Raw genomic sequence first — 115,343 nt, 5'->3', positions numbered from 1 at the left:
CGAAAGTAACGGGTGCAGGCGGGTTTATTAATATAACGCAAAACGCTAAAAAGGTCGTTTTCTGTGGAACCTTTACGGCTGGAGGATTGAAAGTGGACATTCAAGACGATAAGTTGTCCATCGTTCAAGAAGGGAAAATGAAAAAGTTTGTTAAAGCTGTCCAACAAATTACATTCAGCGGCCCGTTTGCTGCCGAATTAAACCGTCCAATTATGTACATTACAGAACGAGCAGTTTTTGAGTTAGGTCCTAAGGGATTAGTCCTGACAGAAATCGCACCGGGTATTGATTTGGAGCAGGATATTCTTGCTCACATGGACTTTAAACCAGTCATTTCAGATGAGTTAAAACTGATGGATTTAAGTATCTTTAAAGATGAGAAAATGGGGTTAAATTGTGAAGCTTCATCCGCAGTTTTAAGGAAGTAATTTTTGAACTCATTTTAACTATTAAGGGGGAAACACCATTGTTTGGAATTTTATTAGGGTTAATTTTAATTATGGGCTTAGCGTACATGGGCTGGTCAATTATCTGGGTAGCTCCGATTGCAGCAGGGGTCGTAGCGTTGACTGGAGGACTCGATCTTCTCGACGCTTACACGAATACGTATATGTCAGGGTTCGTCGGATTTGCGCAAACATGGTTTCCGGTATTTATGCTAGGGGCGATTTTCGGCAAACTGATGGAAGATACAGGGATGGCAAAATCTGTTGCTGTAGCGATAACGAAAGTGATTGGCACGCAACGAGCCATCTTAGGAGTACTTGTTTCAGCGGCAGTGTTAACATATGGTGGGGTAAGTTTGTTTGTAGTTGTATTTGCTGTATACCCTTTAGCATTAGCACTTTTTAGAGAGGCGAATATTTCTCGTCGACTGATCCCACCAACGGTTGCGTTAGGTGCTTTCACATTTACAATGACGGCAATTCCTGGAACGCCGCAAATTCAAAACTTAATTCCGACACAATACTATGGAACGAATGCAATGGCAGCTCCAGTCATGGGGATTTCAGCCGCCATTGTCATGGCTTTTGGAGGGTATTTTTACCTTCGCTGGCGCGAAAAACAATTAGCTGCAGCAGGTGAAGTGTATACGGAACCGAAAGATAAGAAATTGTTAGCTGAAGACAAAGACGGAAAAATTCCGAATGTAGCATTGTCATTTTTACCACTTGTTCTCGTAGTTTTCACGCTAAATATTTTGAATTGGGATATTGTTGTTGCATTATTGACAGGGGTCGTGTCGATTATGCTGCTAAACATTCCAAAGTTCAAGAATTTCACAAAAGCAATCAACGGTGGAGCCAGTGGTTCAGTTGTAGCTATAGTTAACACGAGTGCTGCAGTAGGTTTTGGTTCAGTTGTTCAGGCAGTACCTGGATTTGAACGATTAACAGAACTGGTCATGAGCATCCCAGGAAATCCCTTGTTTTCACAGGCAGCTGCGATCAATGTGCTTGCTGGGGCAACAGGGTCTGCTTCCGGTGGTATGGGAATTACTCTCGAAGCGCTAGGAGCGCAATACTATGAAATTGCTATGAACACAGGCATTGCTCCCGAAGCATTTCACCGGGTCGCTTCCATTGCGTCAGGTGGATTGGACGTTCTTCCTCATAATGGAGCCGTTCTAACGCTCTTAGCCATTACGGGGATGACTCATAAAGATTGTTATAAAGATATCTTTATTGTTGCAGCGTTAATTCCAGTATTTTCAGTAGTTGTGGCTATTTTAGTATCCATGATCGGTCTTTTATAAAAAAAGGTAAAGAAGAACAAAGTGTATTGAATTACATTGATTCATAATTTTAAAGGAGAGAATATACTATGAGATTACAAGGAAAAACAGCGATTGTAACAGGTGGAGGAAGAGGAATTGGTAAAGCTACGGCATTGAAATTTGCTCAAGAAGGAGCCAACGTGGTTGTGGCTGATTTAAATGACGCAGAGATCAATCAAGTAGCAACAGAAATTGAAACAGCAGGTGGAAAGGCGCTGGCACAAGCGGTAAACGTCACCGATCGTGAAGCTGTCAGCAATTTAATTAGCTCTGCAAAAGAAGCCTTTGGCCGAGTCGATATCGTCGTAAATAATGCAGGAATTACAGCGGATGCTCAGTTGTTAAAGATGGAAGAGGAGCAATGGGACCGCGTGATTGACGTAAACTTAAAAGGTGTGTTCAATGTATCTCAGGCAGCAGCAGCTGAAATGAAAGAACAAGAAGGAGGCGTCATTCTAAACGCTTCGTCTGTCGTGGGTACGTATGGAAACTTCGGTCAGACGAATTACGCAGCTACGAAGTGGGGCGTGAACGGGATGACAAAGACATGGGCGAAAGAGTTGGGCCGATTTAACATCCGAGTCAATGCTGTGGCACCAGGGTTCGTACTTACGCCGATGACCGAAAAAATACCAGAAAAAGTACTTGAGATGATGAAAGATAAATCAGTAATTAAAGATTTAGCTTATCCCGATGATATTGCTAATGCATATCTTTTCTTAGCATCAGATGAAGCGCGCTTTATTACAGGAGAAATTCTAGCCGTTGACGGTGGCGTGGTTATTTAAGTTATTCATAGAGACCGGGACATGTTCCCGGTCTTTTTTCATTTGTTTAACTATAGATTTTTGAGTTGTGGATAACAGAGAAGTTAGTAGGAGTAGTTGCACTGACGAATTTTGCAATCTTTACTGTCTCAGTTTTCAATAGGCATACGATTTTCTTGTTATAGGTGATAGGTAATGAGAGCTGTCGAACCAAAGAGTGGAGAAGAGAGCAAAGAACAAAAGGTGTTTCAACCATTCGCATTCTTTCCTCCTACAGAATGTTTGATTTATGTTTTACGGGGAATGGTTTTATTAAGAAAATAAAAAGGAGTGTTTACTTGTGAGTGACGATTATAAGCGCGAGGAAAAAGTCGAAAAGAAAGAAGAGCCCGGCAGAGTCGGAGCGACATTTATTAAATATGCATTTATTACGATTATTACTCTTATCATTTTGTTCTTTATCGTGAACTATCTCATTCCAATGTTTCCTGGTGGAGACGGCGGGGGTGGTGGAAACGACAACACGATCAACGTTGAGATTGATGGAAATTTAGATGGTGGGGATAACGGTGAATAACGCGCGTTCATATGAATAAAAACGTGCGTCCTATTTTATTAGGGCGCACGTTTTTTGGTAATGAATAACGTGATCATTTAACAGTTTTCCCACGGTTTTAACTCAGTGAGGATTTTGGCTAGCTTTTTGCTTTGTTTACGGCCTTCTTTACGAACTTTAGATCTCTCCGGCGCAGTTTCATTTAAGTAAATTTCTTCTTCAGATTCTGGGATAGCTTTAGGTACGTTTGTCGGTTTTCCATTCTCGTCCAAAGCTACAAATGTTAAAAAGCTTGTAGCAGCCACACGTCGATCTGCGGTGAGCAAATCTTCGGCAATAACCTTTACGAATACTTCCATAGAGCTCGTTCCGGTCCACGTAACGTGAGATTCAAGACAAACCGAATCGGTCTGGCGGATAGCATGAAGGAAATCTACAGAATCTGTAGAGGCTGTGACACATTCGGTACGACAATGTCGAGCCGCAGAGATAGACGCTACATCATCAATGTCTCTCATTAATTTTCCACCGAAAAGGGTGTTGTGATTATTTGTATCTTGCGGGAAAACACGGCCTGTTTTAATCACTTTAGAATGTTTACATGGTTTTTCTTTCATGCTTTGTTGTCCTCCCGTATGATGAAATTAGATTAAAAAAGTATACCATTAATGTGAGGGAAAGCCAAAAAAATGAAATAGGATTTAAATAAGAAACGATTGGAGGACATTCGATTATGAAAATTCACAACATAGAAGTTCGAGGAAAGCCTATTGATAGTGAAACCAGGTGCGAACATTATCAATCTGAGAAGGACCGTATTGCCATCAAATTCAATTGCTGCAACACTTACTATCCTTGTATCCGTTGCCATGAAGAAACCGCTGAGCACCCAGTCACGCGTTGGGAAGAACATGAATTTGGTGAAAAAGCCATCCTCTGTGGTGCCTGTGGAGAGGAGATTACAATCAAAGAGTACTTGCAGGTAGAAAGCCACTGTCCATGCTGTCGCGCTAAGTGGAACCCAAATTGCAGCTTACATCAACACTATTATTTTCAACTAGATTAAGACAAAGTTTCACGTGAAACGACAAAAAGAGAGGATGTCTTTAAAGGGGTAGCTTAAGACATCCTCTCCGTTGAGCCATCGTTTTCACATGATCACTTGTTTAATTGATAGTATTCCAGATCTTTTAGGCGACTTTGTCCACTTGAGCATCTACTTCGATTTGATTGGTAGATCGTTCATGTTTTAATTTCTTTGCGAAAAGAATAATGACAATGACTGTTCCTACTGCAGCTCCTGCGTAGGACACCGGCATGGATAACCCAAAACCGATTTGCGCATTCAAAATGTATGTGAACGTAACCATTGTCATAAATGCGGCAGGAATACTGGAAATCCAATGAGTCTTATTCTGCAAACCTAAGTACATCGCTCCGACCCACAGGGCGATCATAGCTGTAGATTGGTTCGCCCAAGAGAAGTAGCGCCACAGAATGGTAAAGTCCATTTGCGTTAAGGCGACAGAAATAATAAATAACGGGAATGCAATCATAAGACGATTTCGAACTTTAACTTGCTTTATTTTGAAATAATCAGCAATGATCATTCTCGCACTTCTAAAGGCTGTATCTCCAGAAGTGATCGGAAGAATAATGACACCAAGCACAGCAAGCGTACCGCCAATGCCACCTAGCATCATCATGGATACATCGCTTACGACAGCAGCAGGCCCACCTTCATTGATCAATGCATTTAAATCCGTACCGTAGAACAAACTCATGGCGGCGGCTGCCCAAATCATTGCAATGACGGCTTCTGTAATCATCATTCCGTAGAAAATCTTCCGTCCGTCCTTTTCCCGCTGTGTTGTCCGAGAAATGATAGGTGATTGAGTTGCGTGGAAACCAGACAAAGCTCCACAAGAGATCGTTAAGAATAATAATGGGAAAATCATCAAACCTTCTGGGTGCATATTGGTTAGGGTCAATTCAGGAATAGGTGCGCCAGTCATAACTAGACTTCCGCCAATCCCTAAAGCACTTATCAACAATAATCCTCCAAAAATAGGGTAAACTCGTCCGATAATTTTATCTATCGGCAACATGGTAGCGATTACATAATACAAGAAAATCAAGCCGATGACCATGCTCAGTGTTACCCATCCCGGAACCATGTTATAAATAAGAGCAGCTGGTGCAGTAACGAAAACGGTACCAACTAAAAGGAGAAGAAGTACTGAGAACCCGTTAACTACATGCTTCATGACTTTACCGAGGAATTTACCTGCAAGCTCAGGTAAGTGGGCGCCTCGGTTACGAATTGAAATCATCCCGGTCAAGTAATCGTGAACTGCACCGGCAAAGATCGCTCCCAAAACGATCCAAAGAAAGGCAACCGGTCCGTAAAGCGCTCCCATAATTGGACCGAAAATAGGGCCGACTCCGGCAATATTCAATAATTGAATCAATGAATTCCGTTTTGTCCCCATTGGAACGTAATCGACTCCGTCCCCTTGGCTCATGGCTGGAGTAATTCGTTCGTCTTTCACTCCAAATACTTTTTCGACAAACTTTCCGTACGTAAAATAACCGACAATTAATATTACTATAGATAGTAAAAAAGTGATCATGTTTATCCCTCCGCTATCGAAAAATAGATTATATAAGTTGACTTCATTATAGCTTGAGGACAGCATTTAAAGCGCTTTCTTACTTATCATGTTGCTAATAGTGTTTAACATGTATGAATGGAGTAGTGAAATGCATATATGGCCATTAAAGTTCTAGTCGGTCACGTAATCGTTTCACGTAATTACGACTGACAGGTATCAGTTCATGTATATTTTTTAACTTAAGTTGATAGGCTCCGTTAAACCAGGGGGTCATTTCTTCTACTTGTTTTAAATTAACGATGTACCCTTTATGAGTACGAAAAAAAGAATAATTAATCAGTTTTTCTTCAATTTCTTTTAAGGAGTATCTTGTTACGTATTCGCTTCCAACACTGTTTACTTTCGTTACACTTCCATCTTTGTAAATATAATCGATGTTCCCTGGAGATAGGTAATGAATCGTATCATTGTGTTGAACGGCTAGTTTTGCTAATTTATCTTCGGAATAGGGAATGTTGTTAGACTGATCGATTTGCTTGGAAAAAGCAAGACGAAGTCGCTTAATTGTTTCAAGTAATTGTTCTTCCTCAAATGGTTTCAAGACGTAATCTAGAGCATCCACACGAAAAGCATCTACAGCAAAATTTGGGTAAGCAGTCGCGAACACAACGAAAGGAACATTCTTTAATTTCTGAAGGCTAGTTGCTAGTTCAATGCCGTTTTTTTCTCCCATTTCAATATCTAGAAACACCGCATCGGGCTCTAGCTCAATGATCTTAGCAAGGGCCTCTTCAGCTGACCCTGCGTCCCCGACGATGTCCAAATCTTTATAGGTAGATAGGAGGTGACGAAGTTCGTCAATACTGTATGGCTCATCATCAATTAACACAATTCGAATCGGTCTTTGCGTCATTGTTTCCGCCTCCTTTCAAGGTGAAATGAGATGCTTGTTCCGTCAGATGACTGGCTGTGAATTTCAAGCCCTGAAGCAGGTGATATCATGTCTGATAACCGACGGTGAACATTGTACAGTCCAATTCCAGCTCCCTTATCTGACTCAACTGGCTGTTCTAATAAGGTCTCTAACCGAGAGGGTAGAATGCCTTTTCCGTTATCTGAAATCGAAACAAGTACTTTATCATTTTCTCCCTGAATACGAATGGTAATCAGGAGAGATTCGAGATTGGATGTACGACCATGCTTGATCGCATTTTCTACAAGTGGTTGCATGGTTAATGTAGGAACTTGTAAGTCAAGCCACTGTTCCTCAACTTCCCATTTCACCTCTAGAGCTCCTGAAAAGCGAGCTTGTTGGATTTCAAGGTACGACTTTATTTGTTTCACTTCTTCTCCCAAGGAAGACCACGCTTTATGCGTTCCAGCCAAGTTTTGTCGAAAGAAGTTAGAAAGGGATAGGAGGAGTTTTCGTGCCCTTTCTGGATTTGTACGAATCATTGAAACGATGATATTGATCGTATTAAAAAGAAAGTGGGGGCTGACCTGCGCTTGCAAAGCCTTGATTTCAGTTTCACGAGCAATTTTTTTTAATTCTTCTACTTTTGCTAGCTCGAGCTGGGTACTTAATAGTCTGACGAGACCGTGAATTAATTCTTTTTCCAAAGCAGTAATCTCTTTTTCAGACCTGAAATAAAATTTGAGGGTACCCACAATTTCCTCTTTTTGTTTTAACGGAACGATCATAGCCGCATTGATTTCATTAGGAATGTTATCAAGCGCATCATTTTCGTTTAGTCTGCCGATAAATGGTTGACCAGTATATAATACTTGCTTGGTTACCTCCGTTTTTATTTCGCCGCCTTCCGAATAATAATTAGCACCTTCGCCTCGGTAACTTAAAATCGTTGACCGATTCGTCATGGAAACAGCGTAGGCATTCACTTCGTGCAAAAGGATCTCACACGTTTGTGTTGCAGAATTAGGAGTTAACCCTTGTCTCATATGACTAATCGTATGTTCAGCAATACTCAATGCGCGTCCAGATTGAACAGCAGCCATTTTTTCTTCTTCTTTAATGACACTTCGAATAATTAGTACGAAAACAGCAGCGCCTACACCATTAGCAATGATCATCGGAAGACCAATAAGATCCACTAATGCAAAAGCTTGCTCATAAGGCTTGGCAACGAGAAGGATAATCCCCATTTGGATCGTTTCACTTAACGCGCCGATAAAAAATGTGAGAGGGAGAGAAATATTCGCTCCTTTTTTCACGTAGCGATGAGCAATGCCTGCGATAAGTCCGGCAATAACCGCAGACACTCCACAAGCCAAACCAGTAAATCCACCTAATAAATATCGATGTCCCCCAGCAATGAGTCCTGCGCCCAGCCCTACTTTCCAACCCCCGAGGAGGCCTGCAACAACGATCCCGATGACACGGGCATTGGCTATCGCTTCGTCTTCTGCCAAATCGGATAGCCACATCATATAACTTGCTTCACCTGTAGACACGACAACGCCTGTATATGTACCAATGATTCCGAAAAAACCGAATAAAAGAGTGACACTTAATCGTTGTGAAAAAGTGACGTCACGATGATCAATCAGTCTTCGGAAAAAAGGTATTCTAGTCATAACAAAAGCAACCATCACAATGATTCCTAGACGTTCAAGCATAATGACAAATAACTCCATGTGATTTTCCTCCTGAATAAACGTCATACTTCTTATTATACAGCAACAAAAGACAAACAATTTATCTAAAGAATATTCATTTAAGTGTTTAAATAATAATCCATATTCTGTATAAAAAGTAATAACACACTGAATTGATGGGTATAGACTGTGTTGAAATTTGTCTACATATTTGTCACAGACTATTCGAAATTAACACTGGAGAACATAAAAACATTTGATAAATTAGATATAGAGGTATTGGTATTTTATCAAGTTCAATAGTGAGCATAAAAGTTAAAACGAATCTCATTATTGAATATTGTTAAAAACTCAGTGCCTCGACCATAACGGTTTTAGATGGTGGTTATGTGGTTATTTTAGTGGAGAAGTTTTTAATCATGCAGGGGTTTAACTCCTGCTATTTTCTAAAAAGATAAATGTGAATTACTTCACAAAAGTGATTGAGAGGTGAGAGGGATGGAATTTAGAACAGAAGTGGTAGATTTAGCTTCAAACATTGCAGAAAACTGTATGGGACATGAAGAAGCATTCTGTGTAGCAGCTTGTCCAATGCATACAGATGTGAAGAAATACGTTGCTCAAATAGGAGGAGGAAATTATCAAGGAGCGATGGAAACGATCCGCGAAAAATTATTTCTGCCTAATACGCTCGGCAGGATTTGTGCCCACCCTTGCGAGGTGGATTGCCGGAGAAATACAGAATTTGGTCAGGCGATCTCCGTAGCGGGATTGAAACGATTTGTCGCTGAAAAAGCGGACAATAAAGAACTTTGGGATGTGAAAGTCAAAGCATCTACCGGAAAGAAAGTAGCTGTGATCGGCGCAGGTCCGGCTGGGGCACAGGCGGCAATTGACTTACGTAAAGAAGGGCACGCTGTAGTTATTTACGACAAGCTAAAAGTAGTAGGTGGCATGATGCGCGTCGGTATACCAGAGTATCGACTCCCGCGAGAAGTGATTGATTTCGAATATAGCTATTTAGAAGATTTAGGTGTGTCTTTTCAAATGGGAGTTGAAGTAGGAAAAGATATCTCGTTTGATGAACTAAGGGTAATATATGATGCTATCATTCTTGCACACGGTGCCCATAAAGGTAATCTCCCTCCAGTACAGGGGAAAGAGGCAAAAGGTGTTTTCCATGCTGTGGAGTTCTTAAAAGAAATAAGCTTTACTCATAAGTTTGTTCGTGGCGGAAAGAGGATTGCGATCGTAGGTGGTGGAGATGTTGCAATGGACTGTGCAAGGTCCTCTTGGAGAATTGGTTGCGATGAAGTTTTCTTAATCAGTCTTGAAGACAGGAATAACCTTCCAGCCAGTCAAGCGGAGATTGAGGAGTCCCTTGAAGAAGATGTGAAATTTAATAATGGATGGGGCACCGATGAAATCGTTAAGAACGAGCACGGAGCAGTTTCCAGTATTCGCTTGAAAAAAGTAGCTTCCGTTTTTAATGAAGAAGGTCGTTTTGCTCCAACATTTACCGACGAAACAAAAGAAATAGAAGTGGATACGGTGATTTTTGCTACAGGGCAACAGGTGGAAGACATTACTGGTGGACTCCTTGAACAACAAGGTGGAGGTCGTTACGATGTTAACCCGGATACGTTAGCTACGAAGCTCTCAGATGTGTTTGTAGCAGGAGATGCTAGTGGCGGAGTGATTGTGGTAGAAGCCATGGCGTTGGGGAGAAAGGCAGCAAAATCTGTAGACAGATATCTGCAGAACAGAGATTTAAATAAAGCTCGGCATATAAAAAAGGAATTGAGCTATAAGACCCGCCTTGATGTTCCTCTTCCTAAAGGAACCGTCAATCTGCCGAGGACATCTGGTAACCATAGGGAGGCTAGGGAACGTAAACGAGACTTTCTTCCTTATGATTTAGGATATACCGAAGAGCAAGCAAAAAAAGAAGCATCGCGGTGTATTCAATGTGAGTGCAAACTATGTATGACTGAGTGCATCATGCTAAATGATTTTACAGAGTGTCCACAAGATCTTTTCAGTGAATTTATTGATAAAGGTGAAATTGATCCGGTGATTCCTTATTCCTGCAATATGTGTGGAGGATGTACTCATGTATGTCCGAATGATTATCAGATAGGGGAAGCATTTATGGGAATGAGGAAAGACTTTATTCTTCATAACGATGGAAAGTCCCCTATGGAGGGACATAAAGCCATTGAAATACACCAAATGCTCGGCTTTTCTAAAGTGTTTTGCACAAAGGTGAAGGGAGTGAAATAGCATGACACAAAAAATGGGTTTCATGCCAGGGTGTTCGTTGCCTTCTTATACACCTGAAGGCGTGAAAAAAACGATGGAATACTTGAAAATGGTTTATCCGGATTTAGGAGGTGTTCAAAAATGCTGTGGTAAAGGAACGAAAGCTCTAGGTCAAGAGGATAAATTCAAGGAGAGATTTGCAGGTCTTCAGAAAGACATTGATGATGTGGGAATTGAAATGATGGTTGTGGCATGTCAAAACTGTTATAAAACGATAAAAGAAACGAGTGACCATACGAATGTGGAATCTCTTTGGACATTACTTCCTAGAATAGGTCTTCCTGAAGAAGTAAAAGGAAAAGGGTCCGTGAGTGATGTGGTTTTTGCTATCCATGACTCATGTTCGACGCGATACGAGAAAGAGATTCAAGACGGTATAAGGTGGATTCTCTCAGAATTAGGATACAGAGTAGAAGAAAGTGAATTCTCACGAGAAAAGGCCCGTTGCTGTGGTTTTGGAGGAATGATTGTCCCGGCAAATCCAGACCTGGCCATGCGCGTCATGAAACGGCGTGGTAACGATTTTGACAGTGACTATGTGGTTGTTTACTGTGCGGCTTGTCGTTCATCGTTAATGAAGGCAGGCAAAAAGGCTTTCCATATTTTAGATCTTTTATGGGGACCTGTTATCTATAACGAAGAACCGGCCCCGGAAGATGTGTTGTCTAGTCCGGCAAAATCTTGGATTAATCGTTATAAATCAAAACATGCCGTTAGAAAAGTTGTTAAAGCATAGTCTGTTCGTTCAGGTAATAAATGTGAAATAGTGAGCAAAAAAGGAGGCACTAGTCATGGGTAAAAAATTAAAAATGATCAGCTTTAGTAGTTTAGCCGTGTTGATTTTGGGGATTATTGTTTATTTTTCCGTAACAGGAATTGATGCTCAGGAGGTTGATTTATCCGTGCAGCAGGAAAAAATTAATGAATATGCAAACCCGGAAGTTTTTATTACAGCTGAATCATTACATCAGTTAATGGAAGATGATGCGAAAGATGTAGTGGTGATCGGTACAATGGATGAAAGAGGCGGAGCAATACCAGGATCTTTTGAGGTATGGCGTCCGAACTATTCTGGAACTGACGCTTATCCTTATGGAGGCATGGCGAACTCGATAGAGGAAATGGAAGCTTTATTGGGTTCTTTTGGAGTAAAGGAAGATACGACGATTGTTACTTATGCTGCCAACGACCAGCATGATTCAGCGAGACTGTTCTGGCAATTAGAAATGCTTGGTCATGAAGATGTTCGCTTATTAGACGGAGGAATTAATGTCTGGATCGGAGCAGGATATGAAACATCTGATCCTGAAGAAATTGGGATAAGACCGGAGACGGCCTATGAAGCTCCTGATTTCAACGAAGAAGCATTTAATGCCTCTTTAGAAACAGTAAAAGAAGCAGTAGACAATGAACGTTATCTTATCCTTGATACAAGAGCTAAAGATGAAGAAGAAGGATCCACGACTTTGAGTGGCGCGGAAGGTCCTGGGAAGATTAAAGGATCCACTTTTATTGAATACTCTGAAGCAACAGCTGAAGATGGCACGATCAAGCCATTAGATGAACTTGAAGAAATTTACGGGGATGTTTTATCCAAGGATCAGACGGTCATTTCCTATTGTCAGTCAGGCGTTCGATCAGCATATACATGGCTTGTGTTAACACATGCTATGGGCCATGAGGAAGCCCTTAACTATGATGGCTCATGGATCGAGTGGTCTTACGGGGTCTACCAAGATGAAGATAGTGATATGATAGAAAAAACAGAAAACCATGAGTAAAGGAGTGACCTCTATGAGTGCGAAAAATAAATCAGCTATCAAACTCGTTTCTTTAATTGCTGCTATTGGAACTGTGCTCTTTATAGCATGGCAGACGGGTCTTGTGAACCGATTGCAAGATGTGACAGCTATGCAAGAATTTATCAATAGTTTCGGAATGTTGGGTTACTTGATCTTTATTATCGTTTTTATAGCAGTAGCTGTATTTATGTTGCCGGGAGCCGTCTTAACAATTGTAGCCGGTATTACATTTGGTTCGGTTGTCGGGGGGATCCTTGCTCTTATTGGTGCCACTTTGGGAGCAGCTGCAGCATTTCTTGTAGCGAAATATTTAGCAAGAGATATGATTGTAAAAAAGTTCAAGGGGAATGCGATCTTTGACAAGGTGGATAAAGGAGTAGAGGAGAATGGAATTAGCTTCTTGATCCTTACAAGACTTGTGCCTGTATTTCCTTATAATGTCCAGAACTATGCTTATGGTTTGACCAGTTTGAATTTTGTGAAGTACACAGCAGTCTCATTTGTCACAATGGCACCTGGCGCTTTCATTTATGCTTATATGGCAGGGCAAATCGTACGTGAAGGCATTTCAATGAATTTAATGATGCAGTTTGCCGGTGCTGGAGTAGTTCTCTTCCTCGTTTCATTGATTCCTAAATATTTAGCTAAGAAAAAAGGCATTGATATGAATGAATTGAAAAAAACCTCTTAAACGGGAGATGAGCCTTGAATCATGGAATAGCGTTCGAGCATCATGCTCGGGCGTTTTTTCTTCTATTATTACCTGTTAACTTTACAAATTGATAAGATCTTCATGATAGACTATAGGTAGAAGATAGCTTAAAGTAAAACGAATTTTCCTTTATCGTGTATGACTTTCTCTAATAGAGAGAGTAGTAATCATGTTTGTCGAGCATTATTTGGTTAATGTAAGTAAACTTACTTTTTATACAATCTATCTAGAGTTACAATAATAACAACTCTCTTACGACTATTATTATTTCATTCTATAGGGCATGGAGTTAACTAACAGGTGGAGTGGATGAATCTATGATTAATATTGTGGCCTTACTAGTCTTAATTACTATGTCCCTCGTCGGATGTAGTTCTGGCAATGAGAATACAAATACAAATGAGAACTTAAGTGAGGCAAGTTGGGAAGAGATAGCTTCTGAAGCGGAAGGCTCAGAAGTAGGAATCTATATGTGGGGAGGAGACGATGGCATTAATCGTTATATTGACGACTATGTTGCTCCTGCTTTACAAGAACAGTATGATGTCACGTTAAATCGCTATCCGATGGATGCACAGGACTTCTTGTCTAAACTAATGACGGAAAAACAAGCTGGTCAAGAAGAAGGCACGGCCGATATTCTTTGGATAAATGGTGAAAATTTTAGAAGTGCCAAGAACAACGATTTGTTGTACGGAGACTTTGCTTCTTTATTGCCAAATATGGAATCATCTATTGGAGATGAAGCCCCATTTATTCATATGGATATGGGAACAGAAATCGATGGTCATCAAGTTCCATGGGGAAATGTGCAGTTTGCATATCAGTATAACTCGGAGATAGTTTCCGATCCCCCTTCATCCATTGAAGAACTGGTCCAGTGGTCCATCGACCATCCTGGACAATTTACGTACCCTAACCCAACAGACTTCACAGGTAATGGCTTTATTCGTCACATTATGTATGATATTGCTGACGATCCTGCGTTGCTTGAAACGTTTAATGAAGAATGGTTAGAAGAGAATGGCGAGGATATATGGGAGAGACTGACAGAATTCAAAGATTCACTATGGCGACAAGGGAACACCTATCCAGAAAGTCTTGCTCAACTGGATCAACTATATGCTAGTGGTGAGGTTGCTTTTACAATGGGGTTTAACGAGCATCGAGCAGAAAGTTTGATAGAAGACGGGGTGTTCTCACCTTCTACAGAAACGGTTGTAATTGAACCAGGATCCATTAGTAACACGCATTATTTGAGTGTTCCATTTAATAGTCCAGAGCCTGAAGGGGCGATGGTTGCAATAAACTTTTTGATTTCTCAAGAGGCACAAATTCAAAAGATAGACCCAAGCATGTGGGGAGAAGGGTCGGTATTGGACACATCACTTCTTTCTGAGGAGGAGCTACAGGAACTAGAAGACATGAGTGGCCCAACCATCGTTCAAAACAAGGATATTCTTCCAGAATTGGATGCAAGGTATCATGATTGGATTACTGAGAACTGGGAGCAACAAGTTGTTCAGTAATAAAGCCCATAAGTTTCGACCGTACCTCTTTTTGCTCCCAGGTCTAATAATTGTGGCTTGTTTAGTGGGCTATGGCTTGTTTAGCGCTATTGTGGAGAGTCTTTCGACGCCTGAAAACGAAGGGGACTTTTATTACTATATTGAACTTTGGCAAAACAATACGTTTTTACAAGCTTTAGGCATAAGCATTTGGGTAGCTGCTGTTTCGACGGTCATTTCTATTTTGGTAGGGTTGTATTTAACAAGAACGATGGTCCGTCTTTTTAGAAAGGATCACTGGAAGTTTCTTGCTTGGTTACCGATGTTAATCCCCCATTTCGTGGCGGCATACCTTGTCTTTTTGTTATTTTCCCCTAGTGGGTGGGTTTCTTCGATGTTCTATCAGTTAGGATGGATTGGAAGTATTGGAGAATTCCCTGTTATGGTGAATGATCCTTTTTATTTAGGTGTGATTTTTACTTATATTTGGAAAGAGATTCCCTTTGTTATTTTGATGTTATTGCCGGTTTATCAAGAGATGGACTTAAGGTATGAAGATGTAAGTCGGACATTGGGTGGGAGCAAGTGGACCGTATTTAAGACCGTTGAGTTTCCCTGGGTTTGGCCCGTTTCAATAGAAGTCTTTCTTATACTATTTGTGTTTATTCTCGGAGCTTTTGAAGTACCTGCTCTATTAGGTGTAACCTACCCGAAAATGCTTCCCGTCCTTGCTTATGACTGGTTTTATCAGGCAGCATGGGTAAACCGTCCTCTTGCTCAGGCAATGATGGTGTGCCTCTCCATTGTTTCACTCTTTGCAGCGATACTAATACTGACTTTTTCCCGGCGCTGGAGAAAAAAATGGACTGTTAGGAGGGAGGAGATATGAACGAAAATAGAAAGCGTGTATTATTACAAGGACTCTTTCTCCTTCTTTTCGCCATCATGTTTGTGATACCGATTTTTTTCATGTTCGCTAAAAGTATCAGTTTTGGTTGGCAATGGCCCAACTTGTCCCCTAGTGGGATCGATATTCGGGCATGGGAGGTAGCCTTCCGCGATCCACGGATTTATCAATCGCTCATAAATACGGTTGTGATTGGAGGGGCAGTTGTGATATTTAATTTTCTCATTGCTACTCCAGCAGCTTATTCTCTTAGCAGGTATGAATTTAAAGGGAAAACCATGATCGAATCCTTGCTAATCTTACCCATTCTTGTGCCCGTTTTAGCCGTAGCGATGGGGTTACATATACCGATGATCAGGTTGGGACTAACCGATAATTTAAGTGGGGTTATTCTTATTCACTTATTACCAACCCTTCCGTACGCCATTCGAGTCTTAAAGGCTGGCTTCGACCGTCTAAATAATGATTGGGAAGAGCAAGGAGCAGTGCTAGGTGCTAGAAGAGCAACGGTCTTTTGGACGGTCATTATTCCGTTGATGGCACCAAGTATTCGCAGTGCGGCGCTGTTAGTATTTGTGATTTCATTAAGTCAATATGTGTTAACAGCGATAATCGGTGGGGGAAGGGTCTCTACGTTACCAATGATTTATTACCCCTTTTTCTCAAGTGCGGATGAAGCGGTAATTGCAAGTTTCACAGTCATGTTCGCTCTGTTACCTGTTCTGTTTCTAATCTTATTTGAGACTGTATGTCGCAGCTATTTAAAAATATTGAAAAAGCCGTAAGGGGTGAAGGCCAATGCTGATGAAAGTGGAGAATTTAGCAATCTCATATAATGGAATGACAGTTTTTTCTGATTTGAATGTAGAGTTAGAGAAAGGGAAAATTATGAGTCTCGTTGGCCCCTCAGGCTGTGGGAAAACAACGTTCTTACGTTGCATTTCCGGTTTGACTTCTCCTACATCAGGGACGATTCAGCTGAATGGGTGTGACATTACTAAAACGAAACCTGAAGAGCGCCCTGTAGTTCTAATGTTTCAGCAACCGCTACTGTTTCCCCACATGACCATCTTGCAAAACGTCACATACGGTCTAAAGTACGGCAAAAGGAAGTTAAAGAAAAAAGAACGAGAAGAAAAAGGGTTAGCTATTCTGGAAAAAGTAGACTTAGGATCTCACGGAGAACGTTATCCTCACCAGCTTTCAGGTGGACAGCAACAACGGGTTGCTCTAGCACGGGCTCTAATTGTAAACCCTGATCTTCTCCTTCTTGATGAGCCTTTCAGTAGTCTGGATCCTTCGCTACGTTCATCGATTCGGTTGTGGGTAAAGGATTTTCTTAAGAACGAAGGGGTGACGGCTTTGTTTGTCACTCATGACCGTGAAGAGGCAATGATTATTGGGGATGAGATCGCTGTAATGAAGGACGGCAGTTTCCAACAGACTGGCGCTCCAGAAGAAGTTTATCAGAACCCGAAAAGCTCAACTGTAGCTGAAATGTTTTCAGAAGGGGTGCACTTTGAAGAATCCTTTTTGCCAGCTAATCAACTTACGATTCGTCCAGTCAGTAACTTGAAAGTTTCAGATACCGAAACGATTAGAGCTGTTATTCAATATAAAGTTTATAAATATGGTCACTCATTTTATCACCTGCATGTGCCCTCTCTTAAACAGAATGTGGTCGTTTCTTCAAGTCAGCTTTTCAACGACGGAGATCACGTTGACCTCACTTATTTGAGAAGCAGTGTGCAGCCGTTTCATAATGAACAGTCAACTATCTACTTTACCGACAAAGCGAGGCAGTCTCGTTAAAAAAAAAGGAAGTGTCATGATGCTTGATACGAAAGCCCGTCACCTTGTTCAGCCAGCTGTTAGCCGTTCAGCGAGTTTGTTCTTGAAACTAGGGTTCACTGCGAACCAAGTGACAACGATCGCTTTTATAATAGGAGTAAGCTCAGGCTTATTTATATATATAGATCAACCGATCATCGCCCTTGCGGCATTATGGTTTTCTGGATTTTTAGATATAGTAGACGGAACAATGGCGAGAAAAACGCAGACATCTTCTTTTGGTACCGTGCTAGATGTTAGTTTTGACCGTCTTGTAGAGATCAGTGTCATTCTTGGTTTAGCCTTTCGATATCCAGATGCCATGTGGATTCTTCTTCTCTTAAGTGTATCGATTATTTACGCAATGACCGTCTTTTTAACGGTCGGCGCCGTTTCAGAAAAGAGTGGAGTCAAATCATTTTATTATCAACCTGGTCTTGCCGAAAGAACAGAAGGGTTTATCTTATTTTCCTTAATGATTGCTTTTCCATCTTATTTAATTGCCATCGCAGCAGTGTTTTTAGCGGTTGAAATTTTTACAACGCTACAACGCTTAAGGGAAGCAGCTAAAATATTAAAATAAGTAATTTTTTTGAAATAATTATAATTTTTACTAATGAAAGTCATTAATTAATGTTATAATCTTTGTGGATAAAATATTCAAGGGGGGAGTAAAGATGAAAATAATCACATCGATCTTATTTTTGATGTTGCTTGTTCTATTGTCAGTGGGTTGTTCTGATACAGATGCAGAAACAGGTGACATGAACGAAATGACCGCAGATGAGTTACAGTCAGAAATCGAAGAAGAAGGCATGGATGACGAGAAATATTATTTGGATGTTCGTGAAGAAGAGGAATTTGCTGAAAGCCATATTAGCGGATTTACCAATATCCCTATGGCAGAAGTCATGGAAGACGGTTCACAGTTACCTGAAGACCAGGAGATAGTCATTCTATGTAATACGCAAAATCGCAGCATCGAAGTGGGCGAATCTCTTGTAGATCAAGGGTTTGATCCAGAAAATCTTACGATCGTCATGGGCGGCATTTCTTCATACGAAGGAGAAAAAGAGGAGTAATTATATCATTAATATGTGGTAACGATTCACATCCCTTTTTTATTGTTGGTGTTTATTTCACCATCACTAGAAAAGGTTTTTTTGTAATGCGTTTAAAAACATTCTCAATTTAAATAATCGTGAAAATTCATTGTTAAATTAGGTAATGATATGGGAAGATCAATGGTAGAAGACATTTTGAATTACATCGTTATAAGGACCGGAGGCGAAGTATGACTTTATTATATGTAACAGCAAATCCGAAACATACAAAAGAATCTTATGGATTACAGTTAGCGGAATATTTTATGGAAGAATATTTAAAGCAAAAGCCAGATGAGAATGTCGAACGCTTGGACTTGTTTGAAGTGGATTTACCACCATTAGGACGTGAAGCTTTGGCTATGTGGGAGCGAAACGGGTCTAATACTGCTGATACGATGATCCCCTCTAATCCGTTTGTAGAGCAGTTCCTTAAGGCAGAAAGGATCGTCATTGTAACGCCTCTTTGGAACATGAGTTTTCCACCTCAAGTAAAAGCGTATGTCGACCATCTTATTATCCCTGAGAAAACGTTCAGGTTTACAGATAAAGGGATCGAAGGATTGATGCAAAATAAAAAAATGATTCATATTCAGTCTCGAGGAGGCGTGTATTCAGAAGGGCCCCTGCAAGCATTTGAACACGGAGAGAGTTATTTAAGAACCATCTTTGGGCTAATCGGATTAAAGGACTATCATCATCTTTATATTGAAGGAACGAGTACTTTTCCTGATGAAGTGGAAGAGAGGCTAGAAAAGGCGAAAGAACAGGCGAAGTCGTTCGTCAGAGTTTTTACAGAGCCTGCCCATTTTGATTGATAAAGGAGACAAGTCACAAGTGAAAATATTCTATTACCGATTAAAGCCTTCTGTGAGAGTGAATATTCTTGCTGCTAGTCAGGACTGTACCAAACTATTTGATGATGAAGAGGAAGTCATGGTGTTTCATGAAACTGTGATTCCAGTAGCGGCAGCGGAAAAAAGTCGATTAGTGGAGAATGTTGAAAGGGAAGGGGAAATATACGATGCTCTAGTCTTTACAGAATTTACATATTTAGTAGGCTATGGGTTTATCAGTAACGAAATTTCTCCTGAAGAAGCTGTGCAATACATTGACGAAGAAAATGTAGATATCGAGCCTATAAATGAGATTATTGAAACGAAAACCCGTATTCTTTATTTTGAAGAAAAACTGGCTAAATACTAATGAAAATACCCGTCTCATAGAAAACTCTGAGACGGGTATTTCAATTTGCTTAGTAATTTGGTGTCATTTCACCGGATTCGATCTCTTCGATATAATGGCAGGCAGCTTGATGGCCTGCAGCCATATTAATTTCAGATGTTCGTAATTCGGGTATTTCTTCTTTACACTTATCTGTCGCGAATGGGCAGCGAGTGTGGAAACGGCATCCGGTTGGAGGATCAATCGGAGAAGGGACATCTCCTTTGAGAATAATTTGATCTTTTTTCTTCGTTGGATCAGGAACAGGGATCGCTGATAACAATGTTTTAGTATATGGGTGCTTCGGATTATCAAATAAAGATTTTTTATCGGCAATCTCGACGATTTTACCGAGATACATCACAATTACACGGTCGGAAATGTGGCGGACAACTCCAAGGTCATGGGCTATAAATAAATACGTTAAATCCAATTCTCTTTGAAGTTTTTTCAACAAGTTTAACACTTGTGCTTGAATAGATACATCCAAAGCAGAGACAGATTCATCACAGATAATCAGCTTAGGATCAACAGATAATGCTCGGGCAATTCCGATTCGCTGGCGTTGGCCACCACTGAATTCATGAGGGAATCTGTCAAGTTGATGAGCTCCTAATCCTACAGTCTCCATCAATTCCATCATACGATCTTCACGCTTTTCTTTAGGAAGAACATTTTGAATTTCCATCGCTTCATTCAATACTTGTCGGACGGTCTGACGAGGATTGATCGAAGCATATGGATCTTGGAATATTATTTGTAAATCTTTTCTCATCTTCCGCATTTCACGCTTGTTTAATGCGAGAAGGTCTTTCCCATTAAAGGAAATTTCTCCAGAGGTTGGTTCATCCAAACGAAGGATAGCCCTTCCCGTCGTCGACTTGCCACAACCGGATTCGCCAACAATGCTTAGCGTTTCACCGGCATTTACATAAAAACTAACGTCGTCTACCGCTTTTACGTCGTTGATTTTTCTGCCAAGAATCCCCCCTTTAATTGGGAAGTATTGTTTTAAATTACTTACTTTGAGCAGTTCCGTAGTCATTTTTTACGTTCACCTCCGGACCATCCCACTGATCTGTATAAATCCAACAGCGGACTTGATTTTTATCAGCCATAGTATCTAAAGTTGGAAGCTTTTCTTCGCAGAGCTTTGTCGCAAAAGGACAACGCGGAGCAAATCGGCACCCATCAGGAAGGTCATCTGGTCGAGGGACCATTCCTTTAATGACTTCAAGTTCTTCCTGATCTATATCATGTCGCGGTAACGACTTGAGAAGCCCGACCGTGTAAGGATGTTTAGGTGAGTGGAACAAAGTGTTGACGTCAGCATATTCGACAATTTTACCCGCATACATGACAGCTACGTAATCACACGTTTCCGCCACCACCCCAAGGTCATGGGTTATCAACATCATGGACATTCCAAGCTCATCTTGCAAGTTATTAATTAAGCGTAAGATTTGCGCTTGAATGGTCACGTCTAACGCAGTGGTTGGCTCGTCAGCAATTAACAGTTCTGGCCTGCAAGCGAGGGCAATGGCAATCATCGCCCGTTGCCGCATACCACCGGATAGTTGGTGAGGGTAAGCTTTTAACCGGTCTTTAGGAGAAGGAATCCCTACTAGTTCTAGCATCCCTAAGGCTTTTTTTAATGCTTGTTTTTTAGAGAGTCCTTCATGAATCATATAAGACTCAGCGATCTGATCACCAATAGTGAAAACTGGATTTAAAGAAGTCATTGGTTCTTGGAAAATCATTGAAATGCGATTTCCACGAATCGATCTCATTGCGCTCTCTGATTTGGCTAATAAATCTTCACCACTGAACGTGATTTTACCACCTTTAATTTTTCCTGGATCTTCTAGTAAACGCATAATAGAAAGAGAGGTAATGCTTTTTCCCGAGCCAGATTCACCAACGATACCTAACGTTTTCCCGGTTGGTACATCGAAGCTCACGCCATCAACGGCTTTGATTTCTCCCTTACTTGTATAGAAGGACGTTTGAAGCTCGTCTACTTTAATCATAGTTTTCGGATTTTCCAATATTTTTCCCACCTTTCTTTCTGGTGTAATTAATCTAACTCAATTCGTTTATTAAGTACTCGGTAAGAGATGTCTACTAAGAAGTTAACGAAAACGAACAACATCGCTAAGACTAAAACAGAACCTTGAACGATTGGGAAATCACGCATAGCAATCGCTTCGACGACGAATCGTCCTAATCCATTAATAGCAAACACGGTTTCTGTTAAAACAGCCCCACCAAGTAATACTCCAAACTGAAGCCCGACCACGGTTACCACAGGAATTAATGCATTTCTTAGAGCATGTTTATAAATGACGTATCGCTCTTTCACGCCTTTTGCCCGTGCCGTACGAATATAATCTTGATGAATGACTTCAAGCATACTGGATCGAGTCATTCTTGCGATGATCGCAGCACCAGCCGTACCTAATGTAATAACCGGAAGAAGAAGTTGTTCCGGTGTGCCCCATCCTGAAACAGGCAGCCAATCAAATGGTAGTGCGAAATACTGGATTAGCATTAAACCTAGCCAAAAGTTTGGCATCGATAAGCCGAATAAGGCGAATATCATGATAAACACATCTAGGAATGAATTTCTTTTCGTTGCGGATACAATTCCCGCTATTAAACCTATGAAAATACTTAGTAAAGTACTATAAAAGGCCAGTTCAACGGTTACCCAAAAACGTGCACCAATTTCACTGCTGACGGCACGACCGCTCCTAACTGAATTTCCCAAATCTCCTTGAGCGGCATCTACAACAAACCTTGTATATTGTGCGTAGAAGGGATCATTTAAACCGAGACGATCGCGCATTTGTTCTACTTGAGCTTCGTCTGCACGTTCACCGGCCATGATTTGAGCTGGGTCACCTGGAATCAGATGCATCATCAAAAATACTACTAATGTAACCCCTAAAATAACAGGGATCGTCTGCAATAAACGTCTAATCGTATAAACGAACAATAGTCTTCACCTCTCTTACGATTTGATTTTTGGATCAAGAGCATCTCGCACACCGTCACCAAATAAATTGAAAGCAAGTACGACAGCGACGATCGCCAGACCTGGAAAAAGAGCAATGTGAGGATGTTCCCACATATAATTTCTTCCTGCTGCTAGCATCGCTCCCCATTCGGGGGTAGGGGGTTGTGCGCCTAATCCTAAGAAAGAAAGACCCGTGGCGGTCAAGACGGCAGTTGCGACTCTTAATGTAGCTTGTACAATAATTGGCGATAGAATATTCGGCAAGATATGTCTGAAAATGATTCGAGCATCCGAAGCTCCTAAAGCTCTTACTGCATCAATGTATTCTAGGTTCTTTACTGATAAAGTGGAGCCCCTAACTATTCTCGCAAAAACGGGTATTGAGAAGACGGCAATCGCGATAATTACGTTATTAATACTTCCACCTAATACCGCTACGATCCCAAGAGCAAGAAGAATACCAGGAAAAGCAAGAAATACATCCATAATTCTCATTAAAACGGCATCGGTACGTTTGCCATAATAACCAGCGATAATTCCTATAAATACACCGATAACCATTCCGATCGCTACAGATACAAAACCAATATAGAGAGTAATTGACATACCGTGAATGATTCTAGTAAAGATGTCCCTCCCGTGATGATCGGTTCCAAACCAATGTTCAGCGGATGGACCTTGTAATCTGCTGCTAATATCAGGTAAGAGCGGATCATAACTGGTGAACCATGGCCCTATAACTGAAATAATCATAAAAAATAAAATAAGAATTCCGCCTGCCATCGCCACTCTGTTTGTTTTAAGCTTTCTCCACATCGTTTTGAAATTTTCCACCTGCGGATTAACTCGCTTTGTGTTTTGCGTGGACACATTCACTGTTGTTTCTGCCATAATGTAAACCTCTCTTTCGTTTTGTGAATAAAATAATATGAAAATATAGAAAAAATTGTATAATAAGCTAAAAAAGGGAATATTCCAAAAATTAATTATTGAATTCACCCGATGAAACAAGAAAATATGAAAAAATTATATCATTCCAAATCTATCACAAGTCCTAATAGATTTAAGAATACTATATTTATAGAATAATACTGTAATATGATCTTTTATTTTTTTAGTGTCTAAATCATTATACCTTGAGTGAAGGAGTGTTCCAAGAGAATTCTAAAAGGTAATTCACTTTTTTACACTAATGTAATAAAAAAATATATTTGAAAAATGTAAATTTTGAGATTTTTCTATCTTGTTTTTTTAAATAGAATAGTATACTTTTATATATAGTACCTTATTACAAGACCATTACATTTAAGGGGGATATTACATGTTTAAAAGCAAGTCTTTAAAAGCAGGGCTTCTTTCCATGTCTATCGTGTTAACATTTGCAGCTTGTGCAAGTGAACCAGACGATGGGGGCACAGCAGATCCGGATAATAATGATGGAGCTGTTGAAAATAACGATGATGCAAATGCAAATGCAAATGAAGATGCAGATGCAGAAGGTGATGGTGAGGTAGAAGAATTAGTAGAGGGCAACGATTTAATTATCGCAACTCTATCTGATGCAGAGGCGATGGACCCTCATGGTTCAAATGACGTGCCTTCTAGTAACATTCAAACGAATATTTACGAATCTCTCCTTTCTCAAAATGAGGATACTGAGTTAGAACCATTGCTTGCAACAGAATGGGATGCAGTCGAAGAAGACCTTTGGGAATTCACACTTCGTGAAGACGTGACGTTCCATGATGGTTCTGAATTCAATGCAGACGTCGTTAAAGCAAACTTTGATCGTGTACTTGATGAAGATGTGGCTTCTCCACGTGAGTTCTTATACAACATGATTGAAGAAGTTATCGTTGTTGATGATTATACGGTGCAATTCAAAACAGAATTCCCATTTGCTCCACTTCCATCACACATAGCCCATTCCGGCGGTGGAATCATGAGTGGAGAAATTATTGAAGCAGATTACGAAGCCATGGAAGATGGTGGACAACCAGGAGATTACATTAATGAAAATCCTGTGGGAACTGGCTTCTTTAAATTTGAAAGCTGGAATCCTGGAGACGAAGTAGTCTTAACGAAAAACGAAGATTACTGGGGAGAGCCAGCACAAGTTGACTCTGTAACGTTCAAAGTTGTTCCGGAGGACTTAACTCGTGTCGGTGAATTAGAAACAGGTGCTGCACATATTATTTACCCTGTTAGTCCAAGTGACAAAGATCGAATCGATAATACAGACGGTATCAGCATTTATGAACAAGAAAGCTTAAGCTTATCTTATATCGGATTTAACATGGAAAAAGAGCCATTTGATGACCCTAAAGTTCGTCAAGCAATTTCAATGGCGATTAACAAAGACGATTTAATTGAAGGTGTTATGGAAGGAACAGCAACACCAGCAGTTGGACCAATCGGAGAGCAAGTGTTTGGTTTCACTGACGAAGTTGAAGGTCTTCCTTACGACCCTGAACAAGCACAAGAACTTCTTGCTGAAGCAGGATACGAAGATGGATTCTCTACCACAATCTGGACAAACGACAGCCGTGAGCGTATGGATGTTGCTGAGCTTGTGCAGGCGCAATTAGCTGCGATCGGTGTAGACGTTGAAATTGAAGTGCTTGAATGGGGTGCATACCTTGATAACACAGCGGAAGGTGAGCATGACATGTTCATTCTCGGTTGGGTTACTGTAACAGCTGACGCTGACTATGGCATGTATGCATTGTTCCATTCTGACAACCAGGGTTCTGCTGGTAACCGTTCATTCATGGCTAATGATGAGTTAGATGATTTGCTTGATCAAGCACGTGAAGAAGCAGATCCAGATACTCGCGAAGAGCTCTATAAACAAGCAATGGAAATTTTAGTTGAGGAGGCTCCTATGTCTTACCTTTACCACACGACTTACCTAGTAGGTCTTCGTGATGAAGTTCAAGGATTCTGGAAGCATCCAAACGGTTTGTATCAGCTTCAAGAAGTAACAATCGAAAACTGAACATGAATGTCTTGGCACCCGGAAGCTAAAATGCTTTCGGGTGTTTTGCTGTTTTGGTAGAGTTGTTTTAGTGCTTTTACTTTTCTCAAAAGAGTTTACTATTTAAAATTTTTAGGTAGAATTTTATTGCCGAGAACTGACGATTCTAGTATACTTGTTTTACATTTCTACCTATTAAAAACAAATGTATTTATAGGGAGGACAATAACGGTACGATGAAGGAGTTTTGGGAAGATGAAAGTAGTCAAATTTGGAGGTAGTTCTCTAGCAAGCGGCGAACAATTTAAAAAAGTCGCACGGATCGTTTTTTCTGACAAGGATCGACGGATTGTCGTCGTATCTGCTCCTGGGAAACGATCAGCAGAAGATATAAAAACAACAGATTTATTGATTTCTTTAGCAAAGGAAGTCGTTGGTGGTAAAGAGTACAAAGGAGCACTTGAACTCGTTATAAGACGATTTGCTGATATCGTGGAAGAACTAGATTTAGGAATAGAATTACTAACAGGCATTGAAAATCGGTTAATAGAACTAATTAACATGTATCGATATGACGAAGACCGTTTACTCGATGCCTTAAAATCAAGCGGCGAAAATCAAAATGCTAAACTTGTAGCCGCATATTTTAATAAACGGGGAGAAGAAGCTCACTACGTCTCGCCGAAAGAAGCTGGGTTGCTTGTGACCGATGCTCCGGGAAATGCACGTATACTTCCTGAAGCATATGAGCAGTTGACCAAATTAAGAGATCGTTCTGGCATCCTTGTTATTCCAGGTTTCTTTGGTTATTCTAAAGTTGGCAATATCGTCACGTTCCCTCGAGGCGGATCAGATATTACTGGTTCCATTGTGGCAGCGGGAGTAGAGGCAGACCTCTATGAAAATTTCACAGACGTGAGCTCGATTTACAGTGTGAATCCCACACTAGTAGAAAACCCTCATGAGATGAAAGAAATTACGTACAAGGAAATGCGCGAACTGTCTTATTCCGGCTTTTCTGTGTTCCATGATGAGGCGTTACAGCCAGTCGTAAATAAGAAAATCCCTGTTCGGATTAAGAATACCAATGACCCTGATGCATTAGGGACAAAAATTGTTTCAGATCGTGTGCAGGAAGGATTTCCGGTAGTTGGGATTGCTAGTGATGAAGGCTTTTGCAGTATCAATCTAACAAAATACTTGATGAACCGACAAGTAGGTTTTGGTCGACATTTGTTGGAAATACTTGAAAGAGAAGAAATCTCGTTTGAACATACTCCTTCAGGAATTGATAATATGTCTGTCATTGTTCGCTCACACCACTTAGAAAATGGGAAAGAGGAGCGGATTTTACATCGAATTCGCACAGAGCTAGATGTAGAAGATGTTGATGTAGAAAGAAATCTGGCGATGGTTATGGTGGTAGGAGAAGGAATGGCTAAAACAGTGGGAGTAGCTTCACGTGCTACAACGGCCCTTTCTAACGCCGGTGTAAATATTAAAATGATTAATCAAGGTTCTTCGGAAGTGAGCATGATGTTTGGTGTCGATGCGGATAAGGCAGATCTGGCTGTACAAAGTTTATATTATGCCTATTTCACACCCGTTAATCAATAAAAAGTAAAAGAGGTGATCCTAACTGGATCACCTCTTTTATACGTATCGATTGTGCAAATCAAGCTTCGACTCTTACATTAACTTGAAATTTTTGTTGAGAGCCGAGCTTTTATTTATAGAACTTTCATATGGTGCGGTCAGGACTAAATTTATTTTTTTCCGAAATAGAACAATCCAAATAGTAGCCAGAACACCGTAACAACAATGGATAGAATGAGGACTGCTACTGGACCGAACTGAAAAATCAGTGGTAGGGAGGCGGCTGTAAACAGTCCTCCTCCTACAAGAGGTTCGAAAAGAATTTGTTTATAACCGAAACCTTCAAGAGCAGGAGTTTTACTATCAGGATCCGCCACTTTCATTAATAACAGACCTGTCGCTGTAATCCCTGTGGCTTGACCGAAGTCACCAATACCTCTTTCAAACCAATAGGATGGAATCATTTTTGGAGCTAAGAAAAGGAAAGCAAGAACGTTCCAGACGATCCCAGCTACGGCTAAAGAAATAAACGCGACGAAATTTTCTCCAATGACTGCTAAGGAGATCGTAGCTAAAGCACTAACGATCAAAATATCAAGAGAGAACCCGCCAATCCGGTTGATTAGTTTTCGGTCGATCACCCGGAATTTATCGTATTTGTCAGAAAACGCCTGAGTGATAATTCCACCCGCCATAGCTAGAGGAAATAAAGGGACATAAATCATTAAGTAAACGTCTGTCCACGCACCCCAAGTCACTGCTTCTAACAGAATTAACCCTTCAAGAAGAACAAAGCCAATAAGGATCGCAATCCCAACGTAAGCTAAATGGAGCGACAGTGGTTCGATTGATTCAGGTCGAGTCGTCATATCGGCGCCAGAGTCTCTATTGTCTAGTTCAACAATACCGTTTCGACCTGCACTAGAAAACTTTTGTTGGCCTCCAACATGTTTGGCGCGACCCGTTCGTGCTCCCCAGTTAACTAAGATAATCCCGACAATTACCCCTGTAAGAATCCCGATCGTAGCAAGGCCTACCGCTAAATCTTGACCTTCTTCAAAGCCTAATTCAGCAAAAGTGTTACCGAGACCAGCGGCGGTTCCGTGTCCACCAACAAAGCTGATTTCAATAAGAGCACCTGCAAGAGGATTCACTCCGAAAAAAGGTGTTAGAACAAGGATGACAAGCAAGAGTCCGATGACATATTGGCCCCAAGACACCATTTGTCCCATAGCCACTTGAGGGCCACCGATTTCCCAGACTTTACGTAAACTAGGTAGAGACTTTCCGAGAAATAGTGTAGCAAACACGATATTGATAAATAATCCCGGTAACGCTTCCCATACTTCAAGAGAGTTGGCGTTAATGAGACCTTGAGCAAACATATTATCTTCTGATGTAAAAAGCGACACCAGTCTTCCTAACACTTCTGGGCCTACAAGTAATGCTATGAGACCTGCGATAATAGATGATGGTAAAAACAGTTGTTGGAAAAGAGGCGTATACACCCGAATCCATTTTCCGATTACAATGAAAAAACCTAATATGATAAAAGCGAAACCGATTTGTTCTGCGGTCATTGTTCATCCTCCTTTTTCATTCCTTACCCAGTAGGAAGAAGAAAAACGACGTTTCACAGAATTTCACATACTTTTTGAACAGATTCAGATAAAAAAAGGTAAAAAGTCCCAGTTATTGAGAGGCGGATTGTTTCGTGTACACAGAAACAGATTGTCCATTCACTTGGAAGTCACCGAAGCCTTCTTCATCGATGATGATGGACTCCGATACGTTCCCAGTGACATCGATCCACGTTTCACCGGCACGAAATTCTCCAACAAACATACGTTTATGACCGTGGTCACCGTTTGACGCGATGACAGCGCATCCAGATTCAGGAATATCCAAGTCACCTAATCGAACCCACCCTACCGTGTTACCGTGGTCAAAATAGTCGTGTTGTTCACCATATGCAAGGTGATAACGAGCGTCTAATAAAGGATCGAGCATTTCTTTTTTTCCAGGGATCTTATGTTCTCCATTAATCCCAATGTAATCACCATAAAACACGCAAGGAAATCCGTCTTTACGAAGAAGGATCATCGCGTAGGCGATGGGCTTGAACCAGTCTTCTACCCAAGATTCCAAAGCTTCATGGGGCTGAGAATCGTGGTTGTCCACAAAGGTCACGGCATTGAAAGGGTGAGTGCCAACCAATGATCGCTCAAAAATAGTGCTTAAATCGTAATCGCAACCCATTTTAGAGGCGACGTGAAAGTGATAATGAAGCGGCACATCAAACAAGTCAATTTGATGATCCAAACTATCAAGGAAATTTTGACAAGCTTCTAAATCAGGATTCCAAAATTCTCCCACAAAATAAAAGTCTTCGCCGTGTTCCTTGCGCATTTCGGACACAAACTCTCTAATAAATTCGTGATTAATATGTTTTATCGCATCAAGTCTATAGCCGTTACATGTCGTCTCTTCGGCAAACCATTTGCCCCAGTACATCATTTCATCCCGTACTTCAGGGTGGTAGTAATCAATGTTTGCAAACATTAAATAGTCATAATTCCCAAATTCATCATCTACTTGCGAATTCCAACGTTTATGCTCGCCTAAAATTCGATAAACACCTTTATCACCTGTTGAGTGATCATAGTCTGTCCCGTTAAAATGGTTGAAGTTCCATTGAAAGGAAGAGTGATTCCCTGCCCGTCCAGGAAAATCAAATTTCGTCCAACCTTCGATTTCGAAAGGTTCTGAAATCTCTTCGTGTCTATCTTCCGGATGTACCTCGACCACGTGGAAATGTTCCGTCTCGTCCGCACCGGCTTTATGATTCATAACTACGTCAGCGTACACATTGATCCCGTGTTCGTGACAAGCTTCGATTCCTTTAAATAATTCGTCCTTCGTTCCATACTTCGTTCGTACTGTTCCTTTTTGGTCAAACTCGCCTAAATCATAGCCATCGTAAATGCCATAACCGTTATCGGCTTGAGTAATTCCTTTTGTTGCTGGTGGGATCCATACAGAATCAATGCCATGCTTTTTTAGTTCGGGAGCCAGTTTTTCTAACTGGTTCCAATGGTTTCCGTCATTTTCCAGGTGCCATTCAAAGAACTGCATCATCGTATGATTTCTTTTCGTCATGATGTATCCCCTATTCTATAATTTATCGTAGTAGTACCTATATGTACCTTTTTATCGACAAATTCAAACAAACTGATCGTTTTTTCTGATCAGTTTGTTTGATAGTGTATAGAATAGTGATTCCAAATGACCTATTTCCATTCAAATGGTGTTTGTTGGTAGACATAATAATTCAACCAATTGGAAAAAAGAAGGTGAGCGTGAGAACGCCAACGGTTCATTGGTGCCTCATTCGGATCGTTATTAGGGAAGTAGTGAGCGGGGATTCTTACACTTAAGCCGCGGTCTAAATCCCGTTCGTATTCTTCCTTTAAGGTGACTGTGTCATATTCCAGGTGACCAGTCGCCATAATGTGCTTACCGTCTTTAGACATAATGAGGAAGGGGCCTGCTTCCTTAGAAGAGGCTAGTAGTTGCAGTTCATCGTGATTGTTCAATTCTTCTTCAGAGATGTTTGTGTACCTAGAGTGAGGTGCAATAAATTCATCGTCGAACCCTCTTAATAATTCAATCTTTCGATGGTCATTAAACAGTCGGTGCCGGAAAATTCCCGAGCATTTTTCATTTAAAGGGAATTTATCTATGCCAAAATGGTGGTATAATGCAGCCTGAGCACCCCAGCAGATATGAAGAACAGACGTTACATGTTCTTCTGCCCAGTCCATGATTTCCGCCAACTCATCCCAATAGTGTACTTCTTCAAAATCAAAGTGTTCGATCGGGGCACCGGTGATGATTAATCCATCAAATTTCCGATGACGAATACTGGCAAAGTCCGTATAGAATTCTTCCATGTGTGACTTGCTCACATTTTTCGCTTCATAGGTGACGGTCTTCAAGAACGTGATGTCTACTTGAAGAGGGGAGTTTCCCAAGAGGCGTAATAAGTGTGCTTCTGTTTTCTGTTTTTCAGGCATGAGATTTAAAATGGCTATGTTTAACGGACGTATATCTTGCATGACTGCCCGTTCGTCTTCCATGATAAAAATATTTTCTTTTTCCAGCACTTGTCGGGCTGGAAGTTGTTTTGGAATATTAATTGGCATGATTGACACCCCTTGCTATAAAGTGAGAACGTTTAGAATTTTTAATAAACATTATTATAACAGTTGAAAGGAAATCTACAATGGTTTTGCACGATATAATAGCCTATGTGTTGAAATTCACGTATAATGAGTGACAGTTTAAAAAGTGAACGAGGAAGAGAAGGTGAACAAACATGAGTAAAAAGTTAATATTTTTTGATATTGATGGCACTTTACTGGATCATGACAAGGAGCTGCCGGCATCAACAGAAGAAGCGATCGGTACGCTTCAAGAAGCAGGTCATTACGTGGCGATTGCTACCGGGCGAGCTCCATTTATGTATAAACAGTTGCGAGAGAGATTAGGAATTTCAACTTTCGTTAGCTTCAATGGTCAATACGTCGTCTTGGATGGTGAACCAATCTTGAAAAATCCATTAAATAAAGAAGAATTAAAGCGGTTGACCGAGCATGCGATCGGTCATGACCATCCTGTCGTCTTCATGGATCATCGAGATATGAAAGCAAATATCCCGTTTCATCCCCACATTGAAAAAAGTATTGGGTCTTTGAAATTTGATCACCCAGCATTTGACCCGTCTTACTTGGAAGGTAGGGAAATTTATCAGTCTTTGTTATTCTGTACCTCAGAAGAACAGCCTCCATACGAAAAAGAATTCGCACAATTTGACTTTATTCGCTGGCACAAATTTTCAACAGACATTCTTCCAGTAGGCGGATCAAAGGCCAAAGGGATTGAAGCAATTATGGAGAAGTTAAACATGAACAGAGAAGATGTCTATGTGTTCGGTGACGGACCGAATGACTTGGAAATGCTGCAATGTACGCCTAATAGTGTGGCGATGGGAAATGCTATGCCTGAAGTGAAGAAAGTCGCCGGATTTGTAACGAAAGACGTAGACGATAACGGAATCGTTCACGGATTGAAACATATGGGATTGTTATGATCAAAAGCCGCGAAAATTTCGCGGCTTTTTCGGTGCGAATCGACGGATTTGGGATTTTATCAGCGAAAAAGTGCCTTCTATTGGCGAAAACGAGGGTTCTATCAGCGAAAATGCAAGTCCTATTGGCGAAAGTAGGTTCCTATCGAAAAAACTGATTAGATCGACGAATCCTAACTTAACTCCATCTGTTTTTTCAACGGTCTAGACGGGTCGTAAAGGGGCATATCCGACTGAGATTGAGAAGTCAGTTTATCAGCGATGATCTTGGCTAAAATCATGCTATACACCGTTCCATTATCTCCGAAACCGAATAAAAAGTGACAGTTTGGATAGTCCGGGTACTGGCCTATAATAGGAAGTCCGTCGTGTGTCCCTCCATAAAATGCAGCTGAATAGTAATCTGGCTCAACATGGATGGCTGGAAAAAGCTTGTTAAACTCCTCGATCAGGCGATCTCGTTTGTTAATTAACATGCTGTCTCGAACTTCAGGATAAGACGTCGTATCATCCAGTCCACCGATAATTACTCGATTGTCTGCCGTTGTTCTAATGAATACATAGGGACGCGCTGTTTCCCAAATCAAAGCTCGCTCATGCCAACCTGAAAAATCCTGCACAGGCTTGGTAGTGACTGTATATGTACTGACAAAGACTGTGTTCTTTTCCTTTTTCATATCCGTTCCTTCATAGCCAGCGGAGACAATGACTTGCTTAGCATGGATCATATGGCCGGTTTTCGTTCGAACTTCTACATGATCATGATGAAAATCCATACCGTTTACTTCCGTGTTCTCAAAAACATCGGTGCCATGATGTGTCGCATATTGAAGCAAACTATGGGTAAACTTAAACGGATTTAGTTCACCATCACCATAAGAATAATTGGCGGCCCGTTTTGAAAAGGGAAAACGCTGACTGATCTCCTTTTCCGACCAAAAATCCAAAGGAAATTGATGTTTCTTTAGAAGTTCAGCTTCCTGTTTTAATCGTTCCACATCTTCAGCGTAACTGGCAAAATTCAAACTGTTTCTCCTTGTGAATTCGAAAGAAAGAGGACAAATGGTTTGAGCATCTTCAATCTGGTCAATCGCTTGTCTGCACAGTTGCAGGTGACGGCCAACATATTCTTCACCAAAGGCATTGACTAAGTCGATGAACATCTTTTCGCCTGAATATTGAATAAGAGCTGTATTAGTAGCTGTACTGCCGTGACCGACTGTTCCCTTTTCTACCACAATCACGTCGAGATTTTTATCAGCTAAATAATAAGCACATTGGGCGCCAGATGTTCCAGCGCCAATAACCAACACATCACAATTAATATCTTCAGCCAACGTAGGATACGAAGGTGCATCGGGCATCGTCGTCGGCCAATAATAAGTTCCAGATTGCAAATTCATCTTCCTGACAACTCCTTCATGGAAATCTCTCTCTAGTTAGTATGATCCAAAAATGAAGATGTCCCTCTTCCTGTTTTTAGTAATTGCACAAAGGCCATAGGCGCAGCTCGACCAGATGGATCAAGAAGAGAACAAGAGAAAAAAGAAGGAAAAAGGGGTTGAAAAAAGTGTCCTGCTAGGTAGGTGCTACTGGCAAACCACCTACGTAGCATGAACTCACAGAACAGGACGAGAACATTAGAAAACTACAATTATCTAGACGTAAGACAACAACAAACACAATCAATTATGATGTGCCACTAAATTCCCCTTTGTAAATGAAGCTAATTTCTTATATAATATGAAAAGCGACTCAAAATATTGACCCTGTAGCTCAGCAGGATAGAGCAACTGCCTCCTAAGCAGTAGGTCGGAGGTTCAAATCCTCTCAGGGTCGCCAATAAATACATAACTAAACCCTCGCCTGGAAATCATCCAGACGAGGGTTTTATTCGATGTTTTAAAGCTGATTTGAAGAGGCGGCCTTTGTAGAAACGGTGACGCCGTGACGGTCAACTTCCATTAGTTCTACCCGGTGGTCGTTGAAATGACCTCGTAGCTGAAGTTTCACTTGTTTGCCGTTTCCTTTTGGGGCGAAAAACAACACGATAGGCCCGGCACCACTTAAAGTAGCGCCGTACACCGGTAAGTCCTGTGCCAACTCAGCTGCCTTTTGCCACTCTGGGATCCCAGGCATGCGATAGGGACGGTGAAAAAGGTCTTTATTCATCAGTCGTCCCGCTAATTTCCAATCTCCTTGCAGAATCGCTGCCACTACCACATTGCTAATACTGCTTGCTTCCACAGCTTCTCCATGAGAAAACTCTGATGGCAGGGAGCTGCGCGATTCTTTCGTACTTAACTCGTATTCCGGAATCACTGCCACTAAATCAATATCGGGTACACCTGCATAGACAATGTTTGTTTCTTCTTCCCGGTGACTTCCAATAATTAAGCCGCCGTAGATCGACGGAGCGACATTGTCAGGGTGTCCTTCGTGGAGACTGGCCCAACGGGTTTTCTCATCAACGGATAAATCTAATCCTAACAATTGGTTTGCAAGCTCAATTCCGGCAACAATGGCTGTCGCGCTGCTTCCAAAGCCGCGGGACAGGGGGATGTTACTGACCATCTCTACTTCGGCTGCCGGAAGGGTGTGCTTAAATTCTTTAGCGATCCAATCAGCCACTTGAAAAATCAAGTTTTCTTTTCCTGTTGGAATGCCCTCTAAATTATCTGATTTCACAACAAATATCCACTCATCACTTAATCGAACGTCTAAAGTTAAATATCGATTCAAAGCCATGCCAATCGAGTCGAAGCCAGGACCTAAATTCGCTGTGCTTGCTGGTACGCGGATGGAAAAACGACTTTGTGCCATCATTGTTTCACCCGGCCTAACATGTGGTCGATCACAACCGTCTCATCGTTTGGCAGAGCGACCGGTTGGACAGGAGCTGTATCAATTGCACAGTTAGGATCCTTCAATCCGTTTCCTGTTAAAACGGCAACAACACGAGAGCCTTTCTTAATTTCACCGGAAGCCAGTTGTTTTCTCAATCCAGCAATGGATGCCGCTGAAGCTGGCTCTGCGAATACACCTTCTTCGCGGGCTAACAGTTTATAAGCATCAACAATTTCTTCATCAGTCACGAAATCGATTTTTCCAGAAGAATCATTTGCTGCACTAATGGCTTTATCCCAACTTGCAGGATTGCCTATTCGGATAGCTGTTGCTAGTGTCTCCGGATCATCGATAATCCTATTTTGAACGATTGCGGCCGCACCTTCTGCTTCAAAACCGCGCATTTGCGGAAGTCCTGTACCTTTCTCCTGGTGATACTCTTGGAACCCTTTCCAGTAGGCCGTAATATTTCCGGCGTTACCAACTGGAATTGATAAGATATCCGGTGCTGATCCAAGTGCATCGCAAATTTCAAAAGCTGCTGTTTTTTGACCTTCTATTCTATAGGGATTTGTTGAATTAACTAATGTAATCGGTGACTGTTTAGCTAAGCTTTGAACCATTTTCAGAGCATTGTCAAAGTTCCCTTTAATTTTAAATATTTCTGCACCATAAACGACCGCTTGAGCCAGTTTTCCAGAAGCAATCTTGCCATCGGGAATGACGACGAGGCAACGCAACTTTGCTTGAGCTGCATAAGCTGCGGCGGCAGCGGAAGTGTTCCCAGTTGAGGCGCACATGATCGCTTTACTTCCGGCTTCTTTTGCTTTTGCGACAGCCATGACCATGCCGCGGTCCTTAAACGAGCCTGTTGGGTTGGCACCATCATACTTCACATGTAAATCTATATCCCATTTTTCAGACAAATGCTTTAATGGTAAGAGGGGAGTGTTCCCCTCTTGTAAAGAAAGCATTGGAGTTGTTTCGTTAACAGGTAAGTAGGATTTATATTCTTCTAAAAGTCCTCGCCACATCATTTTTTCATTTCTCCTTCCACGCGATAGCTGCTTTTCACTTCAACGACTACGCCTGCACTTTTCAATTTTTCTAGAACCGTGTCGTAATTTTTCTTCGATACAGCATGAGTGACCACGATGATTTCTGCTAAAGTGCCTTCGCTCAATGGAACTTGCAGAATTTTTTCTAGGCTGACGCCATACTCGTTAAATAAAGAAGTAAGGGAAGCGAAAGTACCGGGAATATCTTTTGCATGAATTCGTAAGAAATATTTCGAGTAAATTTCCTCGTCCGTTTTCAACTTTTTATCAAATTGAGGAATGACGACACTATTTCCGTTCACACCGAGCCGTTTATTCTTCAAGACCTCTACTAAGTCAGAGACGACAGCAGTGGCAGTGGGCAATTGACCTGCGCCTGCCCCGTAAAACATCGTTTCTCCCACGGCCTCACCGTACACATACACGGCGTTATACTCATCGTCTACAGACGCCAGCGGATGCTCGTGAGGGACCAGCGCAGGCTGGACACTGACTTCTACTTTGTCTCCGCAACGATTGGCAATTCCTACGAGTTTCATAGTATAACCAAGTTGATCACAATAATGAAGATCAGCACTTGTCACATCAGTGATTCCTTTCACAGATACATCATTCAAATCTAGATTCATAGAAAAACCGAGAGTACCTAGGATAGAGATTTTTCGAGCAGCATCGAGTCCTTCCACGTCTGCTGTCGGATCCGCTTCTGCATAACCTAAAGCCTGCGCTTCTTTTAAAACTTCATCATACATACGGCCTTCTTTAGACATTTTCGTCAAAATATAATTGGTCGTTCCATTCACGATCCCCATCATCTTTGTGATTCGGTCAGAAGCGAGCCCCTCAACGAGTGTACGTAAAATAGGAATACCGCCCGCAACGCTTGCTTCATAAAAGAGGTCGCAATTCTGTTTGTCAGCAAGCTGAAGCAATTCGCTGCCGTGTAATGCCATTAAATCTTTGTTGGCTGTGACAACGTGTTTATTGTTTTCCAATGCATGGCGGATGTAACTTCTAGCGTCATCAATGCCCCCCATGACTTCAACGACCACATCAATCTCAGGGTCATCTAAGATCTCTTGAGGATCTAAAGTAAGCTGCTCAGGTGCCACGTTCACATCGCGTTTCTTTTCAATGTCGCTCACTAGAATTTTCTTCACATCTACACCGCAACCTAATTGGTGAACCAATTTATCTTGATGATCTTGGATAATTTGCAGAACTCCTGTACCTACTGTTCCAAAACCAAGTAATCCAATATTCATTCGTTTATTCATTCTCAACCACTCCTGCCAAAACGTCTTTTTAAAACGTACATTTGTATTTGTATAAAGGACATTATAGAGAGGTTTTCTTTATAACACAACCATTTATAGTGAAAAATTCGAATAATCAGCCTTTATTTTCAATGGTTGCGCTTACATTCTTAAGTGTTAGGAACCGTATGATAAAATAGAGCAAATTCTATTTTAATGTAAGGAGATTCTTATGATTCGATATGGGGTCATCGGTACGAACTTTATTACAGATTGGTTTATTGAAGCAGGTAAGACGATGAAAGATTTTCAGTTGGCAGCGGTTTATTCAAGAACGGACGAGCGAGCTCAGGCATTTGCTGAAAAACATGGTGCTCGTCATACATTTACGAGCATTGAGGAGATGGCCACCAGTTCGTTGATCGATGCTGTTTATATTGCTAGCCCGACCTCTTTTCACGCTGAGCAGGCGAAACTCTGTATGAATCATGGCAAGCATGTTCTTTGTGAGAAGCCACTGGCTTCACATGACCGCGAAGTGGAAGGGCTAATTCAAACGGCTAGTAAGAACGGTGTAATATTAATGGAAGCGGTGAAAAATACTGCTTTGCCTAATTTTCACTCCTTGAAAGAAGCCATTCACCGAATAAGTCCTATTCGCAGAATGGTTACGAGCTATTGCCAGTATTCTTCCCGGTATGATGCGTTTAAACAAGGAACAGTTCTCAATGCATTTAATCCGGACTTCTCCAACGGGGCGCTAATGGATATTGGACTGTATTGTGTCTATCCGATTGTAGATCTGTTTGGAAAACCCGATGATATAAAAGCTTCAGGTGTCAGGCTTTCTTCAGGGGTCGATGGGGAAGGAACCTTGCTTCTAATCTATCCCGATATGGAAGCGGTCGCGATGTATTCAAAGATCACGAACTCGCAGTTACCTTCAGAAATTCAAGGAGAAAAAGGAACGATTAGGATCGATCACATTCAAAAATTGCAGGATATCCAGATTCATTATACAGATGGTCGAGTGGAGGACGTCACGAAGCCGCAAACAAACCTTGCCATGTCCTATGAAATAAAAACCTTTCATCAAAAAATCAACCGTCAACCATCATCGATCAATTCTTTGGAAACCACTCTATACACGGCACAAGTCATGACAGAAGCGAGAGATCAACTAGACGTCGTTTTTCCAGCCGACAAAACCCGATGAAACGATAAAAGGGTGAATCAAAAGGTCGTGTAATAAGAGACCTTTCGGGTCAGCCTATTACCACATTTTCATTGAGCGCCAATCTTATGAGTGGGACCAAGGTATTGCAGACGAGCCGATCAACGTGTATGACTATTATTCAGGGGTGCTTGATGCAGAGAAGAATGTAATGGCGATCTTTGCAGCAACGAGAATAGGAAAAACATTTACAGAAGTAGAAATGAGTGAAATTGACGGGATCATGAACCGAGTATCACTAGCTTTGGAGCGAACACTGCTTTATGAAAAATGGAAACGTCGAGAAAGCTTAATCAAGATATTTTGGCCAATGAGAACGAAGGTATTCAATTTGTTTCAATTAAAGAAGAGGTTTTTCAATTTAATGAAACGGTTTGTAATAGGGTCAAATGTCGGGACATTAATCTCCAAGAGACTTTATCAAAAGACGGATGGGTGACTAAATTTACGGAGAAAGTCCAAAATCCAGACGGACTGATCTCGTTTTTCAATCGGTTTATGGACGTGGACATTGATGGGACGATGAATTACCAATACCAGGTCACAGATGAAGGGGAAACTCTATGAAAGAGGTTACTAACTATCGACCCTAGCGAATATAATTCGTATAAGCAATTAATTAACTGTTAAGTTCATTTTTTCAATTGTCATGGAATAGCCTTTGACTTTCTCATCTATTTCAACGATAATAACTTTACTTACTAGAGACTTAACAAAAAGGAGGTGAATACAGATGATGTTTGAATTCTCACAAGATCTTGTTCCGGTGCTAATAACGATTAGTTTATATATGACCTTTGCAGGGGCTCATCTCATTCAGTTCATGGCTCATGAGTCGTCAGCAGCAAACCGGTCGATGACACAAAAGCAACTTCATTCTTGGCACAGTCAAATCGGTCCTGAAAACATGCTCGCAGATCAAAGTTTTGATCGCCATGCGTGGATAACGAGGCTTATGGGCAGAAAAGAAGGCCCTGAAGATGATGCAGATTATCCATCTTTCTCGAAAGTAGTTATAACAAAACTTCGAGGAGGATTCGTGTGGAGAAAAAATCTGTATTCACTAAACGTTCGAAATATAGCTTACTCATATTAATAGGGACTTTGTTGCTCCTGGTCATGAGCGGCTGTCAAGCTAGTATGGAGCCGATTGATGCCGATACGGCGGGGATCTTTAATCATTATGTGATCTTTCCATTTTCCTTTGCTATCAAATTTATGGCGGGAATTTTCAATGGAAATTATGGCCTTTCGTTGATCATGATGACGTTTTTACTTCGATTGGCACTCATGCCGTTGATGATGAAACAGCACAAAAACCAGCTGTTTATGCGAGAAAAAATGGCTGTTATTCAACCGGAATTAAACGAGCTAAAAGATAAATATAAAGCTAAGAAATCAGCAGAAGATCAGAAGAAGATGCAAAAAGAAATGATGGAACTGTATTCTAAGCACAGCTTTAACCCAATCACATCTATGGGTTGCATGCCAATGTTGATTCAGTTTCCGATTCTAATTGGCTTCTACTACGCCATCATGCGCACACCTGAAATTGCTCAACACAACTTCCTTTGGTTCAACCTTGGTCAATCAGATATGATTTTACCGTTTGTAGCGGCGGCGGTATATTTAGTCCAATTTAAAGTTTCTCAGTTAGGTATGCAACAGACAGGTGCACAGCAAAAGCAGCTGGCCATCGTGGGGTATATTATGCCTGTGATGATGGGAGTCATCTCATTTAACTTGGCAGCCGCACTTCCTTTGTACTGGTCTATCGGTGGATTGTTTCTAATCTTCCAAACACTCCTGTTCAAATGGATCTACCGTGAAAAACAACCTGTGTTAAACACAGTGATGGAAACAAAATAAAATGATAGATGATGCACCTGCGAAGCCTTTCGTAGGTGCTTTTTGTTCTATCAATAAAAATCAAAGGTCTAGGGATGCTGAATAACGAAGAGTCTTGATTTTCTACCGATAAACTCTTTTATCGACCGATTTTCAGGCGTCGCCCAGGATTTTCTACCGATAAACAATTTTATCGGCTATTCTTCAAGCGTCTCCCAAGATTTTCTACCGGTATGCTGAGAAGTCAGCAGAGTGTTCGCACAAATTCTATAGATCTAATCTGAAATCAGTTTATTATGTATAACTAGTGTGAAAGACGATCAAACAAAAATGAAAACTCCCTGAATCCAAACGTCAGGGAGTTAAGGCATTTATCTATGATCGATATTCTCGGGATACAGGTCGTGCTGCAACAAACGTTTTTCAGCAAAATCTTCCCACTTTGTTCCTGTTTTACCGTAGTTTACATACGGGTCGATGGAGATCCCACCGCGGGGAGTGAATTTGCCCCAAACTTCAATGTAGCGAGGATCCATTAACGCCACTAAGTCATCCAAAATGGTATTCATGCAGTCCTCGTGGAAATCACCATGATTTCTAAAACTGAATAAGTATAGTTTCAGTGATTTACTTTCCACCATGTTTTTCTCTGGAATATAGCTAATGTAAATCGTTGCGAAATCAGGTTGTCCTGTTTTAGGACAAAGACTCGTAAACTCCGGACAATTGAACTTCACGAAGTAATTTCGGTGCGGATGACGGTTCTCGAAAGATTCTAGTATAGAGGGATCGTAATCCATTTTATACTCAACATTGGTGTTACCTAATAAATGGACTTCCTCTTCACGGTTATGGGCCATCTTATCTTCCTCCTAGTTTTTGTTTCTATAGCGGAGGATGGTTACGAACTCCGCTCAGTCCTTAACTTTAGCATACCAGCTCATGAAACGTAAGAGAACATGTAAAGAAATTGCAAGTTGAAAATGATATAATTAACAACATAACCACTGTGGCAACTTACACATGCCCATCTTATAAAATGTAAGCGTTTACTTTAAAATAGATCGATAGAGAGGATGAGCAACATGGGGAAGACAAAACATCAAGGGCCGATGAAACTGCCGAAAATGCCAGACCCGAAACACTGGGTGAGCATGGTGCCGTTTGGATTAGGAAAAGTGAAACCAAAGCATATACGTGATACAGCAAAAGTCGTCTGGGAAAATAAAGATAATTTACCATTTGCTACGCGTATTATCACACAGGGTGTGTGTGATGGGTGCGCCTTAGGTGTCTCAGGTTTAAAGGATCAGACACTAGCAGGACCTCATATATGTACGACGAGACTGAATGTTCTCCGCCTGAACACGATGCCAGCCATTAAACAAGATGACCTTCATCAAAATATTCACAAACTCCGGGAAAAATCCAGTTCAGAGTTAAGGAAACTAGGAAGAATCCCTTATCCTTTGTCGAGAAAACCGGGAGAAGAGTCATTTTCACGTATTTCTTGGGACGATGCTCTCGACCGAATTGCCGGAAAAATAAAGGGGATGGATCCGAAGCAGTTAGCCTTCTTTTTAACGGCGAGAGGTATTACAAATGAGTCCTATTATGTGGCAGGCAAGGTTGCTAGATTTATAGGAACAAATCATATTGACAACGCATCCCGAATTTGTCATTCCCCAAGTAAAACCGCGTTAAAGCGGTCTCTAGGGATCGGTGCTTCTAGTTGTAATTATCAAGACTGGATCGGAACAGGTGTCTTGGTTTTTTGGGGCTCAGTAGCTTCGAACAACCAGCCAGTGTCAACGAAATATATGTATGCTGCGAAAAGAAAAGGAACTAAAATCATTGTGATTAATCCATACTTTGAACCGTCTATGGCTAACTACTGGATTCCCTCTATTCCTGATAGCGCTTTGTTCGGGACGAAGCTGGCTGACGATGTGTATCAAGTGAATATCGGTGGTGACATTGCCTTTATGAACGGGGTGATGAAGCACTGGTTTGAGATGGAAGAAGAAAGACCTGGTTCAGCAGTTGATCACACATTCATTAAAGAGCATACGAATGGCTTTGCTGAATTAAAAAAACATATTGAGACTCAAGACTGGCTGACGCTAGAAACGTCGTCAGGGATGTCTAAGAATCGTATGCGGGAATTCGCTGAGCTGCTAGCTCATTCTAAAAGCGGTGTGTTCGTTTGGTCGATGGGACTTACACAGCATCGCTTCGGAACAGACAACATTTCACAAGTGGCGAACCTTGCAATGCTCCAAGGTTTCTTAGGCAAGGAAAAGTCAGGTGTCATGCCAATTCGTGGTCATTCAGGTGTGCAAGGTTCCAGTGAGATGGGCGCCGATCCTTTTTCCCTTCCAGGGAGTGATTTCGATGAAATGAACAAGAAGAGGTTGGAAAAACAATGGAAGTTCACCTTGCCAAACTGGCAAGGAGACATAGTGGGCGTGTCATTGGAGAACGCCGTGTTGCCAGAAAACCATCCGCGAAAACTTCGCGCTTTTTATACGTCAGGAGGAAATTTCCTTGAGACGATGCCAGACCCTGACTTTGTCCGAGAATGCTTGGAAAATGTTGATTTAAGAGTTCATCAGGATATTATTCTAAATACGTCTACTCTCGTTGATGCAAAAGAAGAAGTGATCGTTCTGCCTGCTATGACCCGCTATGAACAACCGGGTGGCGGCACGTCAACGTCCACCGAGCGGATGATTTATTTTTCTCCTGAGATCAAAGGACCCCGTATTGAAGAAGCGCGGTCAGAATGGGAAATTTACGTTGATCTTGCTAAACGAGTGAAACCAGAGAAGGCGCACCTCATCGATTTCAACGACGCTCAAGCTGTAAGGGATGAAATCGCACTGACAAATCCTCATTACGACGGTGTTCAAGAATTGAAACATCAAGGGGATGTGTTCCAGTCAGGTGGAGCGTGGCTATGTGAAGGGGGGGTCTGTCCGACTAAAGACGGCAGAGGAAACTTGATCTCAGTGGAATTACCGGAGTTGCGAAAACCAGAAGGGCATTTTTACGTGACAACCCGTCGCGGGAAGCAGTTTAACTCGATGGTGTATGGAGAGAGAGACCCTAACAACAATGCTGATCGATATGATGTCCTCTTACACAAAGACGATGCAAAGCAATTGTCCCTAAAGGAAGGGGAGGCGATCGTCGTCTATAACCAATTCGGAACATTTCATGGTCGGGCTCGGTTTGCAAATACGCGAAGAGGAAATATCCAAGTTTATTGGCCGGAGGGAAATGTTCTCATTCCGAAAGGGATTTATGAAAAATATGCCGGAATTCCAGAATATAATACGTCCGTGGTCGTGGAAAAAGCAGAAACCTTTCATGCACATAAAGACACAAAGTATGTGGAGCGGCGTATCGAAGAGCTAGAAACGGAGATGGGCTAACATGATCAACTCTAAAGAACCATCGAAACGATCATCTGATCGGGAGAAGGTTATGAGACAGAGACAAATTCAAACATACGAAGACGGTCAGTTTACTGAACAATCGGATGAGATCGCCTTGGAATCAGCCTTGACGATCTTCGTTAATGGGGAAGAATTTGCCACCCTTCTTTGTACTCCTTCCTATTTAGAAGAATTAACGTATGGATTTTTAGCATCTGAAGGGTTAATTCGAGTGGCGGGCGATGTCCAATCATTGAACGTTGTAGAAGAAAAAGGTTTTGCTTACGTCCAGCTTTATAATCAACGTCGCCTGGAAGAAATGCCTGTTTCCAAAAGATTCATAGGCTCATGTTGTGGGAAAAGTCGACAGTTTTACTTTCAAAACGATGTAAGAACAGCTAAAACGGTTATGAGTCAAACAACGATCACAGCAATTCAATGCTTGAATCTGATGAAAGCATTGCAGGAGAGCTCAACGGACTTTCAGCAAACAGGCGGTCTTCATAATGTGGCCCTAGCTTCGGGGGATAAGCTCATTCTCAGTCGCTCGGACATAGGCCGTCACAACGGTCTCGATAAGATTTACGGATATTGCTTGAAGCATCAGTTGTCTCTAAAAGATAAAATCATTGTTTTTAGCGGCAGGTTGTCATCTGAAGTGTTGTTAAAAGTATCGAAAATCGGTTCAGGAATCGTATTATCAAAATCGGCACCGACAACGTTAGCCATTGATTTAGCTGATGACCTAGGCATTACCACCGCAGGGTTTATCCGGAATAGCCGATTCAACGTGTATACGCACCCCTATCGAATTGTTCAATAGGTCCCTGCGCTGTCCATTCCATTTGAAGATGAATTTCGGTATGATAGATAGGAACGAATGGGAGGCACAAGACAATGGAAACGACAATTAAATTAAACATGGCTGTATCAAATAAATATCAATCCGGCTATCCGTTATTAATGAAAGAGTCGCTGGTGAATCCAGAGGCGCTGACTGAAGAAGGTCAGCAGTTAAATGTGGTCGATGAACAAGGAACTTATATTGGCAAGGGATACTACGGCTTACAAAACAAAGGTGTGGGCTGGATTCTGACCAATAATAAGAACGACTCACTCGATCAACGGTTATTTGATCAAAAGATGATCGAAGCTCTCGGAAAACGAAAAGCTTTTTTTGAAGATCCGAACACAACGGCCTTTCGTGTTTTTAACGGAGAAGGGGATGGTATTGGTGGGATTACCATTGATTTCTTCGCTGGATTTTATTTAATTAACTGGTACAGCGAAGGAATTTACCAATTCAAAAATGAGGTGGTCGAGGCGCTAACGAATCATACCGATTACCAGGGGATTTATGAGAAAAAAAGATTTGCCACAGATGGAAAATACGTTGACGATGATGATTTCGTCACTGGTGAGCGGGGAGAATTTCCACTGATCGTTCAGGAAAATGCTGTCAATATAGCTGTTTATTTAAATGAAGGCGCCATGGTAGGTGTGTTTATGGACCAAAGGGAGATCAGAAAAGCCATTCGAGACCGTTATTCCATGGGAAAGACAGTCTTGAATACCTTCTCATACACTGGTGCCTTTTCGATTTTTGCAGCACTCGGTGGGGCAGCGAAGACGACAAGTGTTGACTTGGCAAATCGGAGTTTACCAAAAACGATTGAACAGTTCAGTTTAAATGAGTTGGATTATCAAACCCATGACATCATTGTGGAAGATGTATTTAAGTTTTTCAAAAGAGCTGTAAAGCGAGGCAACCGATATGACACGGTCATCCTTGATCCACCCAGTTTCGCCCGTTCGAAAAAAATGACGTTCAGCGCGGCCAAGGACTACAAAAACTTATTAAAAGAGGCCATCGCCATTACAGAAGAAGATGGTGTCATTATCGCCTCGACGAACCATTCCGGTGTCACAAGAAAAAAATTTCGTGGATTTGTAGACAAAGCTTTTAAAGAAATGGGTGAACAATATAAGATATGCGAATCCTTTTCACTTCCGGAGGATTACCGCGTTCATCCTGCTTTTTCAGAGGGAGACTACTTAAAAGTATTGTTTATTGAAAGGGTATGTTCGTAGGTTTGCGAGATTGCAGAGCAAGATAGAAGAAAGAATAATAAATCATAAAAAAGGATCGAATGTGAGAGAAAACTCACATTCGATCCTTTTCCTTTTGTTGATTACATCTCAAACTGTTGGACGGACTTTTGCAAGTCTTCGGCCATGCTCGATAATGAATCAGATGCACTTGCGATCTCTTCCATGATCGCTGTTTGTTCTTGGCTCGTTGCAGAGACACTTTGGATATTGCCGGACACGTCGTTAGTTAAATCCGTTAATTCGTCGATAGTCTTTACGTTAGCATAAACCGTTGCATTCATCCGTTTCATTGCTTCTTGTATCGCATGAACTTTTTCAGAAGAGGTTTTAGCTGATTCTTCAATGAGAGTGAAGGAATCACTGGCCTCATTTACAGCTAAAGTGCCTTTTTGAACGGCGGTATATCCTTTAGTCATAACTTCAACTGACGTGACTGCTTGATCTTGAACTTGTTCAATTTTATCTTTGATCTTACTGGCAGCTTGACCAGATTCTTCTGCTAGCTTACGTACCTCATCGGCAACTACGGCAAAGCCTTTTCCGTTTTCACCAGCACGAGCTGCTTCAATCGAGGCGTTAAGAGCAAGTAAATTCGTCTGTTCAGCAATGTTTGTAATAATCGTCACGATATCACCGATCGCTTTAGAATCTTCTTGCAATTTCGTCACAACATCCGCAGATTGACTTACGTTGTCATGAATGAAAGACATTTGACTGATTGCTTTTTGAATGGAACTGACGCCATCTTTAGCGGCTGATGAAGTTTTCTCAGAAATATCAGCGGTTAGCGTCGCTTCTGAGGTGACCGCATCCATCTCTAAGGACAAAGCTTTAGACGTTTCATTTAACGCTTCCATTCCTTCTTGCTGGTGGTTTGATGTAGACGCAATTTGCTGAATTGATTCCGTCACTTGATTGACCGATTCACTCGTCTGTTCGGAACTTGCGGACAACTCTTCAGACGTAGCAGCCACTTGAACGGACTTCTCATCAACATCTTTGATCATTCCTCGCAGATCCTGAACCATTTTATTGAAATGGTTCGCTAGCTGGCCAAGTTCGTCGTTGGAATCAGTATTGATGTCATCCACACTCAAATCCCCTTGTGAGACTTTAGCTACGTGGTCTGATAATTGATTGATCGGCTTGCTGATTTTTCTCGTAATAAACAAAGAAATGATCAAGGAAGCAACGATCATCCCTATTCCTAATACAACGGAGATGATAAGAATTAATGTCTCAGCTTCATTAATGAATGAAGCGTCTTCATCAATTCCATAGATAGCGTTTGTACCTGCTACAGGTGCGAAGTACGATTTAAATACACCAAACTCATCTTCATAAATATCACTCATGGAGGCTGTTCCTGATATAGCACTAGTCATATCTTCTGAAAATGGATAAGCTTCCATCGTTTCATCGTAATGACTTAAAGCAATAATGTATTCCTCAGAGCCATCTTGACCTAACACATACACATTGGCTACACCTAGGCTTTCTTGAAACTGATCTAACTCGGTTTGCAACTCAGTAAGGGAAGCGGGATCACCAGCGTGGGCTTCTTCGATCAAGTGACTATTTATTTCCTCTGTTAATAAATCCATATGCACAGATAACGTTTCTTCAAAACTAGGAATCACATATTCTTCCACCATGTAATTTGAAAAGAAATAGATAATGCCGCTGAATAGGACTGCAAATAGTAGCATAGGGACCATGATCCCTAATAAAATCTTCTTAAATAAAGATGTGGATTTGTTTAACATAGTATAGGTTCCTCAACTTTTTCTGTGTATTTAACAGCTTCTTCAATAAAATCAACGACAGCACTCATATGCTCTGTCTCCGTATAAGGGGAAATGGTAAATACTTTTGATACATAAACAGGAAGGAGAGAATCCCCATCTACATATTGAACCATATCGAATTTTTTCGTATCTCCAAGAAAGATACGGGCACGATGCTCACCGAAATATTCGAACAAAGCTTCGTTACGTTGATTAGTGTCTGTGATTTGCTGTTTCGTTAGCCTCCCAGCAGACTCCATCTGCCAATCAAGGTCTTTAGCGTAAAGACGAAAGGCGGTGACAGGTCCTGGGTTATCGTGATTCGTCACTGAAATGTTCGAAAGACGTTCCATTAATTCTTTTCGAAAAGCAAGATTCACCCTTACATAATTGGCTAACAGAACTTGGTATCCCTCAATGCCAAACAAATTCAACGCGGCTAAAATGGAAATAGAACTAGCCATTCTCGAACACTCTAGTGTGTAACTTGTATGATAGTCTCCATAACCACGGTCACCTACGTAGGGAGACTCCGAAGCATCTAAATCGATTAAACGTAAGTCTTGCTTTTCTCTCACTAGAAACAAACTTGTCACATATGGCGTCTGTCCAAGTTTTTGAAAATCAAAGCATAAGCTGTCAGCCAAGTGAAGGTGCTTCATTCTCAATTGGATTTTTTGCAACCCTTGAAGGACATCGTCTTCTAACTGAAGGGAATTGGTTGTAAAATCATAGTCATTAAAAAACGCATAAAATCCGCCTAAAGCTGAATCGGCATGAATGTGAGCAGATGGCAGTGAATGGGCCCTTGTCGTTTTTTCAGCTGTGGCTTTGATTTGCTGTATGTTATCAATACCGAAATTATCGGTTGTTCCGGTTGTTGCCACAATATAGACAGGGATGCCGTCAGCTTCGATAACTTTGATCAATTTTTCTTCCAAGTCATCTTCATCCATGGACTGGTCAGCCTTCGTACGGACTTTAATGACATGATTTCGACCAATCCCTGTCGCTTCGGCAGATTTCAATAGACTATAGTGTGCCTGTTCTGAGGAGAATACGTACAAGTTATTCGGGACTCCTTCAGCTACAGCATCAGGAGCATATTTGGCAATGGCTAATCGCAGTCCAGTAAATACAGCTCCTTGCCCTCCCCAAGTGGTGTAACCCCAGCTTCGTTCAGAGTCATAACCGGCGATTTTAGACATCATGGCAATCACTTTCGTTTCCGCTTCAGCACCAGCCGGACCGTATACATCCCATAAGTTGTTTCCATTTAAGAGGGAAGCGGTGAATTGACCAATGAGACCAGGCGTACTCGCCATAGGTAAAACGTTGGTGAGGAAATTTCGTGACTGAAAAGGATGACCCTTCATTAAATCAGTCATACTATCAATCATATCTGTAAAACTGCCGCCGACTTGAGGAACGAATGATGACGTTGTTAAATGTTTGTAAAAATCAGAGGACTTTTTTTTCGGTGGACCTAAAGTAACTTGGTTGATGTCTTTTAAGTCGTCCATGTTTTTCAATAGGGCGGTCAGGAGAGTGATCAGTTCGTCACGGCGCTCACCATTCCCGTCTTCGCTTGGAAACAGGCGTTGAATATCTTTCATCGTTTTCATAAAATACCTTCTCTCATCTCAATTGAAAATCATATATTTAAATAAATAAAAGCATTTCCTGTAGCTAGGAAATGCTGAAAAAACATCAAAGCGGCTATGCTCTTTAAGCAGTAACTTGGTCGCAAACCTTGGGTGTTACTAAAGGTTTGCGGATGTTTTCGCAGCCCAGCCATCTTAGCTCCTTCTTCGCGTTAGATCTGAGGCTTTGCGTCCCCGCTTTTCAGCGAGTTTGCCTATAAAAGATATGAACTATGTTAAAAGTATCACGTAGGTAAAAAGTAATCAATACAATTTCGTGTATATTGTAATTTAACAAAAATAAAATATATAAGTCGGGTATTTTCATAATTTACAGTCTATTGTATTAGGTATTATGAACTATTATATATTTAGTTTTTCGGGACCTTTATTTTGTCTATGGCGGCTAAACGGTTATTTCGAACAGTCGGCCACACGTATATTTCTTCACCATGGTGAATGAAAGGGAAGAAAGTAGTCACCAGACGTGGATATCATGGCTTATTTATGATATAACGAATATTAGTAGAAATATGCTGGCAGAAAGGTGATTCTGTATGAGTGAAAATCCAAATAACACGTCTAATTTTATAAAGCACATCATTAATGAAGATTTATCTAAGGGGAGCCATAACGAAATTGTAACCCGTTTCCCACCGGAACCTAATGGCTATCTACACATCGGGCATGCAAAATCGATCGTTCTTAATTTCGAATTAGCTAAAGAATATAATGGAAAGATTAATCTCCGTTTTGACGACACGAACCCATTAAAAGAAGATCAAGAATTCGTTGATTCTATTAAAGAAGATATTGAGTGGCTTGGTTATGAATGGAGCGGTCTTCATTTTGCTTCGAATTATTTCGATGAAATGTATAATCAAGCAGTCATATTAATCAAGAAAGAACTAGCTTATGTGGAAGATCTTTCTCAAGAAGAAATTCGGGAGTACCGAGGCACGTTAACGGAGCCAGGCAAAGAAAGTCCAGCAAGAAGCCGCACCGTCGAAGAAAACCTCGCCCTGTTTGAAAAAATGAAAAATGGCGAATTTGCTAACGGTGAAAAAGTCTTGCGTGCAAAAATCGACATGGCCTCACCTAACATTAACTTACGTGATCCGGTCATCTACCGGATCTCACATACAACGCATCATAATACAGGAGACACGTGGTGTATTTATCCCATGTATTCCTTTGCTCACCCATTAGAAGACGCTATTGAAGGGGTTACTCACTCGATCTGTACTCTGGAGTTCCAAGATCAGCGTCCTCTTTACGACTGGGTCGTGGAGAACAGTGAAATTGATGCTACACCAAAGCAAATTGAATTTGCCCGATTAAATTTAACGAACACAGTGTTAAGTAAACGGAAATTGAAACAGTTGGTCGATGAAAATCATGTAGATGGTTGGGACGACCCTCGGATGCCAACCATTTCAGGATTGCGTCGCCGAGGATTTACACCGGAGTCAATTAAAACGTTTTGCCGTGAGATCGGGGTAGCGAAAGCGGATAATCTAGTTGATGTTCGGATGTTGGAGCATTTTATTCGTGAAGACTTAAAGCTAACCGCGCCACGGACGATGTCTGTACTTCATCCGATTAAAGTTGTCATTACCAACTATCCAGAAGGTGAAGTGGAGTGGCTTGATGCCGATGTAAACCCAGAGAACCCAGATATGGGAATGCGTAAAATCCCGTTTTCCCGTGAGATTTATATTGAACAAAGTGATTTCATGGAAGACCCGCCGAAAAAATATTTCCGGTTATTCCCTGGAAATGAGGTTCGTTTAAAGCACGCTTACTTCATTAAGTGTAATGATGTCATTAAAGATGATGAAGGCAACGTAGTGGAACTGCACTGCACATATGACCCTGAAACAAAGAGCGGCTCTGGCTTTACCGGTCGCAAAGTAAAAGGGACACTCCATTGGGTAGAAGCAACAAAAGCGCAGGAAGCTGAGTTCCGCCTCTATGATTCATTAATAGAGGATGACCGTGAAGGCAACGATTTCCTTGATTTCGTGAATCCGAACTCCCTTGAAATCACAAAAGGTTACGTAGAGCCTAATATGGCGGATGCAAAGCCACAAGATAAATTTCAATTTTTTCGTCATGGATATTTCAACGTAGATCCAAAGCAAACGACAGAGGATCTACTCGTATTTAACCGAATTGTAGAGTTGAAAAGCTCATTTAAACTTTAAGGATATTTGGAAAGAAGGTGTCCCTAAAGGTTGTTGAAATAAGCAACCTTGTTGGAGACGCCTTTTTTATGTTTTATTTTGAATTTAGCGCAGCATGACCCAATTGATCAGGACGAAAACAAGAGGAATCATGAGGAAAAGAGAATTACTAAATAAACACGCAAAAAAGACTGACCAAGGCCAGTCTTTTTTCTGCATTTATTCTTTTAATGCTTTGACTACTTTATCAGCTGTACTTTGGCTAGACATTGGGTTTTGTCCTGTAATGAGATGTCCATCACGAACGGAGAAGTCAGTCCAGTTGTCACCACGGACGAATTCAGCTCCCCGTTCCTTCAGTGTTGTTTCTAGCAAGAATGGAACGACACCATCAAGTTGCATTTCTCGCTCTTCATCGTCAGTAAATGCGCTGACTTTTTTCCCTTTGACAAGGGGTGTTCCGTCTTTGTAAGTCACATTGACTAATCCACTTGGACCGTGACAGACGGATGAAATCACTGCATTATGTTCAGCGTGCTCTTGTAGCAGACGCTTTAACATATCGTTCTCAGGAAAATCGAAGACTGTTCCATGTCCACCAGGCAAGAACACAGCGTCGAAACCACTAATATGCTCTTCGGAAAGTTTGGCTGTGTTACTTAACTTTGCTTGAGCTTCTTGCCACTCAAAAGGCGTTTCTTCTTCTAAACTGTTAGGATCCAATGGAACTTGTCCACCTTCTATACTGACGACTGTTACATCAAATCCATTTTTTATAAACGTAGCATAGGGGGCTGCATATTCTTCTAGCCACAAACCTGTTGCTTGATCATCGGCAATTGTTGAATGACTCGTTAAAACCATTAATATTTTTTTACTCATGTGAGATCCTCCTTGATAATAGAAACATCGTATATAAATGAGGTATTCCCAATTAACAGGACTGTTTAAACATCAAGCTTTAGAGAGAGAAAGTTGGACCGCGGCTTTTGCATGAATCAACGTCGTATCAAACAAGGGGAGGTCTACATCTTTTTGCTGAATAAGTAACGGAAGTTCTGTACAGCCGAGAATAACTCCTTCCGCTCCATTTCTTTTGAGCTTATCAATGATTTTTAACAATTTTTCTTTTGAGTCTTCTTTCCAGGCACCTTTACACAACTCATCAAAAATTATGTTGTGGACTGTGTGACGGTCTTGTTGTATTGGAGTCATGACAGAAATTCCATTTAACTCTAACCGCTCACGATAAAATTGTTGTTCCATTGTATATCCTGTTCCTAACAAAGCTACTTTCGTCAATTTTTTAGCTGAGATTTGTGCTGCTGTGACATCAACAATATGGATGAGGGGGATAGAGAGTTGTTCTTCTATATCATCCGCGATTCTATGCATGGTGTTAGAGCATATAACGAGACATTCCGCACCGGCCTTTTCCAGCTTCAAGGCAGCACTTATTAATTTATCCGCCGCTTCCTCCCATTTATCCTTTTGTTGGAGAAGAACGATCTCTTGAAAATCAAAAGAATGAATGACACATCTTGCGGAATGAAGTTTCCCCTTGTTTTCTTGAACCATCTCGTTCAAATAACGATAATAGGTAGCTGTCGATTCCCAACTTAAGCCGCCGATCAGTCCAATAGTTTTCAAAATGGCCCATCTCCTTCTTGAATAAATCTATCCTATAAGAAAAAAATTAGCACTCGTGTTCTGATGGAACTTCTATTTCTTTTTCTTAGGGGCTTTCGGATACTCTTTCAATGCCCGAATGATATCGTTTCCATAATCTTCTGAAGTGTATTCGATGCCATATATATAATTCGCTCCCTTTATTTCCTTCCAAACGATCGTTCCCGTAGGTTGGATAGAGAAGGTTCCAATTTCAATTTCAAAGGTAATTTCAACATCTTCCACTTCATGGAGCTTCAAAGAGGTTTCAAGTCGTAAACCTCCTGGACTGATGTTATGGATAACACCTTTTCCACGAGACGACTGATAGCTTTCTCCCCGAAGTCGGCTAATATAGAAGCTAACATCCAATGGCCGGGCAAACTCGTAGCGTAAGGGTTCTTCCCGTTTATAACGTTTCATTTTTGAACAGCTCCTTGAATAGCTAGTCTTTAGTTACCTCTATTATATATAGATGAAGCATGGAGTTACATCTTTTTGTTAGAGAATTCAGAGGCTATTTGCATTCGTAAATGGTCGTCAGTGAGAATGGTATACCCAGTCATGGCGAGGGCTTTTGCACCGACCAACATGCCATCATAACCTTCTTTATTTAGGGCCGCTTCTCTAAATTCGTGTGTATGGGCGCTGATGGGCTGAGAACTTATTTTCACATATGGATGAATGGAAGGGCACCGTTGGCTTACATTTCCCATATCCAAGGACCCTGTACCGCCTCGGTGCTCAAATATTTCATCTTCATCTATTCCTAGTTCTTGTAGCTGTTTCGTGAACGTCTCAGATAACATACGGTTCGTGATCATATCGTCATAAGAGTATTCGTAGTTTGATACTTCAAGACGAGCTCCTGTAGCAAGGGCCGCTCCTTTGGCACATTGAATAACTTTTTCTGTGACAGGATCGCATGTTGAACGCTTCTTTGCTCTTACATAAAATTGGGCCACGGCATAATCAGGGACAATATTAGCAGCTTGCCCGCCTTCCGGGATAATTCCGTGAAGCCGAACATCAGAAGTGACGTGCTGTCTTAATGCATTCACACTGTTAAATGTTTGGATTACGGCATCTAGTGCATTCACTCCTTTGTCTGGTGCAGCGGCGGCGTGGGCGCTCTTGCCGTAGAAGGCAAACTGAATCGCATCCATAGCTAGAGAACTACCGCTTTTCACGTATGAAGAGGACGGATGAGCCATTAACGCCGCATCCAAATGATCGAAATAACCTGCGTCAGCCATCGTGACTTTCGCCCCCTTTGTTTCCTCAGCCGGAGTGCCATATACATAGATTTTCCCGCCCGTTTCATGGATAACAGAGGCCAGTCCTATAGCAGCAGCGATACCTTGAGTACCAATCAAATTATGACCACAAGCATGACCAAGATCGGGAAGGGCATCATATTCACACATGAAGCCAATGTTGGCACCGGGCTTTCCTGAATCGTATACGGCTTCAAATGCGGTAGGCTGATGAACTATTCCTGTTTTCACAGTAAAACCATGTTCCATTAAGGTTTCGGTAAGAATACGGCAAGCTTTTTCTTCCTCGTTCCCTAATTCCGGGTTGTGACCGATGTATTGACTAATTTCATAGAAAGAATCGCTTAAAGCATTCATATGGGCAATGATTTGTTGTTTCAATGTTATTTCCTCCTTAGTTAGATTCATAGATTCATAGATTCTATAAAGGCCCTCTTTCCGCAGAAAGTTATAAAGCCTGTTATGGAAAAGGCGAAGCCACTTGAAAATCAAATATTATCAACTTCATAATTCATAATTCATCGTCGACGTAATCAATATAAGAACTTTTTCAGTGGCTTGTTCCATAAGCAGGCAGCCTATATTATTTTGGGAATTGTTTTAATGGTTCATCTGCAGGTCCTTCAATGACGGTTCCGTCATAACTGAACCTTGACCCATGACATGGGCAGTCCCACGTGCGGTCTCCATTGTTCCACTCTACCTCACAGCCTAAATGGGTACAAGTAGAATCAACGATATGAAGCTCTCCTTGTTCATCTCGGTAAGCGCCAGCCCGGCTTCCATCTTTAGATACAATAGCTCCTTCCCCAATTTTTACATTTTTCAACAATTTTTCGGCAGGTTTCAGTTTATCAACGAAAAAATGTTTTGCTACATCCATATTTTGCTGTAAGAAATTCTTTAAACTTGGATCAATTAAGAACCGGTTAGGATCAAATAACGCCATTTCATCTGTTTCCTTTTCCAGCACATAGTCTTTCAACATAAATGCTGCTGCCGTTCCACTCGTCATTCCCCACTTGCGATAACCGGTAGCCAAAAAGGTATTGAAATTATTGTCCGTTAAAATCCCCACATAAGGAAGGTGATCTAGAGTATACAAATCTTGGGCTGACCAACGATAAGGAAACGAGGTAGACCCAAACGTCTCATTGGCAAATGACTGTAAAGCTTCATAATGATGCATGGTAGGCTCACCTTGTCCTGTTTTATGGCTTTCTCCACCAATAAGAAGGTGAGGAGTTCCATTTATTGTAGCAGAACGGACAGAGCGTTTAGGCGAATCTACACTCAAGTACATTCCATCCATTCTTTCTCCTTCAACGGCGAGTACGTAGGATCGTTCAGCATATAGACGCGAAAAGAAATAATTGTCGCCATCGTAAAAAGGAAAGTGAGAGCAGGATAAGGCAAAGCGTGTCGTCACGCTAAATCCATCTCTTGTTTGAATAATAGGCGTTTCTCCTTCACTCATGTTCACAACAGGTGTTTGTTCATACACCGTTCCACCCATTTTTTTGAATTCGTTTAACAAAAAAGTGAGGTAATGAAGGGGGTGGAATTGAGCTTGATTTTTCATTGCGAGCGCAGAGTCGATTTGTACATCATAAGGCAATTTGCTCATAGTCGAGTGCGGAATATTCAACTTTTCATAGGCACGAATTTCTTTTTTGAGTTGTTTAGCTGATTTTTTTGAGACAGCATAAAGGACAGCATCGTGCTTTTCTAAATCACAATCGAGGACATTCTCTTGAATGGTTCTTTCAATGAATTCCCGTGCCCGTTCGTTCACGTCAAAATAGAGGCGGGCGCTTTCTTCACCGATATGGTGAATTAGCTCGTCGTAAATAAGCCCATGCTGAGCCGTTATTTTTGCTGTTGTATGCCCTGTGGTTCCTTGCAGTACTCGGTTGGCCTCTAATAAGACAACGTTCACACCTTCTTTAGCTAAGAGGTAAGCCGCAGTTATTCCTGTAATTCCTGCGCCTACGATGGCTACATCTGTTTTAATGTTCTCAGACAACGGTTTAGGTTCGTCAAAAGTAGTAGAGTCAATCCAGTAAGACGATGGTTCTTTCGGCAAAGAACCGTGGGTATCATGTCTATTCATAGTATCCCTGCTTTCTTCATATAGGTGGTCAGTTTGCTTTTAGGGTATGTGATCAGCAATTTATTATACTCAGTGGCAATCTTGTTTAGATATATTTTGCTGAAAAAAGAGGATTTAAGGGGCTTCACAGTAAATTACTAATAGATAGGGTTGGTGCTGCCGCTTTAGTACCAGATACTTTAAGGAGGTTGCAAAGATGGATATTAAGGGATCTACGTTTGTGGTTGCCGGGGGCGCGTCCGGCCTAGGTGAAGCGACGGTAAGAATGCTTGTCCATTACGGTGCACTTGTCTTGATTCTCGATCAGAATGAATTAAAAGGAAGGTCTGTCCAAGAAGACATTGGATCCAGGGTGCAATTTGAAAAAGCAGACATTACCTCTGAATACCAAGTAAGGAAAAGTTTAGCACGGGGCATGGAGCGTTATGGAGATATTCACGGTTTGATTAATACAGCAGGCATCGCCCACTCGGAAAAAGTACTGAAAAAGAAAGGCGTTCATAGTCTCAATGTTTTTTCAGAAATGATTCAAGTGAATCTGATCGGAAGCTTTAATCTGACAAGACTTGCGGCTGAGATTATGCAAGACAATGAAGCTAATGAAGAAGGGGAAAAAGGCGTCATTATTCATACTGCTTCCATTGCAGCCTTTGAAGGGCAGGCGGGTGAAGCAGCCTACAGTGCAGCTTCAGGTGGGATCGTTTCCATGACCTTGCCTCTTGCCAGAGAACTGTCGACGTATGGGATAAGGGTAATGACAATTGCTCCAGGATTATTTTATACACCCATGTACGAGGCTTTTCCGAAACAAATGCGTGATCATTTAGAGAACCACGTCGTTTTCCCGGATAGGCCAGGGGCAGCGGATGAGTACGCACTTCTTGTAAAGTCAATTATTTCAAATTCCATGCTGAACGGCGAATGCATTCGCCTTGATGGGGCGTTGCGACTGCCACCTGAATAAGGTTCGTGAGCACTCATCAACGCACTGTTCATGCTTCGTATGACTAAATTGTTTAGCTTTACGAACATATAGGGAATAGTACAGGATAAATAGTAAAAAAATTCAGAAAAAAGATGTAAAAAGGGGGCTTTTATGCTATCGAATTATCGCACGGCCCATTTTTTTGATGAAATGATGGAGGCCGAGAAACGACCAAGACCACATTATGAAAAGTTTCATCGTCTGTTACAGACTTTTTCACTAGAAGACCTTCTTGAAAAACATGAAACGGCTCAGTTAAGTTTCCTAAGACAAGGGATTACCTTTACGGTTTACCATGATGAGGGTGGAACGGAGAGAACGATGCCGTTTGATTTTGTACCGATTATCATTCCTCATGAAGAATGGAATACTATTGAAGAAGGTTTAACGCAGCGGGTGAAAGCATTGAATCTATTTTTAGAAGATGTATATAACGAAGCGAACATCCTTCACGATGGCGTTATCCCTAGGGAATTCGTTGAAAATAATCCATATTTCTATGCAGAGCAAGCGACAGGCCTCGATATTCCGCACAACAACCATATTTTTTTAGCGGGAATTGATTTGATTCGTGACCAAAATGGTGTGTACCGGGTGCTTGAAGATAACTTAAGAAACCCTTCAGGTATGTCTTACGTTTTTCAAAACCGATTTGTGATGAGAAAAGTATTTCCTGAATTTTTCTTTAAGCATTCCATTCGCACGTTAGAACATCAATTTTCGTATCTCCACAGTGCGCTGTTAAGTCATGTGCCAATAAATTCAGTAGCTAAAACGTACCCTGTCGCCGTGCTGTTAACTGCCGGAATTTATAATTCCGCCTATTATGATCATGTGTTTCTGGCTCAGCAGATGGGAATAGAGCTAGTGGAAGGTCATGACTTAATGGTCAAGGACGATGTAGTCTATATGAAAACAGTTCGTGGTCTGCAAAGAGTTGATATCATCTACAGACGGATTGATGATGATTATCTCGATCCTGCAGAATTTTTAGAAGAATCGGCCCTGGGGGTTAAAGGGTTAATGGAAGCTTATCGAAAAGGAAATGTGGCTATCTTAAATGGGGTAGGAAACGGTGTGGCTGACGATAAAGCCATCTACGCATTTGTGCCGGAGATGATTCGCTATTACTTAGGTGAAGAGCCGTTAATCCCTAACGTGGACACGTATTTCCTCCGCGATCCAGAAGTAAGAGAAGACTGCTTGTCCCGATTGAATGAGCTAGTTGTTAAAAATGTAGGCGCATCAGGAGGCTACGATATGTTAATAGGGCCCCAAGCGTCAGAAGAAGAAATCGAAAGCTTTCGTGAAAAGATCAATGAAACGCCAGAACAATACATTGCTCAGCCGACAATCCAGTTGTCAAGAGCTCCTGCCTTTCAAGAAGGTCGATTCTACCCGTGCCATGTGGATTTACGTGTGTATGTAATGAGTGGCGAATCAACATACGTTCTTCCAGGAGGCTTGTCCCGAGTAGCGCTAAAGGAAGGGTCACTTGTGGTAAACTCTTCCCAAGGCGGTGGCGGAAAAGATACATGGGTACTTCGAGAGGAGGCAGCCGATGCTTAGTCGTGTAGCAGAAAGTGTGTATTGGATGGCGAGAAATATTGAACGAGCGGAAAATAATGCCCGCGTACTGGAATCTCGGCTCATTCATGCGTTAGAAGTCTCAGATACGGGAGCTGTCGCTGACGGGGACTGGGAGGCTGTCGTCGAAATATGCTCGTCTTTCGAGGATTACCGCGACATCTATGATGATATCCTGCCAGAAACGGTTGCTCACTATATTTCATTTGATAGAACCAATATCAACTCCATTGTCAATTGCATAGAATATGCAAGGAATAATGCTCGTTCGGCCAGGGAGATTATTCCTCAAGAGTTGTGGGAAATTTTAAATGATGCCTATTTAACGATCCAAAATCAGAATCAATCCTATTGGTCGATGAAAAAGATATATGCTTTTCTTCAATCCATTAAAACCCTTTCTTTTACCCTCCAAGGAGTCATCGAATCAACAATGTTGCGAGAAGGAGCCTATAGCTTTATCAAAATTGGGAAATGGCTGGAGAGAGGAGAGAAAACGGCTAGAATTCTAAATGTCGTTTGTGAGAAGACGCAGGAGCAAGAAGAAGAAATCCAAACGGAGCACTATTATTATTGGCTCAGTGCTCTACAGTTCGTCAACGGATATGACGCCTATTTAAAGAAGTATCCGCCAATCATGGATGCCGAGAAAGTGCTTCATTTTCTTATTTCGTACCACCAGTTTCCACGGTCGATCGAATACTGTATCGACCATGTGAGAGAGGCGGTAAAAGAGTTGGAAGGCGGCAAAGTTTCACACTACTCAGAAGAACTTTTCGATGCGTTGGATTATGTTAGTAATGAGTTTACAAAAATTAAATTTCAACAAATGACCTCAGAAGAAATCGGACCGTTTTTGGACCGTTTCCAAAATAATTGTAACCACATCGGTTATGTTTTCTCAAAAACGTATTATTTACTCTGATTAAGGAAAAGTTGAAGTCAGATGAGGTGAAGTGGCATGAAATATCAGATTGAACATACTAATATTTTAAATTATGAGGCCCCCGTAGATCAGAGTCTTAATCACATTAGATTAAAGCCTCGGACAGATGAGTGCCAACGGTTATTATCTTATCGTCCGGACATTACTCCAGTAACTTTGACAAAAGAACACGTCGACTTATGGGGGAACCATGTTGAGACCTTTTTCATTGCAGAGCAACACCAGAAACTGATCGTGACGACGAGTTCTGTGGTGAGTATTCAAAAGAGTCCCTTTATCCGAATGGTTCAATTTTCTCCAGAAATGGAAACGATTTTTCAGTCGGAATTATTTCATCAGCATTATTTGGCAGCATTAAGTGAAACAGATTACACGTTTTTATATACTCACCAGGTTGATGAGGTGAACAAACAAATTCCAGCAACAAAAAATCCAGTGGAATGTGCCTTGAAAATAATGGAATATATGCATGATTCGTTTACTTACGATTCTGAAGCGACGGGGGTAAACACGAAGGCTCATGAGGCATTTGACTTAAAGAGAGGTGTCTGTCAAGATTTAACGCACATTATGCTTGGAATTCTGCGAGCTAAAGGGCTTCCAGCAAGGTATGTAAGTGGCTATTTATATGTTGGGGAAGATTCTGCTTTAATTGGCGATTCTGCTACTCATGCATGGATTGAAGTGATGATCCCTGGCATTGGCTGGATCGGGCTTGATCCAACGAACAATGTAGAGGCTCTCGAGAACCATATACGTATTGGTGTCGGTCGTGACTATCAAGATACCAGTCCTTTACAAGGGGTGTATCGAGGTGGCAAGCACACCCTTGACGTCAAAGTGAGCGTGCAATTGTTAGAGCAGCATTAGAAACCAACGAAAGATCCTCTTGGGAATATGAAGAGGATTTTTTTTGATTTGGAAAGAGGGTGACGTATAGATAAAAGTGTTATAATCTAGTAAGCGATTTCACATAAGGGAATCACGGAAAAGACAAGCGGGATTAATCGTGGTAAAATAAGCAAATACGATATTTATCTATGATATTTTACAATATGAAGTCATATAGATTGAACGAGGTGCGTTATGTCAATGGGAACAGTAGAGAACCTAACTCCATTTATGACCTTTTCCCGAGAAGATTGGGCGAAACTACGCCAATCCTATCCGATGGAAGTGACGATGGACGAAATAGAACGGTTAAAAGGTGTGAACGATGTTTTAAATATGCAAGAAGTGGCTGATATTTATTTGCCCTTAACACGGTTAATCAACCTTCATGCCATCGCTTCTCAGGAACTTTACCGCAACCGGTCTATCTTTTTGCAAAAACAAGAAAAAAAAGTCCCCTATATTATCGGGATCGCTGGAAGTGTGGCGGTTGGGAAGAGCACGATTGCCCGTGTGCTTCACACACTTCTGTCAAGATGGGACACTCATCCGAAAGTAGATCTCATCACGACTGACGGATTCCTTTATCCAAATGCTGAGCTAGAAAGACGAGGTATCATGAACAAAAAAGGCTTCCCAGAAAGTTATAATGTTCATAGCTTGCTTCAGTTTCTGTCTGAATTAAAGTCTGGAAAATCAAACGTAGAGGCTCCTGTTTATTCTCACTTAACGTACGATATTCTTCCGGGAGAAAAACAAGTGGTCAGTCAACCAGATATTGTTATTATTGAAGGAATTAACGTCCTCCAACCGCCTAAGCGACCAGGAGATAGATATAGTGATCAAGTATACGTTTCAGATTACTTTGACTTTTCCATTTATGTTGATGCAGCTGAAGAGAATATTTTTCATTGGTATGTGGAGCGTTTCAAGACGTTACGTGAAACAGCGTTTAGAAATCCTGCATCGTACTTCAAGAAATATGCAGATTTAAATGACGTAGAGGCTTACGATACAGCTCGTGGTATATGGGAACGGATTAACAAGAGGAATTTGCATGAAAATATCTTGCCAACTCGTCACCGTGCCGATCTGATTTTACGTAAAGGGGATCATCATTTAGTGAATGAAATCAAGATGAGGAAAGTATAACAACTAGCACCTGCCATCTTGGCCGGTGCTTTTATTTCGTATGAACAATAGTTCTCTGTACATTAGAGCGCCATTTGATATAATTGAACAAACTTTCGTCGAATGAGAGGAGGCTTTCGATTGGAACCAATCTATTCACCTTTAGGTGATCGTGCTGTGCGCATTACCTTTGGAAATAAGCTGTCTGAAGAAACAAACGATATTGTTACACAGATGTACGACAAAATAGAATCCGCAAAACTACCCTACATTTCTGAAATGGTGCCAGGTTATGTGACTTTAACAATTTACTATGCTCAAGAAAAGGCACGCGATTACCACTCGGTCATCCAACAGTTGGAGTCGATCGTGAATGATTCTCGAACTACTGAAATGGAGCGATCTAAGACAAGAAAGTTGACGATCCCAGTTCTTTACGGAGGAGAAAAAGGACCTGATCTTGGAGTGGTGGCCCAACACTCTGACATGAGTGAAGAAGAAGTGATTCAAAGGCATGAGTCCTCTATTTACCGCGTATATATGATGGGGTTCGCACCTGGTTTTCCTTATTTGGGAGGGCTGGACGAATCCATTGCAACACCTAGAAGACAAACGCCTCGAAATTTTGTGGCTGCTGGGTCTGTAGGCATTGCAGGACCTCAAACGGGTGTTTATTCGATCGACTCACCAGGAGGGTGGCAAATTATCGGTCACACACCGGTAAAATTATTTAATCCTTTGCAAAAGAAACCGATTTTATTACGGGCAGGTGATGAAATCTCCTTTCAATCTGTATCTGAACAAGAGTACAAAAAAATAATTAAAGAGTGTGAAAAAGGAAATTATACGCATGATATCGAATGGAAAGAACATAGAGGAGGGAGCTTATGAAAGAAATCACAATAGATCTGAACAGTGACATTGGAGAGAGCTTCGGCCTTTATACGATAGGTCAAGATGAGTTGGTGCTAGATTATATCACATCAGCTAATATTGCGTGCGGATATCACGCAGGAGACCATAATGTTATGAATCACACCGTCAAAATGGCGATAGAGAAAGGGGTTGCCATAGGCGCCCATCCAGGACTGCCTGACCTTATTGGTTTCGGAAGGAGAAAGATGGAAGTCACTCGAGAAGATGTCTATAATATGGTGATTTATCAGGTGAGCAGCTTGCAGGGTTTCGTCCATATTCACGGTGGTAAGCTTAACCATGTGAAGCCTCATGGTGCTCTTTTTAACATGGCAGCTAAGGATCCTGTAACGGCTCAGGCCATTGCTTCGGCTGTAGCTGATGTTGATCCTTCTCTTGTTCTCTACGGTTTAGCGGGAAGTGAACTGATCCGAGCAGGGAGAGAAAGTGGACTGACTGTAGCTGAAGAAATATTCGCTGACAGGACCTATCAGCCTGATGGGACACTGACGCCACGAACGGATCAAGACGCCGTGATTCATGATGCTGACAAAGCGAAAAGACGAGTACTTAGAATGGTTACTGAAGGGATCGTTAAAGCTGTCGATGGGACAGAAATCCCGATAAATGCCGATACGTTGTGTGTTCATGGGGATGAACAGCAAGCCCTTCTTTTTGTGCAAGAATTAAAGCAGATGCTCCTTGAAAATGGTGTCTCGGTGAAAGCTGTGGATCGTTTATGATAAGTATGCTTAGAATAGAAGAGCCAGGTTTACATACAACCATTCAAGATAAAGGGCGTTACGGCTATCAGCAGTTCGGAATCGTCCCCTCTGGACCGATGGACCCTTATGCTTACAGGATGGCTAATTTACTTGTAGGAAATGATGACGGAGAAGCTGCTATTGAATCAACCATGATTGGACCTAGCTTGCTTTTTCTCGAAAACAGTGTGATTGCTGTAACAGGGGCAAATTTATCTCCTACTCTGGACGGTAAGAAAATTCCTATGTGGGGAAGTGTTTATGTTCATAAAGGACAGGAACTGCGTTTTGGTAAACCAAAGCATGGTGCCAGGGCTTATATTGCTTTAGCTGGAGGAATTCAATCGGAAACCACTCTGGAAAGCCGTTCCACGTATACGAAAGCAAAACTAGGTGGTCTTAAAGGGGAAGCTTTAGGCGGTGGCGATGAACTGCCTGGAATGGACATTCCTGACACCGAATTGCAAAATAGAAAAGGTAAGTTCCTTTCAGAAGATTTACGTCCTTTTTATCAATCACATCATATGGTGCGGGTCATTCCTGATGTGCAAGAAGGATATTTCACGAAGGAATCATTACAAACTTTCTACACCCATTCGTATAAAATTTCTCCTCAGTCAGACCGAATGGGGTATCGCCTGCAGGGGCAAGAAATTGAACATAAGCAGTCGGCAGAGATACTATCTGACGCTGTTGCTTTTGGATCGATTCAAGTTCCGAGCGATGGGAACCCGATTGTGTTGTTGGCGGACAGGCAAACAACGGGGGGATACCCGAAGATTGGCACTATCATTTCTCATGATTTATGGAAAGTAGCTCAACTATTGCCAGGACAAACGCTGTCATTTCAGCGAAGCAGTGTGGACGAAGGGCATCGTTGGCTCAAATATGAGAATAACTTATATAAAAAGCTTCACATGGCTGTACATCAAAAATAATGAGAGGATGATGAATATGAGTAAACAACCTTTACAAACAAACGAGGCACCATCAGCAATTGGTCCTTATTCACAAGCCATTCAAACAGGAAATTTCGTATATACATCAGGACAAATTGGGTTGGATCCGGAGACTGGAGAAATGGTTGACGGTCTTGAAAACCAAGCTCATCAAGTGATGAAAAACGTCAAAGCCGTTTTGGCCGCAGCAGGATGTGAGATGAATGATGTAGTTAAATCGATGATCTTTATGCAAAACATGGATGATTTTGTGAAAGTCAACGATATCTATGCTTCATACTTTCAAGAACCCTATCCAGCAAGGAGTGCAGTTGAAGTTTCCCGCATGCCTAAGGGAGCGCTCGTGGAAGTGGAAGTGATTGCAGTAAGGTAGCGCTAGGCGCTACCTTGTCAGTTCCCATATTTCATCTAATACAGGCATCGCCTTCCGTTCTTCCTTGGTGACGAGATCCCATTGGATTCCGGAAGGTTTTTTGTGTTCCGCTCCTGTCTCTATGACCCCTTCCTCAGTAACGATATAGTCCAAGGTTAAGTCGTAATTATCAGTATGAAAGTCGTCATTTACAACTTGAATCGAATGAGTCGTACCTATGACTGGCATGGGAGGATTGCCTAATTCACGTAAAATAGCGTATTCCCGGTCAGCATAACCTTCGCCTTTCCCAATACGTCTTCCATCAGGATGAACCGCAACGGATCCGGCAAATAGCAAGTCCACGGTTGGTAAGTCTTTAAGTGGTGTGACTTTTCCATAGTGAAGAATGTGCTTAAGACTAGCAGCCTTTTTTTCTTCACCTAGAGGCACGTTCTCAGGGTTCACTTGAATGAAACCATCTTTTAATCGGGGAGTGGGGACAAGTAATATTTTTCCGTCTTTAATGACCTGGGCTCGAATCGGAAGCTGGGGCGAATCGGGGTTGACTTTAATAACGGAAGCCCGCTTATAGACGTCCATGTTGAACACGTGTGCTGCTGCTTTTTCAGCGCCTTTGAAATTTGGTATCCGTCCCTTTAACGGAAAAGGGAATCTTCCCACTTTTTCCTTCATCATGTTCTCCCAAGTTTGTTCTCTTAAAGAATGCTTGTCTATTTGCATGATGATCACCTCCTCAATATATATTATCACAAAGAGAAGGCAGTACCTGCATAGGTACCGCCTTAGAATTAAAAGATCAAATGAGCAACTAAAACAATGATCGGTAATGTAATCAACGTACGTTCAATAAAGATGATGAATAAATCTTTGAAATTGATCGGAATTTTAGACCCTAACAACACTCCACCCACTTCAGACAGGTAAATCAACTGACTGACAGACAAACAGGCAATAATAAATCTAGTCATTTCACTTTCAATGCCTCCCGCTAAGATCGCAGGAAGGAACATGTCAGCAAAACCGACAATAATGGTCTCGGAAGCGGCTGCCGCTTCTGGAACTTGCATTAATTCTAATAAAGGAACGAAAGGCATACCTAGCCACGTGAAGACAGGCGTATTTTCTGCAATAATCAATGCTGTGGTACCAAAAGCCATGACAACAGGAGCGACCCCTAACCACATATCAAGCACATTCTTTCCACCGTCTTTAAAGAATGCTGTTCCACTGGTGTTTTGATCAGCTCGTAGTTTCGCTTTATCAAAGCCAAACTGAACGATACCAAATCTCTTCTTTGAATAAGAAGCAGGTAGTGATTCATCTAGCTGGTTTTCTTGCCCATTCGCATATTCCTGAGGTTTGCGAGACAGCGGTGGTATGCGAGGCATGATCAACGCAGCTACAATCCCAGCAAGCATGACCGTTGCATAAAAGGGAACAAACATATGATCAAGCCCCACTTCAGAAATAACTACTAGTGAAAATGTAATCGACACAACGGAGAAGGTGGTTCCGATTACAGCAGCTTCTCTTTTTGAATAGAAACCTTCTTCATACTGTTTGTTCGTTAAAACTACCCCAATCGTTCCGTCACCTAACCAAGAAGTTAATGAATCGATGGAGGAGCGACCTGGCAAAGTGAACAAAGGACGCATGACCTTTGCTAACAAACTCCCGAAAAACTCAAGTAAACCGAAGTTCAACAGTAGAGGAAGGAATAATCCGGCCAGTAAGAAAATTGTAAACAGTAATGGTAGTAAACTAGTTAGTAGAAGACCACCGGTATCTTCAGAATATACGGCTTCAGGGCCTAATTGAAATAACGTCATGACGGCAAAGATCAGCGCAATCAGTCTTACCATGAACCAGAACGGGGTTACATCAAATAAATTTCTGAAAAAAGGGTTGTTATCTATGAACGGTGGGCGGAATCCTTTATGAATAAGAGAACCGAAAAAACTCAAGGCAATAATCACCGTCATGATGGCAGGCAAAGCGTCGATCAGAAGTCCTTCTAAGGCTCCTGAGAGAAGGGCTACAGGGATAGTAACTCCCTCATCGATAGGGATTGGGGTCATAAATAAGCCAATTCCAATCAAAGAAGGGATGAGGAATTTCCATGTAGCTGTAGCTGATGGTTGTTTTATATGTTTATCTGACATGATTTTCACCTCTATATAAATTTATAATTATACAACGAGATTAATCTTAATTTATTCGAGTGAATAAATCAACAGCCATTTAGAATATTTATTCTGTTAAATTTTTGATAAAGCTATGTTTTAGGGGTGAGGACACATAAACATACACATACGATTGCATAACTGGTATTGAAAAAGATATGAAAAAACCGGTGCAGGAAATTTCATTCTTAGCACCGGAATTATTTCAGATAATAGGATAAAAGTGGTTTCAGAAGCTAAGAAAGATTATTTATACAGCCCACTCTCCATTTTTGAACACAGGTTCTTTCGTTCCGTCGGCTAATTCACCTTCAATATTCATCTCGGCGGATCCAATCATGAAATCAACATGAGTGATACTTGTGTTTAAACCGACACTTTTCAACTCTTCGCTGGTCATTTGTGCACCGTCTTTCACACAAGTCGAATAGGCACTACCAAGAGCAATGTGGTTAGAGGCGTTCTCATCATACAACGTGTTATAGAAAAGAATGCCTGACTGAGAGATTGGGGAACTGTGGGGAACAAGGGCAACTTCTCCAAGGCGTCGTGCACCTTCGTCAGTATCGAGTAAGCGCTTCAACGTATCTTCGCCTTCTTTAGCTGTAAAATCTACCACTTCTCCATCTTTAAATGTCAAAGTGAATTGATCAATTACATTCCCGCCATAATTTAATGGCTTAGTATTAGAAACTGTTCCATTAACACCGTCTGCCTTAGGAGCGGTAAAAACTTCTTCTGTCGGCATATTGGCAACGAAATGGACGCCATCTTGACTAGGGCCTCCGCCGCCTAACCATACGTGATTGTTAGGGAGTTCAATCGTTAAATCGGTACCAGGCGCTGTATAATGAAGCTTTTTGTAATTTTTTTCATTTAAGAATTTTGCTTTGTTTTGTAAGTTTTGATCGTGCTGTGTCCACTCAGCTACAGGGTCGGCAGTATTAACTCTTACTGCTTCAAACATAGCTTCCCAAAGCTTGGACTCTTGCTCTTCTTCCGATGCTTCAGGGAACACTTTCGCTGCCCATGCTTTTGACGGGGCAGAAATGACCAACCAGCTGATTTTATCAGATTGTATGTAACTGCGAAAGGTATCCATTGCTTGACCTTGGGCTTTATTGGCCGTGGCGATTTTTTCGCCGTCTACGCCTTTTAATAAATCAGGGTCAGTGGACTTAATAGTCATGAATGCTGCTCCGTTTTCAGCCATTTCTTCAAACCCTTTTGCTTTCCACTTAGGGAACTTTTTAAAGGATTCTAAAGGGGCTAAATCATATCGTAGTCGAGTCATTTCATCATCGTTCCATTCAACGTGAACATTTTCGGCTCCTGTTTCATACGCTTTTTTTGCAATTCTGCGAGTTAAGTCGGCAGAGCTGAGAGGGGCGTTAATCACTAATGTTTGCCCTTTCTGAATGTTTACGCCAATTTTCACGGCGAGTTCTGCATATTTATCAAGTTTCTGTTCAAATCCTTGCATGGTCATCTCCCTTTCTAATCAGTAATCCTCCTTATTTTAACAGCTTTCATTTAAGATTGAAACTTCGAGACCCGAAGCAGACTAACAGTACAGAACTTTTTTAGCATATGGATAATAAGGTTAGCCACGAAAAACCTATCCAAGTTTCATTTAACGGGTGCTAAAAACAAGATTAAAGGTGTAAAAAAAAGGGTATAGAAAATTACTTAGTTTATATTTAAGGAAGAGCTTGTAAATAAAAATGATGAATACTATGCTTTTTAAGTAAATATTGTTTATGTAGCTGTAAACACGAGCCGTTAAATAGATAGGAACCAGTAATTAAAAGAAAGGATTGTCCTGAGATGATGAAGTTTTTATATCAACACCGTTTTATGTTGTTTTGTCTTGGGGTCCTTTGGTTAAAAACGTATATTGTTTCAACTCTTACGTTTCAGTTGACCATGAATCAAGTACTTGAAGCGATTGTATTTGCAGTAAACCCTCTCGCTTTTCTACTCGTTATATTCAGTCTCGGTTTGCTGTTAAAGGCAAAATACCAAAGACCTTATTATTTCATAGTCAGTTTAATACTGACGGTGGTGCTTTATTCAAATGCCGTTTATTATCGGGAGTTTTCCGATATTATCACGCTTCCAATGTTGGTCATGAGCGGGAATGCGGGAGATTTAAGTACGAGTGTTTTCGAGTTAATCACATGGTATGATGTATTCTTCTTTGTAGATCTTTTCATCATTGGTTATATCATGGTGAAAAAGCCAGAATTCTTCACAGTAAATAAAGCGCCTTTTAGGAACAGTAAGTCCAAATACGCGATCATTGCTGTTGTAGCAGCGACGATTGTTTTCGCCGGACAAATTGATACGACCGATCATAGAACCCACTCCTTCAATAGGGATCATGCGATTAAAAGTCTTGGTGTTTACAACTTTTATATTTACGATGCTTTCATTCATATGACAACGAACTCGCAAACCGTTTTTGCTGACAGAGAAGACTGGGAGACAATCCAGGCACATATTGATAAGTATGCTGCTGAACCTAATCCGCAATTTACCGGTGCGGCTGAGGATATGAATGTGGTCATGGTTTCCCTCGAATCGGTTGAAAGCTTTGTAATTAACGAGACTGTAAACGGAGAAGAGATCACACCGTTCTTAAATGAACTCATAGAAGACAGCTTTTATTTCGAAAATATTTATGATCAAGCAGGCCAAGGAAAAACGTCAGACGCAGAATTTATGATGAGTAACTCCCTTTATCCACTTGGTCGAGGCGCTGTGTTCCATACTCACGACGAAAATATATATACGCCATTACCTCGTGCATTGAAAGAAACGGGTTATCACACAACGAGTTTTCACGCAAACGTAGATACGTTCTACAATCGAAACGTCATGTACCCTCATTTAGGCTTCAAAGATCATTATGAATTGGATGATTACGAAATTACTGATGAGAACTCTGTAGGATGGGGATTGAAAGATATTGATTTTGTAAAGCAGTCGATGGAATATATACGAGAGATACCTGAGCCTTTTTATGCGACAATGCTGACGCTTACGAATCATTTTCCGTATGAATTAGATCCTGAAGACCATTATATCAAGCCTTATGATTCAGAGAGTGATATCGTTAATCGGTATTTTCCAACAGTCCGTTATACAGATGAAGCGATGCGGATCCTGTTTGACGAGATGAAAGAAGCAGGTCTTTATGAAAATACAATGTTCGTTCTATACGGGGATCATTACGGTATTGCCGAAAGTCATTATGAAGACTTATCCGATTATTTAGGATACGAAGTGACTGATGATGAATCGGTGAAATTAGACCGAGTCCCTGTCATTATTCATATTCCAGGAATGGAAGAAGAAGCTAAGATATTCGATACGGTCGGCGGTCACATCGATGTCATGCCTACGTTAATTAATTTATTAGGTCTTCCTGAAGAGAACCATGTGATGTTTGGCAGGGATCTCCTGTCGGAAGAAAGGGATGACTTTGCAGTTCAAAGAGATGGATCCCTCATTACCGATGAAGTGATTTATACTAAAGAAACGTGCTTTAACGCTTCCAATGGGGATATTCTCTCGGTTGAAAATTGTATCGAAGCTTTTGAAAGAGGAGAAAATGAACTATTTTACTCTGATAAGGTGATCTATGGAGATCTCTTAAGATTTCCTAACTAAACCGATAGAATGTAATATAAAGACTGATCTTTGATAAGGAAGTGCTATTGAATTAACACATTCGATAGCATTTTCTTTTTAGGAAATCGTTAGTGTTATAGCATGTTTGGTTAATTTTTTTCATAAATTATGGTATATTATTCATTAAACTCCATTCACATGGCTGAGCTGATCACTCATTACTTCTAAGGAATAAATTAAATTATGAGGTTATCTGTATTAGGAGGTGAGCTCCGGTCTCATCAAAGCAGCCTTAGTAGCCTCTAGGAAATTAAAAAACTTTGCTGAAGTAAACAACTGTGTTTAATTCAGCCTGATTTACTACTATTTAAGGAGGTGTTCGGTCATGGTAAGACACTCAAGTCCGTTTTCAGGTAGATACTCCCGCTACGTATTGTCAATTCTTATATTTGCCGTTTTGACTCCAATTATCATGTGGGAAAGTAACATCATGTATAGTGTGATAAGTATAGTGATTGCTGCACTTTTAACGGTTGGTTACGATGTTTTAACGAGACAAATAGCGATACGAAAAGCTGAAAAAATGGTAAACGAACAAAGTAGCTTGATTGTGCATGCCGTGAAGCGCTCCTCTGAACGAAAGGGCTATCTAGTATTAACCGACCGATTTGTTGTGTTTGTTCCATTGTGGAAGAAGATAAAAACGGTTCTCGACACTGAGCAAGTAGTTCGACATGAGTTTGACGGTCAATTAATAGAGATAACGGTTCGTTTCCCCAATAAACATCGTACCTTCCGCTTCTTCGTTTCATCACCTGAAAAAGTGAAACTTATGTTAGATGCGAAGAGCGGGGAGTCACTTCCTTACAAGTACGATAAGATGGAGAAGAATAAAACGGATAAAAAACACCGTACTGCTGATTGATCAGCAGTACGGTGTTTTAAGTGTGTGCCAATAATCTCAGCTGGCGAAGTTCTTATTATTAGATAGGATAGGTCCAGAATCGTTCCGTGGACATTCGTTCTTTCATTGTTTCATCTTCTTCTAGAAAGCGTTTTTTCATCGTCTCAATGACCCCTGCTGTTTGTGATTTGTGAGCTTCAATCACTTTCATCTTTTGATCGGAATATTCAGAGACATCATAAACAATATCGGGTTCACCTAATACCTGCTCACAACCTTCAGAAAAGGCCAAGGCATGTACTGTTGGACGCTCACCTTCTGGAAGGCGGCGGACTGCTTGAATTACTGCTGCACCGGTAGCATCATGGTCTGGGTGGACGGCGTATCCAGGATAAAATGTAATAATTAAAGATGGGTTTACTTCCTCGATCATATCGAAAATACGGCTTTGCAACGCATCCTCATCTGCAAATTCAACCGTTTTATCTCGCATGCCGAAGCGTCTTAAATCTTCAATTCCGAGAAGACGACAAGCTTCGTTTAATTCGTTTTTTCGAATTTCAGGTAGTGTTTCTCGGTTGGCGATAAGAGGGCGACCCATATTTCGGCCCATCTCTCCTAAAGTCAAGCAAGCATAAGTGACGGGCGTACCTGCTTGCGTATGAGAAAGAATTGTTCCTGCTACACCAAAGGCTTCATCGTCAGGATGGGGGAAAATCACCAGTACATGCTCTTCCATTCAATCACTTCCTTTATTATAAAATTTAAATTAGCTTTTACTTCTTAATCATTTGGCAATAGCCTCACTGAAATTAAAATGAAAGAATCCAATCTTCTTCCACGTTATAAAAGGGCGTGGTTCAGCGAAGTCATATGGAACCTGACACGATGAACATTGTCGAATAGAATTAGTCGTTTAATGATTTTAGCTTTATTTAGGGAACGGTTTCTTGCTTAATTCCAAGGCGATGGCTAATTTGCCTTCTGCATCGTGACCTGCAAAAAGGAGCCTATCTTCCTCGTCTTTCTCCCAATCAGTTAACCCTTCAGCGTAAAGCCATCCTTGTTCCGTTTCTAATCCCATTCGATATGGACCTTTCCCAGTAATCTTCCCGTGTAGAAATGTGAGTTGAACATTTCTAATGAATGTCCCGGCAGAAAAGAATGATTGATCTTTATGAGAGGCGTAGGCACCATTTGTCGTTTCCAAATGAATATAAAGAGATTCGCCGGCCAGTTCGGTTAAATTTTCCTGAACAAATTGTCGATCAATAGGTTTCATGAGCTTGGGCCTCCTTTTAAATCATGTGTTAATCCTGAAAATAAATGTTAGTCGCTTGTTCCTTTATCTTGTTACGCAGACAGCTACAGAACTGTGCTGGTAACGAAGTAGTGGAACGGGATCTTACTATGATTATCCTAGAAAGATACTGATAAGGATCTTCGAACTTTAAGGTTATTCGGTAAATTATACTTGAATCGTCTCTAATTGTCCTTTAAGAAACTTTGCTACTTCTTTCATCCCGTGAATACCGGCTTTTTCTTCCGCTTGTGGGTTATAGTTTGTATTGGTATTAACATCATATGTGTATGTTCGGCCTTGGCTATCAGTAATTTGTTCAATGCCAGCAAAGGTAATTCCGTTTGCTGCTAAGAATTTTTCGTATTTTTCAATAAGAGGGCTTGAAAAGTCATCAATAATTTCAAACTTAGGCCGCGTGTTATTCACAGGTGAAGATCTATCAGTTGGACAGAATTGGTCACCGATTTCACACGCTTCGGCAGGGCATAACTCAAATCCGTCTGACGTATCCACACGCACGGCGTACAAAAATTTCCCGCCTATAAATTCACATCGAGTAATCGAGTTGTCAGGAGAAGAAATGTACTGTTGAAGAAGCATAATTCCATCTACTGAAGGTTCTAATTGTTCATTAAAGACAGTATTTTTTAAGGCGTCCGCATGGTCGAATCGCTGCACACCGAGTCCTTTACCCGCCCGATTATGTTTCGTAATAAACGGTGTCTGAAAATTTTCGGCAGCTTGAATTAACGGGTTCTCACCCACTACAGCAGTGGTAGTTGGAACAGGAATGTCAAACTGTTTCAATGCTTCATATTGAGCTACTTTACTTACTTCTAACTGAAGTGCTCTAAGATTATTAAACACTTTTCTGTCATACGATTCCAACCAGTTAATGACTGCATCAGTTAGTTCAGGTGCGTATCGGTGTCCTCTTGAATGAGAAGAGGCACTCATCCGATTGTAGAAGATGCCTTCTGGTGGCTTTTCATCTAGTGGCACAGTGCCTTCATGCAGATGCCAGTCTTCATGGGGAACATTTAACTCTTTGAGGGCTGCAAGCAAAGGCTTTGTCCACTCATCATTTTCATGGAGAATATATATTTTAGGCATGTTATTTATCCTTTCATCCTCTTTAAGAAGAGTTATTCAGTTAAGCCCTATTGTAACAGGAAATCAACAAGACTAAAATCTTATTGGTTTACTAGCAGTTAGGTGTCAATAAAAGAGCCAATATATTCTCGAATTAACTGGCGGTCCTTAAATGCATTGTAAGGCGAGCTTTCCATGAAGAAACGCGCTATAATCCAAATAATAATAAAACTGCAGAATCTGATCAGATACAGAATTCAGCTTATGACATTGTCCTATCTTCAGTGGATAAGTATAATAGAGTCAACATGACTATGTAAAAGATTCAGCAACATACATATTAGGAGGAATAGTGATGCAAAAAGGAATTATTTGCTTAGGGGAAGCGCTGATTGATTTTATCCCTTTAGATGATAACAATGAAACATTCCAGAAGAGCCCAGGAGGTGCGCCAGCGAATGTTGCGGTAGGGTTAGCACGACTTGGGGCAAAATCGACTTTTTTAGGGAAAGTGGGAGATGACGTTTTAGGTCGCTTTATGGAGGACACGTTAAACGAGTATGGGGTAGACACATCGACCATGTACTTTACAAAAGATACTCGTACCGGCGTTGTATTCGTTACACTAGGCGACGGCGGTGAGCGCAGCTTTGAATTCTATATTGATCCAAGCGCAGACCGTTTTTTAACAGAAGAAGAGGTATCTGATGACCTTTTTCAATCTCATAACCTTCTTCATTTCGGGTCCATTAGTCTCATCAGTGAGCCGGCTAAGTCCGCCACGAAAAAAGCGGTAAGGTTAGCTCGGGAAAATGGATTGATCGTCTCTTACGACCCTAACCTTCGTCTCGGACTTTGGACATCTGAAGAACAGGCGAGAACCGAAATCCGAAGTATGTTAGGAGAAGCGGACGTACTGAAAATTTCTGAAGAAGAGCTTGAGTTTATCACAGGGGAGAAAGACATAGAAAAAGGTGTGGAACTCCTTAAGGATTTCCAAATTCCACTCATTCTCATTACTCTTGGATCAGAAGGAAGTTACATCTTTATCAATGGGCAATCTCCAGTGAAAGTAGACGCAATGAAAGTTGATGCTGTAGATACGACAGGAGCAGGCGATGCTTTTGTTTCTGGGATGCTCTACCAGCTTCATTTATATAACCACTCTATTCAAGATCTTTCGTCTGAAAAGGTAGCGGAGATGGCTCGTTTCGCATCGGTATCGGGTGGACTAGCCGCTTCTACAAAAGGCGCTATGACCGCTTTGCCAACGCTAGATAAAGTGAAGACAACGTTGAATCAGTCATAAATGAATATAAAGGAGCTCGCAATCTCATGACCGAAAAAGAACAGGAACTGCATAATCGCGCTTATGCAGAAGTAAAGAGACATCAACAGCAAGTCATGGCAGATCCTTACAGGCAGTCTTTTCATTTAATGCCGCCAGTGGGACTGCTAAACGACCCGAACGGTTGGATCCAATGGAATGGCACATATCACATGTTTTATCAATGGAATCCCTTTGCCGCTTCTCATGGAGCAAAATTCTGGGGGCACTATTCATCTACAGACATGGTGAATTGGACAGAGGAACCGATCGCACTGGCTCCTAGTGAGTGGTTTGAAAAGAATGGTTGCTATTCGGGAAGTGCGGTAGACGTAAATGGGCAATTGACGTTGATGTACACTGGGAACGTGAAAGATGAAAAAGGAAACCGTCAGTCTTATCAATGTGTGGCTACTTCAGATGATGGTGTGCACTTTGATAAGAAAGGTCCGGTTGTTGATGAACTTCCGGAAGGATATACCGCTCATTTTCGCGATCCGAAAGTATGGCAGGAAAATGGTCGATGGTATATGATCATTGGCGCTCAGACCGAGGATGAACAAGGACGGGCTCTGTTGTATCAATCGGAGGATTTCCAGACGTGGACATTTACAGGTCCACTAGCTGGAGCGGGGATTGGTCAAGTGGATTCATTTGGTTACATGTGGGAATGTCCGGACATGTTTTCTCTTGAGGGTAAAGATATCTTAATTGTATCGCCACAAGGGTTGGAACCTGAAGGAATGGTCTACCACAATAAATATCAAGCAGGCTATTTTATTGGGGAAGCGAATTTAAATGATCCTGTTTTTCATCACGGAGAGTTTACTGAACTTGATCGTGGATTCGAGTTTTATGCTCCTCAAACAACGGTAGACGACCGAGGTAGAAGGATTATTGTTGGTTGGATGGGTGTTCCAGAGCAAGATGAGGAAGACCATCCGACGATCGAGAACCAATGGGTTCATTGTTTAACGATTCCAAGAGAGCTTCATTTAAGTAACGGGCGACTCTTACAAAAACCAGTGGAAGAGTTAAAGCAGCTTCGACACACGCCGGTTCGCTTCGAACAAAAAGAGATTCATGCCAGAACGACTCAATTAGACGGAATAGCCGGCACTACGGTAGAACTGTTATTCGAAAATTTATCGACTGTTGGAGAGCTATTTGAATGGACGTTTCGAGGGGATGCGCGCCTGATCTATAATAAACAGGAGCGGATCATGACTCTAGAAAGAAAACATATTAAAACAAGACTAATGGAGCGGCGTCAGTGCTATGTGGAGCAATTGCATGATGTACAGATCTTTATGGACTCGTCTTCTCTTGAAATTTTTATTAATGGGGGCGAAGAAGTATTCACTTCGCGATACTTCCCTGATCCGTCTGACCAATCAATCACGATACGCAGCTCACAACCGGCAGCTATAACCGTACAAAAATGGGATTTAGACGTTTAATAGAAACGGAAAATAAGGAATGAAAAAGGTAGCACCGTATCATGCAGGTGCTACCTTTTGCTCTTTTATCTACTTAAAGCTTTTTCCAGTGCTTCTTTAATTCGGTTTTCATCAAAGGGTTTCACAATAAAATCAATCGCCCCTTTTTGAATGGCATCTACAACCATGTTTTGCTGACCCATGGCCGAACACATAACCACCTTGGCTTTTGGGTCTAATGACTTGATTTTATCGAGTGCATCAATTCCATTCATTTCAGGCATGGTGATGTCCATTGTTACTAAATCGGGACGGTGTTCACTATATAGGTCTACAGCTTGCTGACCGTTCTCTGCTTCACCAACCACTTCGTAGCCGGCATCTGTTACCATTTTCTTAAGCGTCATTCTCATGAAAGCGGCGTCATCAGTAATTAATAATTTTGCCATCTCTTCCTTCCTCCTGTCCCTTACTTTTGATCTAGTTTAATGATTCGCATTCTTAAAATATAGTATGAAAGTTTTAGTAAGTCAATGGGAATATACTATCTAAAGTACTTGTTATTTTGCATATAACTTGAAAAAGAATAGGGGTACCAGTGATGTGTACAGATATACTTGTCGATATTTTTTCTAAAAACCGAGACGTTGATCAGGCAAAATCAATGGAGAAATATATGAGGCATCATTTTTCCTTTCTTGGAATTAAGACTCCTCAACGAAAAATATTATTACGAAAGTTTTACGACCGATCAGGCATATTGAAGGAGTCAGACTTACCTTTGACGTTTATCAAAGAAGCCTGGGCTCTTCCTGAGAGGGAGTACCACTATGCGGTGTTGTCTCTCCTAGTAAGGAGGCCTCAATGGCTTAAAGAGGAGCATTTGCCTTTGCTTGAAGAGTTAATTAAGACAAATGCATGGTGGGACAGTGTGGACACGCTGGCTTCCAACATTATTGGTCCTTTTCTCCGTGGAAAGCCTGTGCTAACTGAAAAGGCGGTAGATAAGTGGAAAATTCATGATAACATGTGGCTGAGAAGAACGGCCATTTTACATCAATTGAAATATAAACAGCACACGAATGAAGAACTTTTGTACCAAGTGATTCTCTTGAACCGAACCGAAAAAGAGTTTTTTATTCAAAAGGCGATTGGTTGGGCATTGAGAGAGTATTCTAAAACAAACCCTGTTTCTGTAAAGGCATTTATTGAATCGGAACAGTTAGCACCATTAAGTGTGAGAGAAGGATTAAAGCACCTGAAACGCGAAACAGTAAACAAGGGGTGAATCGCGTATGATTCCATTAAACAATGATTGGCAAGAACATTTACAGAGCGAATTTGAAAAAACATATTATTTACAGTTGCGAGAGTTTCTAAAGCAAGAATATTTGGAACAGGATGTATACCCCTCTATGCACGACATTTTCAATGCATTACATAGTACGCCATATGAACAGACGAAAGTTGTCATTATTGGACAGGACCCTTACCATGGACCGGGTCAAGCCCATGGTTTAAGTTTCTCAGTGCAACCAGGCATGAACGTGCCTCCCTCATTAAAGAATATCTATAAGGAACTGCACGAAGATTTGGGATTTCCAGTCCCTCAGCATGGTTTTTTGCAAAAATGGGCGGACGAAGGGGTGCTATTACTGAATGATGTTTTGACGGTGAGAGCAAGAACACCTCAATCTCATAAAGGGCAAGGGTGGGAAATGTTCACCGATGAAGTGATTAAACGTTTGAATGAACGGAAACAGTCGGTTGTGTTTATCTTATGGGGGAAGCGTGCCCAAGTGAAAGGGAAGCTTGTCACTCAAGATCATCACTACATCATTCAGTCGCCCCATCCAAGTCCTTTCGCTGCCCATCGAGGGTTTTACGGAAGCAGACCTTTTTCAAGAGCGAATGACTTTCTAAAAAGCATCGGTCAAAAAGAAGTAGATTGGGAACTACCTGTGCATTGGAATGAAATGAAATCAACTTGAGGAGGAAACAATCATGAACATTCGTTCAACAACAACATTAAATAACGGCGTTACCATGCCTTGGTTAGGCCTTGGCGTTTACAAGGCGGAAGAGGGAGATGAAGTCGTTCGGGCGGTCCAAGAAGCTTTAATTGCAGGATACCGCAGCATTGATACAGCCTCTTTTTACCAAAATGAAGAAGGAGTTGGACGGGCGATTGCACAGTCTGATGTGCCGCGGGATGAGATCTTCATCACGACAAAAGTTTGGAATGACGATCAAGGTTACAATGAAACTCTCGCTGCATTTGAGCAGAGCCGACGTAAGCTAGGAGTAGATGTGATTGACTTGTATTTAATCCACTGGCCAGTGACAGGCAAATTCAAAGACACGTGGAGGGCGATGGAGAAATTGTATGAAGACGGAAAAGTTCGGGCCATTGGTGTCAGTAATTTTCTCGTTCATCATTTAGAAAACCTGTTAGAGAACGCAACGGTTGTTCCTGCAGTGAATCAAGTAGAATATCACCCTTGGCTTTCTCAACCAGACCTGTACGATTTTTGTAAGGGAAAGGGTATTCAAGTGGAAGCGTGGAGCCCGTTGACTAGAGGGCGAAAGTTTGACGATTTGCAACTGAAAGAAATTGCCGAAAGACATGGCAAAACACCTGCTCAAGTGTTGATTCGGTGGGATTTGCAAAATGAGGTCGTCACAATTCCAAAGTCAGTGACGAAAGAGCGAATTCAAGCAAACACAGAGGTATTTGATTTTCAGTTATCAGAGACGGAAATGGACGTATTAAATGAATGCAACGAAGGGTTACGTTTTGGTCCTCATCCAGATGAGTTTGTCTAAGTCTAAAAGAAGAGAGGGAGAGCACCGTGGATAAAAAGTCGATTGGATTTATTGGAACAGGTGTCATGGGGAAAAGTATGGTCCGCCATTTAATGAAAGGCGGCCATGATCTGTATGTTTACAATCGGACGAAAAGAAAAGCGGAAGATCTTTTGAAAGAAGGGGCTCGCTGGTGTGACTCTGTTGTAAAATTGGCAGAATCTGTTGATGTGGTGATCACCATTGTTGGCTATCCCCATGATGTTGAGGAAGTATATTTGGGCGACGATGGGATTATCAACCATGCAAAGGCAGGGACGTATATCATTGATATGACTACATCTAAGCCGAATTTGGCTAAACACCTTTTCGAAGAAGGAGAGAAACGTAATCTTCATACCTTGGATGCCCCTGTATCCGGCGGGGATATCGGAGCTCGGGATGCCAACTTGACAATTATGGTCGGTGGAGTAGAAGAGGCTTTTATAGAGATGAAGCAAATTTTCGAGCTTATGGGCTCTAATATACGTCTTCAAGGCCCGGCTGGAGCTGGCCAATTCACGAAGATGGCCAATCAAATAGCGATTGCTGGTACGATGATGGGTGTCAGTGAAGCGATGGCTTATGCGAAAAAGGCAGGACTCGATCAAGAGCAAGTGCTTGCTTCGATTGAAACAGGAGCGGCAGGGAGTTTTACGATGTCTAAACTGGCTCCCCGAATGATTAAAGGGGATTTCGCTCCCGGTTTTTATATGAAGCATTTTATTAAAGATATGACGATTGCCATAGATTCGGCTGAAGAAATGGGGTTGAAAACTCCTGGTCTTGTAGTCGCTAAGAGGTTGTACCAAGAACTGGCTGAAAAAGGCGAAGGGGATTCAGGAACCCAAGCACTCTACAAGTATTATATGGAAAATGGATGAGTTATATAGAAGAGACCTTCACATGTAATGTGAGGGTCTCTTTTTAGTACGCCGTTTAAATCTACTACACGAAAGGGAGTGAAGGACGATTTTCTCTAATTTTATGACTAGGGTACTATTGGTTTAAATGGAATAAATATAATTCCCTGTTCACAAAAATATTAAACTCTTATAAGATGAGCGGATGTGTATAAACTATATCCTTTCAGTAAAAATATCGGTATAATATATTTATCGACATTCGTTTGCAAAATTTGTCGTAATTGATCGATTTAAGTTTTTTTACTTTAGAATTGATATTTATAGAAATGAATAAGGGGACTTAAACATGTTTCACACGTTAAGGTCAAAATTACTAGTGTTTTTTTTATTAATTGCTATTTTACCGATGATTGTGGTCGGTTTTATTAGTTATACAACCCAAAAGCAGGAAATGACGAATCATGCAGAGAGATCACTTTCCATACAAACGTCAAATATGACAGATGAAATATCGCGATTTCTGAAAGAACGGGTCAATGATACAGAGTACTTATCTAAAAATCCCGTGATGATGGACCCTTCCAGCTCGCTGTTGGAAATCCGTGATCAAATGTATTATTTTTTAGATATTCATGATATTTATGACGATGCGTATCTTTTAAACACGGAAGGGATCGTCATCGGAGATATTGAAAATGAAGTTATTGGTGAAGATATCAGTGACCGCCCGTGGTTTGCCGAAGCTATGAAGGGTCAGACGTTTATGTCGGATATCTATTATTCTTCTATTCTCAACGAGCCAGCTCTTGTAGTGGCTGCACCGGTGTATGATATAAATCAAGATATTATTGGCGTGATATCCCCTTCATTTGACCTAAGTAACCTGTACAACATGTTAGAAGGATATACAAATGAGCAACAAGACAATGGCTGGGGAGGGTATACTTTCCTTCTGAATGAACTGGGAGAAGTGATTTCTCATCCAGATCTATCCAAAGTTCTTGGTGTCAATTACCTTGATAGACAAGGTTTTTCAAAGGAGAGGTTGGATCTCTTAGTTGACCAACGTGAGATCATTGAAGCGAGCGATGGAGAAGTACATTCTTTCTCTAAAATAGAATCGTTTCCCGGTTTTGATCAAGAGTGGTATGTAGGGGTAGCGGTTGAAGAATCAGAGCTTTACGCTTCTTTGAATGATTTATTACTTCGCTATTTAATATCATTTGCCGTGTTAATTTTCCTGTTGACCTTTGCTGTATATCGTTTGTCCGATTATATCGTTCGGCCAGTCAGCCAACTCGTTGAAACAACAAGAACCTTCGCTGATGGGGAGCGGAAAGATTGGAAGTACGTGAGTGCATATGAAGAAGTAAACCATTTGAATGCTACGTTTGACCGAATGACCAAACAGTTGGAAGACAGAGAAAACGCCCATAAGAAGTCGACCATGGTACTTGAAACAACCGACAATGGAGTGTTCGCCCTTGACCGTCACACAAAGCAAATCACTTTATTTAACAGGATGTGCGAGAAAGTTTTCCAACACGATAAGAAGTATGTCATCGGAACGACGCTTGATCACTTGATGAAGCAATCAAAGCCGTTTATGAATTTCGTAAACACTAGCAATCTTGAAATGTTCTTGGAAAAAAAGGAAAAAGGTAGTCAGTTTGAAATGGAATGTACATTCAACGGAGAACTGAAAACATATTTTCTAAGTATTTCTACTTTACCTAAGTTAGAAGGTGAAGGTATTCACGACGAATTACTAGTCGTGTTCTATGATTTAACCGAAAAAAGAGAGATGGAAAGAGAACTTCTCCGTTCTGAGAAATTAAAAGTAGTTGGAGAAATGTCTGCTGGTTTTGCCCATGAGATACGTAATCCGTTAACAACTATAAAAGGGTTTATCCAGCTATTTAATGAACAGGATAGAGAAGATAATTTGAAGTATTATCCTATAGTTATAGAAGAAATTGATAGGATCAATAAGATCATGAATGAACTATTGAACATCGCGAACCCGAACCCATCTAACGAAAAAACGAATGTAGATGTGGAGGATATTCTTCAGGACATCGTATTATTACAAGAGTCTCAAATGAAGAAAAATCACATTGAGCTTGAGACATTTCTTCATGGGAACCTCCCGGAATTACACATGAATAGAGATAAAATGAAGCAAGTGCTGATCAATTTAATCCAGAATGGAATAGAAGCGATGCCCGATGGAGGAAGGATGAATATACGCACTTATCTAGAGGGCGAGGAAGCTGACAAGGTCGTGATGATTTCTATCGAGGATACCGGAGCAGGAATGGATCGCGAGACAGTGGAAAAGTTGGGGACGCCCTTTTACACAACGAAAGAAACTGGCACAGGACTAGGGTTAACGGTCAGTTACAGTGTCGTTGAAGACATGAATGGATCGATAAACGTATCTTCTGAAAAAGGAAAAGGGACCACCTTTACTATTTGTCTTCCGGTACAAGCGGATGGGGAAGCTTGTGAAGTCGAATAAATACTGGAACAGACCTGGGGGAAACCCAGGTCTGTTTTTAGTTTTTTATTGATATCGGTAGAAACCGAGAGAGTGAAAGAGAAAAGAAGTCGATAAAATAGTTTATCGGTAGAAACTGAGGGAGCGAGAGAGAAAAGAAGTCGATAAATGGTTTTATCGGTAGAAACCGAAGGAGTGAGAATGAAAAGAAGTCGATAAATGGTTTTATCGGTAGAAACCGAGAGAGCGAGAATGAAAAGAGGTCGAAAACCGATTTTATCGGTAAAAACCACGAGGCTAAGAGTAAAAAGAGGTCGATTACCCCTTCACACTCACAATAAGAACGAAATAATTACTAGTTTTTATTCTTGAAAGAGGTTCCTTTTCCATAACCTACAGGATCAAAGTGTTTCACTAACACATTTCTAATAGATCTTTTGGAGCAAATCCCATCTACCCATTCGTGGATGATGAAAGTGGTGAGAGATTTTTCAGAGAAAAGGAATTGGAACTCTTTGATCGATCGAAGAAGACTAATCGAACTCTTTTCAGTATATTTGCAAACGTCACAAGCTATTTTGTTCTTCAAGGAGATCATAAACCTTTGACATATAGGACAAGGAATCCCTTTGCGAAGCAATTGAAATTCATAGTGAGGTAATCTCACGAAAGGTGATCGGTCGATATGCAAAGAGGACAGTTTATTTGCTATTTCATAGTGTTTATTTGAGAGTTTACCTGTTGCGTTGTTTAATTTTCGAATGAGTGAGGGAATTTGGGTTGGTAATATTAATGGAAGCTCTAGCGGGGCTTGGAGTAAGGTGAATTCTTCATGTGGGAAGATGACGAAAGGCACTACATTGCTAAGGAAAAAACGTAGCTGATGGAGTAGTTGTTTAAACAGAGTTTCACACCTTTCCAGTTGAAGAACTGGGTCTTTTGTTTCGTTTTTTGGTTGCGCATACCACTTACCGCTCTGTGAATCGATATAGTAGTTCCCTTTTAAATATTTTACTTCGCAAAGATACATTGATGCAGGAGCTATCACTAGTGTATCAATCTGAAAATAGGATAGATTCACTTTTAAAAGAAGGTCATGCAAGATAAGGACGTCAGACGTCACGTTTTCCAACCATTGGTCGAAACACGTTTCTCCAGTGTATCCTTTCTCTAAGTTCTCATAGTGAAAAGCAAGTTCCGGGGAGAACTTCATTCGACGTTTAAGTAAACGTAACATGTTTAATTCATAAGAAATTGTGCGAGGTTTTATTAACATGAGGGATCATCCTATCTGTTTTTAGTGGGGGATAATAAATAAGCGAAAATTAGAGGGAAGAGCACTCAAAGGGAGCAAGTGGAGCGCATTTCCTAATTAATCATAATTTATTGCTCATTATTTCACAAGAGTAATTCAGAACTTTAAAGACTCCACTCGTTTCCAACCGGATCGTTTCATTTTTCAGTCTATTCATGGTACATTGGAAACAATATGGAGAAAAGGAAGAGGTGGACAAGTTGAAAAAAGCATTAGTGGCTGGGGCAACAGGGTTAGTTGGCAGACATGTTGTGAAAGAGCTGATTAACAGTAAAAAATATGATGAGATTCATCTTGTGACAAGACGACGAACGCCTTTTTACAAGCATCCTCTCGTTCAAGAACACCTGATTTCTTTTGATGAGTTGGATCAGATCGATGAGGTCTTTGAGAAAGTGAACGACGTCTTTGTAACACTCGGAACGACAATGAAGCAGGCGAAATCCCATCAAGCGTTTATTAAAGTTGATTATACTTATCCGATAAAACTAGCTGAAATGGCTAAAAAATATCATACAGATCGCTTCTTATTGGTTTCAGCCATGGGAGCAGACCGAGAATCCCGTTTTTTCTACAATCGAGTGAAAGGGACGCTTGAAGAAGGGCTGATGACGATGAAGTTACCGGCGCTACATATATTTAGGCCATCCTTATTAATTGGTGAACGCTACGAGTTTCGTGCTGGAGAAAAGTCGGCGGAATGGTTGAGTAAACCCTTGTCTTTCTTTCTTATAGGTTCTTTGAAAAAGTTCAAGCCAGTCAAAGGATCACACGTCGCTGCCTCCATGTATGAAGTGGCTCAGCAAGACAGTCCAGGAACACACATTTACGAATCAGATCAGATCCGTCATTTAGGTCACGTGCTTAAAGCGTAATCGTACTACCAATACTCTAAAAAAGTGAGGTCATATCATGAGTGAAAAAGGGCAAAAGTATAGTGAAGTCTGGAATTTAGATACGATTTTTCCCGGGGGGAGTCAGTCCGAGGAGTTCAAGCAGCACCTAAAAGAGCTAGAGACGGAGCTGAACACTTTCCAGAAAAACCTGGACGAAACAAATAGTGCAGATGTGGCTGTCTGGGCTAAATTTGTAAATGACGCCCAAGAGGTGGGGAAAAAAGCTCGGGAAGCAGGTGCGTTTATAAGCTGTTTAACGGCTCAAGACGTGAACGATGATGAGGCAAAGTTACTAGCTGGAAAAGTAAAACAACTGTCGACGAAATATGCCTCGATCATGACGTCGATCGATGAACAGTTGCTTGCTTTTAATGATGAACAGTGGGAAGCGTTCATCAGCCAAGATGACATGTTGCCGATTTTATTTAATTTAAACGAGCGCCGCACAAACGCTAAAGAGAAGCTTCCTGCAGATAAAGAAAAGCTGATCCAAAGTTTGTCTATTGATGGCTATCAAGCATGGGGGGACATGTATAATGTCATCGTCGGCAGAATGAAAGTGAATATAGAAGAAGATGGAGAAAAGAAATCCCTGTCTGTAGGACAAGCTTCAAATAAGCTTTCTGATAAAAACAGAAAAGTAAGAAAGCATGTATTTGAACAGTTTGAACAAGCATGGGCCGATGAATCGGAGCTTTTCTCCAATACGCTCAATCATTTGGCTGGCTTCCGTCTGGAAACTTACAACGCCCGAGGGTGGGACGAAGTATTAAAAGAGCCGTTGCAAATCAACCGGATGAAAAAGGAAACGTTGGACGTGATGTGGGAGACGATCACCAAGAATAAAGACAGTTTCGTTAAATATATGAACAGAAAAGCGGATATGTTAGGATTAGAGAAGCTTGATATGTATGACATTAACGCCCCTTTAACTGAAAACGTAGCAGAAGTGAGCTATGACGAAGCAGCTGAGATGATCGTTGAGCAATTCAGAGCATTCAGTCCAAAAATGGCTCAGTTCGCACAAAAAGCTTTTGATGAGAGATGGATTGAAGCTGAAAGCCGTGACGGTAAGCGTCCAGGTGGATTTTGTACAAGTTTTCCTATTAAAGAAGAATCACGTATATTTATGACGTATGACGGCTCCGCTTCAAACGTGGCCACACTTGCTCATGAATTAGGCCACGCTTACCATCAGCACGTTATGAACGATCTTCCACAACTTTCTCAGCGGTATGCTATGAACGTAGCCGAAACAGCTTCTACCTTTGCTGAAATGATTGTATCAGATGCAACCGTCAAGGCGGCGAAAACGGATGAGGAAAAGATTCAACTGTTAGATGATAAACTAAATCGAAGTGTAGCTTTCTTTATGAATATTCATTCGCGCTTCTTGTTTGAAACGAGATTTTACGAAGAGCGTAAAAACGGACTAGTCAGTAAAGAACGATTGAATGAACTCATGGTCGACGCACAAAAAGAAGCTTACTGTGACGCTCTTGGAGAATACTCACCAAGCTTTTGGGCATCGAAACTTCATTTCCATATTACTGGCGTGCCATTCTACAACTTCCCGTATACGTTTGGATACTTGTTCAGCTTGGGTATTTATGCGAAAGCAGCTCAAGAAGGAGCCGCTTTTGAAGAAAAGTATATTGAACTCTTGCGTGACACTGGCCGTCTTGAAGTAGAAGATTTGGCGAAAAAGCACTTGAACGTGGACTTGACTCAACCAAATTTCTGGCAAGATGCGATCGACTTCTTGAAACAAGACTTAGACACGTTCATGGAGTTAACGAACAAATAAGGTAACATCTTCTCTCGGCTGGGCAGTAGCAAGATCATAGCTGACAAAAACCAGCAGAGCTATATGCTAAAGAAAGGGGGAGAGGCCGATGGAAATCCCTGCAAAGCTCGTCGTTCGAAAAATGGAAGAAGAGCTAATGAAGCTAAAAGGGTCTCTCGATGAGACAACACCAAACTCTTACCGGGATCATGCCCAAGCGTTGAAAACGTATTGCGACTTGCTGCTTGATTCAGGCAGTTCTCATTTACAAGCCCCGGCTAAAGTTCAACACGCTTCTGTAGATGAGGTTACTAGAAGGATGTCGGAAGGTTTCACTGATACAAAGACTAAAACAGAGTCTGTTCAAGATAGGAAGAAAACCCCGATTTATGATGAAGGGGACAATCCTAAAAGCGATAGTCTTTTTGACTTCTAGCTATGAACAGCATGTGAAAAGGGAAAGATAAAAAGAGGACGACTCTAAAACTGAGTCGCCCTCTTTTTGCTGTATTTTCTTTTGCTAGGATTTTTCCATTCCACCATCACTGCATAATTCAATGATTCATTGTCATCCACATAATTTGGAATAATTTGTACAGGAGTTAACCCTTGCCCGAGCATAAATGATAAAACAAGATCTTTTAATTCTCCGGACACCACGCGGTCGACGTACTGCCCCACGGTCAGCTTGTCAGCAAATCGGTAATAACCAGGAATGCGACACCCTGCAATATATCGGTCTAATCCGAGGTCGATGACCAATTGCTTTCTCGCTTCATAGAGAGCCTTTGCTATGCCTTTCCCTCGAAAATCAGGCCTGACGCAAATATCTATCCCATATAGCGTATCTCCATTCGGCTCATGTGTTTGTCGTATATACCCTTGATCAGCTATGTCTTCCCATGAATGATCGGAACTATCGAAGGTTGTGATCAAGGAAGTGGCGGAACCTGCTACTTTTCCATTCCACAAAGCGAGCATGGCTCCTTCAGGAAAAGTCTCAACGTGAGCATGAATTTGCTCTAACGACCACCAAAGCTCGGCTGGGAAAGGTGGAGGAAAAGCTTCTTTTTGAATGTGGAGCAGGTCATTGTAGTCCGTAGATGTATAAGGCCGAACAGTGATATTTTCAGTCATTCCGATCAGTCCCTTGTTCTAGATTAGTTCAATTATAGAAGAACATCCGTTTATGACGCAAAGAAACAGGCACATATTTTTCTTGGAAAAATCACAGGCTATTCTTAGGGCGTCAACATTGGTTGCAAAAGGTATCGCCCATCCCTTCGCGGACTTGTTCTGATTTTCCAAAGGCGATAAAAACAAACGGAGCTGACTAAACCATTTCAAAGGAAGGTGGAGCGTGGATGTTACAAAATTTCGGATTCATAGGTGTACCGATATTCTTCAGATATTTAGGAAATAATGAAGGAGAAATGAAGCTGGAGAATGAGCGTTATGAAATGTTTGTCAACGGGGAATATATTGGAGAACATACGCTATATGCTGAAAAGGAAGAAGCGACGGATATTGGTGATTTTCTCGATCACCAAGGGTATCACCACGTGCAAATAGATGTTGAGGGTGACCATATCATGATTCATTGTCAAGATAAATCGGAAGCTGACCGTGTGGAACAAGCGCTTCGTGTGTTTATTCATAATCGCTAATTTTTGTTCTATTGGAACAAAGCTGTGGTGAGAAGGAAGTCCCTTTTCTGTTTGTCTTAGGATATGGTATGCTCTTCCATATGAAGATTGGATAGCATGACTGTCCTTGAAAGGAGAAAAAGGATGAAATTATTTTTATTGTTAGGAAGTATCAATGCTTTTTTGTTTGTAGCACTAGGGGCTTTCGGGGCACACGCTCTAAAGGATCGGTTAGAAACAAATGGATATTTAGAAACATTCCAAACAGGCGTGCAATACCATATGATTCATGCGTTAGCTCTGATAGCGGTAGCAATCCTTACAAAATACTTGTCTGCTACAGGGCTTGTCCATGGAGCAGGTTGGGCCTTTTTGATTGGAATTATTTTGTTTTCAGGTAGTCTTTATGCCTTGAGTTTAACGGGAATCCGAGTATTAGGGGCCATTACCCCAATCGGAGGACTTGCTTTTCTTGTAGGCTGGGCGCTATTATTTGTTGCAGCGTGGATCGATTAATGAAAAACCATCGCCATTGTAAAAACAAACGGCGATGGTTTTTGTATTGTGGGTAAAGCTTTACTTCTCTTATCTGGGCGAGTACGTTCCCATTTGTCCAGGGGCCAAATTGTTAAATGGATAGTCGTACTCGATTTCCTCATCAAATGTGACGTAATCAAGGTTGACCATCAAGAGTAAGTACCGTTTATCGGTCTGCGGGTCACTAATGATGATATGATCCCGTCCTGCTGCTTCTATCACCCCTTTGAAAATCTTGGCATTCCATTTATCATTATTTTCATAAGTCAAGTAAAACGTACCGACGCGGCCCCGGTTGAGGCGGAGGATATTTTCAATATAAGATTGTTCAATGGGCAACATACCAGGTGTGGCTTGGCTAGGTAAAAAAGGTGAATGCTGTTGCTGCGCAAATTGTGGTTGAGGGGGCATGGGCGTACCTGGTTGATATTGGAACGGTTGTTGTTGAAAAGGCTGTTGTTGCATCTGTGAAAAACCACTCGGCTGTTGGCCGCTTCCATAATCACCATATCCTGATTGAGATGGACCTTGTTGAGAATACATCTGATCACTCCTTTAAGTAAGACTGAGAATCAATTAATAAACTGTGTATACAGAAGGACAATCACTTGGTAATGGGGCGAAGAAGCAGTGTAACTTATATCGTCCTGTGTTCCATTGCCCCCACCATTGTTCAGGACAAGGTCCATCTGGTCTGAAAAACCATAAATCAAACTCACCTGGTACGAACCTTTCACCTTGTACGAGTCTTCTGGCTAAACGTCTATCCCTCTCTCTAGCACGTTGATAGAAATACCCTTTTTGTGTAGCTTCAAATCCTCCTGGAGATTGATACACCATGCGTGGGACAGTATTAATATCCACGAAATCAAGACATCTGGCACGTACACGATTTACCATCACGTTCCCCGCACTGAGCATTCCTTGTTCACCTTCGCCTTCAGCTTCAGCCCGCATTAAACGTGCTAATAAATCAATATCGTTTTCTCTTGCTTTAATAACAGCCAAGTGCCCACCCCCTTTACGACACCTCAACAACCTATAGACGTTGGCTTTAACATACAGATAATACACATGATGCCACCATCTACGCTAATGCCATTGTATGTATGAAGATGCTAGGCTATGACAATAAAAATGAGAAAAGGTAGTTATGAGGGGGCATGCTACGCAGCACGACCGAACCTGCAGCCGCCACGCCAACCAACAAAAAAACCTGGCCGCATTCTGGCCAGGTCAGGTCACCACTTTAAACATATAAAAATGGCTTAATCTTATCGTCATCAAGCAAGGTTCCAACGTAGAATGAACCGAATTCGCCGTAACGAGCGCTTACTTCGTCAAATCTCATTTCATAGACAAGCTTTTTGAACTGAAGGACGTCATGGGCGAACAATGTTACGCCCCACTCCCAATCGTCGAAGCCAACGGATCCGGAAATGATCTGACGGACTTTGCCTGCATAGCTGCGACCAATCATGCCGTGACTGCGCATCATTGTCTGGCGATCTTCCATTGGAAGCATATACCAGTTGTCGTTTCCTTGCCGGCGCTTGTCCATTGGGTAGAAACAAACATAAGGCCATTTCGGTAAAATAGGCTTTAGGCGAGCTTGGATTTCAGGGTCTTGATCAGGATCTTTATCTGCAGGTAAGTAATTACTTAATTCAACGACAGAAACGTAAGAATACGTTGGGATGGTGAACTCTGCCAACCTCGTTTTGTTAAAGGCATTTTCCAGTTCATTAAGTTCATCCATTGTAGGACGAAGCAACATGATCATGAAATCTGCTTTTTGACCTAAGATCGAATAAAGACCGTGACTTCCTTCAAACTTGGATTGTGTCACATCCCATTTCGCTAGAAGTTTCAAAAATTCAGCAATGACGGCTTCTCGCTCATCAGAAGAAATTTTCTTCCACTCCGCCCAGTTCATTTTCCTACAATCGTGTAATACGTACCAACCATCTAGTGTCTTTGCCGGTTCAGCCATTTACATCCACTCCATTTCGTCAACAATAATTCATTCGTACAGTTATGAACATGCAACGTTCGTTGCTCCACACCTTATCTATTATACTAGGATCGACTGGAAAAACCAAACGGCACGTCCAAAAGGGACGTGCCGCTAGTTCTTACCGTTTCGACCTCGACAAAAAGAATTGAACCGCTTTCACATGGGCGTCAGATTTTCCTGCTGCACGCTGACCTTCCACTTCTGCGTCTAGAACCTCTGGAAGAGAATCATCCAAACCGGTCTTCATATTTTTTTTCATCCAACCGTAGGCAGGGGAGGGGGCTTGCTTTAATGCATGAATAAATGAATCTGGGTCGCCAAGCTTTGTGACGAGTCCGATTCGCAAGGCTTCCTCTGCACTTATCGTCTCACCTAGACCAAGTTCCAGCGCTTTTCCTAAACCGACTAATCTGGGTAGAAAATAAGAGGCACCTGCATCAGGAGTCAAACCGATGTGTAGGAAGCTAAGCGCGATTTTTGCCTCGGGTGAAGCGAAACGGAAATCACATGCGAGCGCCAAGCTTAAGCCGGCTCCCACAGACGTTCCGTTCATATATGCCACGGTCGGTTTCTCGATGTCGTCCAAGAGTGTAACGAGCTTATTGTAGGTCCGTTCTAAATATTCGCCGTGATCGAACGTGTCCATCTGGTCAATGGGAATACTCTTTAAGTCGGCGCCGCTGGAGAAAGATCCTTCCGTGCCTGTTAATACGATGACTTTTACATCACTGTCGCGACGGGCTTCTTGAAACGAATCGTAAAGGTCTTTATGCATCTCTTCGTTAATGGCGTTCTTTACTTCAGGTCTCGCCATGGTAATGGTCGCTACTTGATCTTTCACCTCATATTGAACTGTATTCATATGAATTCCCCCAATGTGTTATAGTGTGCGAGCTAAGACTGCACCGTCGAAAATCGCCTTTTTCGCGTCTAAACCGAGGGCATCTTTCGCTCCTCCAATAATATGAACCGTCTTTCCTTGAGCCTGTAATGATTCAGCCAGCTCGTTATTAGTTAATTGACCGGCCGCAAGAACGATGTTGTCAGCGGATAGGAACTTTTCTTCGCCAGAGTGCATAAAGGTCACGGAGCGGTCATCCATTTTCTTATAAGATTCAATGCCGCCGATCATCTTGATGCCCAGTTGCTTCATTTCCATAATGGTGGCCCATCGCGTCGTTTTTCCTATTCCTTTTGCAAAGGATTTACTTCGTTGCAGCAAGGTGATGGATTCAACCCCTTTTCCTTTCAAAAACAGCGCCAAATCGCAAGCAATTCCACCACCGCCGATAATGACGACTTGTTGCCCCGTCTCTGCTTTCCCTTCAAAAATATCCCGGTACGATAAGATGTTTTCCATTCCAACACCCTCAATCTCAGGAACACGAGGGACGATACCGGTAGAGATAATGATTTCATCGGCACGTTGGATAAGGGGATCGTTTGGCTCGATCCGTTTGCCAAGCTGAACGTCAACTCCAGCTAACTCAAGTTGTACACGATAGTAGCGAAGCGTTTCATAAAATTCTTGTTTGCCTGGAATTTGTTTAGAATAATTCAGTTGGCCGCCAATTTCCGGTTTCTCATCGACAATGGTCACTGAATGACCTCTTTCTGCCGCAACCCTTGCCGTTTCCAGTCCGGCTGGACCTGCACCAACGATTAGCAGGTTCTTCACGGTTTCGGTAGAAATCATATGAAGCTCTGTCTCTCTGCCCGCTTCAGGGTTGACGAGACATGATGCCGGCTTTCCTTCAAAAACATGATCGAGGCACGCCTGATTACAGGCGATGCACGTGTTCACTTCGTCATAACGTTCTTCCTTACCTTTTCTAAGGATGGCTGGGTCTGCTAAAAATGGACGGGCCATAGATACAAGCTTAACCGTTCCTTTTTCCAAAATGTCGTTGGCATCTTTAGGGTCATTAATACGGTTGCTAGCCACAACGGGAATCTTGACTTGCTGAGCAATGGCTTCTGCAATTGGAACGAATTTCATTCGTGGCACTTTCATCGAGATCGTTGGAACCCGAGACTCATGCCAACCTATCCCGATATTCAATACATCGGCTCCTGCTTTCTCCAACGTCTGCGCCCATTGAAGCGTTTCCATTTCTGTCGTGCTTTGATCGATCAAATCCATTCCAGACATACGGAATAACACTGGATAGTCAGGTCCGACTGCTTCTCTGACTGCTTCGGTGATTTTCAAGGAAAATTGGATGCGGTTTTCGAACGAGCCACCCCACTGATCGGTCCGTTTGTTCGTGACAGGGGAGACGAATTGATTGATCAAATAACCTTCTGACCCCATGATTTCAACTGCATCAAATCCCGCTTCCTTCGCTCGCCGGGCTCCTTGGGCAAAGTCTTGGATTGTTCGTTCAATTTCTTCATGGGTAAGCGCCACCGGTTCATCCGGATTAATTGGTGACTGAAGAGGGGAGGGCGCAACAGGATCGAGTCCAGTCATGGCTTTGTAAGCATACCGTCCCGCATGAAACAGCTGCAACGCTATAGCACCTCCTTCGTCATGAACCCCTTGAGTCAATGGTTTCCAACGCTCGACATCTTCTTCTTCATAAATGGTCATGAAATCGAGCCCGCCACTGCCTTCAGGATTGACGGCCGCACCGCCCGTAACGATTAGCCCTACGTCATACTTGGCTCTCCGTTTATAAAACTCGGTTAGTTTATAAATGCCATCGTCCAATCCTTCTAATCCTACGTGCATGGATCCCATGATAACTCTGCTTCTTAACGTTAACTGATTGATTTTCAACGGTTTAAATAACTCTTCACAACCCATAATTTCCCCCTTTGAAAGAATAGTGTCCAAGTTCCTTCCTGTTCGAAACATTCTAAAATGAGTGACTATTCATTCATTATACTTAATTTGGTAAGAATAATGCAATGTTAGATTCAGTATAATGATGGTTATGCTAAAAATATAAGTGGGTTTGAAAGGCGATGAAAAGCAGTGAAATAAGCTAAAAAGTGAATATTTCCCGTTCTGAAAATTAAAACATTAATCGTAAGCGCTACCAACAATTTATTTTTATGAAAAGAAGGAGTATCCTAGTAAGTAGAGAGAAATAAAGGAGGAATTCCTGTGAGCGATATGTTTACAGCAATAGCTGAAAAAGTAAAAGCAAACCATCCGTCCATTGTATTTCCAGAAGGTACGGACGAAAGAATTCTCGAAGCAACGGTCCGTCTAAAAGCGGAAGGGATCTTGAATCCGATCCTTGTTGGTAAAGAAAAAGATATTCAAGCGAAAGCGGCTGAATTGAAGTTAGACGTGTCATCCCTAACCATTTTCGATCCGGAAACGTACCCAGAGTTTGATCAGTTGGTCGAAGCCTTTGTAGAACGCCGAAAAGGAAAGAATACGAAAGAAGAAGCAGAAAAAATTCTTCAGACACCTAATTACTTCGGGACGATGCTTGTATACACAGGCAAAGCTGTCGGACTTGTGAGTGGGGCTGCACACTCGACAGGTGATACAGTGAGACCTGCACTTCAAATCATCAAAACAAAAGAAGGCGTGAAAAAGACGTCTGGCGTATTCGTTATGGTGAAAGACGATCAGCGCTACATCTTTGGTGATTGTGCGATTAATATTTCCCCTGACAGCAACGACATGGCTGAGACAGCAGTAGAAGCAGCGAAAACAGCGAAAGTTTTCGGAATTGAGCCGAAAGTAGCAATGCTTAGTTTCTCTACAAAAGGTTCAGCTGTAAGCCCTGAAACAGAAAAAGTTGTGGAAGCAACTCAAATTGCAAAAGAGAAAGCACCTGAGCTTACATTAGACGGTGAATTTCAATTCGATGCGGCATTTGTGCCAAGTGTGGCTGAGAAGAAGGCACCCGATTCTCCGTTAAAAGGCCAAGCGAACACATTTATTTTCCCTAGCCTTGAAGCGGGCAACATTGGTTACAAGCTAGCTCAACGCCTAGGTCAATTCGAAGCAATCGGTCCAATCTTGCAAGGCTTAAACAAGCCGGTAAATGACTTGTCACGAGGTTGTAACGCAGAAGATGTGTACAAGCTTTCCTTGATTACAGCCATGCAAGGGGTAACAGAATAATAGAAAATTAGAAGGTGTCCCAGAAGATTGTTAAAATTAGCAGCCTTGGTGGGGGCACCTTTTTTTAATTCATAGCGTATGTGAATGAGAACGGATCATCATGGCTGGTGCTACCGGCGTAGCACCAGCCCCGTTATTTATCAGTTAAAGTATGGATGACGCGACCCAATGCCTCTCCGTTATCGGTTTCTTTCATAAACCTGAAAGGATCTCCAGTTTCTTTCAGTCGCTCGATCACAGAAGGAAGAGTAAATTCCCTAGGATGCAAGGATCGATTCACTTCATGCCAATAAAGAGGTGTGGCTACGAGTCCTTCCTTGGTCCCGCGAGGTGAATAAGGGGCTATGATGGTTTTCCCTAAGTCATGTTGGAGATAGTCTAAGTATAGTCGTTTTTTTCGATTTTTCTTTAATCGTTCCACCGTAAATCGATCCGGTTCCTGTTCACATAAAAATTTACAGACAAACGACGTGAATGTTCTCGTTTCCATATAGGTAAAGCGGCCCGGTGGAAGAGGGAGATACACTTGCAACCCTTTTCTACCTGAAGTTTTTACATACGAAGTCAGCTGAAATTCATCAAAAACGTCCTTCAATCTTAGTGCAGCATCAACAGCTAATGTGAATTCGTTTACAGAAGGAGGGTCTAAATCCAAGACGATTTCATCAGGTGTCGAGCTTGAAGTGGGTTGGAAGGGTGTATGGAATTCAAGAGCTAACTGGTTTCCAAGCCAAAGAAGCGTCTCCAAGTTATTGCAAACGACATAATCGATTTTTCCGTGCCTGACAGTGTTCACATATGAAGGAGCGTAATCAGGACAATTTTTTTGATAAAATGGTTCTCCGCCTGTACCTTGAGGATAACGAATTACTGTCAATAGCCTGTCTTTTAAATGGGGTAACAGGTATGGGGCAATGTTTTGTAAAAAAAGCATGTAATCGTTTTTCGTATGGGAAGACCAAACCGTTTTGTCAGGTGAGGTCATCTTTACTTCGGAGGGTAAAGGATGAAGCTGCCTTAGCATGTGATCCCACTCGCAATCAAAAGGGTCTTTATCCAATTGGAAAGAAGCAAATTGAGGCTCGCGCAAATGTTTACCATCGAAGTCAATACAGGCAACATTAAGGCAGATCGACGGGGGGATTTGCCATTGACTGTTAGTCGTTTCAATCCCATTTTGATAAAACATGTCGATTAAGGCCTTCTTTTCATCAGGAGTAAATCCGTGACGAACGTGAACGACAGGGATCCAGCTCTCATCTTTTAGAACGCTACCTTCAAAGTAGCCATTGCCCTTGGTAAATGAAGTGATGACTACAGTGACTAGGCGCCAGTTTTTCTTTTTTAACCATTGCTTTGAACGGCTACCTGGCTCGTAAAGGCTTGTTTTCTTCTTGGCAATTACGCCCTCAGCGCCAGCCCATTTACTGTTTTCCCATATTTGAGCGTCATTGCTTGTATAGGAGATCGCTTGCACACTTTTACTTCGTTGAGGCTGCACGTGCAGAGGTAGGTGGAGTGTTTCAAACAGCGAAAATAGCTGTTTTTTTCTCTCTAACAGCGGTTGATTCGTGAGCGATTTTCCCTTAAAAGTTATCAAGTCGAAAGTGACGAAGTGACAAGCAAGCTGTGCGGCGTGCGTTTCTATCATCTGCTTCTGCTTTACCCGACTTCGCCGCTGCACGATAGAGAAGTCACTTTGATAAGAGTTCATTAAATAAACTAATTCGCCGTCCAAGAATAGAGGTAAAAAAGATTTCACATCTTCATGTAGTTCAGAACAAAATCGAATGATTTCTGGGAAGGATGTATTGAGGATCTTGCCGGTTTTGCTCAGGAGAACAACCTCCTCTTTTTCCCATTTAAGCACGCTTCTAAAACCATCATATTTTACTTCATACACCCAATCGGCTCCTTGTGGGAGTTGATCCACTTGGGACAATCGCATCGGTTTCATCTACTATCACCCCTTTTTTCTATGTTTTACGAAAAAGTCCATGAATAATCATCACTGATAACTTGCAAATTAACAGAGAAGGCAGGTGATGACTATGCATACAGTTTGGAAAGGAAGCATCAGCTTCGGATTAGTCAACATTCCGGTGAAGCTACATGCTGCCACTGAAAATAAAGATATTAAATTAAGACAGATTCATAAAGAGTGTCATACTCCGATTTCTTATCAGAAAGTGTGTCCAGGGTGCGACAAAGAAGTGAAAAATGACGAGATCGTCAAAGCATACGAGTATGAGAAAAATAAATTTGTTGTCCTTGATGAGGAAGATTTAGAAAAATTAAAGAAAGAAAATGAAGATAAGGCCGTGGAAATCATTGATTTTGTTCATTTGGAGGAGATTGATCCGATCTATTTCGAAAAAAGTTATTTTCTTGCCCCAGATACAGGAGGTGGGAAAGCGTATTTGCTGTTGAGAAAGGCTTTAGAGGAAGCGGGTAAGATCGGGATAGCCAAAATTGTGATTCGATCAAAAGAACAACTAGCCGTAGTTCGGGTATATGAAAATACTTTACTCATGGAGACCATTCATTTTCCAGATGAAATCCGTCAAGCATCAGATGTAGCGATGCCACAAGAACAAAACATTACGAAAAAAGAGTTGAACACCGCGCTGATGCTAATTAAACAATTAACGACTCCGTTTGCCCCAGAAAAGTACAGTGATGACTACAGAACAGCTTTGATGTCGCTGATTGAAGAGAAGCGAAGCGGGGAACAGACGGTAGAGAGTAAAGACGGTAAAGAACCAGAAGTATCAAATGTAACTGATCTCATGACAGCCCTGCAAGCTTCCATAGACAAAACAAAGAAGAAAAAGCCAGTGACAAGAAAAAAACCAGCTACTCAATCTAGAGTGAAGAAAAACGCCTAAGAATGAAGATTCTTAGGCGTTTTTCTCTAAAGAATAAAGGCGGATCAGCTTGAAACTTTTTCGTTTCGTTTAATGATCCTCTCCAAGTTCGTCTCGTAGCGTTCCCAGTCAGTTGAGGTAAGTTCGTACGTGCCGACAGTTTTACTTAATGTTTGCAAAAGCAAAAGGCATCGATGATTCAGTTCTTCTGCTATGAACGTTTTACCCGATAGCTCTTCTAACGATGCCATTTTCTCCGGGCGAATCTTAGGATATTCAAATTTTGTCGACGCACCATTCACCGCCATCCTGTAAAATTCCCTAATGACCTCAGCCCGCGCTGACCCGCTCCCGCTCATAGCGAGATAGATTTGCACTGCCACGCCTCCGCGCAACCTTCGTTGGGAAATGCCAGCAAATTTCCGTCCTTGAACACTGAGGTCATAACGACCAGGACAATAAGATTCTTTGATCTCCCCATCAACAATTTCCCCGGCAAGCTCATGTAATAGTGACTTCGTGAAGCTGACCATTAGATCATATCCCCGATCAATCGTTAATCCTTTTTCCTCTTTGAAAACGAGTGAGAGGTTGTACACCCCAGGATCAAGGACAACAGCTAAGCCCCCAGAGTTTCGGACAATCACTTCATAGCCTTGTGTTCTTAAATAATCTATGCCTTTTTCTATATATGGCAGCCTACTGTCTTGAATGCCTAAGACCACGGTTCGATCATGGACCCAAGAGCGGGCGATCCCCGTCTCTTCCAGTTCCCCTGCTCGACGACATAATGTATCATCCATTGCAAAGGAATGGACTGGACTCATGGCAAGACCGGAAACAGCCTGATCGAAAAATAGCCATTGGCTTCGGTATAATAATTGGTGTAAGTCCATCGTTCTGGCTCCTTATCGTTTCTTTTCATATCCAGCAAATTATATCATATTTCCAACAAGGAATTTGGCTAAGGTTCTTGCATTCATCTATCAGATAGTTGTAAAATACTTCAGTAGCAGTTAAACCAATAACGCCTAATGAGAATCAAGCTCAAATAAATAAAGGATGTGGTGGAAAAATGGCAAACAAGTTTTACATTTGTGACGATTGCCAGGCCACAAATATCAAAACGTTAGTTCCAAAACTAAAGCACCTCGATCCTGAGGCGGAGATTGACATTGGCTGTCAGTCTTACTGTGGACCAGGAAGGAAAAAAGTGTTTACGTTTGTAAATGAACGCCCGGTAGCAGCTCTAGATGAGGATCAATTAATGGAGAAAGTTAAAAAGCGAATGAAATAATGATGGTCGCTAAAGATAAATAAACGAAAAGCTACAGAAGCCAAGGGCTTGTGTAGCTTTTCGTTCGTACAGCACAAGTCAAGCAGGCTATGATAGAGTGTTGATACTTTTTCGCTATTGCCTGCTATATATGGATTGATTTTTCTAGTGGAAAATCTAGTATAATAGAACAAGATAAATGAACAGTAAGACAGAATTGCACATACAGGAAGGGGTTCCACCTGACATGAGAAGGCCAGACGGCAAGCTAGACGAAGAAAAAGTGTTTAAAGATCCTGTTCATCGCTATATACATGTGAGAGACGAGCTTATTTGGAAGCTGATTGGCACGAAAGAATTTCAAAGGCTTCGAAGGATTCGTCAGCTAGGAACAACGTTCTTAACGTTCCACGGAGCTGAACACACGAGATTTAATCACTCCCTAGGTGTCTACGAAGTGATGCGTCGTATGATTGGCAATCTCGAAAAGAAAAGCGAGTGGGATCCGGAAGAGCGTTTAGTGTGCCTTGCCTCTGCCCTTCTTCATGATGTGGGACACGGACCCTTCTCTCACTCTTTTGAAAAAGTCTTTCACATGGATCACGAAAAGTGGACTAGACGTATCATTCTAGGTAACACAGAAATTAACGATATTTTGCTTCAAATGGGGGACGACTTCCCGGCTAAAGTAGCTAATGTCATCGCCAAGACCTATGATAACAAGCTATTAGTCAGTTTAATCTCCAGCCAGATCGATGCGGACCGGATGGATTATTTGTTGCGCGATGCGTTCTATACAGGGGTCAGCTATGGACAGTTTGACATGGAGCGGATTTTAAGAGTGATGAGACCTCAAGAAGATCAAGCGGTGTTTAAGCATAGCGGTATGCACGCCGTTGAAGATTATATTATGAGCCGCTATCAGATGTATTGGCAAGTCTACTTCCACCCCGTGACGCGAAGTGCTGAAGTCATTCTAAGTAAAATTCTTCATAGGGCGAAAGAGCTTTTAGCAGACAATTACGCGTTCAAGATTAATCCGGTTCATTTCACAACGATGTTCGAGGGGGAAGTGACCTTAAAGGACTATTTAAAGCTGGACGAATCGATTATCCTTTATTATTTCCAAGCTTGGGAAGAGGAGGAGGATCCGATTTTAAGTGATCTGTGTCAAAGGTTTATGAACCGACGACTGTTTAAATATGTTGAATGTGATCCTAGTAAACAAATGCTCATCTGGCCAGAACTGCAACAGCTTTTCAAAACGATTGGTTTAAATCCTGAGTACTATTTAGTGATTGATTCTTCATCTGATCTCCCATACGACTTTTACCGTCCCGGAGAAAAAGATGAAAGGGTGCCTATTCATTTACTGATGCCTAATGGTGAGCTTAGTGAACTTTCAAGACAGTCAGATGTGGTGGAAGCTATTTCTGGCAAGAAACGGACCGATCATAAACTGTATTTTCCGAAAGATCTGTTGACGGATCAAACGACATTTCCAGAAGAGAAACGGCGAATTTTGTCTTTACTTATGAATCAGGAGGGGTAAGATTGCTTAACGAACATGCAAAACTGCTGGCATTATTTAAACAGACTGGGGAAATAATCGGTAGAAAAAAATTACAGAAAATGGTTTATATTGCAAAAAAAATGAACCTTCCTTTTAATGAAAAATATCAGCTTCATATGTTTGGGCCCTATTCTGAAGAGTTATCATTAAGGGTAGAGGAAGTTTGCCAACTTCAATTTGTTTCTGAAGTGAAAGAAAAGAAGGGGGGCTACCAGCAGTATCGATACGAACTGTCGGAAAAGGGCGAGGACTTCTTATCCATGATGTCATTTCATTTCCCTGATGCCACAGGCATGCTGGAGGACATGAATCATAAAAGTTCAAAATTTCTTGAATTGGTATCGACTGTGCTGTATTTCGAGGAGTTACCAAAAAAAGAAGTAGCAGAAAAAGTGTTTAAGTTAAAAGCGAAGCAAAATTATTCTGAGGCTGATCTTGATGAGGCGTACGCTTATATCAACCGACTACATCAGGTTGCCCCAAAAAAAGGAGCATATTCTTAGTATGGGCTCACTCTGGAACGAGGAAGAAATTGCAGAGAGATTGACAAATAGATTTTACGAAGAAGATGACGTTATATTAAAAAAGTTTGGCGATCGGGGACGGAAACATACAAAAGAGGATTTGCTTCACCACTTTAATTATTTAAAGTCGGCTTACAATCTTAAGAATGAGCAAGTATTCGTTGATTATGCTCTTTGGCTGCACCAAATTTTGGTGACAAGAGAGGTCCCCGGAGAAATGCTAACAAGGAGCTTTGACTGGATTTATCAAGAGCTTGAAGGGTTAGAAGAAAATGAACAAGCGAGGTTTTATCAGCAATGCTTAAAGTTAGCCAAGGCTGAATTAGTATAAAGGATGGCAACAGAGGCTTTATCGCCTCGCTGCCATCCTTTTTTTCTAATTAGATTTTATCACTAGCGCGTGTTCCTGCAACACCAAAATTGCTTGCAGACATTTCCTCAATCACAACGGAGACTCTTTCTTTCGGTGCTTGTGTTGTTTCTGTCACCGCCTCTGTTACTTTTTCTACGAGTGCACGCTTCTGTTCGTCCGTGCGTCCTTCGAGCATTTTCACAGTTACTATTGGCATATGTGATTCTCCTTTCAATAATTAACTTTTTTAAGGTGAGTGATCTTTAGAAAAGTGACCCCTTTAAATGTTTTCAACATCAATCGACGTTATTCCTTCATAAAACTGAATTATTTCCGCTGCTCATCTGTGCATCATAAAAACGTTGTATGATAAACTACATATAATAAGGTGTTGATTCAGTGAAAGCGAGGGATATTCAATGAACGAAGCGGACAAACAAAAAAATGAAAAAATAAAAAAGATGAGTAAAAGTTTCAATATTCTCAGTGGAGATTCTACTGACGGTCACGGAGGATATGGGGTAGGGACACTCAATTTAAATAATATTACCCCTGTGTTTGTGGATGTAGAAGGAGGCGAAGCAGCGGTTGATATGGGCGCTCTTCATGCCCGAAGTGCGATTGAGAAAGGAATAAAATTTCTAAAAGAAAAAGAGCAGGTACCTAATGGCCGTCCGTACTGGCTAGTATGGGTGACAGTAGAACCAGTAAATGGTGGGCCAGCGTATGTAGGTGTGACGAGTTGTGAGATGACTGTCGACCGGGAAATTCGCCGTGGCTATAAAAGTTTACCTGAGCATGTGAACAATATGGATAAATCGTTGAAACGGAAAATAATTGTGTCTCACATGGATGATAAGTCAAAGCAGATCTTAAAAGACTTTCTTGAAAACTTTGATTCAGGCATGTGGGAGAGAGCAGATGAACAGTTAAAGAAAGATTTAACCGTTTAGCCTGTTTCGACAAATGTGAACAAAATGTGAACAAAGAAATTTCCTCTTGCTAGAAATGGTTTCCTTTTGTAAACTTAAAGCCACACACATAGAAAGACTAAGACAAAAAAACAGACGAAGGCGGACTCGTTCCCCTTCGTCTGTTTTTTTTGTTATTTACAGAAGAGAGCCAGTAATCTTCGTTAGCTCTGTCTCTGTGTACTTTTTTGCTCTTTCTAGTCAAACCAATGGAAAAATTTGTTCAACCATTTTTGTTTCTTCGCTTCTTCCTTTTTTCTGAACTCCTCATCCAATTGTTCATCGGCGTCATTTTCTTGATCTTCCAAATGGTCAAGGTGTTCAGTGCAATATTCTGTTGGTTCCGTGCCGTTGTAAAACAAGGTCGGACGGCTTACGGGACATTCCTCCGTTGCAAGAAGGCCATTAAAGGGATTGATTTCTACCTCCGTCACATTTTTCGGGACAGGGAAGGGGAGTTTTAATTCTCCGGCTAAGGATTTGTTCATAAACTGGGCCCAAATTTGTTTGGAATAACTGGCATCTCTACTTTCTAACTCGCGAGCATCGTCATAGCCAGCCCACACACCGGTAACTAATTGGGGCGTGTATCCGATCATCCAGCTGTCCGAAAGAGTCGACCCACTCTTGCCAGCCACAGGTCGGTCCAAGGCATCGGATATGCTACCGCCTGTAACGGCCCCGTAGTTTGCGCTTAATTCAGGTTCAAACATTCCTTTCATCATATCGGTCATGATCGCCGTATAAGCAGGATTTAATTGCTGGGTCCGTTCCATCTTTTCTTCAACAAGAATATTTCCGTCGCGATCAACCACTTTATCAATTAACCTGGGCTTCACCTGGTATCCACCATTGGCAAAAGGGCTGTAACTACTCGTGATTTCCAACACACTTACAGCGCTCGTCCCTAGAGCTAACGATGGGACAGCTTTTAACGGACTGTTAATACCAAATTGAGCGGCCGTTTGTTGAAGATCTTCAAACCCAAGGAGAAAATGAGTTTTCATCGCGAAAATATTGTCTGAGATCGCCAGGGCTTGAAGCATGGTGATATAGTCATCAGCATAGCGGTGGTTGAAGTTTCTTGGTGCATATTCCTTCCGTCCCCCGTCATAAACGAACGTGGTTTCCTCGCTTTTCAACATCGAATTCGCCCGAAGACCATGCTCCAAAGCAGCATAATATAAAAAAGGTTTCATTGTCGATCCTGGCTCTCGTTTTGCTTGAGTAGCCCGATTATAGGAATTCTCTTGATAGTTCTTTCCTCCAATTAACGCTTTTACTTCACCAGTCCGAGGATCCATGGCAACTAAAGCGACTTCTAGCTCTTTCTCCGGATTCAATTCATTGGCTATCGTTTTCTCAGCCAGATGTTGTGTTTCTGGTGATAAAGTTGTATAAATATCCAGCCCCCCGCCATCAATTACATTCGGATCAAGGCCGTACTCATTAATCAGCCAAGAGCGAACTGCGTCTTGGAAAAAGGGAGCCATTCGTTTACCCGCCATGTCTTGTGATGAGGAGAACTCCAGAGGTTCTGCTTCATACCTCACTTGGTCGTTTCCTGAAATGAAGCCGGCTTCTCTCATCGAATAGAGAACAGTAGCTTGACGTTCGGTTGCTTTATCCTCATGCAATAAAGGCGAATACATACTAGGCCCTTTAGGAATTCCTGCCAGAAGTGCAGCCTCTCCATAAGTTAAATCTTCAGCATTTTTGTCAAAATAAAGAGTGGATGCGGCTTCGATTCCGTAAGCTCCATGTCCATAATAAATCGTATTTAAATAGCCTTCTAAGATGTCCTTTTTCGAATAGTGGAGCTCCAATCTTAATGCATAGAGTGCTTCATTCCACTTTCTCGTCCATGTTTTATCATGCGTGAGAAATAGATTCCTAGCATATTGTTGAGTGATCGTACTAGCCCCTTGAACTTTTGCCCCTGACTTCAAATTGGTTAGAATCGCGCGACTAATACGAATAGGATCAAACCCATAGTGATCATAGAATCGTCGATCTTCAATGGCAAGGGTCGCCTCCACAATCGCATCTCCCATATGGTCGAGAGGAATCCAGTACCGGTGCTCTCCTTGATGAAACTCACCAATGGTCTCACCGTTTGCAGCATAAACCACTGTCGTTTCAGGGACGGTTAATGATGGGCGTTCCATTTGATAGGCATATAATACAAGTAAACTTAACGCTAGAAAACTGATAAAGGTTGATACGACTCCGGCCATGACGATTTTTTTCCACAATCGACGGCGTTTCCTGTGTATCGTCCTTGTCATAACTTCCATGACCGTTCCCCTTTCCAGAGGATCTCTCCCAATGAGATCAACGAGTATATTAATCACCAATAGTTAGCGGGCCTCTTTCCTAGTTCTTATTTCCACAGTTTTCCACACATAAGAAATTCTTATACGCTGGAGTGAATAAAAAACAGTTTCTATTTCTATTTGATTCCGCTATACTTTTCTAGTAGTTTTAGTTCATAGGCAGAAAAAAATCGGTTCTTATAAACGTGGGTAGGTAAAACTTTCGTTTAACAGAGCTAAAAGATAAATATAAGAGGTGACGAGAATGAGTATTTGGTTTACAGAAAAACAAACGGAGAACTTTGGTATTACGGCAAAAATCAAGCAGACGTATGTAAGTGAAAAGACAGACTTTCAGCAGTTAGATATGGTGGAAACGGAAGAGTTTGGCAATATGCTTCTTCTTGACGGCATGGTGATGACAACAGAGAGAGATGAATTTGTCTATCACGAAATGGTCGCTCATGTGCCGCTTCACACCCATCCGAACCCGAAGAAAGTGCTAGTTGTAGGAGGGGGAGACGGGGGAGTTATCCGCGAAATTCTCAAGCACCCTGAAGTAGAGAAAGCGACCCTAGTTGAAATTGACGGAAAAGTGATTGAGTACTCTAAACAATACCTGCCTTCGATCGCAGGGAAATTAGAGGACTCTCGAGTGGATGTTCAAGTAGACGACGGGTTCATGCATATTGCCAAAAGCGAAAATGAATATGATGTGATTATGGTTGATTCTACAGAACCTGTGGGACCTGCCGTGAACTTGTTTACGAAAGGTTTTTATGAAGGCATTTCAAAGGCATTGAAAGACGATGGTGTATTCGTGGCACAAACGGACAATCCGTGGTTTCATCAGGATCTTATTAAAAATGCTTACAGAGATGTATCAGAAACATTCCCAATCACTCGGTTATACACAGCGAACATTCCTACGTATCCAAGTGGTTTATGGACGTTTACACTAGGATCAAAAACACATGATCCTTTGGAAGTGAAAGAAGAGCGATTCCACGAACTGGATACGAAATACTATACAAATGAGATCCACCGCGCGGCCTTTGCATTACCTAAGTTCGTACAAGATCTGACGAAGAAATAGGAGGAGTATGCATGTTTTTTGATGAAGCTTACTCAGGAAGAAAATTTATTATGGCTGACAAATCCTATGAAGAGGGGGACATTGTTCTATTCGGTATGCCGATGGATTTCACGGTGAGTTTTCGCCCAGGCTCCCGGTTCGGACCAAACAGAATAAGGGAAGCGTCTATCGGCCTTGAAGAATACAGTGTCTATCTTGATCGCCACTTAGAGGAACTTGCGGTGCACGACGCAGGCGACATGTTGCTGCCTTTCGGAAATGCTGCCCGCAGTATCGATATGATTGAACAGTTCGCAGATCAGCTCCTATCAGACGGAAAGTTCCCTGTAGGTTTAGGTGGGGAACATTTAGTGACGTGGCCTATCATCCGATCCATGTTTAAAAAATACGAAGACTTGGCCGTCATTCATATTGACGCTCACGCTGATTTGAGAGAACAGTATGAAGGAGAAGTCCTCTCTCATTCCACGCCAATTCGTAAAGCATGCGAACTGATTGGCCCTGAACATGTGTATTCCTTTGGGATTCGATCAGGCATGCGTGAAGAATTCCAATATGCTGAGGAATCAGGCATGCACATGAGTAAATTTGAAGTAGCAGAGCCGTTGAAGCGAGTGTTACCATCTCTTTCAGGACGAAACGTATATGTTACGATCGATATCGATGTTCTTGACCCAGCGTTCGCCCCAGGTACTGGTACGGCTGAAGCGGGCGGGATCTCTTCGAAAGAGTTACTGGAAGCCATTCACCTTATTGCAGGATCTGACGTTCACGTCGTTGGCTGTGATTTAGTAGAGGTGGCACCAGCTTATGATCCGTCTGAGCAGACGTCGATCGCAGCAAGTAAATTCATCCGCGAAATGCTCTTAGGCTTTAAAAAATAAATAGATTACAGACCTTCATAGCGGCTGATAAGCCGTCATGAAGGTTTTTTAGTCAAAAGAAAGCCGACTGTTTTCAATTAGGAGTGGAGTGCGTTATAGAGGCAGGGGCGCGCTATAGAAGAGGAGAAACGCGCTATAAAAAAGGAAGAGTGCGCTATAGAGAAAGGCGCGCGCAACAATTCGAGCACTAATTTTAGCTTGCCCTTGAACTGAAACCCTATTTTTCGTTATAATAGTAAAGTTATCAATAGGAAGGATTAGGTGATGAAACGCCATGTCTTCAAGCGGATTACCCGTCAGTGTTCAGATGAAAACAACAATCAAAGACGGGAAAAGAAAAGAAATTCATACAATGGAAGCTACAGGGAACCTTTATCAGCGCGGGGAGTTGACAGTCCTTCGTTTTTCAGAACCGAAAGAAGAAAATGACGAGGCTTCGACCACTCAAACGGTAAAGTTGAATCGCGGTGAGATGTCTGTTCAACGAAAAGGTGCGATCACGATGAATCAGCGATTCGTTCCTGGGATAGAGACAGAAGGAATGTATCATAGCCAATTCGGACCGATGAGCATGCTTACCGATACATCAGAAGTAAATTATAACTGGGATAAAGAGGCGCGCGAGGGATGGATCGCTCTTCGATATACCCTTGTGTTACAAGGATCTCAAACAGGAAATTACGATATGTACGTGAAAATCAAGGAGGTCTAGAGGTACGATGAGCCAAGTAGAACAATTAAAAGAAACGTTAAAAGAGCAGCTAGTTGCAGCAGTTCTAAAAGCTGAACTGGCTTCAAAAGAGGAAATGCCGAACGTGGTTATTGAAACCCCGAAAGATAAGAGTCACGGAGACTTTGCCACAAACTTGGCTATGCAGTTAGCTCGAGTCGCTAAAAAAGCTCCGAAAATGATTGCTGAGGACATAGAGGCAAACTTCGACTATAAAGAAGCAAACGTAGAAAAGCTGGACATTGCAGGACCAGGATTTATTAACTTCACAATGAAAAAAGATTACTTAACAGACATTGTTGCGACTGTACTGAAACAAAAAGAAGCATATGGTGAATCAAACGTAGGGAAAGGGAAGAAAATTCAAGTAGAGTTTGTTTCTGCTAATCCTACAGGAACGCTTCATCTTGGGCATGCTCGCGGTGCAGCTGTTGGTGATTCATTAAGTCACGTGCTAGATAAAGCGGGATACGATGTGGCACGAGAATATTACATTAACGACGCTGGAAACCAGATAGACAATTTGACTTTGTCTCTAGAAGCAAGGTACTTGCAAGAACTCGGTGAAGACGTACCGATGCCTGAAGATGGCTATCAAGGTAAAGACATCATTGGTTTCGCCAAAGAAATCGTTGAAAAATTCGGCGATCGTTTCAAAGAGGTCGACGAAGAAGGACGTCGCGATTTCTTCCGGGAGTATGGATTAAAGCGGGAACTGGACAAACTGAAAAATGATTTAGCCGATTTCCGTGTAAAGTTTGACAACTGGTTCTCTGAGACCTCGTTATATACTTCCAATAAAGTAGTCGAAGCATTAGAAGAGCTGAAAGATCGAGGAGAAACATATGATCAGGACGGTGCAACATGGTTCCGGTCTACAACTTACGGTGATGATAAAGATCGTGTCTTAGTGAAGGGTGACGGATCTTATACGTATTTAACACCGGACATCTCTTATCATAAAGATAAATTTGCCCGTGGATTTGATGAGCTCATTAATATTTGGGGAGCTGATCATCACGGGTACATTCCTCGCATGAAAGCAGCCATTCAGGCACTTGGTTTTGACAAAGAGCAGCTGGATGTTCAAGTCATTCAAATGGTAAACCTATTTGAAAATGGCCAAAAGGTCAAGATGAGCAAGCGTACAGGGAAAGCCGTAACGATGAGAGAGTTAATGGAAGAGGTAGGAGTGGACGCCACTCGTTATTTCTTTGCCATGAGAGCATCGGATACTCACTTGGATTTTGATTTAGATTTAGCCAAGTCGAACTCTAATGAAAATCCGGTTTATTACGTACAATACGCCCATGCGCGTATTTGCAGTATGATTCGTCAAGGAGCGGACAAGGGTTATACGGTAGATCTAAATGCGGATCTAACTAGCTTAACAGCAGAGAAAGAGCAAGATTTGATGAAAAAAGTTGGCGAGTTCCCTGAAGCCGTAGCGGATGCAGCAAAACGTCGCTCGCCACACAGAATAACCAACTACGTACATGAATTAGCTCAAGCGTTACACAGTTTTTATAACGCTGAAAAGGTCATTAGTGAAGACGAAGACTTAACAAAGGCTCGTCTTGCCCTAATGGAAGCTGTTCGAATCACATTGAAAAACGCACTGGAACTTGTCGGCGTAGAAGCGCCAGAAAAAATGTAATGACGTTGGCCCCCTCATACTTTATGAGGGGGTTTTAAAATAGCGAGATGTAATATCACCCTATCCATTAAATACCTAAATCTTTTTTTAGAAAAATATAGATGTACGTACCTCTTTCTGTTAGGATAGAGAGAGTTGATTTTCAACAACCTATTTATTACAACTGACGTTCATTGAGAACGTTATCATAAGAAGAAGGTGAAAAAATGCAAGAAGTCATATTAGCTCTATTAGCTGGTTTGATTGTCGGTTTTGTTTTTGCGGCAATTAAACTTCCAATTCCCGCACCACCAGCGTTACCAGGAATTATGGGGATCTTTGGAATTTACTTTGGATTTAAATTGTTTCAATGGGTATCTACGACATTTTTCGGATAATCAATCGTTGTAAGGCATAAGCTAAGCTCATCTTAACGTAAATGAAAGATGGAGGATGAAGCAGATGCCATGGACGAAAGATAAACACGCAGCACAATTATATTTTGAAAAGGAGGGGAAGGGGATTCCGCTCCTTTTTGTGCACCCTCCTTCAATGGGGCACGTGACGTTTAGAAGGCAAAAACAACGATTATCTAAAAAATTCAAAGTCATTACAATGGATCTCCGTGGAAATGGAAGAAGTGGGATGGATGGTCGTCCGCTTTCGATCCCATTACTGGCTGAGGATGTGATACGTGTTATGGATGCGGCCAAGGTGAAGGATGCGGTCATTTGTGGATATTCTAATGGTGGATCGATCGTTCAGGAAATTGCGATTCGTTATCCTGAACGCGTCCGCGCCATTGTGTTAATGGGTGGATTTTCAGAAGTGACCAGCTTTTTACTTAAGAATGAATTTCGTCTTGGAATTCTCGCTGCGAAAGCGAAGCAAATTGGACTGATCGCAAACGTTCTTACTTTCGCACATGAACGGGAGTCAAGAAAGAAGCGAGATTTGTCTGAATACATTCAGCGTACGTCCCCAGAAATTCTAGAACAGTATTACCGCGTCGGTATAAATTACTCTTCCACTGCAAGGCTTGAGAAAATTTATTGTCCTGTGCTTCTTCTTTATGGAACAAGAGATGAGTATGTTCACCAATACAGGCATGCCTTCCAGAATCGGGTGTCAGGGCCAGTCGAAACAGTGTTTATTGGGGACGTGGCGCATCAGTTGCCAACAAAAAAATCCTCAGCCGTTCATCAGATCTTGACCCAGTTCGTCTATCGCTACGCATAACAGAAGCAAACGCTCTTTCCAGCGGAAGAAAGAACCAGCCTAGACAAAGGCGCTAGCCTTAGGAGGCTTGGCGGTTCCTCCGCGGAAAGAGGGCATAGACCTTCTTTTTAACAACATATGTTAGGCTACCTTAATAATCTCAATCCATTCAGGATGACAAGAATGGTGCTTCCTTCATGACCAATGACCCCAAGCGGCAAGGAAAGTTGTTGGGCGAAGTTGGCTGCAATGAGTAATAAAATAACAGAAACAGAGAATACGAGATTTTGTTTGACGACACGGTTCAACCGACCGGACAGTTGGAAGGTAGAACTGATTTTTTCAAGATCGCTTTTCATTAGGACCATATCTGCCGTATCTATTGCTACATCTGTTCCCGAGCCCATGGCAATACCAATATCTGCTTTTGCCATAGCAGGAGCGTCATTCACTCCGTCGCCGACCATGACAACCGAGCCGTATTTTTCTTTCAAGCGATCAATTTCTTCAACCTTTTTCTCAGGCAGACAGTGGGATACCCAGTCATCAAGTCCCGCCTCTGCTGCGATGGAGGCCGCTGTCATTTCATGATCCCCAGTGATCATGATTGTTTTTATTCCAAGTTTATGAAGATCTGTAATGAGTTCTTTTGCTTCTGGTCTAATATCATCTTTAATTCCAACCATGGCAACAATTTCATCATTTTTTGCAATATATACAACGGTCTTCCCTTGCGATTGCCATGCCTTCCGTTGTTCGTCAATAGACGAATAAAAAGGAGAAACTTCGCTATCTACTTGTTGTATCATCATGTTCCAATTCCCAATTATCCAGCGGTCCTCTCCGATCACTGCTTTAACCCCGTAGCCGGTTATATCTTCACTGGATTTAATCAGTTCAGAGCCTTTTAGTCCTTGTTTTTTCCCATAGTGCACGATCGCTTTAGCCAGAGGATGGTTGGACTGCCTTTCAATTGAAACGGCGCAATTCAACACTTCTTCCTTCTTAGTTTCTTCTACTACGTACACATCCGTGACACCAGGGTTTCCTTTTGTGATGGTACCTGTTTTATCAAAGGCGATCGCTTGCGTTTTTGAGAGCTGCTCCAAATACGTTCCGCCTTTCATGAGAACTCCTCGTCTCGCTCCGTTGGAAATGGCTGACAAAAGGGCTGGCATGACCGACGCAACGACCGCGCAAGGAGAAGCGACGACGAGAAGAACCATCGCTCGATAGAAGGTTTCTTGAAATGGGGCACCAAATAGAAAAGGGGGGACAGTTAACATCAATGCCACAACCATTAATACGGTTATGACATAAGGTCCTTCCACTTTCTCGATAAACTGCTGCGCAGGAGGACGACTAGATTTAGCCTGTTCCACGAGCCGAATCATTTTTTGGAAAAGGGAGTTAGCGTTTTCTTTTGTGACCTCCACAATTATCGACCCTCGACCATTCATTGTCCCGTTAAACACTTCGTCTTTCATTGATTTGTGAACAGGAATCGATTCACCGGTAATTGTAGACTCATCAATGGACGTTTCCCCGCGAATAACAATGCCATCAGCAGGAACGCGTTCTCCATTGCGAATGAGGATGTGATCACCTATCCTGAGGTCATCAACAGACACGGTTTGAATTTCTTCGTCACGGATTAAACGACTTGCTTCTAATGGAGCTAATTTTACTAGTGCAGATAAGTCTTTCTCACTTTTTTGCCACGTGTACGTCTCCATTGCACCGCTTAATGAAAAGATGAAAATGAGAATTGCTCCTTCATTCCAATAACCAATGGAAGCGGCACCGATCGCTGCAAGAATCATGAGCACTTCCACATTTAAAGAACGATCTTGAATGAAATCTACTAACCCTTCCTTCGCCTTGTAAAAACCACCAACACCGTAAGAAAGAACGTAAAAAATCATTGCGAGTAGTGCGACGGTGGGACCATCACCGCGTTCAGTTAAATAACCGGCAATGAGAAAACCACCTCCGGCAAGAGCCATGATGAGCTGCCGATGAGTAGACAGGAATGATAATAAGGGGCAAGATTGCTTTGCATGTTTAAGAAGAAATGGAGTGGCTCTTCGTTTTCCTTCCATCTTTCCTCATCTCCTTTAGAGTAAGGTTTCGTTTGAATGCCATTAGAAAACTTCTAATAAGCACGGAATTCTAATTGATAAAGACTTTCATACTCAATTGACCGTTTAAAACAGAAATTGCCGCCACCCAGTGGTGACAGCAAAAAAATCGTTAGTATATGATATGACGATTGTGGAAGAAAATAACCTTCTATAAGTTAATTATATTCTTTTCGTGCTCAAAAGAAAACAAAAAGAATTATAGAAAAGGGGAAATGAAAGTGGCTATTTTTTCTTTCATTTTCTCGAACAATGATCGATTTTTTATATGATCCATGGTGATTTTTTCAGCACTCTCATAAAAATCCTTTTCAATTTCTTCTCTGACGGGGACGATCCAAGAGTGATCTTGAATAATACAATTGATCTCCTTGTTCACATGGAAGCTTCTTTTATCAAAATTTGAAGTTCCAATGTCACACCATTGTTCATCAATGATAAGCACCTTTGAGTGGTAAAACCCTTCATAGAATTGCCGAATATCGACGCCCGACTTTAATAAATCTGGAAAATAGGGGAATGCTGCATCTTTTACAAGGGCATGATCCGGATATTTAGGGATCAGCAGTTTGATATCCACACCTCTCGCGGACAGTTGCATCAGCTTTTTCTTTAATGAATCTCCTGGAATAAAGTAAGGGGTACCAATAAATACAAATTCTTTCGCCTGATCAAGAAGATGATGAATCATTTCTACAACGTGGGCGCCATCAGTAGGGATGATCTGAACAGGTGTGGAACCGGTCCCTGATGTCACTGGAATTAAGTCTTTGAGATTGAATGGTTTGCCCGATGAACCGTTCCAGTCAATGGTAAATTGATCCTGCAAATCTTGGCAAGCTTCTCCTTCAATATACAAGTGATAATCTCTCCATCGGCCCATTTCAGGATCTCGCCCTAAATATTCATCCCCGACATTATAGCCTCCGATATAGCCGCATTGATTATCGATGACGGTCACTTTACGGTGATTTCTTTCATTGATTGAATAAAATAAGAAGGGGAGAGAAGGCGTATTCGTTTTTGCCAGTTGAACACCGGCTTTTAGTAACGATTTTTTTTCTTTTCGAGATATGTGGTATCCACCCCAGTCCACCAGCAATCTAACATCGACTCCTTCGATGGCTTTTTCCTTTAACAGATCAAGAAATTTCTGTCCGATATGGTCATCTCTAAAAATAAAGAACTGAATATGAATATGGTCAGACGCGTTCTCTATGCGCTGAAGCATGTGATCAAATAGTTTATCCCCGTGGGCAAAAAATTGAATGGAGCTTTTTCGAACGAAATGATCTTTCATCGGCTTGATATTTTTTCGGTGAACTTTGTTTCCCAGCTTTAGGTCTGTGACCAACCAAACGATAAATAGAATAATAATAGCAACAACTCTCATCACTCCACATCATTCCTTTATAAGAAGTCTCCCCAGTATTCCCGATTATTGGAGAATAAATTACAGTTTAAAAAAGGGAAGTAAGAAAATGTACTATTTTTTTGAAAAAAATATCATGAATGAATACTCATTCATATTTTTATGTGATATAATAAAAATCAAATTAAAAATATTTTCTGACTATATTGAAGGGAGCTGGTTCCATGAACCCGATTGTTATCAATTGGATCATGTTTATTCTTGTAACCGGTTACGCGCTTTACCTATTCGCATCTTTAGTGAAAACAAGGATGGAATATATCAAGCTCGGTAAAAAACCGGAATTCATTTTATCGATGAAAGAGCGTAAAGAAGCCATGATGACCATGGTATTTGGACAAAAAAAATTATTGAAGGATAAGAAAAGCGGGATTATTCACGTCATGTTTTTCTATGGTTTTCTGTTAGTACAATTCAGTGCTATCGACGTGATTTGGAAAGGTT

107 protein-coding genes, 1 tRNA gene, 2 pseudogenes and 1 riboswitch (1 of these 111 running past the window's edge) are annotated in these 115,343 nt (G+C 41.5%); of the genes and pseudogenes, 67 read left to right on the top strand and 43 right to left on the bottom strand.

Going from position 1 to position 115,343, the window contains the following annotated elements; translation table 11 throughout:
* From CR194_RS18875 to CR194_RS18860, 4 genes are all read left to right on the top strand, one after another.
* A protein-coding gene (locus CR194_RS18875) for an acyl CoA:acetate/3-ketoacid CoA transferase (RefSeq protein WP_110611966.1) crosses the window boundary here: on the top strand, window positions 1-428 show its 3' portion. Its footprint begins 1,147 nt before the window's first position; 428 of the gene's 1,575 nt are visible here — the last part of the coding sequence; the start codon falls outside the window, past its left edge; the stop codon is at window positions 426-428.
* Between the two features lie 38 nt (window positions 429-466).
* Complete coding sequence (locus CR194_RS18870; protein WP_110611964.1) at window positions 467-1,756, top strand: GntP family permease; 1,290 nt, start codon at window positions 467-469, stop codon at window positions 1,754-1,756.
* Between the two features lie 68 nt (window positions 1,757-1,824).
* Window positions 1,825-2,565, top strand: a complete 741-nt coding sequence (fabG, locus tag CR194_RS18865; protein WP_110611962.1) for a 3-oxoacyl-[acyl-carrier-protein] reductase — start codon at window positions 1,825-1,827, stop codon at window positions 2,563-2,565.
* Between the two features lie 319 nt (window positions 2,566-2,884).
* Window positions 2,885-3,121 carry a hypothetical protein gene (locus CR194_RS18860; protein WP_110611960.1) on the top strand — a complete coding sequence of 79 codons (237 nt, stop codon included), beginning with the start codon at window positions 2,885-2,887 and terminating at the stop codon, window positions 3,119-3,121.
* Between the two features lie 77 nt (window positions 3,122-3,198).
* Here the strand turns inward: CR194_RS18860 and CR194_RS18855 are convergent, their stop codons facing one another.
* Window positions 3,199-3,717: an acyl-CoA thioesterase gene (locus tag CR194_RS18855; protein ID WP_110611958.1), complete on the bottom strand. Its 519-nt coding sequence runs from the start codon at window positions 3,715-3,717 to the stop codon at window positions 3,199-3,201.
* Between the two features lie 116 nt (window positions 3,718-3,833).
* On the opposite strand from CR194_RS18855, the gene CR194_RS18850 reads away from it, so the two are divergent.
* A complete protein-coding gene (locus CR194_RS18850; RefSeq protein ID WP_110611957.1) occupies window positions 3,834-4,166 on the top strand; it encodes a CHY zinc finger protein in 333 nt (110 codons plus the stop codon).
* Window positions 4,167-4,290: 124 nt separating this feature from the next.
* On the opposite strand, the gene CR194_RS18845 is transcribed toward CR194_RS18850, so the two are convergent.
* From CR194_RS18845 to CR194_RS18835, 3 genes are all read right to left on the bottom strand, one after another.
* Complete coding sequence (locus tag CR194_RS18845; RefSeq protein WP_110611955.1) at window positions 4,291-5,733, bottom strand: carbon starvation CstA family protein; 1,443 nt, start codon at window positions 5,731-5,733, stop codon at window positions 4,291-4,293.
* A gap of 145 nt (window positions 5,734-5,878) precedes the next feature.
* Window positions 5,879-6,628, bottom strand: a complete 750-nt coding sequence (locus CR194_RS18840; protein WP_110611952.1) for a LytR/AlgR family response regulator transcription factor — start codon at window positions 6,626-6,628, stop codon at window positions 5,879-5,881.
* The gene (locus CR194_RS18835; RefSeq protein WP_110611950.1) at window positions 6,625-8,370 is read right to left on the bottom strand and encodes a LytS/YhcK type 5TM receptor domain-containing protein; all 1,746 of its coding nucleotides are present in this window, start codon (window positions 8,368-8,370) and stop codon (window positions 6,625-6,627) included. The genes CR194_RS18840 and CR194_RS18835 overlap by 4 nt, the downstream gene beginning before the upstream one ends.
* Before the next feature lie 459 nt (window positions 8,371-8,829).
* Here CR194_RS18835 and CR194_RS18830 point away from each other — a divergent pair, with 459 nt between their 5' ends.
* From CR194_RS18830 to CR194_RS18775, 12 genes are all read left to right on the top strand, one after another.
* Window positions 8,830-10,614, top strand: coding sequence for an FAD-dependent oxidoreductase (locus CR194_RS18830; protein ID WP_110611947.1), 1,785 nt, complete (start codon window positions 8,830-8,832; stop codon window positions 10,612-10,614).
* Between the two features lies 1 nt (window position 10,615).
* Complete coding sequence (locus tag CR194_RS18825) at window positions 10,616-11,389, top strand: (Fe-S)-binding protein (RefSeq protein WP_110611945.1); 774 nt, start codon at window positions 10,616-10,618, stop codon at window positions 11,387-11,389.
* A 55-nt stretch (window positions 11,390-11,444) separates the two neighbouring features.
* A complete protein-coding gene (locus tag CR194_RS18820; protein WP_110611943.1) occupies window positions 11,445-12,434 on the top strand; it encodes a sulfurtransferase in 990 nt (329 codons plus the stop codon).
* 13 nt (window positions 12,435-12,447) lie between these two features.
* On the top strand, window positions 12,448-13,146 hold the full coding sequence (locus CR194_RS18815) for a TVP38/TMEM64 family protein (protein ID WP_110611941.1): 699 nt from the start codon (window positions 12,448-12,450) through the stop codon (window positions 13,144-13,146).
* 338 nt (window positions 13,147-13,484) lie between these two features.
* Window positions 13,485-14,696, top strand: coding sequence for an ABC transporter substrate-binding protein (locus tag CR194_RS18810; RefSeq protein WP_110611940.1), 1,212 nt, complete (start codon window positions 13,485-13,487; stop codon window positions 14,694-14,696).
* Window positions 14,686-15,564 (top strand): ABC transporter permease, encoded by an 879-nt coding sequence (locus CR194_RS18805; protein WP_233254429.1) that lies wholly within the window; start codon window positions 14,686-14,688, stop codon window positions 15,562-15,564. The genes CR194_RS18810 and CR194_RS18805 overlap by 11 nt, the downstream gene beginning before the upstream one ends.
* Window positions 15,561-16,367: an ABC transporter permease gene (locus tag CR194_RS18800; protein WP_110611936.1), complete on the top strand. Its 807-nt coding sequence runs from the start codon at window positions 15,561-15,563 to the stop codon at window positions 16,365-16,367. Before CR194_RS18805 ends, CR194_RS18800 begins: the two co-directional genes overlap by 4 nt.
* Window positions 16,368-16,380: 13 nt before the next feature.
* Complete coding sequence (locus CR194_RS18795; protein ID WP_110611934.1) at window positions 16,381-17,394, top strand: ABC transporter ATP-binding protein; 1,014 nt, start codon at window positions 16,381-16,383, stop codon at window positions 17,392-17,394.
* A 19-nt stretch (window positions 17,395-17,413) separates the two neighbouring features.
* Entirely contained in the window at window positions 17,414-17,995 is a 582-nt protein-coding gene (locus tag CR194_RS18790; protein ID WP_110611932.1) for a CDP-alcohol phosphatidyltransferase family protein, read from the top strand.
* A 94-nt stretch (window positions 17,996-18,089) separates the two neighbouring features.
* Entirely contained in the window at window positions 18,090-18,494 is a 405-nt protein-coding gene (locus CR194_RS18785; protein ID WP_110611930.1) for a rhodanese-like domain-containing protein, read from the top strand.
* Window positions 18,495-18,706: 212 nt separating this feature from the next.
* A complete protein-coding gene (locus CR194_RS18780; protein ID WP_110611928.1) occupies window positions 18,707-19,333 on the top strand; it encodes an FMN-dependent NADH-azoreductase in 627 nt (208 codons plus the stop codon).
* A 19-nt stretch (window positions 19,334-19,352) separates the two neighbouring features.
* On the top strand, window positions 19,353-19,721 hold the full coding sequence (locus tag CR194_RS18775; RefSeq protein WP_110611927.1) for a hypothetical protein: 369 nt from the start codon (window positions 19,353-19,355) through the stop codon (window positions 19,719-19,721).
* 49 nt (window positions 19,722-19,770) lie between these two features.
* On the opposite strand, the gene CR194_RS18770 is transcribed toward CR194_RS18775, so the two are convergent.
* Genes CR194_RS18770 through nikC form a run of 4 tightly spaced genes read right to left on the bottom strand, consistent with a single transcriptional unit; the run spans window position 19,771 to window position 23,649 of the window.
* A complete protein-coding gene (locus CR194_RS18770; protein ID WP_110611925.1) occupies window positions 19,771-20,784 on the bottom strand; it encodes an ABC transporter ATP-binding protein in 1,014 nt (337 codons plus the stop codon).
* The gene (locus CR194_RS18765) at window positions 20,756-21,769 is read right to left on the bottom strand and encodes an ABC transporter ATP-binding protein (RefSeq protein ID WP_110612229.1); all 1,014 of its coding nucleotides are present in this window, start codon (window positions 21,767-21,769) and stop codon (window positions 20,756-20,758) included. The genes CR194_RS18770 and CR194_RS18765 overlap by 29 nt, the downstream gene beginning before the upstream one ends.
* Window positions 21,770-21,816: 47 nt before the next feature.
* Window positions 21,817-22,737: a nickel ABC transporter permease gene (nikB, locus tag CR194_RS18760; RefSeq protein ID WP_110611923.1), complete on the bottom strand. Its 921-nt coding sequence runs from the start codon at window positions 22,735-22,737 to the stop codon at window positions 21,817-21,819.
* Window positions 22,738-22,752: 15 nt separating this feature from the next.
* On the bottom strand, window positions 22,753-23,649 hold the full coding sequence (gene nikC, locus CR194_RS18755) for a nickel transporter permease (protein WP_110611921.1): 897 nt from the start codon (window positions 23,647-23,649) through the stop codon (window positions 22,753-22,755).
* Window positions 23,650-24,079: 430 nt separating this feature from the next.
* On the opposite strand from nikC, the gene CR194_RS18750 reads away from it, so the two are divergent.
* Window positions 24,080-25,756 carry a glutathione ABC transporter substrate-binding protein gene (locus CR194_RS18750; RefSeq protein WP_110611919.1) on the top strand — a complete coding sequence of 559 codons (1,677 nt, stop codon included), beginning with the start codon at window positions 24,080-24,082 and terminating at the stop codon, window positions 25,754-25,756.
* A gap of 234 nt (window positions 25,757-25,990) precedes the next feature.
* The gene (locus CR194_RS18745; protein ID WP_110611917.1) at window positions 25,991-27,352 is read left to right on the top strand and encodes an aspartate kinase; all 1,362 of its coding nucleotides are present in this window, start codon (window positions 25,991-25,993) and stop codon (window positions 27,350-27,352) included.
* Window positions 27,353-27,501: 149 nt separating this feature from the next.
* Here the strand turns inward: CR194_RS18745 and CR194_RS18740 are convergent, their stop codons facing one another.
* The 3 genes from CR194_RS18740 to metA form a co-directional block, all read right to left on the bottom strand.
* Window positions 27,502-28,911, bottom strand: a complete 1,410-nt coding sequence (locus CR194_RS18740) for a sodium/glutamate symporter (RefSeq protein WP_110611915.1) — start codon at window positions 28,909-28,911, stop codon at window positions 27,502-27,504.
* 112 nt (window positions 28,912-29,023) lie between these two features.
* Window positions 29,024-30,490: an alpha-amylase gene (locus tag CR194_RS18735; protein WP_110611913.1), complete on the bottom strand. Its 1,467-nt coding sequence runs from the start codon at window positions 30,488-30,490 to the stop codon at window positions 29,024-29,026.
* Between the two features lie 131 nt (window positions 30,491-30,621).
* Entirely contained in the window at window positions 30,622-31,536 is a 915-nt protein-coding gene (metA, locus tag CR194_RS18730; RefSeq protein WP_110611911.1) for a homoserine O-acetyltransferase MetA, read from the bottom strand.
* Between the two features lie 173 nt (window positions 31,537-31,709).
* On the opposite strand from metA, the gene CR194_RS18725 reads away from it, so the two are divergent.
* Entirely contained in the window at window positions 31,710-32,483 is a 774-nt protein-coding gene (locus CR194_RS18725) for a Cof-type HAD-IIB family hydrolase (RefSeq protein WP_110611909.1), read from the top strand.
* 170 nt (window positions 32,484-32,653) lie between these two features.
* Here CR194_RS18725 and CR194_RS18720 read toward each other — a convergent pair whose 3' ends face one another.
* Window positions 32,654-33,883, bottom strand: coding sequence for an NAD(P)/FAD-dependent oxidoreductase (locus CR194_RS18720; RefSeq protein WP_110611907.1), 1,230 nt, complete (start codon window positions 33,881-33,883; stop codon window positions 32,654-32,656).
* 362 nt (window positions 33,884-34,245) lie between these two features.
* On the opposite strand from CR194_RS18720, the gene CR194_RS18715 reads away from it, so the two are divergent.
* Window positions 34,246-34,322 (top strand) — tRNA-Arg (locus CR194_RS18715).
* A gap of 60 nt (window positions 34,323-34,382) precedes the next feature.
* Here CR194_RS18715 and thrB read toward each other — a convergent pair.
* The 3 genes from thrB to CR194_RS18700 are packed head-to-tail and all read right to left on the bottom strand — an operon-like array spanning window position 34,383 to window position 37,662.
* Window positions 34,383-35,306, bottom strand: coding sequence for a homoserine kinase (gene thrB / locus CR194_RS18710; protein ID WP_110611905.1), 924 nt, complete (start codon window positions 35,304-35,306; stop codon window positions 34,383-34,385).
* Window positions 35,303-36,361, bottom strand: coding sequence for a threonine synthase (gene thrC / locus CR194_RS18705; RefSeq protein ID WP_199228212.1), 1,059 nt, complete (start codon window positions 36,359-36,361; stop codon window positions 35,303-35,305). The genes thrB and thrC overlap by 4 nt, the downstream gene beginning before the upstream one ends.
* A complete protein-coding gene (locus CR194_RS18700) occupies window positions 36,361-37,662 on the bottom strand; it encodes a homoserine dehydrogenase (protein ID WP_110611901.1) in 1,302 nt (433 codons plus the stop codon). Before CR194_RS18700 ends, thrC begins: the two co-directional genes overlap by 1 nt.
* A gap of 211 nt (window positions 37,663-37,873) precedes the next feature.
* Here CR194_RS18700 and CR194_RS18695 point away from each other — a divergent pair, with 211 nt between their 5' ends.
* The 5 genes from CR194_RS18695 to yidC all read left to right on the top strand — a co-directional run bounded on the left by CR194_RS18695 (window position 37,874) and on the right by yidC (window position 40,744).
* A complete protein-coding gene (locus CR194_RS18695) occupies window positions 37,874-38,857 on the top strand; it encodes a Gfo/Idh/MocA family protein (protein WP_110611899.1) in 984 nt (327 codons plus the stop codon).
* A gap of 124 nt (window positions 38,858-38,981) precedes the next feature.
* Window positions 38,982-39,314 carry a hypothetical protein gene (locus tag CR194_RS20120; RefSeq protein WP_146035975.1) on the top strand — a complete coding sequence of 111 codons (333 nt, stop codon included), beginning with the start codon at window positions 38,982-38,984 and terminating at the stop codon, window positions 39,312-39,314.
* Window positions 39,311-39,442: a hypothetical protein gene (locus CR194_RS20770; protein ID WP_269845734.1), complete on the top strand. Its 132-nt coding sequence runs from the start codon at window positions 39,311-39,313 to the stop codon at window positions 39,440-39,442. The genes CR194_RS20120 and CR194_RS20770 overlap by 4 nt, the downstream gene beginning before the upstream one ends.
* A 166-nt stretch (window positions 39,443-39,608) precedes the next feature.
* The gene (locus CR194_RS18685; RefSeq protein WP_110611895.1) at window positions 39,609-39,971 is read left to right on the top strand and encodes a hypothetical protein; all 363 of its coding nucleotides are present in this window, start codon (window positions 39,609-39,611) and stop codon (window positions 39,969-39,971) included.
* On the top strand, window positions 39,917-40,744 hold the full coding sequence (gene yidC / locus CR194_RS18680) for a membrane protein insertase YidC (RefSeq protein ID WP_110611893.1): 828 nt from the start codon (window positions 39,917-39,919) through the stop codon (window positions 40,742-40,744). The genes CR194_RS18685 and yidC overlap by 55 nt, the downstream gene beginning before the upstream one ends.
* Window positions 40,745-41,094: 350 nt before the next feature.
* Here the strand turns inward: yidC and queF are convergent, their stop codons facing one another.
* Window positions 41,095-41,583 carry a preQ(1) synthase gene (gene queF, locus CR194_RS18675; RefSeq protein WP_110611891.1) on the bottom strand — a complete coding sequence of 163 codons (489 nt, stop codon included), beginning with the start codon at window positions 41,581-41,583 and terminating at the stop codon, window positions 41,095-41,097.
* A gap of 225 nt (window positions 41,584-41,808) precedes the next feature.
* Here queF and CR194_RS18670 point away from each other — a divergent pair, with 225 nt between their 5' ends.
* The 3 genes from CR194_RS18670 (at window position 41,809) to CR194_RS18660 (ending at window position 46,254) form a co-directional block, all read left to right on the top strand.
* Complete coding sequence (locus CR194_RS18670; RefSeq protein WP_110611889.1) at window positions 41,809-44,160, top strand: FdhF/YdeP family oxidoreductase; 2,352 nt, start codon at window positions 41,809-41,811, stop codon at window positions 44,158-44,160.
* Window position 44,161: 1 nt separating this feature from the next.
* Window positions 44,162-44,986, top strand: a complete 825-nt coding sequence (gene fdhD, locus CR194_RS18665; protein WP_233254428.1) for a formate dehydrogenase accessory sulfurtransferase FdhD — start codon at window positions 44,162-44,164, stop codon at window positions 44,984-44,986.
* A 74-nt stretch (window positions 44,987-45,060) separates the two neighbouring features.
* Window positions 45,061-46,254, top strand: coding sequence for a class I SAM-dependent rRNA methyltransferase (locus tag CR194_RS18660; RefSeq protein ID WP_110611887.1), 1,194 nt, complete (start codon window positions 45,061-45,063; stop codon window positions 46,252-46,254).
* A gap of 101 nt (window positions 46,255-46,355) precedes the next feature.
* On the opposite strand, the gene CR194_RS18655 is transcribed toward CR194_RS18660, so the two are convergent.
* Both CR194_RS18655 and CR194_RS18650 read right to left on the bottom strand, forming a co-directional pair.
* Entirely contained in the window at window positions 46,356-48,041 is a 1,686-nt protein-coding gene (locus CR194_RS18655) for a methyl-accepting chemotaxis protein (RefSeq protein WP_110611884.1), read from the bottom strand.
* The gene (locus CR194_RS18650; RefSeq protein ID WP_199228207.1) at window positions 48,035-49,687 is read right to left on the bottom strand and encodes a pyridoxal phosphate-dependent decarboxylase family protein; all 1,653 of its coding nucleotides are present in this window, start codon (window positions 49,685-49,687) and stop codon (window positions 48,035-48,037) included. The genes CR194_RS18655 and CR194_RS18650 overlap by 7 nt, the downstream gene beginning before the upstream one ends.
* 156 nt (window positions 49,688-49,843) lie before the next feature.
* A riboswitch (cyclic di-GMP riboswitch) is annotated at window positions 49,844-49,931 on the bottom strand.
* Between the two features lie 331 nt (window positions 49,932-50,262).
* Between CR194_RS18650 and CR194_RS18645 the strand changes: the two genes are divergently transcribed.
* Window positions 50,263-51,912, top strand: a complete 1,650-nt coding sequence (locus CR194_RS18645; RefSeq protein WP_110611883.1) for a glutamine--tRNA ligase/YqeY domain fusion protein — start codon at window positions 50,263-50,265, stop codon at window positions 51,910-51,912.
* Between the two features lie 198 nt (window positions 51,913-52,110).
* Here CR194_RS18645 and CR194_RS18640 read toward each other — a convergent pair whose 3' ends face one another.
* The 5 genes from CR194_RS18640 to CR194_RS18620 form a co-directional block, all read right to left on the bottom strand.
* Entirely contained in the window at window positions 52,111-52,773 is a 663-nt protein-coding gene (locus CR194_RS18640) for a type 1 glutamine amidotransferase domain-containing protein (RefSeq protein ID WP_110611881.1), read from the bottom strand.
* Between the two features lie 72 nt (window positions 52,774-52,845).
* Window positions 52,846-53,541: an aspartate/glutamate racemase family protein gene (locus CR194_RS18635; protein ID WP_110611879.1), complete on the bottom strand. Its 696-nt coding sequence runs from the start codon at window positions 53,539-53,541 to the stop codon at window positions 52,846-52,848.
* Window positions 53,542-53,613: 72 nt separating this feature from the next.
* A complete protein-coding gene (locus CR194_RS18630; RefSeq protein WP_110611877.1) occupies window positions 53,614-53,982 on the bottom strand; it encodes a PilZ domain-containing protein in 369 nt (122 codons plus the stop codon).
* Between the two features lie 65 nt (window positions 53,983-54,047).
* The gene (locus tag CR194_RS18625) at window positions 54,048-55,217 is read right to left on the bottom strand and encodes a M20 family metallopeptidase (protein ID WP_110611875.1); all 1,170 of its coding nucleotides are present in this window, start codon (window positions 55,215-55,217) and stop codon (window positions 54,048-54,050) included.
* 202 nt (window positions 55,218-55,419) lie between these two features.
* Entirely contained in the window at window positions 55,420-56,949 is a 1,530-nt protein-coding gene (locus CR194_RS18620; protein WP_110611873.1) for an FAD-dependent oxidoreductase, read from the bottom strand.
* 196 nt (window positions 56,950-57,145) lie between these two features.
* Between CR194_RS18620 and CR194_RS18615 the strand changes: the two genes are divergently transcribed.
* The 9 genes from CR194_RS18615 to CR194_RS18580 all read left to right on the top strand — a co-directional run bounded on the left by CR194_RS18615 (window position 57,146) and on the right by CR194_RS18580 (window position 65,500).
* Window positions 57,146-57,913 carry an SDR family NAD(P)-dependent oxidoreductase gene (locus tag CR194_RS18615; protein ID WP_110611872.1) on the top strand — a complete coding sequence of 256 codons (768 nt, stop codon included), beginning with the start codon at window positions 57,146-57,148 and terminating at the stop codon, window positions 57,911-57,913.
* A gap of 132 nt (window positions 57,914-58,045) precedes the next feature.
* On the top strand, window positions 58,046-59,503 hold the full coding sequence (locus CR194_RS18610; protein ID WP_110611870.1) for a circularly permuted type 2 ATP-grasp protein: 1,458 nt from the start codon (window positions 58,046-58,048) through the stop codon (window positions 59,501-59,503).
* Complete coding sequence (locus CR194_RS20630) at window positions 59,496-60,446, top strand: alpha-E domain-containing protein (RefSeq protein WP_233254427.1); 951 nt, start codon at window positions 59,496-59,498, stop codon at window positions 60,444-60,446. The genes CR194_RS18610 and CR194_RS20630 overlap by 8 nt, the downstream gene beginning before the upstream one ends.
* A gap of 36 nt (window positions 60,447-60,482) precedes the next feature.
* The gene (locus tag CR194_RS20625) at window positions 60,483-61,337 is read left to right on the top strand and encodes a transglutaminase family protein (RefSeq protein WP_233254426.1); all 855 of its coding nucleotides are present in this window, start codon (window positions 60,483-60,485) and stop codon (window positions 61,335-61,337) included.
* Window positions 61,338-61,559: 222 nt separating this feature from the next.
* Window positions 61,560-62,510, top strand: a complete 951-nt coding sequence (coaA, locus tag CR194_RS18600) for a type I pantothenate kinase (protein ID WP_110611867.1) — start codon at window positions 61,560-61,562, stop codon at window positions 62,508-62,510.
* Between the two features lie 120 nt (window positions 62,511-62,630).
* Window positions 62,631-63,380, top strand: a complete 750-nt coding sequence (gene pxpB, locus CR194_RS18595) for a 5-oxoprolinase subunit PxpB (RefSeq protein WP_233254425.1) — start codon at window positions 62,631-62,633, stop codon at window positions 63,378-63,380.
* On the top strand, window positions 63,377-64,147 hold the full coding sequence (locus CR194_RS18590; protein WP_110611863.1) for a LamB/YcsF family protein: 771 nt from the start codon (window positions 63,377-63,379) through the stop codon (window positions 64,145-64,147). The genes pxpB and CR194_RS18590 overlap by 4 nt, the downstream gene beginning before the upstream one ends.
* The gene (locus tag CR194_RS18585; protein WP_110611861.1) at window positions 64,144-65,106 is read left to right on the top strand and encodes a 5-oxoprolinase subunit C family protein; all 963 of its coding nucleotides are present in this window, start codon (window positions 64,144-64,146) and stop codon (window positions 65,104-65,106) included. The genes CR194_RS18590 and CR194_RS18585 overlap by 4 nt, the downstream gene beginning before the upstream one ends.
* Before the next feature lie 16 nt (window positions 65,107-65,122).
* A complete protein-coding gene (locus tag CR194_RS18580) occupies window positions 65,123-65,500 on the top strand; it encodes a RidA family protein (RefSeq protein WP_110611859.1) in 378 nt (125 codons plus the stop codon).
* Window positions 65,501-65,509: 9 nt separating this feature from the next.
* Here the strand turns inward: CR194_RS18580 and CR194_RS18575 are convergent, their stop codons facing one another.
* From CR194_RS18575 to CR194_RS18565, 3 genes are all read right to left on the bottom strand, one after another.
* Window positions 65,510-66,223 carry a 5-formyltetrahydrofolate cyclo-ligase gene (locus CR194_RS18575; RefSeq protein ID WP_110611857.1) on the bottom strand — a complete coding sequence of 238 codons (714 nt, stop codon included), beginning with the start codon at window positions 66,221-66,223 and terminating at the stop codon, window positions 65,510-65,512.
* Between the two features lie 68 nt (window positions 66,224-66,291).
* A complete protein-coding gene (locus CR194_RS18570; protein WP_110611854.1) occupies window positions 66,292-67,665 on the bottom strand; it encodes a YjiH family protein in 1,374 nt (457 codons plus the stop codon).
* Between the two features lie 271 nt (window positions 67,666-67,936).
* The gene (locus CR194_RS18565) at window positions 67,937-69,169 is read right to left on the bottom strand and encodes an aminopeptidase (RefSeq protein ID WP_110611853.1); all 1,233 of its coding nucleotides are present in this window, start codon (window positions 69,167-69,169) and stop codon (window positions 67,937-67,939) included.
* Window positions 69,170-69,513: 344 nt separating this feature from the next.
* Here CR194_RS18565 and CR194_RS18560 point away from each other — a divergent pair, with 344 nt between their 5' ends.
* Both CR194_RS18560 and CR194_RS18555 read left to right on the top strand, forming a co-directional pair.
* On the top strand, window positions 69,514-71,361 hold the full coding sequence (locus CR194_RS18560; protein ID WP_110611851.1) for an LTA synthase family protein: 1,848 nt from the start codon (window positions 69,514-69,516) through the stop codon (window positions 71,359-71,361).
* Between the two features lie 346 nt (window positions 71,362-71,707).
* Complete coding sequence (locus tag CR194_RS18555) at window positions 71,708-72,247, top strand: hypothetical protein (RefSeq protein WP_110611849.1); 540 nt, start codon at window positions 71,708-71,710, stop codon at window positions 72,245-72,247.
* 58 nt (window positions 72,248-72,305) lie between these two features.
* Here CR194_RS18555 and bshB2 read toward each other — a convergent pair whose 3' ends face one another.
* The 3 genes from bshB2 to CR194_RS18540 all read right to left on the bottom strand — a co-directional run bounded on the left by bshB2 (window position 72,306) and on the right by CR194_RS18540 (window position 74,642).
* The gene (gene bshB2, locus CR194_RS18550) at window positions 72,306-72,965 is read right to left on the bottom strand and encodes a bacillithiol biosynthesis deacetylase BshB2 (protein WP_110611847.1); all 660 of its coding nucleotides are present in this window, start codon (window positions 72,963-72,965) and stop codon (window positions 72,306-72,308) included.
* Window positions 72,966-73,157: 192 nt separating this feature from the next.
* Complete coding sequence (locus CR194_RS18545; protein ID WP_110611845.1) at window positions 73,158-73,508, bottom strand: YojF family protein; 351 nt, start codon at window positions 73,506-73,508, stop codon at window positions 73,158-73,160.
* A 186-nt stretch (window positions 73,509-73,694) separates the two neighbouring features.
* Window positions 73,695-74,642, bottom strand: a complete 948-nt coding sequence (locus tag CR194_RS18540) for an ATP-grasp domain-containing protein (RefSeq protein ID WP_110611843.1) — start codon at window positions 74,640-74,642, stop codon at window positions 73,695-73,697.
* 334 nt (window positions 74,643-74,976) lie between these two features.
* On the opposite strand from CR194_RS18540, the gene CR194_RS18535 reads away from it, so the two are divergent.
* Entirely contained in the window at window positions 74,977-75,930 is a 954-nt protein-coding gene (locus CR194_RS18535) for an aminoimidazole riboside kinase (protein ID WP_199228206.1), read from the top strand.
* 26 nt (window positions 75,931-75,956) lie between these two features.
* Complete coding sequence (locus CR194_RS18530; RefSeq protein WP_110611839.1) at window positions 75,957-77,408, top strand: glycoside hydrolase family 32 protein; 1,452 nt, start codon at window positions 75,957-75,959, stop codon at window positions 77,406-77,408.
* Window positions 77,409-77,473: 65 nt separating this feature from the next.
* Here CR194_RS18530 and CR194_RS18525 read toward each other — a convergent pair whose 3' ends face one another.
* Complete coding sequence (locus tag CR194_RS18525) at window positions 77,474-77,836, bottom strand: response regulator (protein WP_110611838.1); 363 nt, start codon at window positions 77,834-77,836, stop codon at window positions 77,474-77,476.
* A 152-nt stretch (window positions 77,837-77,988) separates the two neighbouring features.
* On the opposite strand from CR194_RS18525, the gene CR194_RS18520 reads away from it, so the two are divergent.
* From CR194_RS18520 to CR194_RS18500, 5 genes and pseudogenes are all read left to right on the top strand, one after another.
* Window positions 77,989-78,675 (top strand): DNA alkylation repair protein, encoded by a 687-nt coding sequence (locus tag CR194_RS18520; RefSeq protein WP_110611836.1) that lies wholly within the window; start codon window positions 77,989-77,991, stop codon window positions 78,673-78,675.
* Window positions 78,676-78,682: 7 nt separating this feature from the next.
* Entirely contained in the window at window positions 78,683-79,378 is a 696-nt protein-coding gene (locus CR194_RS18515; protein WP_110611834.1) for a uracil-DNA glycosylase, read from the top strand.
* A 13-nt stretch (window positions 79,379-79,391) separates the two neighbouring features.
* Entirely contained in the window at window positions 79,392-80,213 is an 822-nt protein-coding gene (locus tag CR194_RS18510) for an aldo/keto reductase (RefSeq protein WP_110611832.1), read from the top strand.
* Window positions 80,214-80,236: 23 nt separating this feature from the next.
* Window positions 80,237-81,115: pseudogene (locus tag CR194_RS18505) on the top strand (NAD(P)-dependent oxidoreductase); the annotation flags it as partial.
* 328 nt (window positions 81,116-81,443) lie between these two features.
* Complete coding sequence (locus CR194_RS18500; protein WP_110611831.1) at window positions 81,444-83,618, top strand: sensor histidine kinase; 2,175 nt, start codon at window positions 81,444-81,446, stop codon at window positions 83,616-83,618.
* 334 nt (window positions 83,619-83,952) lie between these two features.
* Here CR194_RS18500 and CR194_RS18495 read toward each other — a convergent pair whose 3' ends face one another.
* Window positions 83,953-84,873 (bottom strand): nuclease-related domain-containing protein, encoded by a 921-nt coding sequence (locus tag CR194_RS18495; RefSeq protein ID WP_110611829.1) that lies wholly within the window; start codon window positions 84,871-84,873, stop codon window positions 83,953-83,955.
* Between the two features lie 239 nt (window positions 84,874-85,112).
* On the opposite strand from CR194_RS18495, the gene CR194_RS18490 reads away from it, so the two are divergent.
* The 3 genes from CR194_RS18490 (at window position 85,113) to CR194_RS18480 (ending at window position 88,030) form a co-directional block, all read left to right on the top strand.
* Window positions 85,113-85,787 carry an NAD(P)H-binding protein gene (locus tag CR194_RS18490; RefSeq protein WP_233254424.1) on the top strand — a complete coding sequence of 225 codons (675 nt, stop codon included), beginning with the start codon at window positions 85,113-85,115 and terminating at the stop codon, window positions 85,785-85,787.
* Between the two features lie 37 nt (window positions 85,788-85,824).
* A complete protein-coding gene (locus CR194_RS18485; RefSeq protein ID WP_110611825.1) occupies window positions 85,825-87,615 on the top strand; it encodes a M3 family oligoendopeptidase in 1,791 nt (596 codons plus the stop codon).
* Between the two features lie 88 nt (window positions 87,616-87,703).
* The gene (locus CR194_RS18480) at window positions 87,704-88,030 is read left to right on the top strand and encodes a YwdI family protein (RefSeq protein ID WP_110611823.1); all 327 of its coding nucleotides are present in this window, start codon (window positions 87,704-87,706) and stop codon (window positions 88,028-88,030) included.
* Between the two features lie 44 nt (window positions 88,031-88,074).
* On the opposite strand, the gene CR194_RS18475 is transcribed toward CR194_RS18480, so the two are convergent.
* The gene (locus CR194_RS18475; RefSeq protein WP_110611821.1) at window positions 88,075-88,731 is read right to left on the bottom strand and encodes a GNAT family N-acetyltransferase; all 657 of its coding nucleotides are present in this window, start codon (window positions 88,729-88,731) and stop codon (window positions 88,075-88,077) included.
* Between the two features lie 227 nt (window positions 88,732-88,958).
* Between CR194_RS18475 and CR194_RS18470 the strand changes: the two genes are divergently transcribed.
* Both CR194_RS18470 and CR194_RS18465 read left to right on the top strand, forming a co-directional pair.
* A complete protein-coding gene (locus CR194_RS18470; protein WP_110611819.1) occupies window positions 88,959-89,261 on the top strand; it encodes a hypothetical protein in 303 nt (100 codons plus the stop codon).
* 123 nt (window positions 89,262-89,384) lie between these two features.
* A complete protein-coding gene (locus tag CR194_RS18465; RefSeq protein WP_110611817.1) occupies window positions 89,385-89,756 on the top strand; it encodes a DUF423 domain-containing protein in 372 nt (123 codons plus the stop codon).
* A gap of 69 nt (window positions 89,757-89,825) precedes the next feature.
* Here CR194_RS18465 and gerQ read toward each other — a convergent pair whose 3' ends face one another.
* From gerQ to CR194_RS18440, 5 genes are all read right to left on the bottom strand, one after another.
* Window positions 89,826-90,320: a spore coat protein GerQ gene (gene gerQ / locus CR194_RS18460; RefSeq protein ID WP_233254423.1), complete on the bottom strand. Its 495-nt coding sequence runs from the start codon at window positions 90,318-90,320 to the stop codon at window positions 89,826-89,828.
* A 33-nt stretch (window positions 90,321-90,353) separates the two neighbouring features.
* Window positions 90,354-90,785 (bottom strand): cell wall hydrolase, encoded by a 432-nt coding sequence (locus tag CR194_RS18455; RefSeq protein ID WP_110611816.1) that lies wholly within the window; start codon window positions 90,783-90,785, stop codon window positions 90,354-90,356.
* A gap of 241 nt (window positions 90,786-91,026) precedes the next feature.
* On the bottom strand, window positions 91,027-91,770 hold the full coding sequence (gene hemQ, locus CR194_RS18450) for a hydrogen peroxide-dependent heme synthase (protein WP_110611813.1): 744 nt from the start codon (window positions 91,768-91,770) through the stop codon (window positions 91,027-91,029).
* Window positions 91,771-91,912: 142 nt separating this feature from the next.
* The gene (locus CR194_RS18445) at window positions 91,913-92,656 is read right to left on the bottom strand and encodes an enoyl-CoA hydratase/isomerase family protein (RefSeq protein WP_110611811.1); all 744 of its coding nucleotides are present in this window, start codon (window positions 92,654-92,656) and stop codon (window positions 91,913-91,915) included.
* A gap of 18 nt (window positions 92,657-92,674) precedes the next feature.
* A complete protein-coding gene (locus CR194_RS18440; protein ID WP_110611809.1) occupies window positions 92,675-94,603 on the bottom strand; it encodes an oxidoreductase in 1,929 nt (642 codons plus the stop codon).
* Window positions 94,604-94,906: 303 nt separating this feature from the next.
* On the opposite strand from CR194_RS18440, the gene pta reads away from it, so the two are divergent.
* Window positions 94,907-95,884 (top strand): phosphate acetyltransferase, encoded by a 978-nt coding sequence (gene pta / locus CR194_RS18435; protein ID WP_110611807.1) that lies wholly within the window; start codon window positions 94,907-94,909, stop codon window positions 95,882-95,884.
* A gap of 133 nt (window positions 95,885-96,017) precedes the next feature.
* On the opposite strand, the gene CR194_RS18430 is transcribed toward pta, so the two are convergent.
* Complete coding sequence (locus tag CR194_RS18430; RefSeq protein ID WP_110611805.1) at window positions 96,018-97,841, bottom strand: DNA ligase D; 1,824 nt, start codon at window positions 97,839-97,841, stop codon at window positions 96,018-96,020.
* Between the two features lie 94 nt (window positions 97,842-97,935).
* Between CR194_RS18430 and ku the strand changes: the two genes are divergently transcribed.
* Window positions 97,936-98,772, top strand: a complete 837-nt coding sequence (gene ku / locus CR194_RS18425) for a non-homologous end joining protein Ku (RefSeq protein WP_110612221.1) — start codon at window positions 97,936-97,938, stop codon at window positions 98,770-98,772.
* Window positions 98,773-98,816: 44 nt separating this feature from the next.
* Here ku and CR194_RS18420 read toward each other — a convergent pair whose 3' ends face one another.
* Window positions 98,817-99,647 (bottom strand): lipoate--protein ligase family protein, encoded by an 831-nt coding sequence (locus CR194_RS18420; protein WP_110611803.1) that lies wholly within the window; start codon window positions 99,645-99,647, stop codon window positions 98,817-98,819.
* A 179-nt stretch (window positions 99,648-99,826) separates the two neighbouring features.
* On the opposite strand from CR194_RS18420, the gene CR194_RS18415 reads away from it, so the two are divergent.
* From CR194_RS18415 to CR194_RS18400, 4 genes are all read left to right on the top strand, one after another.
* Window positions 99,827-100,048, top strand: a complete 222-nt coding sequence (locus CR194_RS18415) for a DUF1450 domain-containing protein (protein WP_110611801.1) — start codon at window positions 99,827-99,829, stop codon at window positions 100,046-100,048.
* A gap of 226 nt (window positions 100,049-100,274) precedes the next feature.
* Window positions 100,275-101,579: an HD domain-containing protein gene (locus CR194_RS18410; protein WP_110611799.1), complete on the top strand. Its 1,305-nt coding sequence runs from the start codon at window positions 100,275-100,277 to the stop codon at window positions 101,577-101,579.
* A gap of 2 nt (window positions 101,580-101,581) precedes the next feature.
* Window positions 101,582-102,103, top strand: coding sequence for a YwgA family protein (locus CR194_RS18405; protein ID WP_110611797.1), 522 nt, complete (start codon window positions 101,582-101,584; stop codon window positions 102,101-102,103).
* 1 nt (window position 102,104) lies between these two features.
* Window positions 102,105-102,455 (top strand): hypothetical protein, encoded by a 351-nt coding sequence (locus tag CR194_RS18400; RefSeq protein WP_110611795.1) that lies wholly within the window; start codon window positions 102,105-102,107, stop codon window positions 102,453-102,455.
* 49 nt (window positions 102,456-102,504) lie between these two features.
* Here CR194_RS18400 and CR194_RS18395 read toward each other — a convergent pair whose 3' ends face one another.
* Entirely contained in the window at window positions 102,505-102,693 is a 189-nt protein-coding gene (locus CR194_RS18395) for a 2-hydroxymuconate tautomerase (protein WP_110611793.1), read from the bottom strand.
* Between the two features lie 202 nt (window positions 102,694-102,895).
* Between CR194_RS18395 and CR194_RS18390 the strand changes: the two genes are divergently transcribed.
* Window positions 102,896-103,429, top strand: coding sequence for a YwhD family protein (locus CR194_RS18390; protein WP_110611791.1), 534 nt, complete (start codon window positions 102,896-102,898; stop codon window positions 103,427-103,429).
* Between the two features lie 215 nt (window positions 103,430-103,644).
* On the opposite strand, the gene CR194_RS18385 is transcribed toward CR194_RS18390, so the two are convergent.
* Window positions 103,645-105,744 carry a transglycosylase domain-containing protein gene (locus tag CR194_RS18385; RefSeq protein ID WP_110611789.1) on the bottom strand — a complete coding sequence of 700 codons (2,100 nt, stop codon included), beginning with the start codon at window positions 105,742-105,744 and terminating at the stop codon, window positions 103,645-103,647.
* A gap of 283 nt (window positions 105,745-106,027) precedes the next feature.
* Here CR194_RS18385 and speE point away from each other — a divergent pair, with 283 nt between their 5' ends.
* From speE to CR194_RS18355, 6 genes are all read left to right on the top strand, one after another.
* Window positions 106,028-106,858, top strand: coding sequence for a polyamine aminopropyltransferase (gene speE / locus CR194_RS18380; protein ID WP_110611787.1), 831 nt, complete (start codon window positions 106,028-106,030; stop codon window positions 106,856-106,858).
* A gap of 11 nt (window positions 106,859-106,869) precedes the next feature.
* Complete coding sequence (speB, locus tag CR194_RS18375; protein WP_110611785.1) at window positions 106,870-107,742, top strand: agmatinase; 873 nt, start codon at window positions 106,870-106,872, stop codon at window positions 107,740-107,742.
* A 274-nt stretch (window positions 107,743-108,016) separates the two neighbouring features.
* Complete coding sequence (locus tag CR194_RS18370; RefSeq protein ID WP_110611783.1) at window positions 108,017-108,454, top strand: DUF1934 domain-containing protein; 438 nt, start codon at window positions 108,017-108,019, stop codon at window positions 108,452-108,454.
* Between the two features lie 7 nt (window positions 108,455-108,461).
* Window positions 108,462-110,129 carry an arginine--tRNA ligase gene (gene argS, locus CR194_RS18365; RefSeq protein ID WP_110611781.1) on the top strand — a complete coding sequence of 556 codons (1,668 nt, stop codon included), beginning with the start codon at window positions 108,462-108,464 and terminating at the stop codon, window positions 110,127-110,129.
* Window positions 110,130-110,335: 206 nt separating this feature from the next.
* Window positions 110,336-110,506, top strand: coding sequence for a XapX domain-containing protein (locus CR194_RS18360; protein ID WP_110611779.1), 171 nt, complete (start codon window positions 110,336-110,338; stop codon window positions 110,504-110,506).
* Window positions 110,507-110,570: 64 nt separating this feature from the next.
* Window positions 110,571-111,347 (top strand): alpha/beta fold hydrolase, encoded by a 777-nt coding sequence (locus CR194_RS18355; protein WP_158282311.1) that lies wholly within the window; start codon window positions 110,571-110,573, stop codon window positions 111,345-111,347.
* 125 nt (window positions 111,348-111,472) lie between these two features.
* Here CR194_RS18355 and CR194_RS18350 read toward each other — a convergent pair whose 3' ends face one another.
* Window positions 111,473-113,428: a heavy metal translocating P-type ATPase gene (locus tag CR194_RS18350; RefSeq protein WP_110611775.1), complete on the bottom strand. Its 1,956-nt coding sequence runs from the start codon at window positions 113,426-113,428 to the stop codon at window positions 111,473-111,475.
* Window positions 113,429-113,666: 238 nt separating this feature from the next.
* Window positions 113,667-114,860, bottom strand: coding sequence for a cardiolipin synthase (gene cls / locus CR194_RS18345; RefSeq protein WP_110612219.1), 1,194 nt, complete (start codon window positions 114,858-114,860; stop codon window positions 113,667-113,669).
* Window positions 114,861-115,063: 203 nt separating this feature from the next.
* Here cls and CR194_RS18340 point away from each other — a divergent pair.
* Window positions 115,064-115,343, top strand: a pseudogene (locus CR194_RS18340) (hypothetical protein); the annotation flags it as partial.

The organism is Salipaludibacillus keqinensis (assembly GCF_003226325.1).
GTDB lineage: Bacteria > Bacillota > Bacilli > Bacillales > Salisediminibacteriaceae > Salipaludibacillus > Salipaludibacillus keqinensis.
Note: the sequence above shows the minus strand (reverse complement) of the source record. Positions and strands in the feature narration are given on the sequence as shown.

Coding starts and splice junctions, on each gene's coding strand:
- fabG (WP_110611962.1), top strand. CDS start 1,825: ATGAGATTACAAGGAAAAACAGCGATTGTAACAGGTGGAGGAAGAGGA.
- CR194_RS18855 (WP_110611958.1), bottom strand. CDS start 3,717: ATGAAAGAAAAACCATGTAAACATTCTAAAGTGATTAAAACAGGCCGT.
- CR194_RS18850 (WP_110611957.1), top strand. CDS start 3,834: ATGAAAATTCACAACATAGAAGTTCGAGGAAAGCCTATTGATAGTGAA.
- CR194_RS18845 (WP_110611955.1), bottom strand. CDS start 5,733: ATGATCACTTTTTTACTATCTATAGTAATATTAATTGTCGGTTATTTT.
- CR194_RS18840 (WP_110611952.1), bottom strand. CDS start 6,628: ATGACGCAAAGACCGATTCGAATTGTGTTAATTGATGATGAGCCATAC.
- CR194_RS18835 (WP_110611950.1), bottom strand. CDS start 8,370: ATGGAGTTATTTGTCATTATGCTTGAACGTCTAGGAATCATTGTGATG.
- CR194_RS18830 (WP_110611947.1), top strand. CDS start 8,830: ATGGAATTTAGAACAGAAGTGGTAGATTTAGCTTCAAACATTGCAGAA.
- CR194_RS18825 (WP_110611945.1), top strand. CDS start 10,616: ATGACACAAAAAATGGGTTTCATGCCAGGGTGTTCGTTGCCTTCTTAT.
- CR194_RS18820 (WP_110611943.1), top strand. CDS start 11,445: ATGGGTAAAAAATTAAAAATGATCAGCTTTAGTAGTTTAGCCGTGTTG.
- CR194_RS18815 (WP_110611941.1), top strand. CDS start 12,448: ATGAGTGCGAAAAATAAATCAGCTATCAAACTCGTTTCTTTAATTGCT.
- CR194_RS18810 (WP_110611940.1), top strand. CDS start 13,485: ATGATTAATATTGTGGCCTTACTAGTCTTAATTACTATGTCCCTCGTC.
- CR194_RS18800 (WP_110611936.1), top strand. CDS start 15,561: ATGAACGAAAATAGAAAGCGTGTATTATTACAAGGACTCTTTCTCCTT.
- CR194_RS18795 (WP_110611934.1), top strand. CDS start 16,381: ATGCTGATGAAAGTGGAGAATTTAGCAATCTCATATAATGGAATGACA.
- CR194_RS18790 (WP_110611932.1), top strand. CDS start 17,414: ATGCTTGATACGAAAGCCCGTCACCTTGTTCAGCCAGCTGTTAGCCGT.
- CR194_RS18785 (WP_110611930.1), top strand. CDS start 18,090: ATGAAAATAATCACATCGATCTTATTTTTGATGTTGCTTGTTCTATTG.
- CR194_RS18780 (WP_110611928.1), top strand. CDS start 18,707: ATGACTTTATTATATGTAACAGCAAATCCGAAACATACAAAAGAATCT.
- CR194_RS18770 (WP_110611925.1), bottom strand. CDS start 20,784: ATGACTACGGAACTGCTCAAAGTAAGTAATTTAAAACAATACTTCCCA.
- CR194_RS18765 (WP_110612229.1), bottom strand. CDS start 21,769: ATGATTAAAGTAGACGAGCTTCAAACGTCCTTCTATACAAGTAAGGGA.
- nikC (WP_110611921.1), bottom strand. CDS start 23,649: ATGGCAGAAACAACAGTGAATGTGTCCACGCAAAACACAAAGCGAGTT.
- CR194_RS18750 (WP_110611919.1), top strand. CDS start 24,080: ATGTTTAAAAGCAAGTCTTTAAAAGCAGGGCTTCTTTCCATGTCTATC.
- CR194_RS18745 (WP_110611917.1), top strand. CDS start 25,991: ATGAAAGTAGTCAAATTTGGAGGTAGTTCTCTAGCAAGCGGCGAACAA.
- CR194_RS18740 (WP_110611915.1), bottom strand. CDS start 28,911: ATGACCGCAGAACAAATCGGTTTCGCTTTTATCATATTAGGTTTTTTC.
- CR194_RS18735 (WP_110611913.1), bottom strand. CDS start 30,490: ATGACGAAAAGAAATCATACGATGATGCAGTTCTTTGAATGGCACCTG.
- metA (WP_110611911.1), bottom strand. CDS start 31,536: ATGCCAATTAATATTCCAAAACAACTTCCAGCCCGACAAGTGCTGGAA.
- CR194_RS18725 (WP_110611909.1), top strand. CDS start 31,710: ATGAGTAAAAAGTTAATATTTTTTGATATTGATGGCACTTTACTGGAT.
- CR194_RS18720 (WP_110611907.1), bottom strand. CDS start 33,883: ATGAATTTGCAATCTGGAACTTATTATTGGCCGACGACGATGCCCGAT.
- thrB (WP_110611905.1), bottom strand. CDS start 35,306: ATGATGGCACAAAGTCGTTTTTCCATCCGCGTACCAGCAAGCACAGCG.
- thrC (WP_199228212.1), bottom strand. CDS start 36,361: ATGTGGCGAGGACTTTTAGAAGAATATAAATCCTACTTACCTGTTAAC.
- CR194_RS18700 (WP_110611901.1), bottom strand. CDS start 37,662: ATGAATAAACGAATGAATATTGGATTACTTGGTTTTGGAACAGTAGGT.
- CR194_RS18695 (WP_110611899.1), top strand. CDS start 37,874: ATGATTCGATATGGGGTCATCGGTACGAACTTTATTACAGATTGGTTT.
- CR194_RS18685 (WP_110611895.1), top strand. CDS start 39,609: ATGATGTTTGAATTCTCACAAGATCTTGTTCCGGTGCTAATAACGATT.
- queF (WP_110611891.1), bottom strand. CDS start 41,583: ATGGCCCATAACCGTGAAGAGGAAGTCCATTTATTAGGTAACACCAAT.
- CR194_RS18670 (WP_110611889.1), top strand. CDS start 41,809: ATGGGGAAGACAAAACATCAAGGGCCGATGAAACTGCCGAAAATGCCA.
- fdhD (WP_233254428.1), top strand. CDS start 44,162: ATGATCAACTCTAAAGAACCATCGAAACGATCATCTGATCGGGAGAAG.
- CR194_RS18660 (WP_110611887.1), top strand. CDS start 45,061: ATGGAAACGACAATTAAATTAAACATGGCTGTATCAAATAAATATCAA.
- CR194_RS18655 (WP_110611884.1), bottom strand. CDS start 48,041: ATGTTAAACAAATCCACATCTTTATTTAAGAAGATTTTATTAGGGATC.
- CR194_RS18650 (WP_199228207.1), bottom strand. CDS start 49,687: ATGAAAACGATGAAAGATATTCAACGCCTGTTTCCAAGCGAAGACGGG.
- CR194_RS18645 (WP_110611883.1), top strand. CDS start 50,263: ATGAGTGAAAATCCAAATAACACGTCTAATTTTATAAAGCACATCATT.
- CR194_RS18640 (WP_110611881.1), bottom strand. CDS start 52,773: ATGAGTAAAAAAATATTAATGGTTTTAACGAGTCATTCAACAATTGCC.
- CR194_RS18630 (WP_110611877.1), bottom strand. CDS start 53,982: ATGAAACGTTATAAACGGGAAGAACCCTTACGCTACGAGTTTGCCCGG.
- CR194_RS18620 (WP_110611873.1), bottom strand. CDS start 56,949: ATGAATAGACATGATACCCACGGTTCTTTGCCGAAAGAACCATCGTCT.
- CR194_RS18615 (WP_110611872.1), top strand. CDS start 57,146: ATGGATATTAAGGGATCTACGTTTGTGGTTGCCGGGGGCGCGTCCGGC.
- CR194_RS18610 (WP_110611870.1), top strand. CDS start 58,046: ATGCTATCGAATTATCGCACGGCCCATTTTTTTGATGAAATGATGGAG.
- CR194_RS20630 (WP_233254427.1), top strand. CDS start 59,496: ATGCTTAGTCGTGTAGCAGAAAGTGTGTATTGGATGGCGAGAAATATT.
- CR194_RS20625 (WP_233254426.1), top strand. CDS start 60,483: ATGAAATATCAGATTGAACATACTAATATTTTAAATTATGAGGCCCCC.
- coaA (WP_110611867.1), top strand. CDS start 61,560: ATGGGAACAGTAGAGAACCTAACTCCATTTATGACCTTTTCCCGAGAA.
- CR194_RS18590 (WP_110611863.1), top strand. CDS start 63,377: ATGAAAGAAATCACAATAGATCTGAACAGTGACATTGGAGAGAGCTTC.
- CR194_RS18585 (WP_110611861.1), top strand. CDS start 64,144: ATGATAAGTATGCTTAGAATAGAAGAGCCAGGTTTACATACAACCATT.
- CR194_RS18580 (WP_110611859.1), top strand. CDS start 65,123: ATGAGTAAACAACCTTTACAAACAAACGAGGCACCATCAGCAATTGGT.
- CR194_RS18575 (WP_110611857.1), bottom strand. CDS start 66,223: ATGCAAATAGACAAGCATTCTTTAAGAGAACAAACTTGGGAGAACATG.
- CR194_RS18570 (WP_110611854.1), bottom strand. CDS start 67,665: ATGTCAGATAAACATATAAAACAACCATCAGCTACAGCTACATGGAAA.
- CR194_RS18565 (WP_110611853.1), bottom strand. CDS start 69,169: ATGCAAGGATTTGAACAGAAACTTGATAAATATGCAGAACTCGCCGTG.
- CR194_RS18560 (WP_110611851.1), top strand. CDS start 69,514: ATGATGAAGTTTTTATATCAACACCGTTTTATGTTGTTTTGTCTTGGG.
- CR194_RS18555 (WP_110611849.1), top strand. CDS start 71,708: ATGGTAAGACACTCAAGTCCGTTTTCAGGTAGATACTCCCGCTACGTA.
- bshB2 (WP_110611847.1), bottom strand. CDS start 72,965: ATGGAAGAGCATGTACTGGTGATTTTCCCCCATCCTGACGATGAAGCC.
- CR194_RS18545 (WP_110611845.1), bottom strand. CDS start 73,508: ATGAAACCTATTGATCGACAATTTGTTCAGGAAAATTTAACCGAACTG.
- CR194_RS18540 (WP_110611843.1), bottom strand. CDS start 74,642: ATGCCTAAAATATATATTCTCCATGAAAATGATGAGTGGACAAAGCCT.
- CR194_RS18535 (WP_199228206.1), top strand. CDS start 74,977: ATGCAAAAAGGAATTATTTGCTTAGGGGAAGCGCTGATTGATTTTATC.
- CR194_RS18530 (WP_110611839.1), top strand. CDS start 75,957: ATGACCGAAAAAGAACAGGAACTGCATAATCGCGCTTATGCAGAAGTA.
- CR194_RS18525 (WP_110611838.1), bottom strand. CDS start 77,836: ATGGCAAAATTATTAATTACTGATGACGCCGCTTTCATGAGAATGACG.
- CR194_RS18520 (WP_110611836.1), top strand. CDS start 77,989: ATGTGTACAGATATACTTGTCGATATTTTTTCTAAAAACCGAGACGTT.
- CR194_RS18515 (WP_110611834.1), top strand. CDS start 78,683: ATGATTCCATTAAACAATGATTGGCAAGAACATTTACAGAGCGAATTT.
- CR194_RS18510 (WP_110611832.1), top strand. CDS start 79,392: ATGAACATTCGTTCAACAACAACATTAAATAACGGCGTTACCATGCCT.
- CR194_RS18500 (WP_110611831.1), top strand. CDS start 81,444: ATGTTTCACACGTTAAGGTCAAAATTACTAGTGTTTTTTTTATTAATT.
- CR194_RS18495 (WP_110611829.1), bottom strand. CDS start 84,873: ATGTTAATAAAACCTCGCACAATTTCTTATGAATTAAACATGTTACGT.
- CR194_RS18485 (WP_110611825.1), top strand. CDS start 85,825: ATGAGTGAAAAAGGGCAAAAGTATAGTGAAGTCTGGAATTTAGATACG.
- CR194_RS18480 (WP_110611823.1), top strand. CDS start 87,704: ATGGAAATCCCTGCAAAGCTCGTCGTTCGAAAAATGGAAGAAGAGCTA.
- CR194_RS18475 (WP_110611821.1), bottom strand. CDS start 88,731: ATGACTGAAAATATCACTGTTCGGCCTTATACATCTACGGACTACAAT.
- CR194_RS18470 (WP_110611819.1), top strand. CDS start 88,959: ATGTTACAAAATTTCGGATTCATAGGTGTACCGATATTCTTCAGATAT.
- CR194_RS18465 (WP_110611817.1), top strand. CDS start 89,385: ATGAAATTATTTTTATTGTTAGGAAGTATCAATGCTTTTTTGTTTGTA.
- gerQ (WP_233254423.1), bottom strand. CDS start 90,320: ATGTATTCTCAACAAGGTCCATCTCAATCAGGATATGGTGATTATGGA.
- hemQ (WP_110611813.1), bottom strand. CDS start 91,770: ATGGCTGAACCGGCAAAGACACTAGATGGTTGGTACGTATTACACGAT.
- CR194_RS18445 (WP_110611811.1), bottom strand. CDS start 92,656: ATGAATACAGTTCAATATGAGGTGAAAGATCAAGTAGCGACCATTACC.
- CR194_RS18440 (WP_110611809.1), bottom strand. CDS start 94,603: ATGGGTTGTGAAGAGTTATTTAAACCGTTGAAAATCAATCAGTTAACG.
- CR194_RS18430 (WP_110611805.1), bottom strand. CDS start 97,841: ATGAAACCGATGCGATTGTCCCAAGTGGATCAACTCCCACAAGGAGCC.
- ku (WP_110612221.1), top strand. CDS start 97,936: ATGCATACAGTTTGGAAAGGAAGCATCAGCTTCGGATTAGTCAACATT.
- CR194_RS18420 (WP_110611803.1), bottom strand. CDS start 99,647: ATGGACTTACACCAATTATTATACCGAAGCCAATGGCTATTTTTCGAT.
- CR194_RS18415 (WP_110611801.1), top strand. CDS start 99,827: ATGGCAAACAAGTTTTACATTTGTGACGATTGCCAGGCCACAAATATC.
- CR194_RS18410 (WP_110611799.1), top strand. CDS start 100,275: ATGAGAAGGCCAGACGGCAAGCTAGACGAAGAAAAAGTGTTTAAAGAT.
- CR194_RS18400 (WP_110611795.1), top strand. CDS start 102,105: ATGGGCTCACTCTGGAACGAGGAAGAAATTGCAGAGAGATTGACAAAT.
- CR194_RS18395 (WP_110611793.1), bottom strand. CDS start 102,693: ATGCCAATAGTAACTGTGAAAATGCTCGAAGGACGCACGGACGAACAG.
- CR194_RS18390 (WP_110611791.1), top strand. CDS start 102,896: ATGAACGAAGCGGACAAACAAAAAAATGAAAAAATAAAAAAGATGAGT.
- CR194_RS18385 (WP_110611789.1), bottom strand. CDS start 105,744: ATGGAAGTTATGACAAGGACGATACACAGGAAACGCCGTCGATTGTGG.
- speE (WP_110611787.1), top strand. CDS start 106,028: ATGAGTATTTGGTTTACAGAAAAACAAACGGAGAACTTTGGTATTACG.
- speB (WP_110611785.1), top strand. CDS start 106,870: ATGTTTTTTGATGAAGCTTACTCAGGAAGAAAATTTATTATGGCTGAC.
- CR194_RS18370 (WP_110611783.1), top strand. CDS start 108,017: ATGTCTTCAAGCGGATTACCCGTCAGTGTTCAGATGAAAACAACAATC.
- argS (WP_110611781.1), top strand. CDS start 108,462: ATGAGCCAAGTAGAACAATTAAAAGAAACGTTAAAAGAGCAGCTAGTT.
- CR194_RS18360 (WP_110611779.1), top strand. CDS start 110,336: ATGCAAGAAGTCATATTAGCTCTATTAGCTGGTTTGATTGTCGGTTTT.
- CR194_RS18355 (WP_158282311.1), top strand. CDS start 110,571: ATGCCATGGACGAAAGATAAACACGCAGCACAATTATATTTTGAAAAG.
- CR194_RS18350 (WP_110611775.1), bottom strand. CDS start 113,428: ATGGAAGGAAAACGAAGAGCCACTCCATTTCTTCTTAAACATGCAAAG.
- cls (WP_110612219.1), bottom strand. CDS start 114,860: ATGAGAGTTGTTGCTATTATTATTCTATTTATCGTTTGGTTGGTCACA.